The sequence below is a fragment of the Microbacterium sp. NPDC056569 genome (assembly GCF_042793475.1).
Lineage (GTDB): Bacteria > Actinomycetota > Actinomycetes > Actinomycetales > Microbacteriaceae > Microbacterium.
In genome coordinates this window covers 52,815-168,157 of the sequence record NZ_JBHTUV010000008.1, presented here as the reverse complement: position 1 = coordinate 168,157, position 115,343 = coordinate 52,815, and the positions used below count along the sequence as shown (strand labels likewise).

Sequence of the window (115,343 nt, the reverse complement as noted above, 5' to 3'; positions counted from 1 at the left end):
ACTACGCCGCCCGACACATGAACTGGCTGCACGCCTGCTGGGGACTGGGCGCGTCGATCAGCCCGTTCATCATGAGCTACGCCCTCTCGTCCGGCTCGGGCTGGTCCAGCGCCTACCTCATCATCGGCGTCATCCAGGTCGCCCTCACGTTCGGGCTCCTCGTCAGCATCCCACTCTGGCGCAGAGTGAACCCCATTGCGCCGACCGCTGCCGGGCCGACCGGCGACACGGGAGAGACGCACGCCGAGGAGCCCGGGCCGCGAAGCACCCACATCCCACTGGCGCAGGCCGTCCGCATACCCGGCGTCCTGCTGATCCTGACTGCCTTCTTCGCCTACTGCGCACTCGAGAGCACCGCGATCCTCTGGGCCTCGACATACCTCGTCGCCGACCGCGGAGTCACCCCTGCCACCGCGGCCGCCTTCGCCTCCCTCTTCCTGCTGGGCATCACAGCGGGGAGGTTCCTGGCCGGCTTCTTCGCCGACAGGCTCGGTGACCGGTCGATGATCCGTGGCGGCTTCGCCCTGGTGGGTGTCAGCGTCGCGATGCTCGCGCTTCCGCTGCAGACGGACGTGCTCGCTCTGGCCGGGCTCGTGATCGCCGGGCTCGGCTGCGCGCCGATCTACCCCGCAATCATCCACTCGACCCCGGTCAACTTCGGCCGCGACAACTCCCAGGCCATCATCGGCATCCAGATGGCCGCCGCCTACACCGGCTCAACCCTCGTACCGCCGCTGTTCGGCGCGATCTCGACCGGAACCGGAATGTGGATCTTCCCTCTGTTCCTCGCACTGCTCGTGGCACTCGGCCTGTTCATGACTGAGCGCCTCAACAGAGTCGTCGACCGCCGGCGACAAGTCAGCTACGCGACCAGCCACGCGCCCACAGCAGGCTGATCGACCGGACCGACTGGATCGTCCAGGTATTCCGTCCGATCGTCAGTGGATTCCGGGAGGCGGTGCGCGTAACTTCTTCGCGTGACCCAGACGTTCGAGGATGAGCTTGCCCGATCCAGCGACATCGCGTCCCCGCTGCGCGTGGTCGTCCCGCCGCGACGGGACGCCGTGGCTGCCCCGCTCGCCATGGGAGATCCCGAGGATGTGCCGGGTCGCATCGAGGTCAACAGCCGCTACCTCACGATCGATGGAGCAGCCTGGTTCCCGGTGATGGGCGAATACCACTTCTCACGCGACCGGCCCGAACGCTGGGAGCGCGAGCTGCGCAAGATGAAGGCCGGCGGGATCAACGTCGTCGCGACATATCTGATCTGGATCCTTCATGAAGAAGTCGAAGGGAACATCCGGTGGGATGGGCCGCGCGACCTGCGCCGCTTCGTGGAGTCGGCAGACGGCGCGGGGCTGAAGGTGATCATCAGAATCGGTCCGTGGGCGCACGGCGAAGCCCGCAACGGCGGATTCCCCGACTGGCTTCAAAGTCTTCCGGTCGTGCACCGGACGAATGATCCCAGCTACATGCGCCACGCGCACACGTGGTACGCCGCCATCGAGCAACAGGTCCGAGGACTCTTCCACTCGCCCGACAATCCCGGCGGGCCCATCATCGGCGTGCAGGTCGAGAACGAGCTCTACGATCAGCCCGAGCACATCGCCGCGCTCCGTGATCTCGCAGAGTCGGTCGGCATCCGCGCGAGCCTCTGGACGGCGACGGGATGGGGAGGTGCGAAGCTGCCCGCGAATCGCGTGCTGCCCGTGTACGCGGGGTACTCGGACGGATTCTGGGACGAATCCACCACGACGTGGCCGGACTTCGGGCCGATGCACTTCACGTTCAGCCCCGTGCGCGATGACCTGACGGTCGGCGCGGATGTGCGCGGCGCTGCCGCGGAGGTCGGAGCTGACGCGTCCCTCGGCGCGGACGACCCCTGGCCCTTTGCGACGTGCGAGCTCGGCGGCGGGATGGCGGTCGCCTATCATCGCCGTCCGCACGTCGACCCCGCCGATGTCGCGGCGTTGGCGCTCACGAAGCTCGGGAGCGGCTCCGCCTGGCAGGGGTACTACATGTACCACGGCGGAACTCAGGTGCAGGGCGAGCTGTCCACGACGCAGGAATCTCACGCGACGGCATATCCCAATGATGTGCCGGCGCGCGACTACGATTTCGCCGCCCCACTGAGCGCGCACGGCGTGCAGCGTCCCCACTTCCACCTGCTGCGCCAGCAGCACCTCTTCCTGGAAGAGTTCCGCGCCGAACTGCTTCCGCGACCGTGCGTCCTTCCTGAGTCCGATTCCTCCGGCCTTCGCTGGGCCGTGCGCGCCGACTCCACCGGTGGATTCCTGTTCGTGAACAACCACCAGCCCGCGGTCGATCCGCTCCCCGCGGTTCACGACGTCCAGTTCGACGTGGTGCTGGAAGACCCGGACACGGTGGCCGTCCCCTCGCGGGGGGCCATCGCGGTGCCCCCAGGCGCATCGTTCGTATGGCCGCTTCGCCGGCGCTATGGCGCATTCCCCGACGTCACCGTCACCGCACAGCCGATCACCCGATTGATCGTCGACGGGCGCACGCTCGTTTTCTTCGCGGCCACGGACGGCATCGAGGTCGAGATGCAGCTGCGCGGGATCGATTCCGGAGCGTTGACGGGTGCCGTCGTACTGGGCTCCGAACGCGACGCCGTGGTCGTCCGGCCTCACGTCCTCCCCGGCCCGGAATGCTCGATCGTGTACGGCGATACGACGCTGGTATTCCTCGATTCCACGTCTGCGGCTTCGCTCTGGCGTGGTGAGATCCGCGGGCAGGACTCCATCGTCCTCTGGCGGGGGGCCGGCTGGTTCGATGACACGTTCCATGTGGAGATGCCGGAGAGCGCGACGACGATCTCCGTCGTTCCCGCGCTCGGTCGGACGCCGTTGACCAGGCTCGACGACACCGGCGTCTTCGCCCGCTACTCGGTACCCGGGCTGCCTTCCACCGTGCTGGCGAATCCTGATCTCCCCGCGCCGGTCACGGCTCCGGTGAGGCTCGGTGGCACGGCGGATCGACTGTCTGCTCCGACGGATGACGACTTCGCAGGGCTGCCGGCGTTCCCGATCGTGGTCCCTGACGACCTGTTCGACGGTGCCGACCAGCTTCTCCTCGAAGTGCGATGGGTCGGTGACGTCCTGCGCGTCCATATCGGCGATGAGTTCGTGGCCGACCAGTTCTGGTCCGGTCGGGACTTCGAGATCGACCTCACCCCCTACCGGGGACGGCTCCGCTCGGAGCAGCTGACGTTCAAGGCGTTCGCCTGGAATCCGCAGGCGGGGGTGTACGTCGACGCGAGATTCGCCCCGGGCGACGTCTCGCCGACGCTGCAGGTGTCGTCGGTGCGCGCACGGCCGATCCGGGTGGTGGCTATCGCCTGAGCTTCGTTCTCAACTGATCCTGCAGTCCGCGGCAGCGGCCCGCCAGGCGACGCGCGTACGCGTCGGGCGCCTGGGCGGGAGCGCTCGTCACCCCTTGTGCTCGGCACGGTAAGTCGAGGGGTTGACGTCGTGCACCCGCCGGAAGTGGCGGGAGAAGTAGAGCGGGTCGCTGTAGCCCACCGCGCGCGCCACTTCGGTGATGGACAGCGACGTGGTGTCCAGAAGCTCGCGAGCCTTGGCCATCTTCAGCGCGGTGTGGAACGCGCCGGGGCCGCCCCCGGTGGCCTGGCGGAACAGCGCGCTCAGATGCGACGCCGACAGGCCGACGATCGTGGCGAGCTCGTCGACGCGAATCGTGCCGTCGATCCGCGACTCGAGGTACCGCATCGCACGCTCGAGGGGGGAGCCGTCAGCCGGCAGGATGCTGTCGGTGGCGAGTCGGGTGAGCAGGTGCCACGCGACGCCGGAAGCCGCGATCATGTGTATCGGTGTCACCCTGCTCTCGAGGTGGTGGACCACCTCGTCGAAGAGAGCGACGACCCGGTCGAGTGCGCGCAGCCGGCGGACGGGATGCGCGCTGCCGAGAAGCGGCCCTGCGAGTTCACGCACGTCCGTGCCTCGCACGTGCATCCACCAGATCGTCCATGGGTCGGTGGGTTCCGACCAGTATTCGTGCGGTGTGCCCGCCGGGATGGACACGCACGACGACGGGGTCAGTGAGTAAGACTCCTCACCCAGCGACACGACTCCGCTGCCGGTGATGCACAGGATGACGATCACCTCGTCCGCCCCGTTCGGCCTGGACCGCTTGTGCCACCGTGCTGCGGGAAAGTAGCCGGCGTCGGTGACGGTCAGGCGTCGGGTGGCGGGCCAGACCAGCGCCTGCTCGACCTGAGGGCGTGGCACGACGCACAGTCGCTGGTTCGCGAACCCCTCGATCCGGTACGGCCCATTCTCATCGATCAGTGGTTCATCCATGTTGCCCCTCGATCTGACCATACTCGGCGAGTGCCGGGAAACGTATCGTTGCGAGGGTGATGAGCAGTGACGCCACCCCTGGCCCTCAGCCCGACACCGACCGCGGGATCGTGCTGCCCGACATTCCCGCGGCTCTGCGCGGCGTGGTCGAACGCGGTGGCGCGGTGGCGTGGCGCGATCCGCTGGCGATTCGGACGTACGAGGCCGGTGAACCGAGCAGATACCCGATGTATCTCGATCACCGGGTGTACCAGGGGTCGAGCGGCAAGGTGTATCCACTTCCGTTCGTCGAGAGCGTCGCGGATGACGCGCACATGCGGAACTGGGACGCGGTGCATCTCGAGAATCGATTCGTGAGAGTGGTCGTGCTCCCTGAACTGGGGGGTCGCATCCACATCGGCTACGACAAGACCTCGGGCTACGACTTCTTCTACCGCAACAACGTGATCAAGCCCGCGCTCGTGGGCCTTGCCGGGCCGTGGATCAGCGGAGGCGTCGAGTTCAACTGGCCGCAGCACCATCGTCCCGCCACATATCTCCCGGTCGAGACGGTCATCGAGACCGACGAGGACGGATCGGTGACGGTGTGGTGCCAGGATCACGATCCCTTCGCGCGGATGTCGGCCCAGCACGGTGTGCGTCTACGGCCGGACAGCACCGTGGTGGAGCTGGCCGTCCGGTTGCACAACCGGACGAGTGAACGTCAGACCTTCCTCTGGTGGGCGAATGTCGCGGCGCGCGTGCACGAGCACTACCAGTCGTTCTTCCCCGAAGATGTCCGGTATGTCGCCGATCACGCACGGCGCGCGCTGACGGCGTTCCCCGAAGCTGACCGGCCGTACTACAACGTCGACTATCCGGCGCTGGCCGCGAGTGCTCCCGGTGCGGATCGCATCGACTTCTACCGCAACATCCCGGTCCCGACGTCCTACATGATCGTCGACTCCGCGCAGGACTTCTTCGGCGGGTACGACCATTCCGCGGGTGCCGGCTTCGTGCACTGGGCCGAACGGCGGCTGTCGCCGGGCAAGAAGCAGTGGACGTGGGGCAACGCGCCGTTCGGGCACGCGTGGGACGATCAGCTGACCGACGGAGATGGACCGTATGTCGAGCTGATGGCGGGTGTCTACACCGATAACCAGCCGGACTTCTCCTGGCTCCTCCCGGGCGAGACCAAGACGTTCACCCAGTACTGGTACCCCATTCCGGCGATCGGCCCCGCCCACCAGGCGACGACCGACGCTGCTGTGAGTGTCGATCGTGCCGAGGGGGTCGTCGCACGCTTCGCGACCACCGCGCCGCAGCGGGGAGCGGTGGCTCGCGTGCTTCGCCGGAGTGAGGTCGTCGCGGAGGCGCGGGTCGACCTGGCTCCCGGTGTGCCATTCGCCCTCGAAGCTCCCGATGTCGATGCGGGAGAGTGCGTCGTCGAGCTCCGCGACGCTGCGGGGCGGTCCCTCGTGCGGTGGACGCCCACCATCGTGTCGGACGAGGAGCCCTGGGTCGCCGAGGAACCGCAGCTCCCGGCCGCCATCGAGTCTGTCGAGGAACTCTTTCTGACAGGGCTACACCTGAGCCAGTTCCGTCACCCGACCCGATCGCCGGTGGTGTACTGGGACGAGGCGCTGCGTCGCGATCCCGGTGATGTGCGTACGAACCTTGCGCTGGCCGACCGCGCGTACCGTGCAGGCCGCTACGAGGACGCGTGGGACCGCGTGCAGACAGCGCTGCATCGCCTCACACGCCGGAACGCGAACCCGGTCGACGCAGAGGCGTACTATCTCGCGGGACTCACGCTGGTGCGCCTGAGGCGTGCATCGGAGGCCGAGGCCTTCTTCGGCAAAGCGGGATGGGATGGCACCTGGGCTGCGGGGGCAGGACTCGAGCTCGCCCGCCTCCATGCCGTCGCGGGCCGCAACCGCGCGGCGCTGCGGGTGCTCGACACGCTCGACGGCGTCGTCGGCCACGATGCCCGACGTGTCGCGCTCCGTGCGATTCTTCTGAACCGCACGGGCCGCGCAGATGAGGCAGCCGCCGTCGTGCTCGACGGACGGCGCGTCGATCCACTCGATGCCACGCTGCGTGCCCTCGCCGGCGAACCCGCTCCGGGTGACGCGGGACTGCTGGTAGACGTCGCTCGCGACCTTGCCACAGCGGGCGAGACCGAGAAGGCGATCGAGTACCTGAGGCTCGCTGCCGCCGCGCCGGTGACCGCTGCCGGCAACTACGGGCCGATCGCGCACTACACGGCGGCGGCGTTGCTGGATCGGGCGGGCCGGGCAGATGATGCCGCCGCCGAGCGCGAGCGGGCACGCCAAGTCGACCGATCATGGGCGTTCCCGTACGGCTTGGACGCCTTGGACGCGCTCAGCGCCGCGGTTCACGCGGACCCGCGCGACGCGACCGCGCACGCCCTGCTCGGAATGCTGCAGTTCGCACATGGTCGCCGCACCGACGCCGCTCGGGCGTGGGACCGCGCGATCGCGCTCGGACTCGAAGACGCAGTGCTCTACCGCAACTCGGCACTTGCCGCATACACCGTCCTGCACGATGAGACGCGGGCGGCGCAGCTCTACGACGCGGCGATCGCGATCGCTCCCGACGACCCTCGGCTCAGGTACGAACGAGATCAGCTGTCCGTCCGCCTCGGTCGCAGCGATGAGGAGCGGCTGCGTGATCTTGCCGATGTCGAGGACATCGCGCTCCAACGCGACGACCTCGCGATCCAGTACGTGCACCTCCTGGTCGCGGCGGGCCGCGCGCGGGACGCGTATCGGATCCTCGCCGAACGCCCGTTCCACCCGTGGGAGGGTGGCGAAGGACAGACGATCGCCGCGTGGGACGCGGTACACGCCGCGCTCGGCCTCGCCCCGGTCGACCCGCCGGCGAACCTCGGAGAGGCGCGTGCTGCCTACACCCCGCCGGCCGCGATTCGCGATGATGGCGTCACCGACTACTTCGCGACGAGCCTGCCGGAGCTCCTGCTGTTCTCCCCGCAGACCGATGACTGAATGGCGACGCGCTCTGCGGCAGGTCCACGGTCGGCGCAGCTCTCGCCGACCGCCTGCGGGTGCCGTTCGTCGACGCCGACGACCTGCATCCGTCGTCCAACGTGCGCCAGATGCTCGCCGTGCCTTCATGTCGTCAGAGCGGGATCCGTTCTTCGGCACTGCCGATCCAATGGGCGGGGAGGGGGATCGGGGGTTGCGGGCGATCGTCCTCGCGATCCGCCGCGGTGGTCGGGTCGTAGCTGAGGCTGTCGCCGCTCGCACGGAAGACACCGCCGTCGAAGGCGTCGTCGACGTCGAACCACACGGTGATCGTCGCGCCCTCCGCGGCGTCGAAGTCGGTCGGCGCACAAAGGTGGTCGATCAGGTCGCAGCCCTCGGCAGACCCCGTGGGCGTCAATCCCGCGGGCCAGTCCAGGCTGAGGGTGAGGTCCCACGAACCCCCGCTGTACATGTCCACGTCCGGTGTTGGTTCGACGCCGCTCACATCGATGATGGCCTTCACCGTCTCGGGGTCGAACTCCGGGTCGGGGTCCAGCGTCACGTCGACGTCGAACATGCTCTCGCTGACCAGCAGCCCCTCGGCTCCGAGGACCTGCTGGTCCACTCCGTCGGCGACACCGTCGAGGGATGCGCCCTTCACCTCCACCAGTCCGACTCCGCCGCCGTCGGCGACGTCGAGGCGCATCGGAATGCGCTGCTCGGTGGCGTCACTGCTGAGCGTGGCGAAGCAGTTCGTGTCCCCGCGATCGCCGCAGAGGAAGTGGGTCTCCTCGATCGCCGTGGCGAAATCCGGCAGTGCGACGTCGAACTCCAGCACGGTGTCCGGGTCGCCGCCCGCCGGGGCGTGGTGAATGATGACGACGATGTCGTCCCCGCCTTCGGACGGCCCCAGGTCCTCCACCTCCATCCAGATCGGATAGGGCGCGAGGTCGATGTCGACGGCGTCTTCACCGAACTCGGATCCGGGTCCGGTCTCGAGTTCCTCGACTCCGGCGCCGGAGCTCGTGAGGAGCCGACTCGCGGAGACAGTCACCTCCTCCTCTTCGACTCCCGCGGGCCGTGTCGAGAAGTTCAGCGTCGCCGCCGTGCTTGCACCGGACGCGTCGACGACGCATTCGTCGCCAGGCTGAGGGTCGCCTTTCAGCACCTGTTCGCTCTCCGGAAGCAGCCAGTGTTCGCAATCGGAGTCGGTGAGCACGAGGCCTTCCGGCCAATCGATCGCCATGGCGAGCAAGGAGTCCGGGGGCGCCTCTGTGATGTCGGGCTCCAGCGTGACGGAGAGGCTGTCGCCCCCCTTCGCGTCGTCGAGGCCGGGGACGCTGACAGCGACGCTCACCTCAGGCTCGGGCGGCGGCGTCGCGCTCGCCGACCCGTTCGACGTGGGCGATGGGGTCGAGGCGACCGGGTCACCGCGGAGCCCTGCGAAGGATGCCACGCCCCACACCAGGAGGGCGACCGCCACCACTCCGCCGACGGCGATCGCGGCCGTGCGGGACCAGCGGGGGAGCAGGGGCTTCTGCGTGAAGGTGCTCTCCAGGGAGATCGCCTGCGCGCCTTCGGGGCTGACCGTCACCACGAACGGATGCTGCTCCGGGGCGCCGCGCCAGAGCAGCGACCTGGCGCCGACCCGCAGTCCGACGGTCTCGGCGCTGTCCGCGGGAAGCGCGACGTGCGACTGGTCGATCGTCAAAGCGAGCTCGCCCGCCGACAGGGAGACCTCGGCGTAGGTATAGGCGTTGCCGGCGTTGGCGATCGTGACCTCGGCCGTGGCGCTGCGGAAGGCTTCCAGAGCCTCCGGCGTGAGCACGGCGGCCACGTCGCTGAACGACTGGATCGCGGCGATGGCCTCGACGACCAGGAAGTCGTCGGGTCGTCCGGCCGGGACGACGTGGAACCGCACGATCATGTCGCCGACCGGCCACTTGCCTGTGTTCTCGAGCGTGAGGGTCGCGGTCGCTGACGAGTTCTCTCCCGCGCGCACGAGCAGCGTGTCCGGGGTGATCGTCACGTACGCGGCCGCGTCGTCGACCGCGGCCACGTGGTACGCCTCGACATCGTCGCCGTCGTTCGTGATCGTCAGGGTGAGCACGTGCGACTCGCCGGGGGTGACGGCGAGGGAGGCGGGTTCGATGTCGACCGTGGCCATCCTTCGACGCTACGGTGGGCCCTCGTACGCCGGTCGGCCCTCCGAGCCGCTATCGGGGCAGATCTCCTGCCCTTTAGGCCTGCCCCGCGGTGTGAACCGTGCCGTTCGCTCAGCCTCCGATGATCACGGTCGGCTCACCCGGACCCGGTGCGATCGGCAGCCCGTGCATGGTGGCATCGCCGACACGGGCGGCGGGGAAGCCGCCGATCCGCACGGTCAGGCTCCCTTGGGCGATGCCGTTCGGCGCGGGGGACACACAGGCGATCCCACCGGGCACGAGGTTCGCGACGGCGGCAGGCATCCCGCCGATCACGACCGTGGGCACGCCGGCCGCGGGAGTGATCGGCCCGCCTACGTGAGGCTTCGCGCCGTCGGCGAGGCTGCAGAGGGCGCTGTCGCCGACACGGAGCGCAGGGCCAGTGGGCATGTGTCCAGGCTACGAACCGCCTCAGCGGCAGGCGAGGCCGAAGGACCGGCCGGAGACGCAGAGCTTGTGCCCGTTGAGCGCACGTTGAGTGCGCGAAGAGCATCGCCGGTCAGACTGGCCAGGTCCTCGGCGAAGCAGCCGCTTGCCGTCGTCACCGGGAGGACTCCATGACTCGAATCACCGTGCGGGTCTACGCCCGCGACCCCATCTCCGAGGCCGGCGTGGCGAGCGCCCTTCGTCCGCGACCCGAAGTGCGCGTCGTCACACCCGACGAGAGCGTGGCGCCCGATGTCGTGCTCGTCATCGTCGACACGGTCGACGAAGAGGCCCTGAACACGCTCCGCTTCGTCCACCGCAACGGCGAAGCGCACGTCATCCTGATCGCGGCGCACCTCGACGATCAGGACCTCGTGCGCGCCGTCGAGTGCGGCGTCGTCGGGCTCGTCAGGCGGTCGGATGCCACGACCGAGCGCCTCTTGGCCGCCATCGCCGCCGCAGCCTCGGGCGAGGGAACGGTCCCACCGGACTTGCTCGGGCGCCTGCTCGATCAGGTCGGGCGGCTTCAGCGCACCGTGCTCGACCCCCGGGGCATCACTTTCACCGGTCTCGCGTCGCGGGAGATCGAAGTGCTGAAGCTCGTCGCCGACGGCTGGGACACCGCGCAGATCGCGACCCGGCTGTCGTACTCCGAGCGCACCGTGAAGAACGTCCTCCACGACGTCACGACGCGCCTGCAGCTGCGCAATCGCTCTCACGCCGTGGCGTACGCCATGCGCGAGGGACTGCTCTGAACCGGGACGAACGGATGCTGCGAGCCGCTGCCCGAGCAGGAACCGACGCCTGCCCGCACGGGTGCCCTGCGCGCGGCGCGGACGGAGGTGGCAGCATCCGACACTGAAGTCATGATCGGCGAGATCGACGACGCCATCCGCGCCCTCGTCAAGGCGTCCGACGGCATCGCCGCCGATGTCGACGTCGCCCTCGATGCCCCGACGAAGGACTGGGCCGCCCGACGCAATGCGCCCACGGTCGACCTCTTCCTCTACGACATCCGCGAGGACACGAAGCGACGCGAGTACGGCGTCACGGAGCAGCGGGACGATCGTGGCCTCGTGACGAGTCGGGCGCCCGCGCCACGGTACTTCAAACTCTCGTATCTCGTCACGGCGTGGACGCAGCGACCCGACGACGAGCACCGGCTGCTGGATGCGCTGCTGCGCTGCTTCCTCCGGTTCGACGCGATCCCCGCAGCCTTCGTCGTCGAGAGCATCGCCGAGACCGGCCTGCCGTGTTCGCTCACCGTCGCGCAGCCGCCTCCCGAGGACCGCGCATTCGCGGACGTCTGGTCATCGCTGGGCGGCGAGCTGAAGCCCTCGCTCGATCTGGTGGTGACCGCCCCCGTGGCGCGGGGCTTCACCTACCCCGTCGGGCCACCGGTCACCGCGGGCGTCATGGGGGAGTTCAGTGCGCCGGAGCTCGGTATCCAAGAGAACGCGGTGCGCGCAGCATCCGATCTCCCGTCGATGCGCGCCGCGCGACCGACAGGGGACTGAGATGATCGACGACCCCAGCATCGCCCACCTGCTGGGGCGGGTCGGAGCGATCGAGGATCGCATCCGACGACTCGTCGCGGCGCGGCGGGCGATCGATCCGCAGCCTGACGATCCGTTCCGCGGCCTCTACCTCAGCGACGAGATGGTCGACCGCCTGCTGGCCGGGGTTCCCGGGATCCCGGACTGGTCGGATGCTTCGGCACGGCTCGCGCAGACCGAGCAGACCGCCGATCTGGCCGAGGCCGCCGGGCACCGGCTCCGCCTCAGGCGCCTCGCGGAGTCCTTCGGGCTCAGCTTCGTCGACGTGGACCTGCTGGTCATCGCGCTCGCCGCAGACCTCGACCCGCGCTTCGAGCGGTTCTTCGGCTACCTCAACGACGACGTCGGACGCCGTCGCCCCTCGGTCGCGGTGGCGCTCGAACTGTGCGGGGTGCCGCTCACCTCGGCAGCCGACCGGGCCCGGCTGATCTCCGGACCGCTGGTGTCGGGCGGACTCATCATCGTCGAGGACGAGGAGCGGCCCCTGCCCGGTCGTGCCGTGCGCGTGCCGGACCGTGTCGTCGGCCACCTGCTCGGCGACGACACGCCGGATCGGGCGCTCGACGGCGTGCTGCGCGACCTGTCGAGCGTCGACTGGGGCGACACGAGGCTGGTGCAGCAGGCGCTCGCCGCCGGCATCCGGTTGGTGTACCTGCGGGAGTCGGCGACCGGCTCGGGAGCCGCCGTGGCGCTCCGCAGCATCCGTTCGCGGGGACTCGACGCGGTGCAGCTCGATCTCACGCGACTCGGTCGCGAACATGACGCGATCGGGCTGGCGCGGCTCGCGGCACGTGAGGCCCGCCTGCGCGGCGCCGGCCTGATCGCCGCGCCGATCGCAGCGGACATCCCGCCCGCTCTCATCGCAGCCCTGGCCGACTCGCCGCAGCCGACGGTGTTCATCGGCGACGCGGCGTGGGACCCGGGATGGTTCGGCGACCTGCCGGCGATGCTCGATGTCGAGCCGACGTCGACGGCGGATCGCGCCGAGCTCTGGCGGGTGTCGCTGGGGCCTGCGGCCGAAGGGATCGACATCGCCGGCGCCACCGGCCCGTTCCGCCTGGGACCGGAGCAGGTGCAGCGCGCCGCCGGCACCGCCCGGACTCAGGCGACGCTGTCGACCACCGGCGTGATCACCGCCGACCACCTCACGGCCGGTGCGCGCGCCGAGAACGCCTCGGCCCTGGACCGGCTCGCCCGGCGGGTGTCGCCCTTCGTCGGGTGGGACGATCTGGTGCTCCCGCCCGGGCCGATGAGCGCGCTGCGCGAGATCGAGCTGCGGGCCCGGCACCGCGAGCAGGTCCTCGGCGACTGGGGGATGCGGCCGGGCGGCGGTCGCGGGCACGGCGTCGTCGCCCTGTTCGCGGGGGATTCGGGCACCGGGAAGACGATGTCGGCGGAAGTCGTGGCGGGAGGCCTCGGCCTCGACCTGTACGTGGTCGATCTCTCGACCGTCGTCGACAAGTACATCGGTGAGACGGAGAAGAACCTCGAGCGGATCTTCCGCGCGGCTGCCGGCACCAATGCCGTGCTCCTGTTCGACGAGGCGGACGCCGTGTTCGGCAAGCGCTCTGACGTGAAAGACGCCCACGATCGCTATGCGAACGTCGAGAGCGCGTACCTGCTGCAGCGCATGGAGACCTTCGACGGGCTCGCGATCCTGGCCACGAACCTCCGGGCGAACATCGATGAGGCGTTCACGCGGCGGCTCGACGTCATCGTGGATTTCCCGATCCCGGATGCTGCGCAGCGGACGCGCCTGTGGGACCGCAGTCTCGGCACCCACGTGCGGCGCTCCGACGACATCGACCTGGAGTTCCTGGGGCGCGCGTTCGAACTGGCGGGCGGAGGCATCCGCTCCGCCGCGGTGACCGCCGCCTACCTCGCCGCCGCCGACCGCGGAGTCGTGCTGATGAAGCACTGCATCGTCGCCGTCCACCGCGAGTACCGCAAGCTCGGCCGCCTCGTCGTCGAGAGCGAGTTCGGCGCGTTCTGGCCCGAGGTGGTGGCCGGATGAACCGCGTCGCCCCGTCGGGCAGGAGTCTTCGCCCTAACGGGCAGATCACCGACGAGCCACGGCGCCGAGGAGTGCAATGGGAGTGGCCGATCATGGAGGTGCGCCATGCACGCACATGAGTGGGACGTCGACGCGGAGGCGGTGCGGCGGGGGACCGAAACGGGACACGCCGCGCCGGTGGCGATGCCGGGACTCGGCGAGCGCCGACCCGACGTGCTCAGCAGCGCCGCGATGCTCCGCCTTCAGCGCGAAGCGGGCAACGGCGCGGTGACCGAGCTGGTGGAGGAGCAGCGCTCGCCGGTGCTCGATGTCGTCGGGTCGGGCGGATCGCCCCTCGAGCCGGCCGTTCGCACCGACATGGAAGCGCGGCTCGGGCACGACTTCGGCGATGTGAAAGTGCACACGGATGCCGCGGCCCACGAGTCCGCCCGATCCGTCGGCGCTCACGCCTACACGGTCGGCAACAACGTGGTCTTCCAGCGGGACGCCTTCGACCCCGCGTCGCCGGCAGGACGCACGACCCTCGCGCATGAGCTGACCCACGTCGTGCAGCAGCGCTCGGGGCCGGTCGAGGGGACGCCTTCCGGCGGCGGGATCAGCGTGAGCGACCCGGGCGACCGCTTCGAGCGCGCTGCCTCGGACAACGCGGCGCGCGTCATGAGCGAGCCGGCGCCCGTGCAGCGTCAGGACGAGGCGGAGGAGGACGAGTCCGTCCAGGGCATGTTCGTGCAGCGCCAGGGCGAAGAAGAAGAGGAGGAGGCGGCCGGCTGAGCCGCGATGCGGCCATGACGCTGGTGCACGGCGCGGCCCGGAATGCGGTGGCCGACGCACTGACCGCCGGGCGGCAGCGAACCGCCGGTGCCGCAGCCGGCCGTGGCGGGGCCCTTCTCACGCTGCAGCGCGCGGCAGGGAACGCCGCCGTCAGCGCGCTCCTTGCCGCGAGGATTCGCTGGCCCGGTGACGAGGCGATCGTCGAGATCGATGGCGCCCTCGTCGAACTCCGGAGGGACGAGCCCGACGTCGAGAGGGTCGAGCGCGGCCTCATGCGCGCACAGGCCGCCGGCATCCCCGTCGATCTCGAGGGGATCAAGCCACCGGCGTCTGCGCTCGCCGTCACGATGACGGGATTCGGCCCGAGCGCGGTCGCCGCCAAGAAGCCCGTGCCGCCGCCGAAGCCGGTTCCGTCGCTCTCACCCCTGGGAAGAGCAGCGGCGGGAAGACCGAGAGTCGTCGGACCGGTTCGGGCGAGAGGGATGCCCCGGCCGACGGCAGCGGGGAGCGCGCCCGCGCCCGCACCCGCGCCCATGACTCGCGACAAGCTCCTCCTCCCGCCGGTGCCTCCGCCCGGAGTGAAGCCCGCGCAGGATCCCGCGTTCGGTGCCGTGACGACGAACGTCAAGGGATTCGCCGCGGCGAAGCGCGACCATCCCCCCGCCGCATCGAAGGCGAAGGAAGCCCAGGATGCCGCTCTCGCACCGAGCGATGATGTCGCCGGACAGGCGAAGGCCGCGAAGGCCGACACCATGGATGCCCAGCAGCCCGGCTCCTTCGACAAGAAGGCGTTCATCGCGGCCGTGAAGACGGCGATCGAGGCGAAGTCGCCGAAGACCCTCAAGGAGGCCGACGACTACGCCGAATCGGGCAAGGCCGGCGAGGTCAAGGGCGAGGTCAAGGGACTCGTCACCCAGGGCAAGGAAGGGTCGACGCGCGACATCGAGGTCGCGACCGAGGCGCCACCCGACTCGTCCAAGGCGGTCGTCAAACCGGTCACCCCCATGGCTCCCGAGAGCGCCGGCCAAGCTCCGCCGATTCCGGCGGTGGGTGCCGTGCCGAAGCCGGCCCCGCCTGAGCAGGTCAATCTCGAAGCCGGCAAGCACGAGGTCGGCCAGGAGATGTCCGACGCGAACATCACCGACGAACAGCTCGCGAAGTCCGGCGAGCCGGAGTTCCAGAGCGCCCTCGCCGACAAGAAGACGGCAGCCGCGCACGCCGACACGGCACCGGCCGAGTACCGCGCGCAGGAGCAGGCGGCGATCGCCCAGAGCAAGGAGCAGGCGACCGCGACGAGCGCTGCAGGTGTGCAGGGCATGCAAGGCACGAAAGTCGCCGCCCTCGCCCGGCTCGTCGCCGACAAAGGCAAGGCGAAGTCGAAGGACGAGCAGAAGCGTGCCGAGGTCACGACGAGGATCCAGAGCATCTTCGCCGCCACCGAGGCCGACGTGAAGAAGATCCTCGACGGCATCGACCCCAAGGTGGATGCCGAATTCGAACAGGGCGAGGCGAAGGCGAAGGCGTCGTTCGAGTCGTACGTCACAGCGAAGATGTCGGCGTACAAGAAGGACCGGTACGGCGGATGGCTCGGCGGCCTGCGCTGGGCCAAGGACAAGCTCTTCGGCATGCCCGACAAGGTCAACGAGTTCTACGTGGCCGGCCGGGAGCTCTACCTGAAGCAGATGGACGGCGTGATCTCGCGCGTCGCCGACATCGTCGGTGGCGATCTGGTCGCCGCGAAGCAGCGGATCGCGAAGGGCCGGTCCGAGATCGCGACGTACGTGAAGTCCCTCCCGAAGGACCTTCAGAAGGTCGGGTCCGATGCGGCGGGCGAGATCGGCGATCGATTCGACCAGCTCGAGAGCGACGTCGACGACAAGCAGAACCAGGTCGTCGAAACGCTCGCCACGAAGTACGTCGAAGCGCGCAAAGGCCTGGATGAGCGTATCGAGGCGCTCCAGGCCGAGAACAGGGGTCTCGTCGACAAGGCGATCGGGGCCATCAAGGCCGTCATCAACACCATTCGGCAGCTCGCGTCGATGCTTGCGAATGTGCTCGCGCGCGCAGCATCCGTCATCGGCGACATCATCGGCGACCCGGTCGGCTTCCTCGGCAACCTCATCAGCGGGATCAAGGGGGGCATCGACCGGTTCTTCACCAACATCACCACGCACCTGAAGAAGGGCCTCCTGGGCTGGCTCTTCGGTCAGCTCGGAGACACGGGCATCGAGATTCCCGACACCTTCGATCTCAAGGGCGTCGTGAAGCTGCTGGCCTCCATCTTCGGGCTCACCTGGGCGAACATCCGCAACCGGCTGGTGCTGCAGATCGGCGAGAAGGCGATGGCCGCCGTCGAGAAGGGCGTCGAGGTCTTCCAGATCATGAAGGACCAGGGCGTCGCGGGCCTCTGGGACAAGCTCGTCGAGAAGATCGGCGACATCAAGGCCATGATCATGGACCAGCTCGAGGACTTCGTCGTCACCCGCATCATCACCGCGGGCATCACCTGGCTGATCAGCCTGCTCAATCCAGCCGCCGCATTCATCAAGGCCTGCAAGCTCATCTACGACGTGGTCATGTTCTTCGTGAACAATGCCGAGCGGATCGCGCAGTTCGTGAACACTGTGATCGACGGCGTCGTCGACATCGCCAAGGGCAACGTCTCGGCGGTGGTCGCCAAGATCGAGAGCGCGCTCGGCCAGATGGTGCCTATCCTCATCGGCTTCATCGCGAGCGTGCTCGGCATCGGCGGCATCGGCGAGAAGATCCGCTCGATCATCCAGTCCATCCAGAAGCCGATCAACAAGGCGCTGGACTTCCTCATCAAGACAGGCCTGAAGCTGGCCGGCCCGATCATCCGCGGTGTCAAGGGCATCACCACGAAGGTGAAGGCCAAGGTGGCGGCCGGCAAGGCCTGGGTGAAGGGGAAGGTGGAAGCGGGCAAGGCCTGGGCGAGTGAGAAGGCGGCAAAGGGCAGGGCCTGGGTCAGAGGCAAGACCGGAGGCGACGAGAAGCCCACCCCGACGCCGGGCGCCGCGCCGCAGCCCGGATCCGAAGCGTTGCGCGCGAAGGTCACGGCGGCCCTCTTGGAACGGCTCGCGCAGCCGCACCAGCATCAGGACATCCCCGCGATACTCGGTGCTGTCGAGGCGACCTATCGCCCGGAGGGCGTCCGCCGTGTCATCGAAGGGGCGCCGGACAAGGACGGCAGCATCCCCGTGCTCGTCGAGGCCAGCCCGCTCGCGCCCGCTGCGCTGCTGCGATTGGCCCGCCCCGGGTACACGGTCCGCGCAGGCGCAACGCTGCGCTTCTCGAGCGCGATCGAACTCACCACCGCGCGCCGGTTCCAGACCGTGCGCGAAGTCGTGCCGCGATCGAAGCGCGATCCCCTCACCGGCCGTCGGCCCACGCAACCTGTGGCGCACCCCGGCGGCGGTGGCGTCAGTACCGCCTGGGGGGACTTCCCGGGCGCTCAGATCGTGCGTCCGGAGGGGCGCCCGGACACCCCAGGGCTGGCACCTGAAGAGCGGGTCTCGAGCGATGTCGTCCAGGTGATCTCGCAGAACTTCCGGCTGGAGTCCCTATCTCGGGAGCACAACAACCATTCGCACGCCGAATTCAAGCTGGTTGGTCAGGTCCTGCGGGATGTCCCTCCGGAAGCCTGGGCGAGTCTGCAGTCGCTGCGGATCGACATCAACCGGATGCCCTGCGCGCAATGCTGCATCACCCTGGCGGAGTGGTTCGGGACATTGACCGGAGCCGCTGTCTCGATCCACTGGACCAGTCCGCACCCGGTGCGCCCCACTGACGCGGTCAACTTCCCGACCTCGGCCGAAGACCTCGCCCGCCTCGACCTGCCTCACGTCGTCGCCCTCGGGCCGACGGCTTGGTTCGCCACCCGCGCTGAGGCTGACAAAGCGGCCAGCCTCTTTGCCGTGCCCGTGCGCTGAACGCGACGGCGGTGCTGGCTGGAGGCGCTCCAATGAAGAGATTCGCCGCTCGGAAGACGCAGGGATCGGACCGGCCGACCCCCGGTCAGCGGGTGCGAGGCGGCGCGGAGATGAGGTCGGCTCGTCATCACCGACTGCTGGACCTGCAGCGATGGGCGGGCAACCAGGCGGTGAACCGAATGCTGCGGCTCGCCGTTCAGCGGACGCCGCCCACCCCGGGGGCGCCGCCGGTGCGGCCCAAGGTCACCGGCAGACGGAAGACAGCGGAGGCTCACATCAAGAGCGTGAGCCCGGGGGATCCCGCGCCGACGTTCGCGCAGATCTACATGGCGGTGAAAGACGGACAGTTCGAGACTGTTCTCCCGGGGTTCCTCAAGCGGCTCGACCTGACAGAACTGCACACGCTGGATTCGCTCGCGGCCCGGCAGTTCGATCACCTGATCGCGCTGTCGAAGGCGGAGAAGCGCGACCCGGCCTTCGTCCCGCCCGCGGGTCTGGAAGACGTCGTCTTCGTCAACCTGGCCAAGGCCTTCCGGGAGTTCCGGGAGACGATTCTCGCGCGGGCCATTGCGACGAGCGAGCGCCGGGCGAAGGGGTCGGACTTGATCACCCCGTGGACGCAGTTCATCTCCGATCGATACGGCGCACGATCGATCGGAAGAGCGCTCATGAACAGTGTCGGCGCTGCGAAGGCAGTGGTGGACGCCGAGCTCGCCGGCAACGAATACGAGTTCTCGGATGCCGGGATCCTGCGCTACGGCTACCTCGACAGGGACGCTGTGAAGAGACTGCAGGCGGAGGCGCTCCCCGACGTCCCGCCGGAGGAAGCCGCCGCAGTTCTGGAGAAGCGGATCATCGCGGTCATGCGCTCGAACAAGACCATCTTGCCGGTGCGGCTGGCGAGCGCCTTCCTGGAATCGGGTTCAGGGGCGCCGGAAGACACTGCCAACCTCGTCGACCGCATCGAAGGGTATGACAACGAGTTCAGCCGTGCGATCGGGCTGATCCACCAGGACCAGGTCGGCGGTTCCGCGTTCGGCAACATGGGCAGAGGCGGCGAGGCCTTCTCCCGCAAGTATGCGAACCCGCTCGAGAACATGATCATGAACTGGCTCTTGGCGCAGGCCGCGAATCCGGATTCCGTCTGCGGGGCGTATCGCGGAATGCTGGAGAGCGGGGCTGGCGACACGCCGCTCGCGCACGCGGTGAAATCCTTGTTCGGCGTGGACTGAGCCTCGATCCGGAATCATCGGTGCGCAGCATCCGTCTGCCCGATCGCGCAGTCACCGCTACCCACCCGCACGCACCGAAAGACTGCCCTCCGCGGCGGGGGAGCGCGGACGCTGGAACCACGTGATCCAGCGAAGGAGTCCGGGATGCCCACCTACCTTTCACCCGGTGTGTACGTGCAGGAGATCGAAGCGGCGACGCGGCCGATCGAGGGCGTGGGCACCGCGGTCGCGGCCTTCATCGGCATTGCGCCGAAGGGGCCTGAGAACAAGCCCACACTCGTGTCGAACTGGACCCAGTTCGTCGAGCAGTTCGGCGGCCTCTACGAGGGCGCCTACCTCGCCTACGCCGTCTACGGCTACTTCCTGAACGGTGGCGGCAATTGCTACATCGTCCGGATCGGGGCCGCTCCGACGTCCGGCACGGGCAAGGGCGGCAAGCGCGAGCCGAAGCAGATCGCGGCCGGACCGCAGACCGCACGGATCGGCGGGTACGACTTCACGGCGAAGACCGCCTCTCCCAACGCCAAGCCGATCAAAGTGGAGGTGTCCGACCCTGAGGGCGAGGCGCCGGAAGAGGGGACCTTCAAGGTCGCGATCACCGTCGAGGGAAAGGCGCCGGAAGTGTTCGACGGCGTCTCGACGAAACCCGACCACGCGGCCTACCTCGTGACGAAGCTCGCAGAGTCGAAGGTCGTCGTCGTCACCGAGGCAGACCCGGCATCCGCCGGCGTGAGACTGCGCAACGGCACCTTCGACCTCGAGGTTCCCGAGCCGGAGGAGACGCCCATCGTGCTCGACGACCTCGACGCGTCGAGCTACATCGGCGATTCCGCTGATCGCACCGGCTTCAGCGGGCTCGAGGAGATCGAGGACGTGACGATGGTCTCGATCCCGGATCTCATGGCGGCGTTCGAGCAGGGCGCCGTCGATCTCGAGACGGTCAAGGCCGTGCAGCTGGCGGTCATCGCGCACTGCGAGCTGATGGGGGACCGCGTCGCCGTGCTCGACCCGCCCCCGCAGCTGTCGGCGCAGGAGATCGTGAACTGGCGGCGCGTCGGGGCCGGGTACGACTCCAAGTTCGCGGCGCTCTACTACCCATGGATCAAGGTGCTCGACCCGCTCTCGGGAACGAACCGATTCATCCCGCCGTCCGGGCACATCGCCGGGGTGTGGGCGCGCAGCGACAACGAGCGCGGCGTGCACAAGGCGCCCGCGAACGAGGTGATCCGCGGCGCGGTCGAGCTGCAGACGCAGCTGACCCGCACCGAGCAGGAGAATCTCAACCCGATCGGGGTGAACGCGATCCGCAGCTTCCCCGGCCGAGGTGTGCGCGTGTGGGGTGCACGCACCATGTCGAGCGACCCGGCGTGGCGTTACGTCAACGTGCGGCGACTCTTCAACTATCTCGAGAAGTCGATCCTCACGGCGACGCAGTTCGCGGTCTTCGAGCCGAACGACCCCGCCCTGTGGGGCAAGCTCACCCGCTCGATCTCGAGCTTCCTCATCGGCGAGTGGCGCAAGGGTGCGCTCTTCGGGAGGACCCCCGACGAGGCGTTCTTCGTGAAGTGCGACGCCGAGACCAACCCGGCCGACGTCATCGACTCCGGCCAGGTCATCTGTCAGATCGGCGTCGCGCCGGTGAAGCCCGCGGAGTTCGTGGTCTTCCAGCTCTCGCAGTTCTCGGGCGGAACGAGCCTGGTGACCGAGTGACGTGAGAACCATCGACCACTGCCACGACTAGGAGCTTGACATGGCACTTGCAGATTCCTTCGACTCCTCTCCCGCGTATGCGTTCAAGGTGACGATCGACGGGATCGAGATCCCGAAGGTCACCGAGGTCTCGGGCCTCAAGAACGAGGTCGACAAGATCGAGCTGAAGCAGCAGCTCTCCGACGGCAAGTACGTCGCCCGTCAGCTCATCGGCCGGGCCAAGACCGGTGAGTTCACGGTCACGCGCGGACTCACCGAATCGAAGACCATCAGCGACTGGCTGAAGGTCGTGATGCAGGGCGACGTCGCCGGCGCCCGCAAGACGGCGTCGGTCGAGCTGCTGGACTACCAGGGCGACTCGCTCAAGAAGTACGAGTTCCGCAACTGCTGGGTGCGTTCGGTGGAGATCAACTCGCTGAAGGCCGGCGCGACCGAGCAGGCGACCGAGAAGTTCACGATCTGCTTCGACGAGTCCGAGGTGACGTGATGCAGCGGGTTCTCGCGACGCGGTCGGGCGCGAGCGCCGAGACGGGCGTCGAGTCCGCGGCATCCGCCGACGACGGCGTCATGCGCACCGAGTTCGCCTTCGAGCTTCCGCGCGGCTATATCGGCCCCGACGGCACGGTGCATCGTCGCGGCGTGATGCGCCTGGCCACCGCCCGCGACGAGCTTCTCCCGCTGTACGACGCACGCGTGCAGGAGAACGCCGCCTACACGACGGTCGTGCTGCTCGGTCGGGTGATCACGTCGCTCGGCACGCTGGGAACCGTCGACGGCTCGGTGATCGAGAACATGTTCGCGTCGGATGTCGCGTTCCTCCAGGACTTCTATCGGCGCGTCAACTCGGAGGGGCACACCCGCATCGCGGTGACGTGTCCCGAGTGCTCGCACCGGTTCACGGCCGATCTCGCGGGTGGGCGCCTGGGGGAATCATGACGTACTCGGCCGACCGCATCCATGAGGAGGTCGCGTACGTCGCCTACCACTTCCACTGGTCGCTCGACGCCATCCTCGACATGGAGCACGCGGAGCGCCTGCGCTACGTGCACGAGATCGCGGCGATCAACACACGCCTGAGTGAGGGGCGCTGACGCATGCGATGGCCGTGGCAGCGCGGTGAGGCGACGGCGGCGGCGGATGCTGCGCCGCCGGTGCCACCCGCCGGCTGGGCCTTCTTCCCACCTCTGCAGCGACAGCTTGCGGACGCCGTGCCGGTCACATTGAGGCCGACGTTCGTGTCGTCGCTGGCGACGCGGACCGTGCCGACCTCGCTCGGGACGATGGGTCACCTGGTGGACGGCGCGGCTCCGGCCGGCGCGATAGGCGTCGACGCCTCCGCGCTCGGGCCGGTCCAGCGCGTGGTCGCCGTGGAGCTCGGTCTGCGTCATCCGCCCGACGGCGCACCGGTGGCGCACGTCGACGAGGAGGTCGAGGACGCGGCGGCACCTGCGCAGACGGCCGAGACCCGCCATGCCGCTTCCGGCGCCCAGGCCGCCTCAGGCGCCGGCACCGCGCCCGATGCCGACGCGGAGATCCAGGCCTTCACCGAGCCCGAGCCCGGCAGCGGATCCTCGTCTCCCGCCGAGCCCGGCAGCGGATCCTCGCCTCCGGTCGAGACCGGGCTCGTTGGGGAAGCGGGCAGGAGCGGCGCTTCGCCGACGCTCGGCGAGCCCCGTCCCTCCAGCCGGCCGGCCGCGCCGGCGCAGCGGCGCGCGGGACTGGGGGCGCCGCTCGGACTCGAGACCGTGCAGCGGCGGACAGCGGGTGCAGACCCCGCCCGGTCGTCACCGGTGCACGGCGCCGAGATCACCCCCCGCCGTGCGGACAGCCCTCCACCCGCGGAGACGCCGCCCGCACCGGCGCCGGTCTCGGCGACGCCCCCCGAAACATCCGCCGAAACGCCGCCCACGGCACTGCCCCTGACCGCACAGCTCGCGCCGGCGGCGGACGCCGGTTCGCCGGGGCGGGCGGTCGGCGTGCCCCCGCCGCCGACGGAGGCGCCGGCGGTCCGGCCGATACTGCAGCGCGCCGAAGGCGGCATCCGTCCCTCCGCGTCACCGGCGCAGATCGGCCGCCGCGAGTCCGACCCGCGGGCATCGGTGCAGCGGCAAGCCGGCCTGGGTGCTCCGCTGGCATCCGCCGTGACGCAGCACGCGCCGGCCCCCGCGCCGATCATCGCCGAAGCCGATGCGCCCGCCGATCAGAAGGCGATCCTCGAAGCCGACGCCGAGACGTCCGCGATCGCTTCGCCGGGAGCGGAACCGCTGCGCCCCTCGGCGCCCCCGCTCCCGCTGCGCTCGGTCCCGCTCGTCGCCGCGCGCGCGATCGCACCGTCCCTCGATGCGTCGCCGCTCGGGCCGGCGCACGACACTGGACGCCGCGGCAACGTCGTCGTCGCACGGGCGATCCGGCCCGACGCACCGGTGCAGCCGGGCACCGCAGACACGAGCGCGTCGCCGCGGACCGGCGCTCCCACGGCCGGCCAATGGACTCGGGCGCACTCGCCGTCCGCGGGCGGTGTCCCTCGCTCGCCCGCCTCCGCCTCCGCCGCCGCCGACGCACCGGCCGCGATCGCCGACATCGCACCCATGGACGGTCGGCTCCGGCCGCAGCCTGCCGTCGCGGCATCCGTCTCCCGTTCGACCCACCCGGTGACGCCGGCCGGAGCCTTCTCGACGGTGACCGTGGAACGCCCGCACCTCGCCACTCCCACGGTGCAACGCGCATTCGGACTGCCCTCGCTCCCGTCGGCGCCCAGGATCCCCTCGACGCCTCAGATCGGCTCGATGCCCGACCTCGCATCGCTGCCGGGCCTCTCGTCGCTGCCCGACCGCCCGGACATCCCTTCGGCCGACGAGCTTCGGGAGCGCGCCGGCGACGCCGCTCCCGAGCTCGCCGAGCGGGTTCCCGGCGGCGCGGAAGCGATGCGCGCGGCCTCCGACACACTGACGCGGGCGGGTCAGACCCTCGCCCCGGACGGCGGCGCTGCCGGATCGACGGCCGCAGGCTCCGAGAACGTGGAGCAGCTCGTGCGCCGGCTGTACGTGCCTCTCGTGCGCCGGATCAAGGCCGAGCTGCTGCTGGACCGCGAGCGGCGCGGCATCCGCATCGACGGAATCTGAACCGCACCGACCGAACCGACAGGAGGGGGCGACGATGCTCACCGACACCGAGATCGCCGTCGGCGTGCACTACCTGGTGCATCTGGACGAGCAGGACCTCGGCGACTTCGCGAGCTGCGAGGGGCTCGGCGTCGAGGTCGTGCTCGAATCACGCGAGGAGGGCGGCAACAACGGGTTCATCTGGCAGTTCCCGACGAGGCTCAAGTACCCGAACATCAAGCTCACCCGACCGGTGAGCAAGCAGTCGGCCGACAAGATCGTCAACTGGGTCGTCGCGGCCGTGTCGGGCTACTCGCGCGGCACGGGTCACATCGAAGCGAAGACCGCCGACGGCGCGACCGTCGCCACCTACGACCTGCACGACGTCATCCCGGTGCGATGGACCGGGCCCTCGCTGAACGCGGACCAGCCGAAGGTGCTCATGGAGACGCTCGAGATCGCCCACAGCGGATTCGTCAACACCGGATCGACCTCTTGAGCCCGCCATGCCCATCACCTCCACCGCCTCCGACACGAAGAGCCTCGTGCATGCCGCCATCGAGGTGCACGAGCCGGGATCGACGCCGGGCCAGGTCGGCGCGCTCCTCACGACGATCGAGTTCCAGCTGAATCCCAAGGAACTGACGATCGCGAAATCGGCGAAGTGGGAGAGCAAGAACCAGAAGAAGTCCGCGTCTGCACCGCCCGCCACCTACCAAGGGCCGGAGCCGCAGAAGATGAGCGTCGAGATGTACTTCGACGAGACCCGAAAGCGCGACGGGAGCGTCGTGAAGAACGTGGAGGCGCTCTTCCAGGCGTGCACGCCGACCGCCGCGTCGAAGGACGGCAACAAGCCGTCCGCGCCGTGGGTGAAGTTCAAGTGGGGCGTGCTCACCGGATTCGTCGGCTACATCAAGAGCGTCTCGGCGAAGTACACGCTGTTCTCGCCCGACGGCACGCCGATACGCGCGGTATGCGCCGTGGCTCTGGAAGAGCTCGCGAACGAGCCGAAGAAGCAGAACCCCACCTCGGGCGGGCTGCAGCCGCGGCACGCGCACACGCTACGCGAGGGCGATTCGCTCGCCGCGATCGCCTATCGGGAGTACGGCAACCCCGCGTTCTGGCGCACGCTGGCCGAGGTCAACGGCATCGACGACCCGCTGCGGCTGCGTGCGGGCCGCATCGTGCTGATCCCCACCCTCGACGAACTCTCGAGTGCCGACGGCCGGGAGGTCGCGCGCAGGGAGGTGGCCCGTGCCCTCCTCCACTGACACCTACACGAGCCTGCTGCTCGTCTCCGTCGGCGGGACGGCGCTTCCTCCCGCCGTCGCGGGCCTGCTCGAGCGCAGCAGGATCACGGATGCTGCGAACCTGCCGGATTCGTTCGAGCTCGAGTTCGTCGACTCCGGCGGGATCGTGCTCGAGCAGGGCGGATTCAGCATCGGGGCGGCTGTCACGCTCGCGGTGTCGCAGAACGGCGGCGACGGACCCCAGAAGCTGCTCGAGGCAGAGGTCACGGCACTCGACCGGGAGGACGTCGGCGGCGAACTGCGCACCCGGGTGCGAGGACTCGACACGTCCCATCGGCTGTTCCGCGGGCGCCGCGTGGCCGCGTACGTCGACATGTCGACCGCGGACATCGTGCAGAAGGTGGCGCAGCGGGCCGGCGTCGAGGTCGGCTCGATCTCCGGGCCAGCGACGATCCTGGCACATACGACGCAGGACAACGTGAGCGACTGGGTCTTCCTGAAGCGACTGGCGGACGACTCGGGATGCGTGTTCTCGGTCGTCGATCGGAAGCTGCAGTTCGGACCGCCGACGAGCGCCTCGACGGCGGGGTCGGGCTCGGCGACCGCGGACGACGATCCGGTCGTGGTCGAGCATGGACGCAACACGCAGTATCTGCACGCCACGATCACCAGCGCCGAGCAGGTGCCGGAGGTCGAGGTGCGTGGCTGGGACGTCGCCGCCAAGGAGAAGGTCGTGTCGACGGCGCCGGCGAAGACCCGGACGACCGAGCTGCCCACGCTCGACCCGGCCGCGGTCGCGAACGTCTTCGCGAGCCCGCGCTACGTCAGCGCCGCCGGAACAGGAACCCCGCAACGGCAGGACAAGCTCGCCGAGGCCATCGCTGCGCGCATCGCCGGCGGGTTCGCCGAGGTCGAGGCCCAGATCCTCGGCAACCCCCGCATCCGATCCGGCATCGCGGTCCGCCTCCGCGGTTTCGGGGCACCGTTCGACGGCCGATACACCGTCACGGAGACGAGGCACGAGTTCACCGCCGAGCAGGGGTACACCACCGCGTTCACGGTGTGCGACGCCTCCGACCGCTCGCTGCTCGGCGTGGGGTCCCCCGAACTCGCCGCCGCGGGCCACACGGTTCCCGGTGTTCTCAGCGCCCTCGTCAGCGACATCTCCGGGGCGGCTGTCGGCCAGCACGGGCGGGTGCGGCTGACCTTCCCGTCCCTGTCCGACGACTACGTCAGCGGGTGGGCGCGTGTCGAGCAGGCGGGAGCGGGTGCCGAGCGCGGAACGGTCGTCATGCCCGAGGTCGGCGACGAGGTGCTCGTCGCGTTCGAGTCCGGACGATTCGATCGACCGGTCGTGCTCGGCGGGCTGTACAACGGCAAGGATCTTCCGCAGGGAGGCTGGGATTCCTACGTCGAATCGGGCAGCGTCGTCCGGCGGAGCTTCACCTCGCGCACGGGCATGGTGGTGGAGTTCCTCGAGAAGCCGGGGGAAGAGACGCTGCGCATCGCCACGAACGCGGGAGCGCAGCATGTCACCCTGACCCAGTCCGCGGAGAAGGGCATCCAGATCTTCTCCGAAGGGTCCGTCTCGGTCGTCGCGCGGCGCGACGCGACGGTCGCCGTGGACGGAGACGCCACTGTCACTGCGAGCCAGGGCCGCATCTCACTCTCGGCCGCGAAGATCGCCCTCGACGCCTCGTCGGAGCTCGCCATCACCGCCCCCAAGGTGACGGTCGACGGCGGTGTCTCGGTCGACGTGACCGGTGCGGCGGTCGCGGTGAAGGCGACAGGCAGCGCCGAGCTGTCGGCATCCGGTGTGACCGTCGTCAAGGGTCGGCTGGTCCAGATCAACTGAACGGGGAGCGCATGTCGCAGGAGTTCGTCGGCAAGGGCTGGTCCTTCCCCGTGCATGCGGACGCGGGCGGGCGGGTCGCGCTGTCCTCGAACGCGCGCGTGATCGAGGAGAGCATCCACCTGATCCTCGCCACCGCCCCGGGCGAACGGCCGATGCGGCCGGAGTTCGGCTGTGCGGTGCACGAGTACGTCTTCGCGCCGGCGGATGCCGCGACCGCGGGTTCGATCGGCGATGCGGTGCGCACCGCGCTCGCGATGTGGGAGCCCCGCATCGACGTCACCGGAGTCGACGTCACGTTCGACCGCACCGACGAGGGCCTGCTGCTCATCGACGTGGGCTACGAGATCCGCGGGTCGAACGATCCGCGCAACCTGGTCTTCCCGTTCTACGTCATCCCTGACCGGGCATCGGAGGCGACGCCATGACCCTGCCTGTTCCGCACCTCGACGATCGGCGCTTCCAGGACCTCGTCGACGACGCGAAGCGTCTCGTCGCCGCGCGGTGCCCGGAATGGTCCGACCACAACGTGTCCGACCCCGGCGTGACGCTCATCGAGGCGTTCGCGTTCATGACCGACGAGCTCTTCTACCGCCTGAACCGCGTCCCCGACAAGCTGTACATCGCGTTCCTCGATCTGATCGGCACGACCCTGTTCCCTCCGACGGCGGCGCGCGCCGATGTCGTCTTCTGGCTCGCCGCTCCGAGGGACGACATCGTGATCGTGCCCGAGCACACGGAGGTCGCGACGCCTCGCACCGAGCAGACCGGCTCGGTGGTCTTCCAGACCATCGCGGAACTGGCGATACCACCCCGCTCGCTCGCGTTCGTCGGGCGCACCTCGGGCGACACGGCGGCGGTCCGCAACGCGCGACTCGGCTCTGAGCCGTTCGACGCGTTCGGGACACCGCCGCGGATCGGCGATGGGTTCCTGCTGGGCCTCGATGCCGCCGCGCCGGGCCTGGCGATCGGCTTCCAGCTGGACTGCGCCGTGCGCGGCGTCGGGGTGGACCCGCTCGATCCGCCCACCGTGTGGGAATCGTGGAACGGCGCCGGCTGGTCGCGCTGCGACGTGGTGCGCGACAGGACCGGCGGGCTCAACCAGCCCGGCGAGGTGGTCGTGATCATCGGGCGCGATCATGCGCCGTCGGTGATCGCGGACGAGCGAGCCGCCTGGTTGAGGTGTCGCATCGTCGAGCGCGAGGAGGACGTGCCGAAGTACAAATCGGCACCGCTCGTCCGCGCGGCGTCGGCGGCCACTGTCGGCGGGGTGGCCGCGGCGATGAACGCGCGACCGGTCGACGACGAGATCCTCGGGCTCTCGGAGGGCGTGCCGGGTCAGACGTTCGTCCTCCAGCAGCGGCCGGTGGTCGACGACGGTGAGCCTTTCGTCGTCGAGGTCGGCACCGGCAGCGGGTGGGACGAGTGGACCGAGATCGACTCGTTCGCCGGGGTGGGCGACGACGGGCGGAGAGTCATGGTCGATCGTGCTCGAGCGACCGTCACGTTCCCTCCGGCCGTGCGAGAGGCGGACGGGAGCCTCCGTGAATACGGGGCGACGCCGCCGAAGGGCGCGCCGCTTCGGGTGCCCCGCTACCGCGTTGGCGGTGGACTCGCGGGGAACGTGGGCGCGGGAAAGCTCTCGGTGCTGCGTTCGACCGTGCCGTTCGTGAGCGAAGCCGTCAATCGATCCGCTGCCCACGACGGCACCGACGGGGAGACCGTGGAGGAGGCGAAGGTGCGCGGCCCGCTGGCCCTGCGCACGCGCGATCGTGCCGTCACGCTCGAGGACTACGAACAGCTCGCCAAGCGCGCCGCCCCGGGAGTCGCCCGTGCGCACGCCGTCGCTGCCCCGGAGGCGCTCGGTGTGCGCCTGCTGGTCGTGCCGACGGCGGCGGTCGATGCCGACGGGCGCATCGCCTTCGACGACCTCGTTCCCGGCGCCGAGCTGCTCGGTGCCATCGCCGACGACCTGGAGCCGCGCCGGATGGCCGGCACGCGGCTCGTGATCGAGCCGCCGTCGTACCAGGGGGTGACGGTGGTCGCCAAGATCGTCGCGCATCCCCGGGTGGCCGTCGATCGACTTCGCGCCGAGGCGCTGGCGGCCCTCTACGGCTACTTCGACCCGATTCGCGGTGGCTCGGCGGGGACCGGCTGGCCGTTCGGGCGACCGGTGCTCGCAGGTGAGGTGTACTCCGTGCTGCAATCGCTGCCGGGCACCGAACTCGTCGACGAGGTGCTGCTCTTCGCGGCCGACCCGGCGACCGGCAAGCGGGCCGATCCCGCGCAGCGCGTCGACATCGGGGCGACAACCCTGGTGTTCAGCTTCGAGCACCGTGTGCGGGTGACGGCGGGGGTGTGACGTGCGAGGCATGGTTCCGATGCTGGGCACCCCGGTGCCACTGCTCACCCGGCTGCCCGCGATCCTGCAGGAGGACGAGTTCCTCGGGCGGGCGATCCCGGCATTCGACGAGGTCATCGCCCCGGTCTACTCGACGCTCGACAACCTCGAGGCCTATGTGCGGCCGGAGTATGCGCCGACCGACTTCCTCGCGTGGCTCGCCGGCTGGGTCGACGTCGACATCGACGAGCAGTGGACCGAGGAGCAGCGCCGTCGCATCGTCGCCGATGCACCGATGCTGCACCGCCGGGTGGGGACGGTCGGTGGGATCCGAGACACCCTGCAGCTCGCGGCCGGTCCCGCGGCGACCGTCGAGGTGAAGGAATCAGGGGGAACCGCATGGTCGACCGAACCCGGTGCACCGCTGCCGGGGGCAGCCGAGGCGCACATCGTCATCACGGTCACCATCACCGGTGGCGATCCGGGGGACATCGAGCGCCGCTTCGAGCGCCTCGCCGCGGCGGTCGTGCCCGGCTACCTGCCGGTGCATCTGTCGGTCAGCACCGGCGAAGAGAGTTCGTGAGCCCGGCAGGGTCATTCCACCCCGAGAGCGACGCGCATGCGGAGGTACCCCTCCTCGGCTCGCGCGGCGGCGACCACGTCGCCCGATCTGCGGTGCACCATGACGAGCGTGCGCCAGGACTCGTCGAGCCAGGGGTCGATCTCCACGGCACGGCTTGCGGCGGCGACCGCGGCGCGCCCGTCACCGAAGCGCAGCTCGAGATGCGCCAGAGACGACGCGGCCTCCGCGGCCCGCACCCGGTAGCGCTCCCGCGCACCCGTCACCCATTCCGCCGGCCCGTCCTCGGGCAGCACGTCCCCCACGTATCGGTCGAGCGCGGTGCGCAATCCGTTCGCGGCGGCGTCGGGATCACGGCGCAGCTTCGCGGCGGCTGCCTCCGCGAGCCGGTCGTCGAAGTCTGCGAGATCGCAGTCCCGGCGGTCGGTGATACCGAGACGGTAGGCGACTCCGACGCGTTCGACGACGGACGCCGCCTCCCCGACCAGTTCCGCAGGCAGTGAGCGCCGCAGGCTGGAGACGCTCACGTGCAGGGCGTGCACGGCCGAGTCGACTCCGAGATCGCCCCAGAGGATGTCGGCGATGATCTCACGATGAACGGGCGCGCCGGCGTTGAGGGCGAGCATCCGCAGCAGGGCGCGGGCCTGAGGGCGCACGACCCTGAGATCGATCTCGCCCCCGTCGACGCGAAGGCGGAATCCGCCGAAGCAGCCGACCGTGAGATGGGGGTGCCGTGGTTCCACGTACGCCGGTGCGGAGCCGCCGGACGGGGCACGGAACAGCGATGCGGGAAGCCGCGGCAGCCCCGCCTCCAGTGCGCGCCGCCGGACCGAAGCCGCGTGAGCGCGCACGTCTGCGGGGGAATCGACGAGAGCGCGGGCGACGTCGAGAAGGGGGAGGATCCCGTCGATCCCGCTTGCGATCGCTGCGGACTCCGCATCGAGGATCTGACGACGTGCGTCAGCGGTGCGAGCCGGCGCGGCCAGGATCGCCCCCGCTGCACACGACCACGCTGCGAGATCACCGAGCCCGACGTGTTCCAGGCGACGGGAGAGTGCGCTCGCCTGTGGAGCGGTCGCCCGCCCTCGACGAGCTCGGATCACGAACCCGATTCCTGCGGTGATGGCGGCGCTCGTGGCTTCGCCGCGCGCATCGAACTCTGCGACCACCTCGGCGCACGAGTGCTCCGGCAGATCGGACGTCGCCGCGATCGCGCCGCGCACGATGCGCGCCTGGGCCTCGAGCCCGAGTGCGACGCACTCGCGTTCGATCTCGTCGAGCGCGTCGAGCGTCGCCTCGCGGGGTGCGAGCGGCTCCCGGATGACGAGCAGGGCGAGACGCGCCATCCGGTGCCGTGCTGCTTCGGAGGGGGTTCGCAACGCGAGCTCCAGGAGCGCGACGGCGCCCACCACATCACCTCGACGCAGTCGCGCCACCGCATCGTCGAACGCCGTCGTCCGATACCCTGCCGATACCGTGACCGGAGCTGCGGGGACCGGCGTGGTCCGCGTCTCCAGCATGGCCCTGGAGCGGAGATGCCGGCGCAGAATCGGCGGCAGTGCGCGGCGTCCGAGCTGTCTGACGTGCATGACGGCTCCGCCGTCGACGACGTCCAGAAGCCTCGTCGCGGATTCCGCTCCCAGCAGCCGGGCGCACGGACCGAACTCCAGGGCGGGGAGCGCGCTGGTGAGCTCGAGCGATCGCAGGATGTCCGACGGAAGCGCGCGCAGCGCCCGCTCGAGGCGGGGCGCGGCGAAGTCGCCCCGCAGCGCGGTGGCGACCGCGGACTCGAGCGCATCCGGCTCGATCGAGCGCGACCAGACAGCGAGGTCATGCACCAGGCCCGCCCACCCGCCTGTCTCGGACACGACCTGCGATGCGGATTCGAGCGGGAGGAAGTTCCCTCCGACGATGCGGAAGACGTCCGCCACCTCGTCGACGCGGAGCACGAGGTCGGGGGCGCTGACGAGATCGGGTTCGGTCCCGCAGGCGGTCGTCAGCTCGGGAGCGATGGGCAGTCGCGACGCCAGGACGAGATGGTGCGCGGGGTCGCAGCGCGCGGTCATCTCGGCCAGCGCGGCTTCGCTGCGCGTGCCTGCCAGGACGTGGACGTCGTCGATGGCGAGCGTGATCGCGTCGGCGCTCTCGAATCCAGCCATCGCCACGTGCAGCTGCGCATCCCGTTCCGAGGGATCGCGATCCGCACCGCCGAGGTGGACGACCTCCCCGCGTGCGATGGACTGGTGCAGCCGCCGCAGGAGCGTCGACTTGCCCGCTCCACTCGGCGCCACGACGAGCACGCATGGCTCCCGAAGGCGGCGCTGCAGGCGCGCCGGAAGCCCATCCGGGCCCCCGTTCGGCCCGATCCGCGCGGCCACTATGTCACGCATTGTCGACCCCCTGCACTGACGATGCGATCGGTTCGGGCCCCGATGAGACACAACCTAGCGTCCTCGGGCCGCGGCGTATACGGGGCAGCGATCCGTGCCCGTTAAGGCATGAGGCTGGTTCCTCGTCGTCAGCCGTCCGTACAATCACGACAGGCGCGAATGTACTTTGGCGACGTCCCGGCCGGAGGAACGAGGATGGCCGAACGCAAGTGCACGGTGTGTGGGACCATCAACGACGCTGGTGCGCGGTTCTGCAGGACGTGCGACAACTACCTCGGCTGGGACTCCGGCGGCTCGACGCTCGACGGTGCCGCGCTGACCGGCACGATTCCGACGATCGTCGGATCGGTCCCGGCCGACCCTCCGCCGCTGCCTGCTGCCGCAGCATCCGACTCTCCCGCTGCCGGCACGCCCCCCGCTCCGGTGCCCGGTCCCGCGGCGCACGCGCCCGCGTGGGTGACGATCGCCGACCCTGAGGTCGTCGTGACCCCCGATGCCACGGCCGCGCTCGAGATCACCGTCGAGAACGCGACGGCCATCGTCGACGGATACGTCTTCGAGGCCGTCGACCCGCCGCCGTGGCTCTCTGTCGAGCACCCCGACGTGAACCTCATGCCCGGAGAGGTACTCGGCGTCGCCGTCACCCTCGGACTGCGCGATGAGACGATGGTCGTCGCCCAGCGGGTTCCGCTCTCGGTCGTCGTGCGTTCGATCGAGGACCCCGGGCGCCATGTGTCCGCGTCCATCGTCGTGACCGTTCCGCCGCACGGTCCACCTCCGACGCTCGAGGCCCAGCCGACGCTGATCCGGCTCGACGACGCGGGCTCGGGCGATTTCGCCGTCCGGCTCGACAACCGAGCCGCGAACTACCCGCAGACCGTCGGATTGAGCGGGAGCGACCCCGAAGGAGTCGTGGGCTTCGTGTTCACCCCGGAAGTGGTGGAGATCCCCCCGGGAACGATGGTCGAGGTCGCGGTGGGCTTCACCGCGCCCCAGCCTCCGCCCGGCCAGCAGCTGAACCGCCAGCTCACCGTGAAGGCGACGAACGACGAAAGGGTGATCACGACCGCACTGACCCTCGTGCAGAGCACTCCGGCCGCCCCGGTCGACGCCCCCGTCCGGGTGCAGGTGCAGCCGAGCACCATCCGACTCACCGACTCGACCGACGGCGATTTCGAGGTCCACGTCGACAACCGTGGCGGTCACACCGGCATCACCATCTCGCTGTCGGGCAGGGACCCGGAGCAGCGGCTGACCTTCGCCTTCGCACCGGCCCGCTTCGTCGCCACGCCCGGCCACGTCACGAGGTCGCACGGTCGTGTTCGCGCGCAGCTGCCGCCGCGGGGGTCGAGCGCGACTCACCCGTTCACCGTGATCGCTTCCGACGGAACGACGGATGTCGAGGCAACGGCGTCGCTCGAGATCGAGGCGTCGGCCGCCGCCATGGCGACGGCGGAGGTGCGGGCCCACCCCGAGAAGCTGGACATCGGCACGCGCGAGGAAGCGGAATTCTCGATCGAGGTCGACAACCGCCGCAGCTCGCAGCCGCTCAATGTGGTGCTCGCCGGGCACTCCGACGACGGACTGGTGCGAGCCAGGTTCACCCCGCCGCGCCTCACCATCGGGCCCGGCTCGGTCGGCCACGCCCGGATGTCGGTGTCGAGCCCCCACCCGCGGCCGCGCCAGGTCGGGGTGCGCCGCCTGGCCATCCTGGTCTCGGACGGATCGCAGCGTCTCACCGCGACGGCGGAGCTGATGCAGACCGGACCCGATCGCCGGCGGCCCGCCGGCAGGTGGCTTGTCGTCATCGGCGCCCTGATGATGCTCGTCGGAGCCCTGAAATGGACTCCGGACACCACGTTCGATCTCGATGTGGACGGTCTGCCCGAGCTCATCGGCAACGCGAATTCGTTCTCCACGGGGCTCGCGGCCGCAGAAACGCCGCTTCGCATCGCGCTCGCACTCCTGGCTGTGGGGATGCTCTTCGGTCTGGCCGGCAAGGGCGGACTCACGCGGAAGTCGGCGATCGTGGCGGTGCTGCTCAGCGTGGGCTACGTGGTGTCGGCGCTCGTCGAAGACGTGATGCTGACGGAGCTCGGACTCGGGATTCCGCTGGTCATCGCCGGCGCGGTGCTCGGCTACATCGGCGGGATCCTCCTGCGTCCTCCCGACTGACGCTCGCCGACGAGCGGGTGGGGGCACACTTTCCTGGCCGAGGCAACGACGATCCTCCCGCGCCGAGTGGCCGCGGGAGGATCGTCGTGTACTGTCAGGTGCCGCTCGGGTCCCCCGGGCAGTAGATGATGTGACTGATGTCCTTGCCGGAGAGCGACGACACGTAGCCGCCCCCGAAGAACTCGTAGACGGTGTTGGTGCGTCCTGCCTTCACGACGACGACCGTGTAGGTGTCGGGAAGGAAGTACGACGTGACGCCGTCGTAGGCGAACTCGATCTTCTCGCAGTTGTCACCCCACGTCGCTTCGTGATTGCCCTCCGACGTCGCGGGTATCGAGTACGGAGCGCTGTCTGCCTGTGCGGCGGCGGCGCCGCCGAACGTGGCACAGAGCACGAGGGCCGCCGTCGCGGCAGCCTTCTTCATCGGATTCTTCATCGGACCCTCCCCAGGTTCCGGACGCAGGAGAATCGACTCGGGCGCACGAATCCCCCTTGTTGCGCCATTTCCTGGCGAGATTTTAGAACCGCGACAACCGGGTGTCGATAAGGAGCGAAGTGCCGAAAGTCCCTAGGGAGTGACGGCCTGCGCCGCGGGTGGAACCGCGGCGCACGCCGTCACTGTCTGATGCGCGGCTCAGCGGCAGCTCAGCGCCTCGAAGGGCACCGTGGCGGTGCTCACGACGGGGGCGCCGTCGACCAGCGCGGTGATGGTGGCCTCGACGGAGCCCGCAGCCAGCTGCGCGGTCTCGGTGGTGAACGTCTCCTTCACCGCCTTGTCGACCCGCGTGCCGGGCGCTGACGTCGACCCGTGTGGCGACGCGATGTCGATCCGACCTTCGAGGCTCCCCGTGTTCACGGCGGTGACCGTCAGGCGCGCCCGCGGACCGGTGCACCGGCTCTCGACCGTGAGCCCGACGTCGGCGAAGCTCAGTCGCGTGATGAGGACGTCCGCGAAGTCGATCAGCAGGTCCGACTGGCCGACGGTCGCGCGCCCCTCGCGCTGGGCGCGGGCGGCGAGGTCCTGGAAGTGGCTGAGCACGCCGATCGCCTTGGCGTACTCCTTGCCCTTGGCGGCAGCATCCGTCTGTCCCTTCGCGACCGACAGCGTCGCACGGTCGGCCAGATCGACGAGCTCGCTGCCGCCGGGCAGGAAGAACGAGGCGACCTGGTCGCGGAGCGACTGCGTCGAGGGGAACACCGGGAACTGCGAGACGTTGGCGCACAGGTCCTCGCAGGTGAGTCCGCGGCCGATGAGGGAGGACTGCGCGTTCGCCCACATCTCGTCGGCGTCGGCCGGCAGCACATAGCCCGCGGCGACGTTCTGCTCGACCGCCGCGAAGAACGGCGTGAGGTAGCTGTCGCGGTCGGGGTAGAGCGCGTTCAGCGTCGCCGTGTCGAACGGCACGTAGATGCCGTTCAGCCCGCAGCCCGCGACCGCCTTCGCGATCGGCACTTCGACGGGCGCGAGACGGAGCCCGCCGAGGGCGTTCCCGAACGAGTCCCGCTCGATCGTGCCCTGGGGAGTGAAGAGCGGATCGGCGGTGGGAGGCAGCACGCCGTCCCTGGCCCAGTTCACGAGGTGCTCGGTGGCCGCGGCCCACGTGTAGCGCTCCGGGATGCGGCTGCGCGTCGGGCCCTGGGCGCAGGTGTCGGCCAGTGCGGCGGTCGGCTGGTCACGGATGAGCTCCGGATAGCGCACGATCATCGACTGCCAGTCGGAGTGCGTGGTGCCGGTCACGTGCCAGGTGCGCATGCCATCGGTGTCGGGCTGCAGGGTGTTGAACACCGAGGTCGCGTTCTCGGACTCGGAGTAGACCTTGAAGACCGGGATGGGGAGGTCGTCCCGGATCTTCTCGCCGCCGATGAAGAGGAGGGCGGCGTCGGCGACCGGCTCCCCGCGCGTCTGGATCGCGTTGGTGAACACCGACAGGCGGCCCGCGGACTGCGACACCCCGGCCGAGACCACCGTCTGGATGTCGTCTTCGATGTCGCCCAGCACACCGGCGTGGCGCACGGCCTGGATGCCCTGGCCGTAGACGTCGTACGAGAGGGGGTCGCCCGACGTGAACTGGCCGCCCGCAGTCAGGTCGAGGTCGCCGTAGCGGACGGGGTCGAACCGCTTGAGGCCGAGCGTCGGGTTGGTGATCGTCACGCTCTGGGCCGTGATGCCCACCCACACGGTGCCCTCGCGCATGATCTGCTCGTGCGTGCGGTACCACATCGCCTCGACGTCGTAGCCGGAGGTCGCGTTGAGCCACTCGACGACGACGGTGCCGTTGAAGTCCGCACCGTCAGCCGGCCGCCGGACGACCATGCGGGTCGTGTACGGGTGCCCGGACGACACGATGTCGGCGGTCGGCGACGGGGTGGCGCGGGAGCCGATGCCGCCGGCGACCGTCGCGTTGTAGCGGTTGGCGGTTCCGCTGTAGATGAACTCCGTCTCGACGTAGTGGTGGTGGCCGACGAGGTCCGACGACATGAAGGTGTGGCCGACGGCCGGGTCGCCCACGGCGGAGGGGATCGGCCCTCGGACGTCCGGCACGGGGAAGAGCGACTCGTCCACGGCGGGCTCTGCGGCGCCGGCCCCGGGCGAGAGCACGAACGCGCCGGTGGCGACGGCGATCGCGGCGACGGCGGCGACCGCGCGACGCAGTGCGGGGGCGGCGGATCTGGTTCGGCGGGCGCGCCGTCGAACCTGCGCCGTCGATGCGAGCGGTGATCGGTGCACAATGACTCCTTCGTCATCGGGATGGGAATGCCTCCGCAGTCGATGTGAGGCTGTGCGCGCGAACCTATCCACCACGAGGAGGCGGAGCGATCGATCGCCCGCTGGGTGGGACAGGGGTCTCGCTTGCGGGGTCGCGGATGCCCTCGGGGGACGACGAGGTTCGCCGGTCCGCACGCCGGAGGAGACGGATGCTGCGGCCCGCAGCATCCGTTCAGGTCCTGGTCGACGCGGTATCGGGTCGGCGGTCGAGTCAGGCGCCTTCCTTCGATGACGCGCGGTAGCGCTCCGGCTCCGGCGTCCGTGCGAACCATCGCCCGCTGATCTGCGTGGGCACGATGCGCACCCAGCGGTACTTCAGGGTGGGGATCCAAGGCGAGAGCGGAAGAGCGTCGGCCTCGTCGATCTCCCGCTGCACCTCGAGACGCTCGGCCACGCCCTTGATGACCACGCTCGCGGCGAACGTGTCGTCGTACTCGTCCACCTCGAACGCGACCCGCGGGTGCTCCGTGAGCTCCGCGAGCTTCGAGCCGGGCGCCGTGCGGAACAGCACGCGGGGGCCGTCGGCTACATAGTTCACGGGAAAGATGTCGGGCTCGCCGTCCGCATCCAGGGCGAGGTGGCCCAGTTCGCACCGCGCGAGCAGGTTCCAGCACTGCTCTTCGGTGAGAGTCACCACCGCATCATTCGTGTGTTCCATGACGCCATCTCCCTCGACACCCGTCGTCGCAACACCGCTTCTGCGCACACCATAGTTCCCCTCGCCGGAGGGGACCAGATGGTCGGAGAACGGCGAGAGCCCGCGGTGGGGTTCGCGATATGGACGCAGGCGAGGGCTCAGAACGTCGTGTTCCGCGCCTGCTCCCGCACAGCCGCGAACGGGTCGCCGGGAACCTCGAACCCCCTGGGTGTCCCCGCAGGAGCAGGGGCGCTCAGGATCGCCTGCCGCAGGCCTTCGCCCTTCGCCTTGAACTCGGCGGCCTCGGCCGTCTTCTCCTTGGCCTCTTCCGTCGCCTTCTCGGCCTGCTCGGCCTGCTTGCGGTTGACCTCGCGTCCGAAGAGCCAGCCGACAGCCGTGAACACGATCGCCTCGAACCCGGCGAGCAGGAAGGTGTACCGCCCCCAGATCACGTCGCTCGTGCCTTCGTCATCAGCAGTTTGGAACAGCACGAAGACCGCGATGACGTACACCACGATGATCACGATCGCGATCGCCAGAAGGACGCCCCAGGGTACCGCCGGCTTGGGGCCTGCCGTTTTGTTCGCCGGTTCCTCGCTCATCGCAGTCCCCCCAGACGCGCAGTGTTCGCCGAATACGGAGGCGGAGGCGCTCCGCAATGAGTGAGGTATACCAGACCCGGTCTTGCATCGGTAGAGACCGCGATGACGGCAACCGAGGCAGGTGTATCAACCCAGGAGCTGGTCCCCTCAGGGATGAGTGAGAGTCGACCGACCGGTCGTGTGGATCCCGCCTCGCGGCTGACTCGACCCTCGAGATCCTGAACCAGCGGGCGCTGTGTCGGCAGACCCGTTGCCCACATTTCGGACTCGGGCCACAATGAACCCAAGACTCGAGTCTTCACACGTTGCGAGGGGTGCACCGTGGCTGACTTTGTGCTTTCCGTCCGCGCTGCTGGGGATTCCGGCGACGGCGATGCGATCACCTTGACCGACGCCGCCGACGGCTCCTTGATCGCGTCGAATCATGACGGCTTCGATACGTCACCGCTCGAGCACGAGGGCGTTCAGGTCGTTCCGTCTGAGGTGCTCAGCAGAGAGTCGCTCCTCAACAGCCCGCTCCTCGAGTACGTCGGCGACACGCTCTGGGAGAGACTGACGCCCGGAGCGATCGGCGCGGCGGTCGAGGCGCGCATCGGCGACTCGCGGATCTACCTGGATCTGCGCAGCAAGGCCCTCAACGACTACCCGTGGGAACTGCTCCGTCACGACGGCTTCGACCTGTTCCTGGGGGCTGCGAAGATCTGCCTGGGCGTGCCTCGAGCCGCCCGCGGGCCGCTCGCGGGGACCCCGCCCGAGCTGGAGCACCCGCTCCGTGTGCTCGTCGTCATCGGGAACGACCCCGAGGACGACCTGATCAAGGCTGAGGAAGAGCTGTTCAAGATCGAAGCAGCCGCCCACCTCAAGAACGAGGAGATCCTCCTCAAGACGCTGCTGCGCCCGAACCCGGAGGACGTCCAGCACGCCCTCGCCGGATTCCGCCCGCATGTGCTCCACTTCATCGGGCACGGCGGAGTCGTGGGCGAAGGCGCTGGGCCGGACTTCCGGGTCTACGCCGCGGCGACCGGGCAGAACGATGTGTGGACCGCCGGACGGATCAGGAACGTCGTTCGGGAGGCCCCGCCGCGACTGGTGGTGCTGAACGCCTGCTCGACCGGTCTTGCCCCCACGGCATCCGCATCTCTGGTCGAAGCCTTCCTCGATGCCGGCTGCATCGCCGTCATCGCCATGCTCGGAGACATCCGGGCGGACTCCTCGCACGCGCTCAGCGCCCGGTTCTATCGGAGCCTGTTCGAAGGACAGAGCATCGATCAGGCACTGATGTCGGCGCGGCTGACGGTGAAGGAACTCGCCGCCGGCCAGGAGACGGACAGCATCGCGGAACTGCATTCCAACTGGCCGCTGCCGCGACTGACGGCGCGGGGGGATGTGGGCGCGGTCATCACCGTCGAGCCCCTGCCCGGGTTCGCTCGGCGCTGGCTGAGGGAAGACTATGTCGCCCGGTGGGATGAGCGGTGGAACGCGTGGCGTGCGATGGATGGCACGAATTCCTACCTCGCCCTCGTCACGGGGAATGCCGACGTGGGCAAGAGCGCACTGCTGAACGCGATCGCCGACATCGGCGCACGACATGGTGACTGCGTGATCAAGGTCGACGTCAGTCGATCCGTCGCACCGACGGGCAGTTCATGGCGGGACGTTCTCGTCCGCATCGCGCAGGCCGCGAAGGCGGAGCACCTCACCGACGAACTGGAAGAGATCGCCTCGCAACCCGGCGAGAGCGGCCCGGTGATCGCGGCGTTTCAGGCGAAGCTGGCCGCGGCCGTCGGCGAGGGCCGGCTTCTCATCGTGCTCGACGGGCTCAGCGATTGGGAGGAGAACGTGGTCGACGACATCCTCCTCCAGCAGCTGTGCGGTCCGTACCTGACCGGAAGCACAGCCGCCTCGCCGATTCGGATGATCCTCGCGACCGACAAGGGATGGGAAGTCCTGAAAGGGCCTCAAGGCTGGACGCGAACCGCCGTCGGCCCGTTCCCCGAGGAGGAATGGGCGCGGGCGGTCATGCACGTCGAGGCCTACTGGAAGTCCCGGCTTCCGGTCGCCCAGCACGAGGGTGTCGACCGGTTCGCGGCCGCTGCTCGTATCTCGCCCAGGACAGGCAAGTCGCTGGGTCTGCTCCGAGACGGAGCGCTCAATCTTCAATCGGGGTCATGATGGACAGCCTCCCGGCCGGCACGGCATCGCTCGAAGCTCTGATCGTGGACTCCTTGCCGGCACACGACCGACGTCTCTTGGGCGCAGCGGCGGTGCTGAGGTACATCACTCCCGAGCTGGCGCGACTCGCAACCGGCTCCGAGGAGGCGGCCGACCGTCTTGCCGATCATCCACTCGTCCACGTGAGACCCGGCCCATCGGACAGCCAGCGGTGGACGATGTCCGAGTCGCTGCGGCGCGAACTCGTGCGGAGCGAGGAAGCGGAAGCCGCATCGGCCTGGCGGCGGGTGAGCAGTTCTGACGACGAACTGGAGTCGATCTACGCCCAGCTGTGCGTCGACTCGATGAGACCCGAGGGATTCGCCCGCCTCGAAGATCTCTTCACGTCGGCGATCGATTCACGCCAGCCCGCGATCGGCCGCGCGCATGATCTGCTCAGCCTGCTCGAGGAGTGGCCGGTCCGCGACTACCCGGACGCCGTGGATCTTCACAAGCGCCTCACTCCGCGACTCCGCCGGCAGTCCCGGGCGATCCGCGACCGCGAAGCGAGCGACGGATACGTCGAGCGCGACTTCGAACAGGATGCCCTGGACCGGCTCTTGGACGACGATGCTCCGTGGGTGCTCCATCTCCACGCTCCGGGCGGCGGTGGAAAGTCGATGTTCGTCAAGAACTTGCTGGGCCGCACCTGTCCTGTGCGCGACATCCCGGTGGCGCGCATCGACTTCGACCACATCGATCGCCTCGGGATCAACACGACCCAGCCCTGGCGCTTGCTGTTGACCCTGGCGCGGGAGCTCAACTCCCAACTCGCCGGACAACCCTTCGAGTACCTCCTCGCGTCGTACGGCCACCTCCGTGCCGCCACCTTCGCGGAGGCCGTGCCGCTGCGGGAGATCTCGGGCCCGACGGACGGCACGGCGACGGATGTCGAATTCCTCGAGCAGGTCGCCGCGGACGTGCCCAGGAAGTTCCGCACCGAACTCGCCGGCGCCGTCGCGGACGGAATCGTGGTGATCGCGCTCGACACGATCGAGAACGTGCAGCACGCGGACGGGGCATCCGTCGACGCGGTGCTGAAGGTGCTTCGCGAGGTGCGCGACAGGGGCGCCTCGGACGCCGACCCGGGAGTCCCCGGTCTGCGCGTCGTCCTCACCGGCCGCTTCGACCTCGACAGCAGCCTGCCGCACAAGGACGGCTCGGTGCTGCGATCGGAAGTGTTCCACGACGAGTTCATGGGGCCGAACCCCCTGCTCGAAGACGCGGCCGGCACCGGGATGCTCGTCGGGCAGCAGGCCCTGACGATCGCCGTGCCCCGATTCTCCGGCGAGGAGGCGCGACGGTACTTGGCCGGGTCGGCGGAAGCCGATGTCATCGACGCGGTCGTGAGACGGAGCGAGGGCAACCCGATGAAGCTGGGCCTCTTCAAGGAGGTCCTGAAGGACAATCCGCAGTCGACAGCCGACGGCATCGACGCGTTGGAGTCGGTCGAGCTCGCGTATCTGGTGACCCGCATCGTCGACCGGATCGCCGACCCCCTCGTGCAGTGGATCCTGCGCTGGGGTGCGCTGATGAAGATCCTCACCCGGGAAGCAGTCGATCAGATCATCTGGCCCGCGCTCGAGCAGCTGATCGCCGACGGGGAGCGCTACGACCGTGCCCCCGCCGACACGTCGGCGATGCCCCCCGTCACGTCGGGCACCGAGCGCTGGCCGCTGCCCGATGCCGCCGTCGTGCGCCGGGCAGGTGCCGCCGATGAGGCGTGGAACAAGCTGCTGCAGTATGTCGGCACCACGTCCTGGGTATCGACCCTCGAACACGTGCCGGACGCCGTCCAGTTCCACCCCGAGGTGCGCGAACCGCTTCGCAACCTTCTTCTGGCGGCCGGAGACCCCGTCTTCGACGACATCCACAGCAGAGCCCTCGAGTACTGGAGGCGGAAGGTCGACGATTCCGCCCCCGGACCGTCGCGCGCGGGGGCGCTCCGGTGTGTCGTCTTCCATGCCTACGAGAGTCCCCGCGCCGACGTCTCGGGCGACCAGCAGTGGCGCGAGCTCCTCGCGGATCCTGACCTGACCCGGTCCGATCGCGGCGAGATCTCCGACGAAGTGATCGCCGTCGCCCTCCGGCGGGAGAACAGCCCGCGGCGCAGCCCCGAACCTACGGTGCTCGGCTACGCGCATCTCGAGCGCGCGGAGGCGCTGATCCACGACGCGGCGGCCTCGGAGCGGCCGATCGACGAGGCGCGGCTGTCGGTGCATCGATCCAGGATTCCGGAGGCCGTGCGCACCGCGGAGCCGCGCCGGATGGCGTTCCTCGACGCGGCGATGGCGTGGGCGCTCAGCGACATCGAGGATGCGTGGAGAATGCTCGGTGCCGCTCTGTCCATGCCGGCTCCACGGGGCGCGGCTGGTCCGGCGCACCTCGAGCTCATGGTCGAGTGGGTTCATCGCCTCGAGCCGCCGCGTACCGCGCTCGACGTCGCTCGCCGGTTCGCCGACGCGGCCGCGGGCAGCGACTGGGAGGCGCAGGCGGCAGAGCCGCTCGCGCGTGTCCTCATCGCGACCGAGCAATGGCGCGAGGCGCTCCAGGTGGCTACTCGTGCCGACGACCCGCAGCTGATCGGGCTGGCCCTGCTGGGGCTGTGCAGGGTGCGAGACGTTCTCGAGAGTCCCAGATTCTCCGCTGCGATGCGCGCCGCAGCCGCGCTCATCGATCTCGACGCGGCGCGCGCCCTCAAGGAGCTCGAGGGTGCCTTCCCCACGTTCCGATCCGGTGCTCCGGCACCGGAGGTGTCGTTGCTGCGGGGAAAGGCGCACACCCTCCGGCGCGCGAACGACCCGGCCCGCGCGGCCCTGAGCGACGCCGCGTCGGGAGCTGACGCCGGTGTCGCCCTGGAGGCATCGCTCTGGCTCTCGCGACTCATGGCCGCGACGGGTCACCACGACCTCTCCACCGCCAATCTCTCCCGCAGTCTTCATGGCGGCGATGCGGTCGCACGCAGTCGTGCGGAGGCGCTCGAGGCTGTCGTGGACCGGGAGGCCGACCCCCACCGGAGCCACGAAGAGATCAGCGAGGCATACGACGGGCTCGCTGCCTCCGAGTGGACGCCGCCGTCCGTGCGCGTGGAGATGGAGTGCGCGCGGCTCTCCGTATTGGGCGCGACGCCCGACGGACTGGCGCGCCTCGCCGAGACGCTCGAGTCCGTCGACGATCCCGCGTCGAGACTCCGGGCGCTCCAGTGGCTGGGTCAGGTACCCGCTGCGGCCGAGCCGGCTCCGGCGCAGATCGCCCAGCGACTTCGGGATGCCACCGACATCGACGTCGCCTCGGGGATACCGGCCGCACTGCTGCTCGCCAAGGCGGAGCTGGAGCGAGTGCTCGGGTACCCTGACGCCTCCGCGGAACTGCTGCGGGCGCTCGAGCACGCGAACGTGGAGGACCGTGAGACGCTGACCGTGACCGTGCAGGATGCGAAGCACCGGCTCGCAGAAGAGGCGACAGGCTGGAACTCGTTCACCGGTGCAGCGGGCGAGATGGCTCCTTCCGACGATCTGGAATCGGACGCGCAGGCTCAGATGGTGCAAATCTCCACCGTGCCCGGGGATGGAACGCTGCTCGTCGAGACCGAGAGCGGCGCGCGAATGGACGGGCGCTCCCAGGCGGTGATCCGGGAGATGATCGCCGAAGGGCACTACGCCCTCGCCGCGGCTCCGGTCGCCGTCATGGAGACACTCGGCGCAGCTCTCTCGGTCGGCGAGGTCGCTCGATGGCTGGACGAGGCGGCGGAGCCCGTCCTCGCCCTGCGGATCCATGACGAGGCCGCCGCCCGCTGGCCGTGGGAGCTCGCTTCCATCGGAGACCGCCCGCTGGCTTCGCGACACGGGGCTGCGGTCGTGCGGACCGGACGCCGGGCGTCCCTCTCGCCCCGAGAAGCGACGATCCACTCGTCCGAGGTCTATGTCGCGAACCTGAACGAACGGAAGTTGCGCAGCTATTCCGCCGGGGCGCTGTCGGAGTACTACGGATACAGCGCCCGGCACGCCGACCCGTACGGCATCGCCCAAGGCGAGCTGACGCGGTTCAGCCCGAGTGCGCGCATCATCCACCTCGTCGCCGAGCCCATCGAACGACGGCGCGCCCCCGCACTGCAGCTGGGCGGGGATCATCTGACGCCGGAACGTCTGGCGAACGCCATCGGCCACAGCAGGTCGGCGCTGGTGATCCTCGATCTGGCGTTGGGCGACTCGTCCTCGGTCGCCGCCGAGCAGCTCATGCTCGCCAACGCCTTCTGCTGGCATCTCGTCCGCAATGCGCCGGACGTCTCGGCGATATGCGGAAGCTTTTCAGTTTCGCCGGATTCCTCCGGCAGGCTGCAACGCCTGGTGGAGGGGCTGCGCCGCGGGCTGCCGCTGGCGCAGGTCGTCGGCTCGTTGCAGCGGCAGCAGCGGCCCGACGCGGACCTGCACGCCGTCGTATCGCTCAACAGCGAGGCGTTCCGGCGTCGCTTCGTGCTCGAGGAGGTGTGACGTGGACCTCTATCCCTCCGTCGTCGAGAGCATCCGCGCTCAGCGGGCTCTCCTGGAGGCGGACCTCGTCTACTGGGCCGGGCGCGCCTCCGGAAGCGGCGACCTTCCGCAGCACACCAGTCAGGTCGCGCGGCTCCGGGAGCAGATCGCGGCCGCGCTGGCGGCGACCGTCGACGGCACTCCGGTGGCTGCCGATGCGAGGATGCCGTTCGACGGCGACGTCGACGAGCTTCCCGGGCTGCGTCGCGGAGTCGGCACCGTTCATCTCATGTGGGACTTCTTCCGCAGCAAGCTGGCGCAGCGAGACACCCCCGCCTACGCGCTTCATCTGGGTGCGGCGGACGACCTCGCCTGGTCCTGCTACAAGCCTTTCCTCGATGCTGCGCGCAGGGCCGGCACGGTCGGCGAGCAGGAGCTGAAAGAGCCCCCGCTGGTCTTCTACAGCACCGATCGCACGCCGTTCGCGCAGGCCAGGTCGAAGGCGTTCCACGCGCCGGGACTCGACGCGAAGGATCTCGACCGGGTGGTCACGGAGTTGCAGCGGATGCCGGTGCCCGTCGTCGCGATGCCGTGGGCTCTCGCCAATCGCCTCCCGGACGTCGTCTTCGTCGGGCATGAGGTCGGACACGTGATCGCCGAAGACCTCGGTTTCGGCGTCGAAGCCAAGACCGTGATCGGCGGCCTCGCCCTGAAGGACGACGACGCAGGGGAGCGAAGGGACGTCTGGCGGGCATGGAGCGACGAGATCTTCGCCGACGTGGTCGGGGTCCTTGCGACGGGGACCGCGTTCGTCATCGCGCTCGCGGGAGAACTGGCAGACGCCGTGAATGCGATCGAGCACGCGGCGATCTCCGCGGCGAAGCCCGGCGTCTACCCGACACGGTCGCTGCGCATCGCCCTCTGCGGCGGGGTGCTCGAGAGGCTCGGCGTCAAGCCCCCGCAGGAATGGGCGGAGGTGTACCGGGTGGCCGGCGACTCGGAGGCCTATGCCCAAGACGTCCCGGCGCTCGTCGAGGCCCTGCTCGAGCACGTGTGGGCGCCTGTCGAGCTTCGGCTGCCGGACGTGCTGAGCTGGAACGGGCAACTCGAGGACGAAGCCTCGGCGGTCGCCCGGTCCGTTCTCCGCAAGACGCCGGCCCCCGTGCCGTTCAACGCCCGCCTCTGGATCGCAGCGGCCGTCCAGGCGTCGGTCGAGCGCCCCGAGGAGTACGCGCGGCTCGCGCTCGACACGTCCATGGCGACTTTCATCGTGCGACGGCGTAACGACAGGACCCGCTCCGTGCGTGGGGTGGCGCCGAGCGATGCCGGCGAGCCAGTGACCGCGCGCGGTGGGGCTCACCCGCCGTCGAGCGACCAGGCGGCCGGTGAAGCGATGGCAGAACGCCTCGGGCTCAATCCATCACGCACCGAACCACGGTCGGCCAACGCAAGGAGCAGCCATGATCAGCACCAGTGACCTCGTCGCGAAGATCGAGGCACAGTCGCCTCGGGTCTCGGTGACCCGCGGTCCGCTCGGAGACGGCGCGGAGGAACGGCTCGTCGTCGAGGGGGACATCGGTCTCACCCCCGCTCAGGTGCTGCCGTACGCCGCGCGACGGATCGAGATCGCGCGCGCGCTCGAGGACGATCCCGACGCCGAGAAGCAGGGACTCCTGGGCATCGAACGCGATGGCAAGCTGCTCCGGTGGCGGCGGGGCATGACCCTTACCTACTGCGTGTGGCGGCCCTCGTTCGGCTCCGACGACGAGCACGCGGCAGCCGTCAAGGGCATGCGCGCGGCCACCTCCGACTGGTCCGCGATCTGCGGCGTCGAGTTCGAGCACGTCGCGCAGCACGACCACGCCGCCGCGCTGTCGGACGACGTCAGCTTCCCCGTCGTCCGCCAGGCGGGTGGGGGAACGTTGATCGCGATGGCGTTCTTCCCCGACGACCCTCCGCCGCAGCGGTTCGTCTCGGTCTTCGACGGCTTCTTCAGCTCCCAGCCGAACGCCTTCGATCCGATCGGAGTGATGCGCCACGAGCTGGGTCACGTGCTCGGGTTCCGGCACGAGCACATCCGTCCCGAGGCACCGGATCTGTTCGACCCGGAGTCGCTGGATCACACCATGGCGATCACGGATTACGACCCCACCTCCGTCATGCACTATGTCGCTGCGGGGGTCGGAGACCCGAAGCTCCGGTTCACCGAGCGGGACAAGGCGGGGGCTCGGCTCGTGTACGGCGGACCGGATTCGGAGTTCACGTTCGCCGATTGACCGGCGCGATCACGCGCCGGCGGCGACCATCTGCCGCAGGTGCTCGTACTCCTCCGCCATTCCCGGGTTGGCGAGGCGCGGGTCGCTCGGCACGCGCCCGGCGATGACGTCGTCGAGGTAGCGGCGGTCGGCGTCGAGGCGCGCCACGGGGTGTGCGCCAGGAGTGCCGTGCCCCGGGATCACCAGCGCCGCCTCTGAAACGAACGGCTCCAGGAGGTCGAGCGCCGCCACATATGCCGGCAGGTCGTCGGGGTAGAAGGGGAGGGGCAGCTCGACGTCGCTCAGCATGTCGCCCGCGATCAGCACCTTCTGTTCGGGCAGCCACACCGCGGTGTGGCCCGGCGCGTGGCCGTCGTGCACCAGCAGCTCTGGGGCGAAGCCGCGAGGAAGCGACGGGGGCGGGATCGCAGCATCCGTGCCCTCGACACGCCCCATCAGATCGACCAGCGCGTCCGGGAAGGCTTCGCCCAGCCCGGCGATGAGAGCCGGGCGCTCGTCGTGCGCGAGCGCAGCCGTCGCAACCGAGGCCCAGCGCGGAGCCGCACCGAAGCGCGGGTGCCACAGCAGGTGGTCGTGGTGGGCGTGGGTGGCGAAGCCGCCGATGACGCGGAGCCCGCGCGCGTCCAGTTCGTCGGCGAGGGCGTCGAGCTCGTCGGGCAGCCACGCCGGATCGATGAGCAGCGCCTCGCCGTCACGGCACAGCACGGTCGACGTCGTGGACATGACGCGGCTCGTGGCGACGAGCACGCCGTCCGCGACCTCGATCATCGCCGCTCACTCTAGCGGCCCGACTCCCGCCGCGGGCGCGTTAGCATCGCACCGACGGAACGCGTGCGACGAGAGGCAGGCGGATGAGCCTGAGCGAGATCGACCCCACCGTGCCGCCCTCGGGTGAGGGCTGCGCCGACTGCGATGACGTCGGCGGATGGTGGGTGCACCTGCGGCGCTGCGCGGTGTGCGGCGATGTGCGGTGCTGCGACACCTCGCCCGCTCAGCACGCCACCGCCCACTTCCGCGCGACGGGTCACCGGTACGTCCGCAGCTTCGAGCCGGGCGAGGAGTGGTTCTGGGACTACGTGGCCGAGGACTACGTCGACGGGCCGCGGCTCTCGCCGCCCGAGTCGCGTCCCGACACGCAGCCGTCGCCGGGGCCGGAAGGCCGGGTTCCGGCCGACTGGCGGGAGCTGATCCACCGCTGAGGAAGGGAACTGCGATGGGCAACGCGAAGATGACGCAGCGCGAGTTCGAGCGCATGATGAAGCCCGCGCTCACGGATGACCAGTGGAAGCGCCTGCTGTCGTTCGGCGAACCGCAGGACGTCGCGCCGGGCGAGTACCTGTTCCAGGCGGGCGACCTCGACTACGACCTGATCCTGGTCGACACCGGCGAGCTCGAGATCGTCCGCGTCGCCTTCGGCTGGGTGGGCGAGACCCACGTCGGCACGATGGGGCCGCGCAGCTTCGTCGGCGAGCTCGGCCTCCTCAACGGACAGGGCGCGTTCCTGTCGGCACGGGCGACGAAGGCGGGACGGATGCTGCGGGTCAGCCGATCGCGCCTCAGGGTGCTGATGGCCGAAGACGACGAACTGTGCGACATCATCCTGCACGCGCTCTGGGCGCGGCGTGAGATCCTCCGCACCGGACCCGCCGCGCTGACCCTCAAGCTCGTCGGCCCCCGCTCCTCCCGCGAGTTCCTGTCGCTCCGCCGCTTCGCCGAGCGGGTCGACCTCGTGCACAAGGCCATCGAGCTGGAGCCCGGAGACCTCTGGACCCTCGGCGAGCACGGCATCGGTCTCGATGATCTGCCCGTCGCCTTCATCCAGGGCGAGCCGGTGAAGAACGCGACGCCCGGCATGGTCGCCGAGCGGCTCGGGCTGAGCTACCAGGGCCGCGCCGACGAGGTCGTCGACCTGGTCGTCGTGGGCGGCGGACCGGCCGGACTCGCCGCCGCCATCTACGGGGCTTCCGAGGGGCTGAGCACCGTGCTGCTGGACGCGGTCGCACCGGGCGGCCAGGCCGCTGCGACGTCGCGCATCGAGAACTTCCTGGGCTTCCCGTTCGGCGTCAGCGGCGGCGACCTCATCGGCCAGGCGTCGCTCCAGGCTCTCAAGTTCGGCGTGCGCGTGTACGCACCGTGCGAGGCGGCGGATCTTCGCCCGGCGGGGAGAGACCTCGACGTCACCCTCACCGACGGCCGCGTCATCCGCGCGCGCACGGCGATCGTCACCTCGGGGGCCGCGTACCGCACGCTCGACCTCGACAGGTGGAACGAGTTCGAGGGCGCCGGCATCTACTACGCCGCCACGCCGCTGGAGCTCCGGCAGGTGTTCGAGTCTCCGGTGGTCGTCGTCGGCGGGGCCAACTCCGCCGGGCAGGCGTCGCTGTACCTCGCCGCGAACGGATGCCCCGTGCACCTCGTCGTGCGCGGCTCCGATCTCGGCAGCCGCATGTCGTCGTACCTCGTGGACCGGCTGCTCGAAGACCCGCGGATCGACGTGCACACGCAGTCGCGAGTCACCGCCCTCGGCGGTGCGTCGACGCTCGAGAGCGTCAGCATCGACTCGATCGGCGATGTGGCGGCGCGCGGACTGTTCTGCTTCATCGGAGCGGAGCCCGCGACCTCCTGGCTCGCCGAGCTCGATCGCGACGCGGACGGGTTCCTGCGCACCGGCACCGATGTGTCGGTGCAGTCGCTGGAGCGATGGTCGGCGCTGGGGCGCGAACCGCTGCCGTTCGAGACGTCCGTGCCCCGGATCTTCGCCGCCGGAGACGTCCGCCGGGGCTCGATGAAGCGCGTCGCCGCCGCGGTGGGAGAGGGCTCCAGCGCGGTGGCATCCGTGCACCGCGCGCTCGCCGACATCCGCTGAACCCTTCACGAGGGGTTCTCCCGGTACCTGTCACACCGGGGTCTCCCGCGCGCAGGCTGTGGGGAGTGGGATGGAGGATGCCGCGAGCGAGCGCTCTGCGGCGCGAGGAGGAACCATGCACACCAGGCAGCTCGGGCAGGGTCTCGAGGTCTCGGCGATCGGCATCGGCGCGATGGGCATGTCGATGAGCTACGGCCCGAACCCCGGTGACCGCGACGACATGATCGGCGTGCTGCGCTACGCGGTGGACCAGGGCGTCACGTTCATCGACACCGCCGAGGTGTACGGCCCGTACGACAACGAGGTGCTCGTCGGCGAGGCGATCGCCCCGATGCGCGACTGTGTGGTCGTCGCGACCAAGTTCGGCTGGGACATCGTCGACGGGACGATGCGCGGCACCGACTCGCGCCCGGAGCAGATCCGGCGGGTCGCGGACGCGTCGCTCCAGCGCCTCGGCGTCGACGCGATCGACCTGTTCTATCAGCACCGGGTCGACCCGGCCGTGCCCATCGAAGACGTCGCGGGCGCCGTGGGCGAGCTCGTCGCCGCGGGCAAGGTGAAGCACTTCGGTCTCTCCGAAGCCGGTGCGGCGACGATTCGTCGCGCGCACGCGGTGTTCCCCGTGACGGCGGTCCAGAGCGAGTACTCGCTGTGGACTCGCGACCCCGAGGCCGAGGTGCTGCCGACGTGCATCGAGCTCGGCGTCGGTTTCGTGCCGTTCAGCCCTCTGGGCAAGGGATTCCTGACGGGCACTGTGGCGGCGGACGCCACCTTCGGGCCGGGCGAGTTCCGGGCGACCACCCCGCGCTTCCAGCCCGACAACCTCCGCGCGAACCAGGCGATCGTCGACGGCGTGCGCGAGGTGGCCGCGGCACGCGGGGCGACGCCCGGCCAGGTGGCCCTCGCGTGGCTGCTGTCGAGGCATCCGTCCATCGTCCCGATCCCGGGAACCCGTCGACGGGAGCGCGTCGACGAGAACGCCGGCGCCACCGCCGTGGCGCTGTCGGCCGACGACACCGCGCGGCTCGACACGCTCGCCGCCGCCGTCGCGGGCAACCGCTACAACGACGCCGGCATGGCGATGGTCGGGCTCTGATGACCGCGTGGAACGAGGCGGAGCTGCGCCGCATCGGCGCGGCGACCGAGCTGCGCATCTCGTCGCGGCGGCCGGACGGGACGCTGCGTCCCGCCGTCACGATCTGGCACGCGGCATTCGGAGACGCGCTCTATGTGCGGTCGGCGCACGGGCCCGAGAACGGGTGGTTCCGCCGCGCGGTGCGGTCCGGCACCGGCCGTGTGACGGCGGGCGGGGTCGAGAAGGACGTCACCTTCGAGCTGGCGGATCCCGCGGTGAAGGCGGAACTCGACGCCGCGCTGCACGCCAAGTACGACCGCTACGGGGCGGCGTACGTCCGGCCCATCACGGGAACGGATGCCGCGACCACGACACTGCGGGTCATGCCGGTGTGACCGCGCCCCGAACGGCTGCTCACCTGTCACGAAGTGCTGGTCCGCCCGGCACATCGTGACAGGTGAGCACTATTCCGCGGTGCGGAAGGCATCGAGCCAGGGCGTTTCGGCCGAGACCGGGGACGTCGTACCCGGTCTCGGCGCGAGTCCCTTGACTCGAGGAGGGCGCTTCGGTCAGCGGGCCGCCGCGGCGGTGGCGGTCCTGTCGTAGGCGGCGAACTCTGCGGCCTGCGTCGCGGCCCACGACGCCAGGAGCTTCAGCGCATCGGCCGAGGCGGAGTTCGCGGGGGCCGTGTACACGTTGAGCACCAGGCCGGGTTCGCTCGGCAGGTCCATCGACTCGTAGTTCAGCTCGAGGTCGCCGATCACCGGGTGGTGCAGACGCTTGAGACCGCTGCGGTGGAACTTGACGTCGCGCGACGCCCAGCGCTCGCGGAACAGCTCGCTCTGCGTCGACAGCTCGCCGACGAGCCGGATGAGGTCGGGGTCGTGCGGGTTGCGCCCGGCCTCCATGCGCAGCATCGCCGCGGAGTCGTGGGTGATCTGGTCGTAGTCTCGCCAGAACTCGCGGGCGGCCGGGTTGAGGTAGGCGAACCGGGTGGTGTTGACGGGCCGGCGCGGGTCGTCGAACACGGGGGAGTACAGGGCCCGGGCGAGCAGGTTGGCGGCGAGGATGTCGTGGCGCCCGTTGCGCACCCACGCGGGCGCCTCGGTGAACGCCTCCAGCACCTGCTGCACGGCCGGCCGCACCGTCGCCGACGGCTGGCGCGCGGGCCTGCGGCCGGGACCGGCGGCGCGTGCGAGGTCGAACAGGTACTCGCGCTCGGCCTCGTCGAGCTGCAGCGTGCGGGCGACGGCGTCGAGCACGCCCTCGGACGCGCCGGCGAGATTGCCGCGCTCGAGGCGCACGTAGTAGTCGACGGAGACGCCGGCGAGCATCGCCACCTCCTCGCGGCGGAGCCCGGCGACCCGGCGGTTGCCGCCGTACACGGGCAGTCCCGCCTGCGCGGGGGTGAGCCGGGCGCGACGGGAGCTCAGGAACTCCTTCACCTCGGCGCGGATGTCAGCCATGACTCCACGCTACGTCGGGCGGGGCGGGGCTGACAGGCTCTGCGAGTGCCCGTCAGTGGCTGGCGTCGGTCACCAGCCGCCGCGGGTCGGCGTGTGGCCCTCGCGGGCGTCGTCGGGCATCGCCATCTCGGCGCGCACGCCGAGGAGGCGGATGGGCCGGCCGGGCTCGATCTTCGCGACGAGCTCCATCGTGCGGGCCAGCACGATCTCGCGGTCGGACGTCGACGGGATCTTCTTCGTGAACGTCTTGGTGAGAAACGGCGCGTAGCGCACCTTCAGACCGAGCCCGACCACGGGCCGGTCGTCGGCGGCCACCTCGTCGAGCACCTCTCGGAGCAGTCGGCGCGCGGCGTCCTCGATCTCGGACGGCGCGACGATGTCGACCTGGAACGTGGTCTCCTTGCTGTGGCCGCGGGGGACCCAAGGCGTGTCGTCGACGACGTTCGACCCGTCGCCGCGGCCGAGCTGGCGGTACCAGAGACCCATCTTGGGCCCGAACTCGCGGGTCAGGGCATCCGCGTCGGCGACAGCGAGCTCCGACACCGTCTCGATGCCCAGCAGTGCGAGCCGCTTCGAGATCTTCGAGCCCACACCCCACAGGGCGATCGTGGGACGGTGGCCCATGACCTCGAGCCAGTTCTCGGCGGTGAGGTGGAAGGTGCCCCGCGGCTTGCCGAAATCGGTGGCGTTCTTCGCCCGCACGAGGTTGTCGCCGATGCCCACGCTGCAATGCAGTCGGGTGCGTTCGAGCACGTCGTGCTGCAGCCTCCGGGCATAGCCTTCGGGGTCGTCGGTCTCGACTCCGACGAACGCCTCGTCCCACCCGAGCACCTGCACCACGGCTCCCGGCTGTGCGCGCAGCGTCGCCATGACCGCCTCGGACGCTGCGAGGTACAGCGGCGCGTCGACGGGCAGGATCACGGCATCCGGGATCTTCCGCGCGGCGATGCGCAGCGGCATCCCCGACCCGACACCGAACTCGCGCGCCTCGTACGAGGCTGTGGAGACGACCGCGCGTTCGGTCGGGTCGCCCCGGCCGCCGACGATGACCGGCTTGCCCGCGAGCTCGGGATTGCGCAGGATCTCGACCGCGGCGATGAACTGGTCGAGGTCGACGTGGAGCACCCAGCGCCGGGGCGCGGCGGTGTCGTTCACGATCCCGCCTCTCGCGTCCGGCGCATGACACGAGACTAGGCGTCGTCGCCGACACCGCGCATCCGCCCCCGGTGCCGTCAAGGGCTGACCCGCCTCGACACGGAACGGGACGGATGCTGCGGGCCGCAGCATCCGTCTCCCGTACCGGCCGCGCCTCCAGGCGTCAACCCCCGTGCGGCCGGCGGGAGGTGCTCCGTAGCGTGGCTGTTCCCGATGAGAGGAGCCGTCATGGCAACCAGCACGGTGACAGCAGAGACCGACGTGGACGCCCCGATCCGCGCGGTGTACGACCAGTGGACCCAGTTCGAGGAGTTCCCGCGGTTCATGTCCGCGGTGGAGCGCATCGACCAGCTCGGCGATCGGCGCCAGCACTGGGTCGTGAAGGTCGGCGGGGTCGAGCGCGAGTTCGACGCCACGATCACGGACCAGGTGCCCGACGACCACATCGCGTGGGCGAGTCAGGGCGAGGCCGTCCACAGCGGGCGGGTGAGCTTCCGCTCGCTCGGCGACCGCACCAAGGTTGCTCTCGAGATGACCTGGACGCCCGAGACCTTCACCGAGAAGACCGGCGCGGCGCTCGGCATCGACGAGCACGCGGTGAAGAAGGACCTCGAGCGGTTCAAGGACTTCATCGAGGAGCGCGGCCGCGAGACCGGGGGCTGGCGCGGCGAGATCCACGGCGACACGGCGCCCTGAGCGGCCGGACCGCCGAGAGATCGACGAGAGGAACCACGATGTCTGACAACCTCCCCGCCGACATCCCGCCGGCGCCCGACGGGCAGGTCGGGGTGCAGCCCCTGCGCGATCGAGACACGTCGATCGAGCCCGATCCCACGCGCGATCCCGCCCAGGTCGACTGGGACCGCACGAACGCGCGCGACGCCGGGATCTCGGTCGAGGACGGTGCGACCGCGACCGGCGACGACCCGGCCCACCTGCCGTCCGACGACGACGACGTGCCCCGGTCGGACCTCCCGCCGGAAGGTGCGCAGCCCGAGACGCAGGGTCTGCCGCCTGAGCTGGCGGAGCAGGGCGAGACGGGGCAGGGCGACCTCGCCCCCGAGGACTACTGACCCGGGGGCGAAGACTCCACGCATCCGGGGAACGACGCGTGGAGGGGTGGACGGATGCTGCCGCCCGGCGGGTCACGCCGGGTCGCAGCATCCGTGTCCCGTCTACACGTACGAGAACAACGGCGGGAAGACGACCACCACGATCGCGGCCCACGCGAGGTAGACCGGGATGAAGCCGGTCTGCCACCGCTCGAGGCGTTCGAACGGTGCGCGCTGCATCGCGAACCGCAGCTGCAGCCACGCCGCGCCTGCGAGGTTCGCGAACAGGATGACGTTGAGCCCGAGCGATGCCAGCTTGTTGGGACTCGCGCCCCACTCGGCGATGCGACCGATCATCGCGACGAGCACCATGATGTCGACGACGAGCGCGGCGACGACCATGAGCAGCTGCATCCGGTCGAACCACGAGGGCGGCGCCAGCGGATCGCGCGCCGACAGGGCGTAGAGCAGCAGGCCGACGACGACGACGAGCACGATGTCGAAGAGGATCAGCAGGTCGCGCTGACCGAACATCTCGGTGGTCGTGCCGTCGATGAGGTTGCCCTGTACGAAGCCCGCGACGATGAAGGCGAGCAGCAGCAGCGTGAACAGCGGGGTGAAGAGCTTCGTGAGCACCGGGGCGATGTTCTCGATGACGCTCTGCTTCGCCTCGACGAGCCAGGCCGCGACGATGATGGCGCCCGCGAGGCCGCACGGCACCATGACCTCCTCGACGAACCAGCCCGCGTCGAGGCCGATCGCCTCGAACACCCCCATGGTGAGTGCGACGAGCACACCGCCGCCGAGGGCGATGAGCGCGAGGTACACGACCCACTCGCCGGTGAAGCGGATGAAGTCCATGCGCGCCCGGCTGGAGCGCACGCGCCCGTCCACGTAGGCGATCCCCGTGACGATCCAGAGGGCCACGGCGACATGGGTGGCGGCCAGCGTCAGCGTGGCGCCGTCCGGCGCGAACGGGTAGACCGCCATCACGACGGCCGCGGCGAGGAACGGCACCGCCACGACCGCGATCGTCGGGACCGCGGCCTTGCGGCGCACCAGGAAGTACGCCGCGAGGAAGGGCAGCACCAGCAGGGCGAAGAAGCGGGCGTAGAAGGAGGCGTCCTCGCCGAACTGCATGCCGAACAGGGCCGGGACCTTCACCGCTAATGCGGCGCCCGCCGCGAGCCCGACCGCGAGCAGCAATCCGCCGCCGGTGCGCGGGGCGCGCGGCTCGTCCTGGAACATCAGCTGCTTCCACAGCCGCTCGGAGTGCTCGCGCGCGAACTCGCGGGAGAGGTCGTCGAGCCCGCCGAGGCGCTTGACCGCGACGAGGAACGCTTCGTCGCCGTCGAGCCCGGACGCCTCGAGGCGATCGATCTGGCCGCGCAGGTGGTCTTCGAGCTCGTCGACGTCGCGGCCGTCGATCGCCTCGGGGCGCGAGACGTACGCGCGCCACGTCGAGATCTGGTCTTCGATGCGGGGGTCGAGGTCTTCGGTCATCGTCACGCCCCTCCGAAAGCCGGGACGCCGGCGAAGTCGGTGCCGCCGTCGCGATCAGACCACACGCGCTGCAGCGCCCGGCTCACGACGGCCCACTGCTGCCGCTGCTCGGCGAACGCCGCGCGCCCGGTCTGGCTGAGCCGGTAATGCTTGCGGGGCCGGCCGCTCGGCGAGGCGCCCCACGACGACTCCACATGCCCGAGGCGCTCGAGCCGGTGCAGCAGCGGATACAGCATGCCGTCACTCCATTCGAGCTCTCCGCCCGACAGCTCGCCCACCCGCTGCAGGATCGCGTAGCCGTACGACTCACCCTCCGCGAGGATGCCGAGCACCATCGGCGTCGCCGCGGCGGCGACCAGGTCTTTGCCGATCTTCACGTCGTCCTCCATGCCTAGAAGTTCTAGGTACATAGAAGTACAAGTTACCTAGAACCGCAAGGTACACGGAGTGATGTCGCGTGGTGCTCGCCCCGCGGGCGGGGGTGCGAGCACAATGGGGCCACGACCGGATCGCGTCCGGCGCCGTCCGACCCGAGGAGCCCGCCATGGCCCGTTCCCTCTCCGAGATCCGCGAGCGGTCCCGCGCGCGTGCGAAGGCCCGTGCCGAGGCTCGCTCCGAGCTCAAGAACACGGCGTACGAGATCTTCATCGGCGCGCTGTCGATCCTGTCGATCCTCAACCTCGTGCTGGTGTACGTGGTGCAGGGCGACAGCGCGCTCGAGCTCGTCCTCTCGGTCATGAACGCCCTGTTCAGCGCGATCTTCCTGGGCGACTTCATCTACCGCATCTCGACCGCGCCGAAGGCGTCCCGCTACTTCTTCCGGGGCTTCGGCTGGGCGGACCTGCTGGCGAGCCTGCCGTTCCCGCAGTTCAAGATCCTGAGGCTGTTCCGCCTGCTGCGGGTCTTCCGCCTCCTGCGTGAACTCGGCCCGCGGACGGTGTGGACCACCCTCGTCCACGACCGCGCGAACAGCGCCCTGATGACGCTGCTGCTCATGGGCATCCTCGTGCTGCAGTTCGGCAGCATCTCGATCCTCTATGTCGAGGAGGACGCCGACGGCGCCAACATCACGACGGCCTCCGACGCGCTCTGGTACACGATCGTCACGATCTCGACCGTCGGCTACGGCGACCAGTACCCGGTGACCAACGCCGGCCGCATGATCGGCACCCTCATCATCGTCGTCGGCGTCGGCATCTTCGGTACCTTCACCGGTTACCTCGCGAATCTCTTCCTCGGCCCCCGCAAGGCTGCGGAAGACGGGGAGACGGATGCTGAGACCCCCACGCCGACGGTCGACTCTGCCGCCGCGCCGGCCGAGGCGGCGCAGCCGTCGATGGCCGATCACGCGGCGAAGGGGGTTGCGGCGGGAGCGGTGGCCGGGGCCGTGAAGGCGGGCGCGGCCGTGGGGAACGGGCCCGGAGCGCCGATCGCCGGAACGCCGGAGTCGCCGGGTCTCGAGCCCGAGGTCCGCGAGACCGAGCCTGAGGACACGGTCGAGCGCCTCCGCGTGCTGCTCGCCCAGTCCGAGGAGGCCATGGCCGAGATGCGCCGGCTCCTCGCCGACGCCACCCGTTAGTCGCTCAGCGGACTCAGCGCGGGCGCGTCGAAGCGCGCACCACGAGCTCGGGAGGGAAGACGGTCTGGCGGGCGATGCTGTCGGGATCAGCGGCCTCCTCGAGCACGATCCGCAGCGCGGTGCGGCCGATCATGCGGCTGGGCTGACGGATCGACGACAGCGGCACCGCGGCCGCGGACGCGAACGAGATGTCGTCGAACCCGATGATCGCGATGTCGTCGGGTACCAGCATCCGGCCGTCCACGACGAGCGACTGCAGCAGGCCCAGGGCCAGCAGGTCATTCGCGGCGAAGAGCGCGTCGGGCCATTCCCGGCGAGGGCGGGAGATGATGCGGGTGCCTGCCGCCACGCCCTCCTCGACCGTCATCGCCGCGGTCGCGACGACTTCGAGGTCGACGTGGCTGCCCGCGTTCTCGGCGGCGACCCGCGCCCCGGCGAGCCGGTCGTTGACCTGCCGGATATCGAAGGGGCCGCCCACGAACGCGATGCGGCGGCGGCCGCCCTCGATGAGGTGCTCGACGGCGAGGCGGCCGCCGGCGACGCTGTCGACCGATACCGACGAGAACCGGCCGTCGCCGCTGAAGCGGTCGACCAGCACCGCGGCGATGCCGCGTTCCTTCAGGCGTCGGAGCCGCGGGGTCACATCGCCGTACGGAGCGATCAGCAGTCCGCGCACCTGCTGCTCTTCGAACAGGTCGAGGTAGAGGCGCTCGCGGCGGTGGTCCTCGTCGGTGTTGCCGTAGAGGATGGCGATGCCGTGACGCGTGGCCTCGTCCTCCGCGCCGCGCACGACGTCGTTGTAGAAGGGGTTCTGGCCGTCGAGGACGACGAATCCCACGGTCGTGCTGACTCCGGCACGCAGTTTGCGTGCGGCGTCGTTGCGCACGTAGCCGAGTTCTTCGATCGCGCGGGTCACGCGGTCGGCTGACTCCGCCGACACCTCGCCTGGACGATTCAGGACGTTCGACACCGTGCCGACCGAGACCCCCGCGCGCTGCGCGACATCACGGATACTCACCGGCACGTTTCGTCTCCACTTCGTCGTCGGACTGGTCCGGGTCACGATTCGGTCACCGTCGACGAGCGACTTGACCGGGATGACCGTCGAACTTTAGAGTAGCCTGAACTTCACCTGAATCGATTCAGGAACCTTCAGATTCTTCAGATCACCTCGATGAGGAGGATGCCGTGGCAGCCGATGTCGCACCCGCCGCGCCACCCGCGCCCGATTCCCGCCCTGCGCTCGAGCTGCGTCGCGTGGTCAAGTCCTTCGGGCCTGTCGTTGCACTGCGCTCCGGCAGCCTGACCCTCGAACGGGGATCCATCCATGCCTTGATCGGCGAGAACGGCGCCGGCAAGTCGACGCTCGTCAAGATCGTCGCCGGGCTCTACCGCCGCGACGCCGGAGAGTTCCTGCTCGACGGCGAGTCGGTCGACTTCACGAGCACGGCGCAGTCGAAGGCTGCGGGCATCGCGGTCATCTACCAGGAGCCGACGCTGTTCCCCGACCTGTCGGTGACGGAGAACATCTTCATGGGGCGTCAGCCCACGAACCGGGTCGGCCGGATCGATCGTCGGGCGATGCGCACCGAGGCAGTGGAGATCTTCCAGCGGCTGGGTGTCGCGCTCGACCCCGACCGGGTCACCGAGGGCCTGTCCATCGCCGACCAGCAGATCATCGAGATCGCGAAGGCGATCTCGCTCGACGCCCGCGTTCTCATCATGGACGAACCCACTGCGGCGCTGTCGGGTGTCGAAGTGGAGCGGCTGTTCGCTGTGGCGCGGAGCCTGCGCGACGAAGGCCGGGCGCTGCTGTTCATCTCGCACCGCTTCGACGAGGTGTTCGCGCTGTGCGACACCGTCACGGTGATGCGCGACGGCTCGTACATCGACACCACGCCGATCGCCGAGACGACTGTCGACGAGCTGGTCCGCCAGATGGTGGGGCGCGATGTCACCGAGCTGTTCCCGAAGCTGCCGTCCGAGGTGGGGGAGACGGTCCTGGAGGTGCGGGGTCTTACCCGCAAGGGCGTGTTCCGCGAAGTCTCGTTCGACCTGCGTGCCGGCGAGATCGTCGGACTGGCGGGTCTCGTCGGCGCCGGCCGCTCCGAGGTGGCTCGTGCGGTGTTCGGCGTCGATGCGTACGAGTCCGGGAGTGTGAAGCTGCTCGGCACGACCCTTCCCAAGGGCAACCCGCGGCTGGCGACGACCCGAGGCCTGGCCCTCGTGCCCGAGGATCGCCGTAAGCAGGGCCTGGTGCTCGACGACGGGGTCTCGCGCAACATCACCCTCGCGATCCGCTCGAAGCTTGCCAAGTGGGGCCTCATCTGGGGCGGGCTCGAGAACGCGGCCGCGAAACTGTGGGCCAGCCGTCTCGAGGTGAAGACCGCGGCATTGGACGCCGAGACCGGCACGCTGTCGGGTGGCAATCAGCAGAAGGTAGTGCTCGGCAAGTGGCTCGCCACCGAGCCGACCGTGCTGATCGTCGACGAGCCGACCCGCGGCATCGACGTCGGCACGAAGGCCGAGGTGCACCGCCTGCTCAGCCAGCTCGCGCAGCAGGGCAAGGCGATCCTGATGATCTCGTCCGAACTTCCGGAGGTGCTCGGCATGGCCGACCGTGTCCTGGTCATGCGCGAAGGTCGCCTCACCGGTGAGTTCTCGCGCGAGGCGGCGACGCCCGAAGCGGTCATGTTCGCAGCGACCGCGGATGCGGAGGCGGCAGCATGACCACCACGACGACCCCGCGCCCGGTCGCCCCGGGCAGCAGCAGCGCCGCCAAGCTGGTCCGCCACCTCGCGACGGCGCGCGAGACCGGCATCCTGATCGCACTGCTCGTCGTCGTCGTCGCCGCGACGATCGCGAACCCCACCTTCCTGTTCTCCTCCGACGGGTTCCGCGACCTGCTGCTGACCCCGTCGCTGTTGCTGCTGGTCGCGGTCGGGTCGGCCGTCGTGATCATCACGCGCAACGTGGACCTGTCGGTCGGCTCGATCGTCGGGCTGTCGGCTTACCTGACCGGGCGGCTGTTCATCGACGTCCCCGGCATCCCGATCATCGGCGTCTTCGTCGGCGGTGTGCTGCTGGGCGGTCTGCTCGGCGCGATCAACGGCGCGCTCGTCGCGTTCGCCCGCGTCCCCGCCCTCGTGATCACGTTGGGCACGATGTACATCTACCGCGGCATCAACGTCGCATGGACCGGCAGCGACCGCATCAACGCGTCCGACCTGCCCCGCGACTTCCGCGGTCTCGGCACCGACTCGATCCTCGGCATCCCGATCCTCACGATCATCGCCATTGTCGTGCTCGTCGCCGCCGCCTGGTATCTGCGCAACATGCGCGGCGGCCGCGAGTTCTACGCGATCGGGTCCGATCCCGCCGCCGCGCACCTGTACGGCCTGAAGGTGAACCGCCGCGTCATCACCGCGTTCGTGGTCTCGGGTGCTCTGTCAGGCCTGGCCGGGGTGCTGTACGCCGCACGCTACGGCACGGTGAGTTCGGCCGCCGGATTCGGGTGGGAGCTCCAGGCGATCGGTGCGGCCGTGATCGGCGGTGTCGCGATCTCCGGCGGTGTCGGCACGGTCTGGGGTGCGGCGATCGGCGCGTTCCTGCTGCTCACCATCAACCGGGCGCTGCCGATCCTCGGCATCGACGACTTCTGGCAGCGGGCAGTGGTAGGCGGACTGATCCTCGGCGCCATCGTGCTGGACCGCGTGCTCGCCGTCCGCCAGCACCGACGACTCATCGCACAACGGGAGGAGACGAGATGACCACGATGACGGATGCCGCACCGACGCGCGTGTATAAGGCTCACACCCGTCCAGCCTGGCGGCGTGTGCTCATCACCCGGGAAGCCGCGATCATCGGCATCCTGATCCTCGTGATCGTGGTGGCGCTCGCGACCGTGCGCAACTTCGACAGCCCCCTGACGGTCACCTACCTGCTGCGCGACATCGCGCCCATCCTGCTGATCGCCCTGCCGATGACGCTCATCATCATCACGGAGGAGATCGACCTGTCGGTCGCCTCGATCGTGGGTCTGTCGAGCGTGATGACGGGCATCCTGACGCAAGCCGGCCTGCCGTTCCCGGCCGCGGCGCTCATCGCCATCCTCGTCGGCACTCTGGCGGGCTTCGTCAACGGATTCCTGATCACCGTGGTGGGGCTGCCGTCGCTGGCGGTCACCATCGGCACCCTGGCCCTGTTCCGCGGCATCGCGGTGGGACTTCTGGGCACCACGGCGATCACGGAGTTCCCCGAGGAGTGGACCGACCTCGCCAAGGCGAACATCCCCGGCACCCCGATCCCGATGATCATGGTCCCGTTCCTGGTCCTCGCGATCATCTTCGCCGTGGTGCTGCACTTCACCCCGTTCGGCCGTTCGCTGTACGCGATCGGGCTCAACAAGGAGGCGGCGGCCTTCTCGGGCATCGATGTCGGGCGCACGAAGTTCCTGCTGTTCGTCGTCTCCGGCGCGGTCTCGGGATTCGCCGGCGTGTACTTCACGCTGCTGTATTCCAACGCCCGCGGCGACAACGCGATGGGCATGGAGCTGCAGGTCATCGCCGCCGTCCTCCTCGGAGGAGTGTCGATCTTCGGCGGCCGCGGCGCGCTGCACGGCGTCATCGCCGGCGTGCTGCTGATCGGCGTGCTCGGTTCGGCGCTGCGCCTGGCGGGCGTCACCAGCGACGTCATCAACATCATCACGGGAGTGCTCCTCATCGTCTCCGTGGTGTCCTCCAGCCTCCTCGCCTGGCTGCAGCGTCGACGCGCCGCCGCCATCGGGAAGAGAAAAGGGCGGGGCGAGACGGTCGACGTCTCGTGACCGCATCCATCAACAACACGCAGCCCTGCACCAGCACCTGCATCTAGGAAGGGAAACAACGATGTTCGGACTTCAGCGCAAGGGCCGGATGGCCCTCGCGGCCGCCGCCCTCACGGTGGGTGTCGCGCTGGTCGCGACCGGCTGCTCGGGAGGCGGCGGCGACGGCGGCTCCGGCGACGGGGGCGACGGCGGAGACGCCAACCTGTCGATCACGATGCTGCCGAAGAACCTCGGCAACCCGTACTTCGACACCTCCACGGCCGGAGCCGAGGAGGCGGCCGAGGAATTCGGCGGCACCATCGACGAGGTGGGACCCTCCGAGGCCAGCCCCACCTCGCAGGTGCAGTACATCCAGACCGCGGCCCAGCAGGGCGCCGGCGGCCTGATCGTCTCGGCCAACGACCCCGAAGCGATCTGCGACGCTCTGAACGAGGCCCGAGACGCCGGCGTGAAGGTGGTCACGTTCGACTCCGACACCAACGCGGACTGCCGCGACCTGTATGTCAACCAGGCCACCGCGGAGGGTATCGCGAAGGTGCAGGTCGACCTGATCGCCGAGCAGATCGGCGACGCCGGCCAGATCGCGATCCTGTCGGCCTCGGCCAACGCGACGAACCAGAACGCGTGGATCGAGACGATGGAGGAGCTGCTCGCCAGCGACCACCCGAACATCGAGCTGGTCGAGATCGCATACGGCGACGACGACGACCAGACCTCGTTCGACAAGACCGCGGCGCTGCTGCAGACGTACCCGGAGCTGAAGGGCATCATCTCGCCGACCACGGTGGGCATCGCTGCCGCGGCCCGGTACCTGTCGACTTCGGAGTACAAGGGCAAGGTCGCGCTGACCGGCCTTGGCACCCCGAACCAGATGCGCGAGTACGTCGAGGACGGCACCGTCACCGCGTTCGCACTGTGGAACCCGGCCGACCTCGGCTACCTCGCAGCGTGGGCCACCCAGGCCCTCATCACGGGTGAGATCACCGGTGAAGAAGGAGACACGTTCGAGGCCGGCAAGCTCGGCGACTACGAGGTCGGCGCTGACGGCGTCGTGCTGCTCGGTGAGCCCTACGTGTTCGACGCGGACAATATCGGCGACTTCGACTTCTGAGCCGCCACCCACCCGGAACGCCCGGCCCCGCTCATGCGGGACCGGGCGTTCTCCGTCGCGCCGGAGTCGATGAGCTCATTAGGGTGACGCGATACGACGTATCGGAAGAGTCATGCCGCGTGCCGTGACGCGGAAGTCAGTGGCGGGAGGCGAGCGCGTTCCAGAGGCCCGCGCCGAGCACGACGGACGCGGCGAGCAGCGGCGCGACGAGCGCGGTGCCGGCTCCGGCGGCGTCGGCGACGAGACCCGTGAGAGCGGATGCTGCGGACTGACCCACGACGATGGCTGAGCCGAGCATCGTCATCACCGTGGCGGAGCGGCCGCGGGGACTGAAGGCCGCCGCGAGGCTGTACTGCGTGACGAGGGTGGGCCCGATGCCGACGCCGATCACGAGAAGGCAGATCGAGATCGCACCGACGCTTCCGACGAACGGCAGGGCGATCGTTCCCGCGACGAGGATCGAGGCGAAGGTCAGCCAGCGGGCGCGCAGCGTGAAGCGCGCCGGGAACAGCGCGACGCCCAGCGCGAGCGCCGCCGAGCCGATGCCCATCGCGCCGTAGACGAGCCCGGCCTGCTCGGGCACCCCGCGCTCGGCCATGAACGCCGTGAGCGAGGTGAGCATCGCGCCGAAGAAGAGGCCCATGCCCAGCGCGCCGACCACGGGCGCGAGCACGCGCGGTCGGAACAGCTCGCGGACGGGTGCCTGGGCGGGCCGGCCGGAACCGGCGGAATCGGTGACGGTCTGCGCGGTGGGGTGGAGGGCGAACGCGCTCACGAAGACGAGTCCGAGCACGGCGGCGCCGATCACCGGCGCGGCCGGGTTGAGCGTCGTGGCGAGCAGGCCCACGATCACGGGGCCGAAGACGAACACGATCTCGTCCGCCGCGGACTCGTAGGCCATCGCGCCGTTCACGACCGGCGTGCGGCGCTCCTTCGGATACGCGCGGCCGATGATGCCGACGAGGCGGCTGCGCGAGAGCGGCGCGACCTGGGGCATGGTCGCGCCGATGAAGAACGCGACCGCGAGGAGCGCAGCATCCGGAACCGGTGCGAAAGCCAGCCATGCCATCGTCGCGAGCATCGCGCTGTTGGCCGCGCCCGCGATCAGCAGCACGCGGCGCTGACCGAAGCGGTCGGCCGCGGCGCCGAGGAGAGGGCCGACGAGCGCGGTGCCCAGACCGGTCATGGCGCTGGTCGCGCCGCCGAGCGCGAGCGAGCCGCGCGCCGAGACGACGAGGGTGAGGATGCCGACCACCATCATGGCGAACGGCAGGCGCGCGATCAGCGCGACGGGGAAGTAGGCGTATCCGGCTTCGCGGATGAGGCTCGGCCGCCGGACGGCGGCGCGCGCAGCGGTGTCGGTGTCGACGAGTGTCGTGTGCATCTTTCTCCTGGCCATGCGCCGAGGGTCGGCGGCTGCTGGTGCCGCCTTGTGCGCAGCCGGGGCCGCAGACAGGTAGATGCACATCGAAATGGGCACGGCCAGTCTACCGTGGCCCACCTGGGCAAGGCCTGGCCGGAGTCTGATCAGAGGACGGCGCCGACCATCGCCTCACCGAGGGGCGTGCGGCGGTGCAGCACCCGGGCGCCGTCGCGGGTGCTGGCGACGAGGCCGGCGTCGCGCAGCACGGTCAGGTGGTGCGAGGCGGTCGAGAGCGCGAGGGCGGTGTCGCGGGCGACCTGCGAGGTCGTCCGCGGCTCGTGCGCGTCGAGCAGGATGCGGGCGCGGGCGGGACCGATCAGGGCGCCGAGCGCGGACGTCACGTCGGCGGGATCGCGCGCCCACGTCGCGGTCACGCCCTGCGCCGGGTAGAAGAGCGTGGGCTGCGCGGGCGGTTCGGTGAGGACGAAGCATCCCGTCGCGCCCATCACCGACGGCACGAGCACGAGTCCGCTGCCGCGGCAGTCGACGACCTCGCTCCAGATGCGCATGGTGACGCGCACCGCGCCGTCCGACCACTCGACGCGGTCGTGCAGGCCCCGGATCATCGCGCCGATGCCGCTCTCGGCGATGCGACGCGACCGCACGGCGATGTCCGCCCGCAGCAGTCGCTCGAGCTGCGTCCACACCGGGGCGACGCCGGCGTTCCAGACCGACAGCCACGCTTCGGCGATCATCGCGCGGGCGCGGCCGGGCTGCTCGAGCATCCGCTGCACCGCCGCGCGTCGGGCGCCCTCGCTGCGCACGAGCACCTTGTTCATGTCGACCTCGAAGCGCGCGTCGTCGATCGCGCGCAGCCGCTCTGCCTCGGCCTCGGGCGTCAGCTCCCACGTCGGGGTGGTGGTGAGGAAGTCGGGGAAGTAGCCCTCGTCGCGGATCAGCAGCGCGAGCACGTCGAAGTCGTCGCGCGGGATCGCGCCGCGGGTCGCCCGCATCCATCCCCACTGCAGCGGGTACTCGTCCGGACGGAGCATCGCGCGCACCGCGTGGCAGAGCTCGTGGCCGGGCGAGATCCCGAACCGTATCGCGGTGAGGTCGTCCGGCGCGAGCTGGAAGTCGACGAACTTTCGATCCACATCGAAACTATACGGTCCGCAGGCGTGGACGACGAGGGTGGGATCACACAGACCGACAGGACGGAGCACCCCATGAGCATCGCGATCCCGGCCATCGTCCCGGCCGCCGACACCCGCGTCGGCACCGGGACCCTGCGTCGCTTCATCGGCGTCGAGCACGGCGCCGGTGTGTCGTACTTCTTCGTCGACAACGAGCCCGGGCAGGGCCCCGACATCCACCGCCACCCCTATCCCGAGACCTGGGTCCTGCTCGAAGGCGAGGCGCGCATCACGATCGACGGCGAGACGCTCCACGCGGTCGCCGGAGACACGGCGACGGCGCCCGCGGGGGCGTGGCACGGCTTCAAGAACTGCGGCACCGGTCGGCTGCGGGTGCTGTGCATCCACGCCTCCGACCGCATCGTCCAGGAGTGGCAGGATGCTCCTGGAGTGCTCGACATCCCGACCACCGGCAGCTGAGGAGAACACGCATGTCGTTCCAGGCATACCTCGACAACATCGAGACGAAGACCGGCCTCACGCCACGTCAGCTCATCGAGAAGGCGCACGAGAAGGGCTTCGACGCGAACACCAAGGCGGCCCCGATCGTCGAGTGGCTCGCGGCCGACTACGGACTCGGCCGCGGCCACGCGATGGCTCTCGTGCACGTGATCACGAAGGGTCCGCAGATCAGCGACAAGCACGTCGGCACCGACACCACTCACTCCGACCCGTCGAACACGCTGTGGCTCGACGGCAGGGCGACGAACCCGAACCCGTGAACGACAGCGGCCGGCGGCGCGCGCATGGCGTCGCCCCGCCGGCCGCCGTCGGTTCCGGTGGATCGGCCGGGCCGACCCACCGGAACCGACCGTCACTCGAGCGTGAACATCACCTCGGTGGCGTTGCCCGCCGTGTCGGACACCACGAGCACGTTCTCGCCGAGCTGCGCGCCGCGCTCGCCTGCCCGGATGCGATCCACGTCGCTCTTGCTTCCCGTGGACTCCTGGACGACGCCGTTCAGCGTGATCGAGGCGATGCGATCGTTGTCGCGGATCCGGAAGCTCACCGCCGTGTAGGTCCCGTCGTGGCCGGTCGTGAAGGCGGCGCCCTTCTTGACCTTCACGGTCGGGGCGGTGCCGTCGACCGAGAACGCGAACGTGGTGGTCGTCGACACGTTGCCGGCCTCGTCCGTCGCGGAGTACCGCACGGTGTAGTCGCCATCGGCGAGACCGGTGACAGTCGCCGTGTGGGAGGCCGCCATGGCGCCGTCCACCTCGGTCCGGGTGCTCTTGATGAGCTTGCCGCCCTTGTAGACGTCGGCGACGATCCGCGCGAGCCCGGCGTCGTCGGTCGCGTCGACCTGGATCGACACGGCGTTGAGCGGCCCCGCGGCTGCGGGCGAGACCAGGACCGTGTTGGGAGCCGAGGTGTCCGGCGCCCACAGCGCCACGAGCTCGATCGACGTCGTCCCCGCGGGGACCGTCCATTCAGCCGGCAGCGGCTCGGTGGATCCCGCCAGCGCCCACCCGGCGAATCGTTCGCCGGCGCGGGACCAGTCGTCCCCGGCGACATCCGTGATGGAGGGCAGTCCGAAGCCCTGTGCCGGTGCGTCGACGGTCGCCGAGTCGTCGCCCGACGAGAGGGAGACCTTCACCGGCACGAGGTAGGCGGACGTGCCCTGCGCGGTGGTGCGGGTCGTGTCCTCGAGCATCCAGCGGGTGCCGGCCGCGGCATCCGTCAGCGTCATCGACACGCCCGAGCCTGCGCGGCCGTCGAGCACCAGCGAACGCCCGTTGGCCCGGTTCACGAGGTGCCCGTCGTACGCGTTCGTCGCGGTGGCGGCGTCGGCCGCGAACGTCCACGTCTGGCGCGGGTCGGACGCGTCGCGCGTGACCCCGCGATACGCGACCTCGGTGTCGGAGACGGCGGTCAGCACCCCGCTGCCGTCCGAGGCGCTGATCACGAACCCGCCGCCCTCGTAGGCGACCTTCCACACGCCGCCGCCCCAGCGGAACCAGATGACCATGTCGCGAGACGGGTGGCCGGGGTCGCCGGCGTAGCGGTCGATCTGGTACTCCGAGCCCAGGCTGGCGGTCACGATCCGGAAGATGTCCGCGCCGTAGTCGACATCCGTCGCGTCCACGCGAGCCGGCTGCGCGGGCTCCTGGCGGAAGTCGCCGTGATGGATGTCGGGGCCGGGGACGTCCCACGGCGCAGGCATCGCGACGTCGTCGGGGTAGATCGATGCGAAGAAGGCGTACGAGACGGGGTCGTACTCCTTGAGCTCCGCGCGCGTGTTGATGGGGCTGCGCACGCCGTCGCTCCAGTCCGGCTTCTCGGCCATGTTGTCGAACCAGATGGCCGACAGCGTCGCGAAGAACTCGTCGCGGTTGGACATCGCGTAGGTGTTCGGCCACCGGCCGGTCGTGTAGGCGTTCTCGTACGCGGCGAAGAAGGCGTCGGAGAGCGTCTGGTCGGCCTGCTCCTCGATGCCGACCGACAGCACGGCGTGACCGAACTCGTGCACGAGGATGTTCTCGTTCGGATAGGCCGTGTTGAGGAACGCGTTGGCGTCGCCGCGCGTGCGCAGCACGTTGCGCTCCGAGATCGACGACACGCAGTTGTTCCACATATTGCCGCCGTAGCCCTCGACGTCGTACATCGTGGGGTTGTAGCCGCCGCGGTGCTCCGGAACGAGGTAGGCGTTCTCGAGCGAGCCGTAGACCGCGAGGGAGCATCCGTTCGCGGCCATGGTGTCCGCGATGCCCGTGCCGCTGCCGGCGAGCTGCGCGTCGACCTGCGCGGCGGCCTTCGTCAGGGTGGCCGCGGCGACGCGCTCGCCGGCCTTGACCTCGATGCCCGCGGCGGTCATGAGCGACTGCGTGTAGTAGTCCAGCTTGGGCACGCCGGTGTAGGTCGCCGTCTTGGCGGCCTTTCCGGTGGCGTCCGCGATCGCAGCACCGTTGATCTCGAGGGTGAGGGGCAGGCTCGGGTCGATGGTGCCGGTGTAGGCGATGCTCGACAGGTGGAGGTCTTCGGGCAGGCGCGCCATGCTGTTCGCCGCCGTCGCGGCGATCTGCTTGTTGTCCTTGTCGAAGAAGATCGTGTCGGTGCCGCCCTGCGCCGGCTTCGCCTTGAGAGAGATGGTCCGGTCGCCGTTGCGCAGCGTGATGTTGCCGGGGCTCACCGCCGCGTTCTCGTCGACGTAGCGGTCCCAGTAGATCTCGAGGTATCTCGCCTCGTTGATGACCCGGACCTCGGTCACCTGGGGCCCGTCGTAGCCCGAGTCGATCTGCACCGTGCCGTCGGCGCCGACCGCCACATCGCCGTCGGCCGCGACGGCGGGGCCGGTCCATGCCAGCGCCGAGGCGACGACGAGGCCGCCGACGGTCAGGCCGCCGACGAGGGTTCTCCTGCGTTTCATCTGCTCACTCCGTTGATCTCTGCCGGGCGACGACGCTCGCAGAACAGCCGGAACTTCAGGGGTGGAGCGTCGTCGCATCTCACATTCCGCAGCGCATAATGCGGCGGTAGTGGTGCAATGTTACTGGTGATATGTGCAATTGCACCAGGAATTCATGCGACGGAAACACGACGCGGCCCCCGGGGTTCGCCCGGGGGCCGCGTCGTCATGCGGGGTGCGTCAGGATGCGATCAGCACGCCGTCGATCCGCCGGGGGATGCCGAGCGGGTTCGATGCCTGCAGGGCCGGAGGCAGCAGGGCATCGGGCATGTTCTGGTAGGTGACGGGCCTCAGGAAGCGTGTGATCGCGGCGGCCCCCACCGACGTGGTGCCGACGGCCGTCGTGGCGGGGTAGGGCCCGCCGTGCTGCTGCGCCCACGTCACCGAGACCCCCGTGGGCCACTGGTTCCACAGCACGCGCCCCGCCTTGGTCGACAGCACGGGGATGAGCTCGGCGGCGACCGCGTCGCCTTCCGACCCCACGACCGTCGCCGTGAGCTGGCCCTCGAGCACCGATGCGACCGCCACCATCTCGGACTCGTCCTCGTAGGTGGCGACGAGTGCGGCGGGGCCGAACATCTCGGAGATGAGGGACTCGTGGTCGGCGCGCAGCGCCGCCGCGGTCGTCTTCAGCAGCACGGGCGCCGGGTCGCCGCTGACGGCGGGCGAGCCCGCGAGGACCTCGACCGCGTCATGGGATGCTGCGGCCTCGACCGCACCGCGGAAGCCCTCCGCGATCCCGTCGTTGAGCAGCGGCGTCGGGGCCGGCAGCGACGCCGCGGCGAGCAGCGCGTCCAGCCCGGAGTCCGCGGGGACGAGCAGGACGCCGGGCTTCGTGCACAGCTGACCTGCGCTGCCGGTCACGGAGGCGACGAAGCCGTCGACGATCTCCCCGCCACGTTCGGACGCGGCCGACCGGGTCACGAACGCGGGATTGACGCTGCCGAGCTCGCCGTAGAACGGGATCGGCTGCGGCCGGGACGCGGCGATGTCGAAGAGCGCGCGGCCGCCCGCGATGGAACCGGTGAACGCCGCGGCCTGGATCCGTGGATCCTTCAGCGCCTCTACTCCGGCCTCCGTGCCGTACACGGTGTCGAACAGCCCGCTCGGCGCCCCGACCCCGGCCAGCGCCTCGTGTACCACCGCGGTCGTCCGTGCGGAGAGCCGGGGATGCCCGCGATGGGCCTTGAGCACGACGGCGTTGCCGGCCGCGAGCGCGCTCGCGGTGTCGCCGCCCGCCACGGAGAAGGCGAACGGGAAGTTGCTCGCGGCGAACACGAGCACCGGCCCGATCGCCTCGAGCTGGCGGCGCAGGTCGGGCCGGGGTGCGCCCATCGGCCAGTCGCCGTCCGCCCGGTCGATGCGCGCGTCGAGCCACGTGCCCTCCTCGAGCACCTCGCCGAACAGCCGCAGCTGGAAGCTCGTGCGGCGCACTTCGCCGCGCAGGCGCGGCTCGGGCAGATGCGTCTCGCGCTGTGCCTCGGCGATGAGCTCGTCGGCGTGCGCGTCGAGCGCGTCCGCGACGGCGCCGAGCGCGCGGACGCGCTCGCCGATCGTGCTGCGGCCCCAGACGGCGGATGCCTCGGCCGCGCGCCGCACGATCGCGGCGACGTCCTCGGGGGTGGTGGCGGGGATGGTCATCGTCAGTCCTTTCCGTCGGCGAGTGCTGCGAGGTCGGCGACCGTGAGCGGCGTGGCGAGCGGCCGCTTCGCGAGCGGTTCGAGGTCGATGGGCTCGGCGGTTCTTCCGGTCTCCGTTGAGACGAGGCAGGAGAGCGCGAAGCCGCATACGCGCCCCTGGCACAGGCCCATGCCCGGGCGCGCCGTGACGCGCACGTCCCGCGGGTCGTCGGCGGCGAGCGCGTGCACGGTGGCGCGCACCGCGTCGGCGTCGACCTCTTCGCACCGGCAGACCGTGGTGTCCGCCGCGAGCCATGTGGCCCAGTCGGCAGGCACGGGGGAGGCCCGGTGCATGCCGACGGCGAAGCGGCGGCCGCGGGCGATGCGGCGGCGAAGCCGGGCGCGCGTGCGCGGGTCGTCGGCGCGGCCGGCGTCGACCGCCGCGGTGAGTGCGGCCAGCTCGCCCTCGGCGCACGACTGGACCGCGCCGCCGATACCCGTCACCTCGCCGGCGAGGTAGACGCCGGGCACGCTCGAGCGCTGGTCGGCGTCGGCGACCGCCACGAGCGAGGAATCGACATCGACGCGAGTCTGCGCGCCCAGGCCGATCGCGAGCTCGAGCTGCGGGGTGAACCCCCAGCCGAGCGCGACCAGGTCGGCCTCGACCACGCGCTCCGTGCCGGGCCGGATCCGGCCCCGGGCATCGACCCGTGCCAGCGTCACGCGCGAGACCCGGCCCGCGCCGGCGACGGACGCGACCACGGTTCGGGTGCGCAGCGGGATGCGGTGTTTCATGAACGTCGTGGCGTAGCCGACGCCCTCGAGCAGCTTGCCGGGCTCCTGGATCGCCCGCAGCGGCGTCGCGGCCCAGCGCGACAGCGCGTTCGCGTCGCACACCGCGACCACGTCGACGCCGGCGTCGGCGAGTCCCGCGGCGACCGAGAGGAGGAACGGCCCGGTTCCGGCCACGACGGCGCGGCGTCCGGCCGCCACCTGGTTCGCCTTGAGGAGGGCCTGCACCCCGCCCGCGGCCATCACGCCGGGCGTCGTCCACCCGGGCAGGGGGAGCTGGCGGTCGTATGCCCCGGTGGCGAGCACCACGCGCTCGGCCCGAACGGCGCCTGCGGCACCCGAGGCATCCGCGTCGGTGGGCGTCGTCCGCAGGACGACCAGGGTGTCGTCGCGGTCGATGCGCCACACCTGCCGGCCCGCGAGGTGGACGAGCCGCCCTGCCTCGACGGCGCGACCCAGTCGTGCGCGGAGCTCGCGATAGTGGGCCCAGTGGTGGTGGCCGGTGGATTCGGGGAGCGCGAACGCGTCGAGGTGCCGCTCGTCGGGGTGACGCCAGTACTGCCCGCCGGTCTGCGCGCCCGCGTCGACGAGCGCGACCGTCAGACCGCGCTCAGCCGCCGCGACCGCGGCCGACAATCCGGCGGGTCCCGCTCCGATCACGGCGAGTTCGTACACGGATGCCTCAGCCATCGTGCGCCCCCGTCGCCGGCAGCGGCTGGTGGGGGTCGTCGCCGGAGACGACCTGCCCCTCGCGCGCCGGCGTGACGCAGGCTCGGCGGGCGCGTCGTCCGTCCACGGTGAGGATGCAGTCGTAGCAGACGCCGATGCCGCAGAACAGGCCGCGCGGCTCGCCGTCGCCGCGGGTCGTGCGCCAGGATGTCACCCCGGCCGCCGTCAGGGCGGCGCCGATCGTCTGCCCCTCGCGGAAGGCGATGGGGCGTCCGTCGAAGGTGAGTTCGCCGGTGCGGCGCGGCTCGGGGACGGTCATGCGGCGCGCCTTTCATCGAAGCGGTGCGGCCGGAACGGCTCCAGCGACAGGTCCGTGGGCTCGCCGCGGAGCGACTGGACGAGGAGCTTCGCAGTGCCGACCGACAGGCCGATCCCGGCGCCCTCGTGCCCGGCCGCGTGCCAGAGTCCCGGCATCCGTCCGTCCTCTCCGATGACGGGGAGGTGGTCCGGGCAGTACGGACGGAATCCCGAGTAGGTGCGCATGATCTGGACATCGGCGAGCACGGGGAAGAGCTCGATCCCGGCGCGCGCGACCCGGCCCACGGCCTCGGGCGAGAACGTGGTGTCGAACCCGACGCGCTCGCGGCTCGCGCCCATGAGGATCGTGCCGCTCGGCGTGCCCTCGACGACCGACGACACCTGGAGCCCGGCGTCCGAGCTCGCGACATTCTCGACGTACTCCGCCGAGTAGACCTTGTGGCGGACGGTGGGAGGAAGCGGCTCCGAGACGAGCACGAAGCCGCGGCGGGGGAGGACCGGGACCGTGACCCCTGCGAGCGCGGCGACCTCGCCACTCCAGGGGCCTGCGCACACGATGACGGCGCCCGCGTCGATGCGGCCTGCGGCCGTGTCCACGCCGGTCACCCGCCCGCTCACCACGCGGATGGCGTGGACGACGGTGTGCGTCAGCAGCCTGGTCCCGCGGTCGCGCGCCAGCCGCAGCAGGTGGTGCGCCGCGAGGACCGGCTGCACCTGGGCGTCGTCGGGGTAGAACGCGCCGCCCACCATCGCGGGGTTCAGGTAGGGCTCGATCTCGCGCAGCGCCGCCGAGTCGGCCACGTCGTCGACACGGATGCCGAGCCCGCGCTGGTGCGCGACGAGCACGTCCAGCGCGCTCTTGCCGCGGGCGGTCGACGACACGACCAGTCCGCCCTTCGCCTCGAACTCCCAGTCCGCGGCGTGCTCGGCCAGCTCGCCGCGCCAGAGCGTCTGCGAGTACAGCGAGAGCTCGAGCTCGGGTCCGACCTCCTTGTCGGAGACGAGGAGGTTCCCCTCGCAGCGACTGGTCGTTCCGGATGCGATCGAGCCGCGCTCGACGACCGTCACCGACAGTCCCGCCGTCGCGGCGAAGTACGCGACGGCCGCGCCGAGGATCCCCGCCCCGACGATGACGACGTCCGAGCGGGGTGCTGCCGCCGCGCTCATGCGGGTCTGGGTGCGCTCGCGGGCGCGGCGCCCGCGGCGGGGTAGCCGGACCAGTCGGTCAGGACGTGCTCGATGTGGGCGTGGACGAGCTCGCGTGCCCGGACGGCGTCGCCGGCCTCGATCGCGTCGAGCATCTCGTCGTGCTCGCGCGCCGACGCCGTCAGCCGGCCCTGCTCTGCGAGCGCGGAGAGTCCGAACAGCCGGGTCTGCGAGCGCAGCGACGCGACGAGCTCGGTGAGGCGCGTGTTGCCGGCGTACTGCAGCAACGCCAGGTGGAAGTCGCTGTCGGCGGTGAGGTATCCGATGAGGTCGCCGGTCTCGGCACCCTCGACGATCGCCGCGGCCTGTCGTCGCAGCTCGGGGAGGGCCTCGGCGGGGACGAACGGGGTCGCGCGCTCGATCGCGGGCGGCTCCAGCATGAGGCGCAGCTCGGTCACCTCGTAGAGGTCCTGCGGCGACACCTCGGTGACCTGGAAGCCGCGGTTGGGAAGCGCGATGACGAGGCCTTCGCGGACGAGGTCGAGCATCGCCTCGCGGATGGGCGTGGCGGACACGCCGAACTGCTCGCCGAGGCTCGGGGCCGAGTACACGCGTCCGGGCTGCATCTCACCGCTGATGATGGCCGAGCGCAGCGCACGTGTGACGGTGTCGCGGATGCTCGGCTGCTTGCTCAGTCGCACGACACTGCGCAGCTCGGGACCAGTCATGTGTACGCCTCCTCGGACGCGAACGGTTCGGCCCTTCGCGTGGACTCCATGATCCTCTCCACCACGGCCAGGTCTTCCCACGCCATGCCGACCCCGGTGTACAGTGCCGGCGCGCCGGGCCGCCGCACGACCTCGCCGCGCACCAGCTCCGCCAGATTCGCGATCGGCTGGGTGTCGCCGGCCCACTCCTCATCGCTGCGCGCGGCCGCGAGATTTCCGTTCTCCCGGAGCGCCGACGCGCGCGCCTCGACCACCAGGTCGGCGGCGCGCACCAGCTGCTCGCCGAGCTCACGGTGATCGCGGCCATGCGATCCGACCGCGGCGACCACGGCGTCGGGACGCACGTCGTCGAGATCGAGCACCGGGGTCGGCGACGATGTCGCGGCGACCACGACGTCTGCAACGGCGAGGTCCGCGTGCGTGCCGGGATCGGCGGAGACGCCCGCGGCGCGCAATGCGGCGACTGCCGACCCGACGCGGTCGGCCGTGCGCCCGATGACGCTGACGTGCGCGACCGGGAGCGTGTCGGCGAGGGTCAGGGCGTGCTCGACGGCCTGCGGGCCCGACCCCAGGACGGCGAGGTGGGCGATCGACGACCGCGGCCCGCCGGGAGCCGCCGCCAGCAGCCCGGCGACGGCGACCGTCGTCACCGCGGGGGTGCGCAGCGTGGTCAGGCGCGCCCCGTCGAGCACCGCGCGGGGTGCGAGCGTCTCGCGGTCGAAGAGGAGGTACCACGCGTGGATCTTCGGCAGACCGAGCCGCGTGTTGCCGGGCGCGATGGTCGCGACCTTGATGCCCGCGGAGGACGCGGACTCGGCCGGCATGAGCAGGAACTCGCCGCCCGCCAGTGGCGCGAAGAGGCGGTCGTGATCGTGCTCGATGTCCCACCCCGACCGCAGCGCCGAGGCGATCGCCTCGACCGCGTCACGCCGGGAGACGGCGGCGTCGATGTCGGCGGCGCTCAGGACCGGGATGCCGACGGTCGCAGACAGGGTCACAGCACGAACCCCCGAGGGAACGGATCGGACGGGTCGAGCATGTACTGCGCCGTGCCGGTGACCCACGCCCTGCCCGTGATGGTGGGGACCACGGCCGGGACGCCGGCGACCGAGGTCTCCTCGACGAGACGGCCGGTGAACGACGTCCCGATGTAGGACTCGTTCACGAAGTCGGTGTGGAGGGGCAGCAGCCCCCGCGCGTGCAGCTGCGCCATGCGGGCGCTGGTGCCCGTCCCGCACGGCGAACGGTCGAACCAGCCCGGGTGGATCGCCATCGCGTGGCGGGAGTGGCGAGCCGTCGAACCGGGGGCCTCGAGATACACGTGGTGGCAGCCGCGGATCGTGGGGTCGACCGGATGCTGCGGGGCATCGGCCTCGTCGATCGCCGCCATGATCGCGAGACCGGCCGCGAGCAGGTCGTCCTTGCGGGCGCGGTCGAACGGCAGCCCGAGGGACTCGAGCGACACGATGGCGTAGAAGTTGCCGCCGAACGCGAGGTCGTACGACACCTCGCCGTACCCGGGGACGTCGACGGTGCGATCGAGACCGACCACGAACGACGGCACGTTGCGGATCGTCACGCGCTCGGCGTGCCCGTCCACGACGGCGACGTCGGCGATGACGAGACCGGCCGGAGTGTCGAGCCGGATCGTCGTCACCGGCTCGACCACCGGCACCATCCCGGTCTCGACCAGCACCGTGGCGACGCCGATCGTGCCGTGCCCGCACATGGGGAGACAGCCCGACACCTCGATGTACAGCACGCCGAAGTCCGCGTCGGGGCGCGTCGGCGGCTGGAGGATCGCGCCGCTCATCGCGCTGTGGCCGCGCGGCTCGTTCATGAGGAGGGTGCGGATGTCGTCGCTGTTCGCCATGAACCACTGACGACGCTCCTCCATCGTCGCTCCCGGGAGGACGCCCACCCCGCCCACGATGACGCGGGTGGGCATGCCCTCGGTGTGGGAGTCGACGGCGTGGAACACGCGCTGCGATCGCATTCGGGTCCTCGGATCAGCGGTAGCCCTTGGCCAGCACGGCCTCGGTGTCGGAGATGATACGCGCGCGGACGTCGTCGGGGAGCGGCAGACGCGGAGGGCGGGTGGTGATGCCCGCGGGAGCGACGCCGGCGACCTCCTGCGACAGCTTGATCGCCTGGACGAACCAGGTCTTCGAGTCCCAGCGCAGCAGCGCGTGGAGGTCGCGGTAGATGTCGCGCGCCTTGACCCAGTCAGCGGGGTCGCCGGAGGTGGACAGGTTGTACAGTTCCACGGTCGAGGCGGGGATCGCGTTCGGGTAGCCGGCGACCCAGCCGACGGCTCCGTTGATGCCGAGCTCGAGCACGACGTCGTCCGAGCCGATCGAGATGTCGAGGCCCGGGGCGAGCTCGCGGATCTCGAACGCGTGGCGCACGTCGCCCGAGAACTCCTTCACCGAGACGATCAGGCCCTCCTGGTAGAGCCGCGCCAGCAGGTCGGGGCGCAGGTCGACCTTCGTGTCGATGGGGTTGTTGTAGGCCAGCACCGGCAGGCCCACGGCAGCGACCCGCCGGAAGTGGTCGACCACCTCGTCATCGCTGGCGCGGTATGCGTTCGGGGGGAGCAGCATCACCGCGGGGGCGCCGTGCTCGGCCGCGTGCTCGGTCAGACGCACGCTCTCGAGCGCGCCATAGGCGCCGACGCCGGGGATGACGGCGGTTCCCGCGGGGGCGGCCTCGACGGCGGTCAGGTAGACCTGTCGCCGCTCGTCCTCGGTGAGCGTCTGGTACTCGCCGAGCGACCCGTTCGGAATGATCCCCGTGACGCCGTTCGACGTCGTGAAGCGCACGTGCTCGGCGTACGCGTCATAGTTCACCGAGAAGTCGGGGTTGATGGGGAGGGTCGTGGCGAGGTTCACACCGTGCCAGGGCTTGCGGTCGGTCATCGTGTCTCCAGTGTCGAAGGTGCAATTGCAATTGTAATGGGCGGAAGCCGGTTCCGCTAGGCCGGCGGGCGCGGCGGCAGCACGAGCCGCCGACGCGGCTCTTCGTTGCCCGCGCGGTCGGTCGCGGCGTACTCGATGACCTGCTCCTCGTCGGTGAGCGCACGCACGAACGCCTCCTGGAACGTGGCCCAGAAGGTGCCCGGCCCCTCCCACTGGATCCGTTCGGCACCCGACACCTCGTCGCGGGCGACGAAGGTGATCTCGACGCTGGAACCCAGCGCCTTGACCCGCGCCTCGGTCCGCGGCGGGGCGGTGTCGATGTGCAGGGTGCGCGCCGCGAATCCGGTCCGGCCCGCGGCTGTCGCCCGCGCTTCGATGCGCACCGAGCCCTCGAGGTCGACGGCGAAGGCCCCGGAGTACGCCTGCCAGTCGCCCTCGCCGACACGCACCTCGACGGCGTCGAGGCTCGACGCGCCGGCCGTCGCGCGCACGCCGATCCGCGGTGATGTCGTATGCCAGCCGGTTGCCGCGGGCTCGGGGGTGAGGATCTCGACGATGGGGACGGATGCCTCGTCCTCGGCGCCCGCCGTCCGCTCCAGCCATTCCTCGGCCGGGCCGAGATCCGGGGCGTCCTCGGGGGCTGCGTGCAGCGTCGCCGCGTGCAGGTCCATCGCGCCGCGGAGGACCGTCCGCGCCTCGTCGAGTCCGAGCAGACCGTCGGCGCGACCGCGATGCACCGCCCTCAGCACCCGCGCGACGAAGGCGCTGCGCGTTCGGGGAAGCGGTTCGCTCCACACGTCGTCGAGGATCGTGGTGCCATCCTCCCGACGGCGTGCGGCGACGCCCGTGTCGACGCCCGCGAAGCCGATCGTGGCATCCGCCGCGCGCACGTACATGTGGTACCTGGCGTCGGATCCCGTCCACACCGGCTCGAAGGGGATGCCTTCGACGCTCACCGAGCCGCGCGAGAGCAGGGTTCCGCGCGGATCCGGGTCGTCGGCGAGGATCGTGCCGTCGAGGAGGCGCCGGCGGTCCAGCGCCATCTCGAGCCACGTGGTGCTGTCGGAGCGGGCGACCAGCACGCTCGGGCCGAAGGCGAGGTGGCGCACCTGAGGGTCGTCCAGGGCGGCGTGCGTACGCAGACTCATCGGCAGGTCGAGGACCAGCTCTTCGCCCGACGTCCAGTCCCGTTCCAGGTCCGCGTACCGGCCGGGCTCCGCGTCGAGGGCGAGCGGCTGGGTGCCGATCCGCGCGGACGCGGGGGCCGCGACCCATCCCGGCACGCGCACGTGCAGGGTCATCGGCACCGGGTCGAGGCATCCGTCGATCCGTTCCACGCGCACGCGCACCTGGGACGCGAGGGGGAGCGCGGATTCGACGACGACGCGGAGGCCATGCTCGCGCCACGTGAGCTCGGCCGAGGTGTGGGGGTTGATCCACAGTTCCGCGCCGTCGCCGGCGCCGCGGAAGAACACCGAGTCCTGGTACTTGACGTGGTTCTCGAGGCCGGTCCCGCCGCAGCAGGTGCCGACGTTGTCGAACTCGGGAAGGGCGCCCGGATGGACCGGGAACATGTACGCGACCTCGGGGCTCGTGTCGGAGCGCGCGTCGCGGCGCGAGGCGAGGATGTGGTTGAGCGCACCGCGCTCGTAGTACTCCATGTACTTCGCGTCGAGCGTGTGCTGGAAGAGCAGGCGCGAGAGCTTCAGCAGGTTGTAGGTCGCGCAGGTCTCGGCGTTGCGGTGCCCGATGTCGCCCGCGACGCGCCCGGCGGGTCCCCAGATCTCGCTCTCGCCGGTGCCGCCGTGCGCGTACATGCGCCCGGGCACCACCTGATCCCACAGCCCGGCGGCGGCGTCGAGGTACGCGCGCTCGCCGGTCGCCTCGTATTCGTGGACGTAGCCGATGAGCTGCGGCAGGTGCTGGTTGGCGTGCATGCCGTCGAGGATGTCGCGACGCGAGGCAGTCGCGGCGATGAGGTCGTGCTGATCGAACATGCGGGCCGTGGCGAGGAAGACCGGCTCGCCGGCGACGACGGCGAGGCGGGCCATCGTCTCGTTCATGCCACCGAACTCGCCGGCGATGTAGAGCGACCACATGTGCTGCCGCTGCGCATCGTCGAGCCGCGACAGGCGGCCGTGCACCCAGTGCCCCATCGCCGTCGCGACGCCGAGGGCCTGCTCACTGCCCACGAGCTCGTACGCGTCGAGCAGCCCGGCCATGATCTTGTGGCACGTGTAGTAGGGCGCCCAGATCTCGCCGTAGGGCGCACCGTGCTCGAGGCGCGAGAACTGCCACTCGCCGTAGGCCGCCAGGAAGCCGGGGTGGGAGTAGCGGCCGGTCGCCGCAAGCGCTGCCTGCACGTCGGCGAGGCCGGCGACGAGCTCGTCGGTCTTCGCGCGCAGGGCCGGATCGGCCTCGCCGGCGGCGGCCATCGCGAGCATCGAGAGGAAGTGGCCGGCGTAGTGGCCGCGCAGCAGATTCGCGGTCTGCGCGGCTTCGCGTCCGGGGTAGTCGTGCTCGCTCCACGCGTCTTCGGCGGGGTGGCCGAAGTCCTCCCAGGACCCCGGGGGCAGGGCCCCGCGCGTGTCGATCCCGGCGTTCGCGCGGAACACGGCGAGCAGCCGGTCCACGGGATACACGCGGGCGAGGTGGAGCATCTCGACGCGGGCGCGCTGGAAGACGCTCGCGCCGCCCAGACGGACGTCGGAGAGCGCGAACTCCCGCGCGCGGCGCGTCGTCGTCAGGGTGGTCATGAGGCGGCCCCGAGGTGCGCGCGTGTCCACTGCTCGACACCGTCCGCGTCGATCGGGAGAGCCGACGAGAGGACCTCCGAACCGGACTCGGTCACCAGGACGTCGTCCTCCAGCCGGACGCCGATCCCGCGCAGCTCAGGCGGCAGCGTGAGGTCGTGCGCGTGGAAGTAGAGCCCCGGCTCGACCGTCATCACGACGCCCGGCTCGAGGTCCGCACCCATGTAGTCCTCGTAGTGCGCCTGGCTGCAGTCGTGCACGTCGAGGCCGAGGTGGTGCCCGATCCCGCACGCCAGGTAGCGACGGTGGTGCTGACCCTCGGGGGAGAGCGCCTCGTCGACGGACACCGGCAGCAGACCCCAGTCGTGGAGCCCCTGCGCGATGACCTCCATGGCGGCGAAGTGGAAGTCGAGGTACGGCGTGCCGGGGCGGATCTGCTCGAGGCCCGCGCGGTGCGCCTTCTCGACGAGGTCGTGCACGGCGCGCTGTGCGCTGGTGAACGTGCCGCCGGCGGGGACCGTGCGCGTGACGTCGGCGGTGTACAGCGAATGCGTCTCGACGCCCATGTCGAGCAGGAGCGCGGCGTGGGGCAGGATCGGCCCGTCGCAGCGCACCCAGTGCAGGATCGGGGCGTGCGCGCCCGAGCCGACGATGGTCGAGTAGCCCGGTCCGTTGCCGAAGGTGCGGGCGTGACGGTCGAACGTCCCCTGCAGCCACCGCTCGCCGAGCCCGTCTGCGATGGCGCGCGGCACCTCGGCGACGACGGCCGCGAAACCGCCGACGGTCGCGTCCACGGCCGCCCGCAGCTGCGTGATCTCCCACTCGTCCTTCACCATGCGCAGGCGCGACAGGGTGCGTTCGAGCTCGGGCGACACGCTCGCCCCGGCGGCCGTCGCCAGCGCGGCGGCCGAGCGTGCGGCCTGGGCGCCGCGCAGGTCGGCGTGACGGGTCTCGAGGGATTCGAGCGGTTCCACGGTCACCTGCAGGGCGTCGCTCCATTCCGGCAGCCCGGCCGAGGGGCCGACCCACAGTTCGCCGTGCGCGGCGTCGGAGAAGAAGCCGGCGTCGCCGGGCCGGAACGGTCGCGGGAGGTAGAGCACCGCGTCGTGGCCGCCGGCGACGGGCCACATCACGAGCACCGCATCCTCGACCTGGCAGCCGCTGAGCCACACGAAGCTGCTGTCTGCGCGGAAGCCGTAGGCGGCGTCGTCGTTGCGGATGGGCGCAGTGCCCGCCGCGATGATGAGCGTCTGCCCGGGCAGCGCCGCGCTCAGGCGGGCGCGGTGGGACGCGGCGGCCGCCGCGGTGCCGGCGGGGAGCGTGGGGTGGACGGCCACGTCGTCCCAGCCCGACGCGATGAACCCGGTGAAGGCGGGGATCTCGGCCAGTCGCGGATAGCGTGTGCCCGCGTACCGCGGGCGGACCGGGGCGGTGTGGTGGTGCGTCATCGTGTCTCTCCTCCGCGATCGCGCACGAGTTCCCGCAGCGCGGTGAACGTCCGGCCCGACCCGATTCCGTCGTGTTCGTATTCGTTGGTGACCCAGTACTGCGCATTGCCGATGCGCGACAGGGAGTCGAGCTGCAGCCCCGCATCGACGAACATGTCGTCGTAGTACACGACCGCCGCGAGCGGCACCTCGGAGCCGGCCAGCCGCTCGGCGTCGTAGAGGGGGCTCCATTCCGTCCGCTCGGCGAGCGCGTGGACGGCATCGCGGAAGCCGCGCAGCAGTCGCACTTCGTCGAACATCCAGGGGAACGCCATCTCGCCGGTGAACAGCAGCGGCCGACGGTCCGGTCCGAACTCCGGCCGCGCCTCACGGGCGGTCTGCGCGGCCCACGCGGTCGGCCCGCTGCCGGGGTCGCCGTAGATGGACTCCTGCAGCGTCCAGAACAGCGGGTTGCCGGCGCTCGAGGTGAGGGTCATCGCGTCCTGCAGGAACGCCGTCGAGAGCCGCCCCGCTCTCGTGAACGCCTTCTCGACGAGCCAGTGCAGGCGCTCGTGCCCGGGCTTCATGCCCAGGTCGATGCCGAGCGACTGGAACCGGTGCACCGTCAGCAGATCGCCGTCGGGGAGGACGACGTCCTCCTGCGCGAGGACGTCGGCGATCCGGCCGACTGCTTCGGCGTCCTCGGGGAAGCGCCGGTACAGCTCGGCCGTCTTCTGCGCCACGCGGTCGAACGTCCGGGCGTACACCTCGTGGGCGCGCGGCGGTGTGCCCGGGATGCCGCCGCAGACGTAGCAGGCGGCCAGCGCGTCGGGCGCGAGCGAGAGATACGTCAGCGTGAGGAATCCGCCGTAGCTCTGCGCCAGCGTCGCCCAGCGACGGCCGTCGTACCGCGTCAGGCGCACATGCTCGAGATCGCGGACGATCGAGTCCGCACGGAACTTCGCGAGCAGCTCCGCGCCCGCCTGCGCGCCCAGCGGCTCGACGTCGGCGGCTTCGAGCGGGTGGCTGCGCCCGGTCCCGCGCTGGTCGACGAGCACGACGCGGTAGTGCGCGAGCGCCTCCTCGAGCCAGCCGTCCCGCTTCAGCGGGCGGGGGTTGGCACCGCCCGGACCTCCCTGCAGATAGGTGAGGAGCGGGAGGTCGTCGCCCGCACGGTCGGGATCCACGAGTTCGCGCACGAACACGGCGATCGACGGGCCAGTCGGCTCGTCCCAGTCCAGGGGCACGTCGACGTATGTCTCGGTGACGCGGATGCCGGGCAGATGATACGTCGTCGTCATGAGGCCTCCGATGCCATCGCCGTGCGGCGTCGCTCCGCCTCGCGTCGGCGCGCGTCCCACTCGGGATCGATGCGCGGCACCGCCGCGAGGAGCGTGCGCGTGTACTCGTCCTGCGGGTCGGTGAAGATGCGGTCCCGCTCGCCCTGCTCGACGATCCGGCCGCGGCTCATGACCGCCACGCGGGTCGCGATCTGGCGCACGACGGCGAGGTCGTGCGCGATGAACAGGTAGCCGAACCCCTCGTCGCGCTGGAGCGAGCGCAGCAGGTTGATGACCTGCGCCTGGACCGAGACGTCGAGCGCCGACACGGCCTCGTCGCAGATGACCAGCTTCGGGCTCACCGCGAGCGCACGGGCGATGCCGATGCGCTGCGCCTGCCCGCCCGAGAACTGCGCCGGGTAGCGGCCGGAATGGTCGGGGTTGAGGCCCACCCGCTCCATCAGGGCGCGCGTGAACGCACGCGCTCCACCCGGGATCCTGCGCTTCTGGTAGCGCAGCGGAGCCGTCACGAGCCCCTCGACGGTGTGCCGGGGATTGAGCGAGGAGTACGGGTCCTGGAAGATCACCTGGACGTCGCTGCGGAAGGAGTGCAGCGCCCGGCCCTTCAGACCGGTCACGTCCTGGCCCTCGAACTCGACGGTTCCGGAGGTGGGCTCCATCAGGCGGGCGACGAGGCGGGCGGTCGTCGACTTGCCCGAGCCGGACTCCCCGACGAGCGCGAGGGTCTCGCCGCGGAACACCTCGAACGAGACGTCGTCGACCGCGCGGAAGGTCGTGGGGCGGCTGAGCATCGGCCCGTGGCTGGTGAACTCCTTCACCAGCGCCGTCGCTCGGCACAGGGGCGCAGCATCCGTCATCGCTTCTCCTCTCCGGGCAGGACCGGGATCGCGGTCGTGCGGAGCTCGCCGATCTCGTCGTCGATGCGGGGCACGGCGTCGAGCAGCCGCCGCGTGTACTCGTGCTGGGGGTCGCTGAAGACGTCCTCGACCGACCCCTCCTCGACGAGGCGTCCGCCGCGCATCACCACGATGCGGTCGGCCACCTCGCTCACCACGGCCAGATCGTGGGTGATGAGGATGAGCCCCGCACCGGTGTCGCGGCGGATCTCGGCCAGCAGTGCGAGGATCTGGGCCTGCACCGTGACGTCGAGCGCCGTCGTCGGCTCGTCGGCGATGATGAGGTCGGGCTCCATGCTCAAGGCCATCGCGATCATGATGCGCTGGCGCATGCCGCCCGAGAACTGGTGCGGGTAGTGGTCCGCCCGACGTGCCGCGTCGTGGATGTGGACGCGCTCCATCGCCTCGATGGCGACCTTCTTCGCCGCGCGCGCCGAGACGCCGGAGCGGTGCGAGCGGTACGCCTCGGCGATCTGGACGCCGACGGTGTAGTACGGGTTCAGCGACGACAGCGGGTCCTGGAAGATCATCGCGATGCGGTCGCCGCGGATGCGGCGCATGGCGCTCTCGCGCTGCGCCAGCAGATCCTTCCCGTCGAATCGGATGGAGCCGGTCGCGGTGCCGCCCTTGGGGAGGAGCCCCATGATCGCGAGGCTCGTCATGGACTTGCCCGAGCCGGACTCGCCCACGATGCCGAGGGCGCCGCCGCGCGGCACCGCGAAGCCGACGGAGTCGACGACGCGCGTCGCGCCGGCCGCGGTGCGGAACTCGACGCTCAGATCCTCGACGCGCAGCAGATCGCCGGTCGTGTGGTTCACGTTCTCTCCCGTCATGCGCGTGCCGCCGTCCGCACGCGCGGATCGATCGCCGTGTACAGCAGGTCGACCACGAGGTTTCCGACGATCACGAAGAACGCCGACAGCAGCGTCACCGCCATGATCACCGGCTGGTCGTTCGACGAGATCGAGTCGGCGGTGAGCTTGCCGACGCCGTTGAGGCCGAAGACCGTCTCGGTGATCACCGCGCCGCCGAGGAGGCCCGCGATGTCCATGCCGAAGATCGTGACGATGGGCGTGAGCGCCGGGCGGAGTGCGTGACGCCGCCACACCAGCGACGAGCTCAGGCCCTTCGCGTTCGCGGTGCGGACGAAGTTCTCCTGGAGCGTCTCGATGACGTTGGCGCGCGTCAGCCGCGTGTACACCGCCGCGTAGCCGACCGCGAGCACGATCCACGGCATGAGGAAGTTCAGGAACCACTGGCCGGGGTCCTCGGCGAACGGGACCGCCTGCGGGAAGGGAAGCCAGCCGAGCCAGACCACCAGGACGAACTGCAGCACGAGCGCGAGCACGTAGTTCGGGATCGACATCGCGCCGAGGGTGAGCCCGGCGAAGAACTTGTCGGTGAACCTCCCCTCGTGCACGGCGCTGAGGACGCCGCCGACGAGCCCGCCGATGAGCCACAGGATGGCGGCGCCGATCGCGATCGTCGCCGAGATGGGCAGCCGCTGCACGATCATCTCGCTCACGAGCTGGCCGGTCTGGAACGAGTAGCCGAGGCACGGGGCGGGGCAGCTCACCACAGCGCCGGCGACGACGTACTCGCGGCCCGTGAACAGGCCCGAGACGTACTCCCAGAACTGCTGCCAGAACGGCAGGTCGAGGCCGAGGTTGGCGCGGATCTGCTCGATGCGCTCCGGCGTGCAGTTCTTGCCGCAGATCTGCACCGCGGGATCCGGCGACAGCACGAAGAAGATGACGTAGGTGAACAGGGTCACCAGGAAGAGCACGACGAGCATGCCCAGGACGCGGGAGCCGACGAAGCGGATCATGCGCGCACCTCCGAACTGCCGATGAGGGCGCGGATGCGGTCGCCCAGCGTCGTGAACGACAGCACGAGCAGGAAGAGGAAGGTGCCGGGGATGAGGAAGTACATCGGATCCACGGCGTACCAGGGGGCGGCCGCCGCGATCATCTGACCCCAGCTGGGGGTCGGCGGCACCACGCCGACGCCGAGGAACGACAGCCCGGCCTCGGTGCCGATGTAGCCGGGCACCGCGAGGGTCGCCATGACGACGATCGTCGACATGAGGTTCGGGAGGATCTCGCGGAAGATGATGTGCGCGCCCGAGGCGCCCGAGGCCCGCGCGGACTCCACGAACTCGCGCTCCTTGAGGGAGAGCGTCTGCGACCGCACGATGCGCGCCAGGTACGGCCACCCGAACAGCGAGATCACGACGACGAGCAGGACGATGCGGTTGTCGGACGGCAGCGCCGAGAGGATCGCGATCATGAAGATCAGGGCGGGGAACGCCATGAGGAACTCCATGACGCGGGAGATCGCGGTGTCGATCCAGCCGCCGAAGTAGCCGGCGAGAAGTCCGAACACCACTCCGAGGATCGTGGTGAGGAACGTGGCCGACAGAGCGACCGTCATCGACACGCGTGCCCCGTAGGCGATGCGGGCGAAGATGTCGCGGCCGCTGCCGGGCTCGACGCCGAACCAGTGCTCGGCGCTGATGCCGCCGAACGGGCCGAGGGGGATGGCGCCCATGTTCGGGTCGATCGCGGTCTGGTCGAACTCGTAGGGTCCCCAGCCGCTCACCAGCACGATGAGCGGCGCGAAGATCGCCATGAGCAGGATCAGGACGATGTAGCCGAGCGAGAGCATCGCCGGCACATCGGTGAGGAATCCGCGCAGAAGCTTCCGGCCAGAGGCCGGGCGGGACTCCAGTGACTCTTCGAGCACTGGGTCGCCGCCCGGCGTGGCCTCGACCTCGATGACGGTCGAGGGGATGGTCATGCTCAGCCCTTCGAGGGGTCCTTCAGACCGATGATCGTGAGATCGGTCATGTTGGTGCTGGGGTAGTAGCCCGCGATGTTCGTGCCCGGCAGGAAGATGCCGTTCTCGAACACGAGCGGCGCGATCGGAGCGAGCTCCATGATCTGCTCGTCGAGGTCGCCCCACGCGGCGTTCGCCTCGTCGACGTCGGTGATGGCGCGCACCTCGGCGATGCGCTCGTTCACGGCCGGGTCGTTCAGCTGCGCCAGGTTCTGGTTGCCCTTCTCGGTGATCATGGCGCCGTCGAACAGCGGCGGGATGAACGTGCTCGCGCTCGAAGCCCAGTCAGGGCACCAGCCGGTGATGGCGGCGTCGTTCTGCTTCGCCGGCGTCGCGATGGTCTCGTAGTAGATCGCGGTGTCGATCACATTGAGGTTGACGGTGATGCCGACCTTCTCGAGCGACTCCTGGACCGCCTCGGCCTGTGCCTGCATCGCCGGCTGCGACCGGATGTCGAGCGTGAACTCGAAGCCGTCTGCCAGGCCCGCCTCCGCGAGCAGCGCCTGCGCCTCTTCGGCGTTGCCGCCCTCGTCGGTGGCGGGGTACAGGTCGAAGTCGCGGTGGCCGTTGACCGCCGGTGGGATGATCGTCGTCGCGACGTCCGCCAGCTGGTTGCCGCCCGACGCGTTCTGCACCGTGGTGCGGTCCAGGGCCCAGTTGACGGCCTGGCGCACACGCACGTCGTCGAACGGCTCCTTGGTCGTGTTCATCGACATGTAGGTCGTGCAGAAGGCCGGCGCCTTGATCGCCCGCTCCTGCAGCTCGGGCGTCTGGATGCGCGGCAGCGCGGCGCCGCTGATCTTGCCCGCGATCGCGTTGACATCGTCGCCCTGGCCGGCGATCATGCGCTCCTCGATCGTCGCGGCGTCGATGCCCATGTCGAACTGCCACGCGTCGGGATAGGCCTTGCGGACGTCGTCGGTGTCGGCGCTCCAGTGCTCGTTGCGCACGAGCTTGATGGTGCTTCCCGGCGTGTAGCTGTCGAGCGTGTAGGGGCCCGAGGCGATCACGTCGTTGATGAACTCGTCGCCGCCGCCGGTGCCGACGGGGAACGGCACGGCGTTCGACTGCGCGAGCACGTTGTCGAACTCGGGGAAGGGCGCCTTGAGGTGGAAGACGATCGTCTTCTCGTCCGGCGTCTCGATCGTGGGGATCTCGCCGGAGACGTAGGGGCCCTCGTAGTCGGCGGGAGCGTCGATGACGTTCTTCAGGTAGGGGGAGCCGATGCCGATCTGCGGGTCCCACGCGCGTGAGATGCCGAACTTGACCTCCGCCGAGGTGATCGGGTCGCCGTTGTCGAACGCGAGATCGTCCTTGAGCGTGTAGGTCCACGTCAGTCCGTCGTCGGATGCCGTGCCCAGCGATTCGGCCAGGTCCGGCACGATCGCGTTCGGGTCGTCCGCGTCTCCGGCGGCCTGCATCGTGAGGCCGCGGTAGAGCAGGCGGTAGAACGCATTGACCCCGCCGTCCCAGCCGCGGGCCGGGTCGAGGTACGAGAAGTCGGCGTTCTGCAGCATGTGCACGGTGCCGCCCTTCTGCGGCTCGCCGGACGCGGCCTCGGTGGGCGCGGAGGACGAGGTTCCTCCCGAGCACCCGGCCAGCAGCAGGGCTGCAGTCATGCCGGCGGCGAGTAGTCCGGCGGCTCTCATCTTGGCGGTCATCTGGTCGACCATTCCTTCCTCTTGCTCCGTTGCGTCGAGTGACTCAACAATGAAACAACATGACGGTGCAATGTACAACTGCACCTAATACCTAAAGTTTTCTACCCCGTCGCGCACCCACCTTGCAGCGGCTGTGACCGAATCGTCATTCTGGAGGTCCGATGTTTACACCCGCGAAACACGCGGCGGGCGCAGTCCCGATGGAGCGCTACCTCGCGGCGTTCGAGCCCACGCCGGGCCACCTGGACTTCGCGCGCTTCGGCCCGCCCTCACGCAGCGTGTGCGAGGCCGCGTCGGACTTCTGGAGCGCCGCGGCCACGGGGGACGTGGACGAGGCGGCCGAAGACGTCGCCGCCCGTGAACAGGTCACGCGGCTCCTCTCCATGCCCGCGGCCGACGTCGCCCTGGTGCCGAGCACATCGCTCGGGCTGTTCCACGTCGCCTTCGCGCTGCGCGGTGCCGAGGTGCTGGTGTCGAGGGGCGAGTTCCCCGCCAACCTTTACCCGTGGTGGCGCGCCGAGGAGCTCGGGATCCTGCGCGTGCGCGACCTGCCGGGTGACCGCCTGACGTCGCCGGTCACTCCGGAGCGCGTCGCCGCGGCGCTCGCGCCCACGACCACGGCGGTGGCGGTCAGCGCCGTGGACTTCCGCACCGGATGGCGCGCCGACCTGGCGGGCATCCGGGAGGTCATCGGCGACCGCCTCCTGATCGTGGACGCGATCCAGGCAGCCGGCGCCATCGACCTCCCGTTCGCGCACGCCGACATCGTGATCGCGGGCGGCCAGAAGTGGCTCCGCGCAGGCTGGGGCACCGGCTTCGTCGCGGCGACTCCCCGTGCGCTCGCGGCGATGATGCCGGGCCTGAGCGGGTGGACCGGCGTCGAACGGCCGGGCGGATACGACGGCCGGCGGCATCCCGTGCTTCCCGGTGCCCAGCACCTCGGCCTCACGAACGGATCTCCTGCGGCCGCCCGCATGCTCGCGCGCGCGCTCGAGCTGGTCGGCACGGTCGGGGTCGCCGCGGTCGAGCGGCGCATCTCCGAGCGCGTCGAGACGCTGATCTCCGAGCTCGACGCCGTGGGCGTCGACGTCGTCTCTCCCCGGCGGCCGGCCGACCGCGCCGGCATCGTGGTGGCGCGGTGGGCGGACGGCACCGCCCCCGCGCGCCGCAGCCGGCTTGCCGAGCACGGCGTGGCCGTCACGGTGCACGGCGAGGATCGGCTGCGGTTCGCGGTGCACGCCACGACCGGACTCGACGATCTCCCGCGGGTCGCAGAGCTGGCGAGCGCGCCGCTCTGACGGCGGCCGCACGCTCAGCCGGCCGCCGGGATCCACACGCGCATCGTCGAGGGTCCGCGCTCGGCCCACTCGTGATACGGCACGAGAGGAACGGATACGGATGCTGCGCCCCGCGGTTCGTCGCCGGGCTCGCCGTAGGGCCAGCCGGCCTCGCTCACCCCGTGCGGAACGACCTCGACCCACACGCGGCCGTCGCGCTCGACCGGCACGGCGCCGGGCGCGAGTGCGACCTGCGCGACGTCGTCGACGCCGGCGTCGCCGAGGTCCACCGACTCGAGGGCGAACACCTCCGGCCCGCGCTCGACGACGAGGCATCCGCGCACCGCGTCGATGCGCTCGTCGGGCGCCGTCAGCCGGGGAGCCATGGGCAGATCGAGCTCCACCACATCGCCCGGACGGAATGCGCGTCGCACCTCGACCGCGCCGGGAGCGGCATCCCACTCCCCGGCGGCGCCGCCCTCAGCGCGGATGACCCGCAGACGGGCGCCGTCGGCCCACGCGGGCACGCGGAGCGTGAGGGTCCATGCGGCGTCGGCGGCAGCATCCGTTGTCGAGATCACGCGGATGCGACCCGACGCCGGGTAGTCGGTCTCGACGTCGAATGCGACCACCCGGCCGTCGGGCAGCGTCGTCCGCACGGACGCCGGCGCGTACTGCTGCAGCTGCACGCCCTCGTCGTCGGCGGTCGCGACGTAGGCGTCGAGGCTCGCGAGCGTGCGCGCGACGTTCGGCGGGCAGCACGACACCTCGAACCACGGTGCGCGCAGCGACGACGAGGCGCGCGGCGAGGTCGTGTCGGCGTCGGCGGGGACGCCCGGCACGCGCTGGTGCAGCGTGTTCGCGTAGAAGAACGAGCGTCCGTCGGGCGCGGGCGAGGTCGCCACCACGTTGTAGAGGGTGCGCTCGATGAGGTCGGCGTGGCGGGGGTCGCCCCCCGCGAGGAGCAGCCGCCAGGAGAACATGATCGAGCCGACGCTCGCGCACGTCTCGGAGTAGGCGCGGTCGGCAGGCAGCTCCCAGTCCTCGCCGAACGCCTCGTCCTGGTGGTGCGAGCCCTGGCCGCCCGTGATGTAGGTGCGGCGGGCGACGGTACGGTCCCACTGGCGGCGCAGCGCCTCGAGGAGCTCGTCGTCGCCCGTGTCGACCGCGACGTCGGCGGCGCCTGCCGACAGGTAGTTCGCCCGCACCGCATGCCCGCGCAGCGCCTCGGCGTCGCGGACGGGGACGTCGTCCTGGTAGTACTTGCGGCCCCACTCGATGTCGCGGAGGGTGCCGTGGCCGTGCCGCTCGACGAACAGGCGCGCCTGCTCCAGGTAGCGGTCGTCGCCGGTGACCCGGGCGAGCTCGGCGAGGCCGACCTCGACGACCGCGTGGCCGCAGATGGCGTCGCGCCCGTCGGCGCCGAACTCGCGGCACACCATGTCGGCGGCGCGCCGGGCCACCTCGAGCAGCCCGTCGTCGGCGTCGGGGCGCGTGCGCGCCCGCGCCACCGCTGCCTGGAACAGGTGGCCGAGGCAGTACAGCTCGTGTCCCCACTCGAGGTCCGACCAGCGCTCGCCCTGACCCGGACGCCCGAACTTCGTGTTGAGGTAGCCGTCCGGCTCCTGGGCGGCGACGACCCTCGACACGACCTCGCGGAACCGTGCCTCGAGGGCGGGGGAGCCGGTGCGACCGATCTCCCAGGCGAGGCCCTCGAGGTACTTGTAGATCTCGGAGTCCGAGAACTCCCGGCCCCGGCGCCCCTCGGGCAGTCCGCCCGAGACGGCGAGGTCGAAGTTCGGGAGCCAGCCCTCGGACTCGAGGCGCGCGCCGATGTGCGCGAACGTGTCCGCGGCGTTGACGGCCTGGCGGTCGCCCCAGAATCCGCCGGTGATGCGGACCTCGTCCTGGCCCAGCGGGCGCAGGCGGCCGCGCGAGGGCGCGACGGGGGCCTGAGGTGCGGTGGTGGTGATCTGCATGGTCATCCCTTGAAGGCTCCCGACATGAATCCGCGGACGTAGTGGCGCTGAAGCACCAGGAAGAGCACCACGCACGGCAGTGCGAGCACGACGACGCCTGCTTCCGTCGCGCCGTAGTCGACGACCCCCATGACCTGACCGCGGAGGTTCGCGACGGCCAGGGGCAGCGTCATCCGGTTCGTGTCGTTGATGAGGATGAGCGGTGCGATGAAGTCGTTCCACGCCGTGAGGAAGGCGAACAGGCCCACCGTGATGAGGCCGGGCTTCACTGCCGGCAGCAGCACGCGCCAGAGCGCCGAGAAGCTGTTGCAGCCGTCGACCAGCGCCGCTTCGTCCATCTCACGCGGGATCGACTCGAACGAGATGCGCATCATGAACATCGAGAACGGCAGCTGGAACATCGTGAGCACGAGCGCGACGCCGAACAGCGAGTTGTTGAGGCCGATCGCGTTGAGGATCACGTACAGCGGGATGAGCAGCGTCGCGTACGGCACCATCAGGATCGCGAGCACGAGCAGGAACAGCAGGTTCTTGCCCGGGAACGAGAACCGCGCGAACGCGTAGCCGCCGAGGAACGACGTGATGAGCGTCAGCACGACGGTCACGAGCGACACGAAGAGCGAGTTGCCGAGGTAGACCCAGATGCCGGCCTGGAAGTTCGCGAGCGAGACGTAGTTGCCGAAGCCCCAGCCGTCCGTCTGCGCGGAGCCGGCCTGCGGGCTGAACGACGAGACGGTCGTCCACACCAGCGGGTAGAGGAAGATGATCGCGAGAGCGCCGGTGAAGACCGCATAAGGGATGCCGAGGACCAGGCGTCCGGTGCCGTGCCGAGGTCGCGTCGGCCGATGGTCGGGCGCGACGATCGCGCGGGTCGAGGTGGTGTCGGTGAGGGCCATGTCACGCCTCCTCGGGCTTGCGGAACGCCCGCAGCTGGATCACGTTGATGACGATGAGCGCCAGCAGCACGATGACCGACAGCGCGGCGGCGATGCCGAGGTCGTTGCGGCCCTGGAAGGCGACGTTGTAGATGAGCTGCACGATGGTCATGGTGCTGTTGTCGGGTCCGCCCTTGGTGAGGATGTAGAACTGGTCGAATGCCAGCAGCGATCCGGTCACGCACAGCACGATCGTCAGCGCGAAGGTGGGGCGCAGCAGCGGCACGGTGATGTGCCGGAAGGTCTGCCAGCGGGAGGCCCCGTCGATGCGGGCGGCCTCGAACACGTCGTCGGGGATGCCCTGGAGCCCGACGAGCATGAGGAGCATGTAGAAGCCTGCGTAGCGCCAGACGATGAGGAACACCGTGGACCACAGCGCGCCCTCCGGCGTCCCGAGGAAGGTGAAGCCCCACTCCTGCATGAGATCGGCGAACGGGCCGGCGAACGGGGAGTACAGCACATAGAAGAGGAGGGAGGCCGAGGCCAGGCCCAGTGCGCTGGGGATGAGGAACGACGTGCGGAGGAAGCCCTTCCACGCCGTCGACTCCTGGACCAGCAGGGCGAGGCCGAGTCCCAGGCCGATGAGGAGCACGGTCGTGATGACCGTGTACTTCAGTGTGAACCAGATGGAGTCCCAGAACAGCCGCAGGTCGACGGCCTCGGTGTAGTTCTGCGGGAAGTTCCAGCCCTGGTTGCCGCGCAGCAGCGGCCAGTCCGAGCCCGACATCTGCAGCACGAGCAGCAGCGGGATGAGGAACAGGGCGACCACGAACAGCGCGGTCGGCAGGGCGTAGAGCCAGCCCTGGAGAGGGCCGCCGAGGGCCGACCGGCTCGGGCGGTTCGTGCGCGGTGCTCTCGCTCGGCGCGCAACGGTGGAGAAGGCCACGTCGCTCCTTCGGGTGGGGAATGCGGGACGGGAGGGAAAAGGAAGGGCGGTGCGCATCGCCGGGCGACGCGCACCGCCCGCGGGGATCACTGGCTGAGGACAGCCGTGATCTCGTCGTTGTCGGCGTCGACGGTGTCGGTGCCTTCGAGCACCGCGTTGCGCACCAGCGTCAGCCACGGGCTGCCGGGAGCGTTGAAGGCCTGCTGGAACTGCAGCGCGACGGGGGTGTCGCCCTGGCCGGCCACCTCGTTGATCGTCACGAGGCGCGGGTCCTCGGCGGCGTACTCGTTGTCGGCGAGGTCGGAGCGCGAAACCGCGTTGCCCTCCTTGGCGAGGACCTGCACCTGGGCCTCCTCCGACATCATCCACGCGAGGAAGTTCCATGCCTGGGGCGACAGCTTCGAGTCCTTCGAGATGCCGATGCCGTCACCGCCGACGAACGTCGAGGCACCGCCGTCGATGCCCGGGAGCCCGGCCACGCCGGCGTCGAACTCGAGGCCCGACAGGAGCGTCGCCGGGTACGGCATGATCCCGACCTTGCCCTCCTGGAAGCCCGCGACCCAGGTCGGTCCGGTCTCGTCGGCGGAACCCGGTGCCACGGCACCTGCGTCGTAGAGATCCTTCCAGGTGGAGTAGACCTCCTGCGCGGCGTCGCTGTTGAGCAGCGACTCGGTGCCGTCCTCGTTCATGACCTCATCGCCCGAGGCCCAGATCGTCGGGAACCACGTGAAGACGAGGCATCCGCCGCAGTTCAGGCCGGCCGAGGTGCCTGACACGCCGTCCTTGCCGAGGTCCTGGATCGCCTTCGCGGCGTCGGCGAACTCGGCGAGCGTCTCGGGGGCCTTCTCGGGATCGAGGCCGGCCTCCTCGAAGAGCTCCTTGTTCCACATGAGCATCGACAGGTCGAGGACGAACGGCAGCACGTGCTCGGCGCCCTCGTAGGTGCCCGCCGACAGGTGCCCCTGGTTGATCGAATCCTTGAACGAGAGGCCGTCGATCTGCTCGGTCATGTCGGCGAACAGGCCCTGCTGCACCCAGTTGGGCACGTAGACGATGTCGGCGGCGAAGAGGTCGGGCAGGCCCCCCGAGCCGGCGGCGGCGCCGACCTTGGCGACGTAGTCGTCGTTGGGGACGACCGTGAGCTCGACCTGGTTCTCGTGGCTCTCGTTGTAGGCGTCGACCAGGAGGTTCGCCTGCGCCTCCATCGGGGCGCGGGTCCACAGGGTGAGCGTCGAGCCGTCGTCGACGCCCTCAGCGGGGATCGACTCGGCCGGGGTGGGCGTGTCGCTGCCGGCGCAGGCGGCGAGGCCGCCGATGAGCGCGCCCGCCGTGACGAGGGCCGTTGCCGCTCGCAGCGCGGCACGACGTCGGGTGGTGAACATGCAACTGTCTCCTCTGGCTCTTCTTCGAGCGGATGACGCCGATCGGGTCGGCACCGCTGCGGTGTGGTGCAGGGGCTCTCGAAACAAGCGAAAGCCATTTCGAGCAAGTTATCGCGGTGATTATCATGACGTCAAGGAGGTTCTTCGATAACGTTTCAGCACCGAAGGAGGTGCCCGTGGCAGCGAACGAGACCGGCTCCAAGGCCGCGACCCTGAGCGATGTGGCTCGCCGGGCGGGAGTGTCGATAGCGACGGCTTCGAAAGCCCTCAACAATCGCGACGACGTCGCCGTCGCCACCCGGCAGCGGGTGCTGCGTGCCGCGGACGAGCTGGCGTTCACGCCGAACGCGATGGCGAAGGGCCTGCTCGCCGGGCGCACCGGTACAGTCGGACTCCTCACGAGCGACCTCGAGGGCCGCTTCATGATCCCGATCCTCATGGGCGCCGAGGATGCGTTCGGCGCAGGGCAGGTCAGCGTGTTCCTGTGCGATGCGCGCGGCGACGCGATCCGCGAGCAGCATCACCTCCGCGCGCTGCTCAGTCGTCGGGTGGACGGCATCATCGTCGTCGGCCGGCAGACCGACCCGCGCCCGTCGCTCGGACAGGAGATCCCGGTCCCGGTCGTCTACGCCTACGCGCCGTCCGACGACCCGCGCGACCTCTCACTCACCCCCGACAACTACACCGGGGGGCGGATGGCGGTCGAGCACCTCATCTCGTGCGGGCGCACCCGCATCGCCCACATCACGGGCGATCCGTCCTACGCCGCCGCGCAGGATCGCATCGCCGGGGCCCGGGCGGCACTGGAGGCCGCAGGCCTCGAGCTCGTCGGCGAGCCGATGTTCGCCGAGTGGACCGAGCATTGGGGGCGGGATGCTGCGGCCCTCCTGCTGCAGCGGCACCCCGAGGTGGACGCCATCTTCTGCGGCTCGGACCAGATCGCGCGCGGGGTGCTCGACACTGCCCGCGACCTCGGGCGGAGCGTTCCGGAGGATCTCGCCGTGATCGGCTACGACAACTGGGAGGTGCTGTCGACGAACTCGCGCCCCCAGCTGACGAGCATCGACGCGAACCTGCAGCAGCTCGGCCGCCAGGCCGCGCAGCGCGTGTTCGACGCCATCGACGGCGTCGACATCGGCGAAGGGACGCACCACCTGCCGGTCCGGCTCGTCATCCGGGGATCGACGATCCCACGTCGGTAGCCTGCGGCTTCGAAATCTCCGAAACCCGTTGCGTCAACGGTGACGACGCGCGCGACTGCGGGTCAGGGTGCGCAAATGACCGGGCCCTCAGCCTCGCCGCCACCACGGGCGACGCGGCTGAGCCGTCTCATCGGAACCGTCCCCGAGCGCGGCTGTGCGCGCGTCGCGCCGCTCATTCCACCCCGCCACCTCGGCCTCGACGTCGCGCGTGGGCGTCACGACGGGCGGTCCGCCCAGGAGCTGCCGCCGGGCCTCGATCACGCGGCGGTTGAAGTCCTCGAGGGCCTCGCGCACCTCCGCCTCACGCGAGAGGTCGTCGAGCTTCGCCTCGAGCTCGGCGCTCTCGACCCGGAGCATCAGCGCGGGTGGCCCGAGGCCGGTGAGCTGCTCGGTCTCGATCTTGCGGCGGATCCACCAGTCCGGGTCGTGGGTCTCGCCCAGTCCGGGGATCGGCTTGCCCGCACCGGGCAGGTCGTCGAACTCGCCGCGGCGGATCGCCTGCTGGATCGCCGTCTCGACGACCGCCGCGCGATCGGCCGCCGAATACGCCTGCGCGGCCTTCGAGCCTGGGGGCGCAGCATCCGTCTCGTCCTCAGCCTCGCCGCGGTGCGCCGCCCGGTAACGGGCGGCGGCGAGACGCGGGTCGTCGGTCATGAGCCCGAGACGTGGTCCCGCCATGAGTGCTGCGGGTCGTACCCCAGCAGGCGACGGGCCTTGTCGATCGAGAGGAGCGTGTCGTGGTCCCCGAACTCGCGGGTCTCGACGCCGGGGAAGACCTCCGCGACGAGCTCGGCGTTGGGGCGCGACATCACGGTGTCGGCGGCGGCGATGATGTAGGTCTCGAAGCCCGCGGGAGCGACCTCGAGCGCGCGCTGCACCGCCTGCGCGCCGTCGCGCGCGTCGATGTAGCCCCAGAGGTTCCACTTGCGCTTGCGCGCATCGTCGTCGTACGAGGGGAACGCCTCGTAGTCCTCGGGAACCATCACGTTCGAGAACCGCAGGCCGGTGATCGACAGGTCGGGGTGCCAGCGCACCAGCTCGACGGCCATGCGCTCCTCGAGCGTCTTCACGAGCGAGTACACGGACTCCGGGCGCGGCGGGTACTCCTCGTCGACCGGGATGTACGGCGGCGGCGCGTCGAACGGCAGCCCCAGCACCGTCTCGCTCGACGCGTAGACGATGCGACGGATGCCGAGCCGCACGGCCGCCCAGAACACGTTGAACGTCGCGTTCATGTTGTTGTGGAACGTCGCGACGTCGGAGCGGATGCCGGGGGCCGGGATGGCGCCGAGATGCACGACGGCGTCGAATCCGTCGTGGCGGTCGTTCACGGCCGAGAGGGCGTCGACGACCTGGCCGTAGTCGGTGAGGTCGACCTGCACGAAGTCGGGGCCGCGGGTGCCGACGACGTCGATGCCGATGACGTCGTAGCCGGCCGCGCGCAGCTCGCGGGCGACGACGGTGCCGAGCTTTCCGGACGAACCGGTGAGGGCGATGCGCATGACTCCAGCCTGCCACCTCCGCCGAGGCGGAGGGGCGACCGGATCAGGCTCCCGGCGAGCTCGTCGACGCGCGGACGATCAGGTGCGTCGGCAGCGGCGTGTCCTCGGTGACGCTGTCGGGTTCCTCGACCGCGATCAGCACCTTCTGCATGATGAGCTCGCCCAGGGTGCCGAAGTCCTGGCGCACCGTCGTCAGCGGCGGGTAGAGGAATCCTGCCTCGGGCACGTCGTCGAAGCCGACGACGCTGACGTCCTCCGGAACCCGCAGGCCCCGCTCTCGCAGCGCGGACATCAGGCCGATCGACATGTGGTCGTTCCCGGCGAACACCGCGCTGCCGGGCTCGATGTCGAGCTCCAGTCCCACCCGGTGGCCGCTCGCCGCCGACCAGTCGCCGTGATGCGGGTCGAGGATCTCGAGCCGGCGCTCGGCGAGCTCGTCCCGCCACCCCCGGATGCGCTCGAGCGCATCGGGAGCGCGCGTCGGGCCCGCGAGGTGCAGGATGCGCGTGTGACCGAGTTCGGCGAGGTGGCGCACCGCAGACCGGGCGCCGCGGTACTGGTCGATGGACACGATGTGCGGACCCCGTCTCGCCGCCGAGGTCGCGGCGACGAGCGGGATGCTGAGGTCCAGCCCGCGCACCACTTCCAGCACGCCGATGTCGACGACGATCAGGACGACCGCATCCACCCGCTGACGCAGCAGACCTTCGACCACCCCCTTGATCGCCGCGGGATCCGGGTCGACGGCGCTGACGGTGTCGACGCTGTAGCGCGCCGCGCGCGCCGCGATGTTGAAGTGCGTCGCAATCGACGTCGGGCCGTAGTCGGGCACACCCGGTGTGACCAGGCCGATGGTGCGGGTGCGCCGCGTGACGAGGGCGCGAGCGGCGGGGGAGGGGCTGTACCGCAGTTGCGCGATCGCCTGCTCCACGCGGGCGCGCGTCGCGGGACGCACGTTCGGGAGATCGTTGATGACGCGCGAGACCGTCTGGTGCGAGACCCCCGCGAGGCGGGCGACGTCGAAGATGTTCGCGGCCCGCGTCGATCCGTCGTCGGCCGTCACTCGAGGGTCACTCATCGAGGTCTTCCGGTCGGGCGACGAGGGCGAGGAGCGAGTCGACGGTGAGGGACTCCGAGGGGAGCGTGTCGACGATCCGGCCGTCCCGCAGGATCGCCACGCGATGCCCCACGCGGAGCACCTCCTCGAGCTCCGCCGAGATGAACATCACCGACAGGCCGTTCGCGGCCATCTCGCCCACGAGGTTCTGGATCTCGACCTTGGCGCCGACGTCGATTCCGCGGGTCGGCTCATCGAGCACCAGCACCCGCGGCGACAGGGCGAGCAGCCGCGCGAGCAGCACCTTCTGCTGATTGCCGCCCGAGAGGGTGCCGGCCGGGCGATCGAGATCGGGAGGACGGATGTCGAGCGCCTCGACCCAGCTCGCGGCGAGCTCGCGCTGTCGCGCGGGCGGGATGCGGCGCAGCATGCCCCTGTCTGCCTGGAGCGCGAGCGTGATGTTCTCCAGCACGCTCAGGTCGCTGATGATGCCCTCGGTGCGGCGGTTCTCGGACGAGTACACCACCCCCAGCGAGATCGCCGACCGAGGACCGGACGGGCTCGCACCGGAGCCCTCGATGCGGATCACGCCGCTGTCGACACGATCGATCCCGGTGAGCGCGCGGGCGAGTTCGGTGCGTCCGGAGCCGAGCAGCCCGGCGACGCCGAGCACCTCGCTCTCGTGGAGGTCGAGATCCGCGTCACGGATGCCGGCGCCGGCGGTGATCCCTCGCGCGGTGAGCGCCGGGCGCTGCGCCCCGGATGCGTCCTCGGTCCGCGGTGCGGTGGTGAGGGCCGTCGCCGTGCGGCCGAGCATGGCCTGCACCAGGTCGATGCGCAGCAGCTCGCGTGTGAGGTACTCGCCGATGAACCTGCCGTCGCGCAGCACGGTCACGCGGTCGCAGATCTCGTAGACCTGGTCGAGGAAGTGCGACACGAACAGGATCGCGACGCCGCGCTGCTTCAGATCCCGGATGACGCGGAAGAGCTCGGCGACCTCGTCGAGGTCGAGACTCGACGTGGGCTCGTCGAGCACGAGGACGCGCACGTCGGTCGAGATCGCGCGGGCGATCGCCACCAGCTGCTGCACCGCGAGCGAATGCGTCCCCAGCCGCGACCCGGGGTCGATGTCGAGCCCGAGGTCGCTGAGCACGTCACGGGCTTCGCGCCGCATGCGGCGCCAGTCGATCATGCCGGCGCGGCGCGGTTCGCGGCCCAGCGCGATGTTCTCGGCGACGGAGACGTTCGGCAGGAGGTCGATCTCCTGGTACACCGTGCTGATCCCCGCAGCCTGGGCATCGTGCGGTGAAGCGAAGCGGACGACGTGACCGGCGAGGGTGAGAACCCCCGCGTCCAGGGGAAGCGCGCCGGTGATCGCCTTGATCAGGGTCGACTTGCCCGCCCCGTTCTCGCCCATGAGCGAGTGGACCTCGCCGGGGAACAGGCGGAAGTCCACGCCGTCGATCGCGGCATCAGCCCCGAAGCGCACCGTCGCCCCGGAGAGCTGCAGCAGCGGCCGCGCCTCGTCCATCAGGCCATTATCCCGGCGGAGTGAGGTGCGGCCGCTGCGTGCAGGCGTGGTGTCGCCTTCCTATCTGCGACGCTGCGACCGTGCGACGATCACCCGCTGCACGACGATGAACAGGAGGAGCAGCGCTCCGATGATGATCTGCGTCCAGGCCTGTTCGGCGCCCATGAAGGAGATCAGCTTCTTGATCGTCCCGTAGACCAGCACGCCGATGAGCGAGCCCAGCACGTAGCCGGTGCCGCCCGTCAGCAGCGTGCCGCCGATGACGACCGCCGCGATCGCGTCGAGTTCGGTGCCGATCCCGTTGCGCGGGTAGCCGGCCCCGGAGTACGCGGTGAGCAGCAGCCCCGCCAGCCCGCCGCACAGACCGCTGATGACGTAGACCGCGATCTTGGTGCGCGCGACGCTGAGCCCCATCAGTCGGGCCGACTGCTCGTTGCCGCCGATCGCGTACACCGTGCGACCGAACCGGGACCACAGGAGCACGACGAACGCGATCGCGACCACCAGGAGCGCGATGATGCCCGTGGGTGTGATGTACCAGCCCGCGAGGCTGAAGCGCGTGCGCTGGAGCCACAGCACCACCGGGTCCTCCACCCTGATCGAAGACAGGCTCACGACGAACGCCAGCCCCCGGGCGAGGAAGAGGCCGGCGAGAGAGGCGATGAAGGGCTGGACGTCGAAGTATTGGACGAGGATGCCGACGAGAAGGCCGATCACGGCGCCGGCGACGAGCATCACGGGGATGGCGACGACTGCCGGCACGCCCTGCGAGAGCAGACTCGCCCCCAGGATCCCGGTGAACGCCATGACCGATCCGACGGACAAGTCGATGCCTCCGGTGAGGATGACGAACGTCAGCCCCACGGCGAGCACGACGAGGTAGGCGTTGTCGAGGAGCAGCGCGGAGATGTTGCCCGGGCTCAGGAACCGGGGGAACCGCGCCTGGGCGCCGACGAGCAGCACGATGAGGATCGCGACGGCGGCGAACGTGGGCATCAGCGACGCGTGCCTCCTCATGAACGTCGCGTAGCGGGAGGAGGGCGCCGTGCGAAGGGCCGTCGCTTCGAGGCTCTTGGTCACGATGCCACCCCCGTCCGCGTGTCGACGTCCGATCGGTTGCGGGCGCGCGCCGAGCCGAGCGCGCTCCGGGCCCAGCGATGCAGTCGCGGCGACTGGACGAGCACGACCACGATGACGACGATCGCGAAGAACACGGGACTCTGCGCCGAAGGAACACCGAGGAACAGGATGGTCGCCTCCAGGGTCTGGATCGTGAGCACGCCGATGACCGTGCCGGCGATCGTGAACTTGCCTCCCATGAGGGAGGTGCCGCCCAGGACGACGGCGAGGATCGCGTAGAGCTCGATGAACAGCCCGGCCGCGTTCGCATCCGCGGCGCGGATGTTGGAGCTGTAGATGACTCCGGCGATACCGGCGAGCAGCCCGCTGGCGGCGTACGCGCCGAACACGATGCCGCGGGCTCGGACTCCCGCGAGGCGGCTCGCCTCGGGGTTGATCCCGACGGCCTCGGTCAGCATGCCCAGCGCCGTGCGCCGCTCGAGCAGCGCGATCACGACGGCTGCGACCACCCAGATGAGAAGGGCGAAGGGCAGTGCGATCAGGTAGCCCGTCGCGATGAACTCGTACGGCTCGCTGTTGACCGTCGTGATGAAGCCCTCGGTGATCAGCAGGGCCACGCCGCGGCCGGCGAGCATGAGCACGAGGGTCGCGATGATCGGCTGGATCCCCACGACGGCGACCAGGAAGCCGTTCCATGCGCCGAGCACGAGCGACACCGCGAGCGCGACCAGCAGAGCGACGGTGACCGTGCCGAGATTGCCCGGATCGGGCGAGCCGTCGATGATCGTGAGCGCGACGGCGCCCGAGACGGCCATGATCGCTCCGACCGAGAGATCGATGCCGCGGGTGGCGATGACGATCGTCATGCCGAGGGCGACGAGCATGAGCGGTGCGCTGTTGCGGAGGATGTCGATGAGCGCCCCGTACAGCTCGCCGTTGCGCAGGGTCACGACGATGAACTGCGGGCGGGCGATGGTGTTGATCGCGATCAGCGCGAGCAGGGCGACGACCGGCCAGAACAGCCGGTGCTTCATGAGTGCCTTCATGCCGCACTCTCCTCGGGTTGGTTGGCGATGTAGTCGATGAGACCGTCGAGATCGACGTCGCTCGAGTCCAGCTCGCCGATCTTGCGGCGGTCGCGCATCACGACGATCCGCTGCGCGATCCGCAGCACCTCCTCCAGCTCGGACGAGATGAAGATGACCGACAGGCCCTGGGCGCTGAGTTCGGCGACCTTGCGCTGGATGTCGGCCTTCGCGCCGACATCGATCCCGCGGGTGGGCTCGTCGAGCACGATCAGCTCTGGAGCGGTCGCCAGCCATCGGGCGAGCAGAACCTTCTGCTGATTGCCGCCCGACAGGTTGCCGGCGAGCATCGTCGGGTCGGCGGGGCGGACGCCGAGCGCCGCGATGTATTCGGCCACGATGGCGTCGGCCTCCCCTCTGGCGATCCGGCGCATGGCGCCGCGGCGCGCCTGGATGCCGAGCACGATGTTCTCGGCCACGCTCAGGTCGGCGATGATGCCCTCCGCGCGGCGGTTCTCGGACGAGAACGCGATCCTGTTCTCGATCGCCCGCCGGGGGGATGAGTGCTTGGCCGGTCGGCCGGCCACCTCGATGTCGCCGGTCTCCGCGCGGTCGGCGCCGTACAGCAGACGCACCAGCTCGGTGCGCCCCGAGCCGAGCAGCCCGGCGACGCCGACGACCTCGCCGTCGTAGACCTGGAGGTCGACGGGCGCGAGCATGCCGCGTCTGCCGATCCCGCTCGCGCGCAGCACCGGCACGCCGGTGCGGTCGACGGCGCGGTCGGCGACCGAGGCGAGGGCTGTGAGCTCATCGAGCTCGCGGCCGATCATCTTGGTGACGAGCTCGCCGCGGGGGAGTTCGCTCACCAGGTACTCGCCGACGAGCCTGCCGTTGCGGAGCACCGTGATGCGGTCGGATATCTCGTAGATCTGGTCGAGGAAGTGGCTCACGAAGAGGATGGCGACACCCTTGTCGCGCAGGTCGCGGACGACGCCGAAGAGCTGCTCGACCTCACTGCGATCGAGGCTCGACGTGGGTTCGTCGAGGATCAGCACCTTCGCGTCGAGCACCATCGCCCGCCCGATGGCGATGAGCTGCTGGATGGCGATCGAATGGCTCGACAGCATCGACCTGGTGTCGATGGCGAGCCCGAGACTCTGCAGGTGCGCGGCGGCCAGACGGTGCACGGCTTTCCAGTCGATCCCCGTCGCGGTGCGGGGCTCATGGCCGAGCATGACGTTCTCTCCGACCGACAGGTTCCCGCAGAGGTTGACCTCCTGGTACACGGTCGAGATACCGGCGGCCTGCGCGTCGGCCGTGCCGGCGAAGCGCCGCGCCCGCCCGCTCACGACGATCTGGCCGGCGTCGATCGGGTACACCCCGGTGAGCGCCTTGATGAGGGTCGACTTGCCGGCGCCGTTCTCGCCCATCAGCGAATGGACCTCGCCGGGGCGGAGCGTGAAATCGACGCGGTCGAGTGCGAGCACTCCGGGGAATCGGATCGTGATCCCGGTCAACTCGACGACCGGCGGGACTGCGGTGTCCGCGGACATGGTGGCTCAGCTGCCTTTCGGGGCTTCAGCGTCGGCACATCCGCCGGGAGACCTCGACGGTGTCCCGGCGGAGTGCTTCGACCTACCTTGATACAGGATCGGTTGCGTGACGATCAGTACGGACGGCTGTCGATGACCTCGGCCGCCTGCTCCTGGGTGAACGTCTGGTCCTCGACGTAGACCTCCTTCTCGACGTCCTCGCCGGCGAGGACGTCGGTGACGAGACCCGCGGCGAGCTCGCCCAGCAGCGGGTTGCACTCGACGATGAAGTTGATCTTGCCGTCGACGAGCGCCTGCATGCCGTCCTTGACCGCGTCGATCGACACGATCTGGATGTCGACGCCCGGCTCGGCACCCGCGGCCTCGATGGCCTCGATGGCACCGAGGGCCATGTCGTCGTTGTGTGCGTAGACCAGGTCGATGCCGTCGACTCCGTACTTCTGCAGGAAGCCCTCCATCACGGTCTTGCCGCCGTCACGGGTGAAGTCGCCCGTCTGGGAGTCGATCTTCTCGATCGCCGTGCCCTCGATCGCCCCGTCGAAGCCTTCTGCGCGGTCATTCGCGGGCGCGGAGCCGGTCGTCCCCTCGAGCACCACCATCTTGGTGGGGGTGTCGCCGAAGGTCTCGGCCGCCCACTCGCCGGCCATCACGCCTTCCTTCTTGAAGTCCAGGCCCACCCAGCTGGCGTAGAGGTCGTCCGACGCCGATACGGTGCGGTCCTCGAGGACCACGGGGATGCCGGCATCCGCCGCTTCCTGCAGCACGTCGTCCCAGCCGTCCTCGACGATGGGGGCGATCACGATCGCATCGACGCCCTGGTTGATGAAGTCGCGCACGGCGGCGATCTGGGCGGCGGTGTCGTTGTCGGCCGCGTTGAAGATCAGCTCGAAGCCGTTCTCGGCCGAGAACGCCTCCTTCATCGACTCGGTGTTCGCCGAGCGCCAGCCCGACTCCGACCCGGTCTGTGCGAACCCGACGGTGACGACACCGTCGTCGTCGCCGGATCCTGCGTCGCCGGTGGCGTCGCTGCCGGCGCAGCCGGTCGCGGTGAGGGCGAGAGCCCCCAGGAGCGCGAACCCGGCGAGAAGCGTCTTCTTCTGCATTTCCAAAACCTCCTCGTTCTGGTCCGGCATCACTGCCGGCTCGGTGTGGGTGTCGGGCCGTTGCGGTACGGCCGGACGATGGAATGTTAGCCCTCACATTCCGTGCCCTGGCAAGATGTTAGCGGTAACAGTTCTGTAACGCGAGAGGTCGTCTGCCGGCTACCACCTCCCCTGTGCGCCTCGTGTGGCGCAAAAGTGAGGGATCACATGCGGCCACGCCGACGCAACGAGGGGCGCCGAGTCGCGGATAGGGTGTGCGCCATGGACGACACCACGCCCGCCCGCGCAGGCTCCCGGCGCATCGGAGTGCGCGACGTCGCGCGCGCCGCGGGCGTCTCGACGCAGACGGTGTCGCGGGTCATCAACGATCACCCCAACATCCGCCCCGAGACGCGCGACCGCGTCCTGCAGGCAATCGGCGACCTCGGCTACCGCGTCAACAACGCCGCCCGCACCCTCGGCACCCGCACCACGCGCACGCTCGGGGTCATCGCCTCCGACGCCACCCTGTACGGCCCCGCGGTCGGCATCGCGGCGCTCGAGACGGCAGCGCGCGACGCCGGTCGCTGGATCGCGACCGCATACGCGGACGCCTCGGCCGAGGCATCCGTCCGCGACGCGGCCGACCGCCTGCTCGCCCAGGGCGTCGATGGGCTCATCGTCCTCGCCCCGCACGCGGCGACGCTCACCGCGCTGGTCGAGGCCCACCCGGGCGTCGCGATCGCGGCGTTGCACACCGGCCCCGGCGCCGAGCAGCAGGAGGCCGGCGCTGCGCTCGCGATCTCGCACCTCCTCGCCCTCGGGCATCGCCGCATCGGCCGCGTGGCCGGCCCGGACGAATGGCTCGAGGCACGATCCCGCGAGACGGGCATGCTCGGCGTGCTCGCCGCTGCCGGGATCGACCCCGGCGCGCGGTGGAGCGGCGACTGGACGGCGGCCGCCGGCGCCGCGCTGGCACCCGCGATCGTCGCTGCCGTTCGTGCGTCCGGCGGACCGACGGCGATCGCTGCGGCCAACGACCAGATGGCGCTGGGACTCATCGCCGGCCTGCGCGAAGCGGGCGTGGACGTGCCGGGGGACGTGAGCATCGTCGGCTTCGACGACAACCCGGATGCTGCGTACTACCGTCCTGCGCTCACGACGGTGGGGCTCGACCTCGGGGGCGAGGCGCGTCGCGCCGTCGCCGAGGTCCTCGGGGAGGCAGCATCCGTCCCCACACCGCCGCGTCTCGTCGTGCGGGCCTCGACCGCGCCTCCGCGCTGAACCTCCTGCCGGGCCCAAGACTGCTCACCTGCCGCGAGGTGTCGCCCGCGCCGGCACTTCGCGACAGGCGAGCAAGTGAGAGCCGAGGTTGGCAAGCGTGGATGTTACCGGTAACATCAATCGCGGCCGAGTGCGCCGACACCACACGAGACCCGACGGAGGACCCCGTGACCAGCCCTGAACCGGCGACGCCGGCACCGACGTTCGGCCCGGAGGTCGAGGCATCCATCGCCGCCGTCCGTGCCGATGTCGCGAAGCTCCACGCCGAGCTCGTCCGGTACAACCTGATCGTCTGGACCGGCGGCAACGTCTCCGGACGCGTTCCCGGCGCCGACCTCTTCGTCATCAAGCCCTCGGGCGTCTCGTACGACGACCTCGCGCCCGAGAACATGATCCTGTGCGACCTCGACGGCAACGTCGTCCCGGGGAGCCTCGGGAGCGAGCGCAGCCCGTCGAGCGACACCGCGGCGCACGCCTACGTGTACCGGAACATGCCCGAGGTCGGGGGAGTGGTGCACACGCACTCCACGTTCGCCGTCGCGTGGGCCGCGCGCGGCGAGGAGATCCCGTGCGTCATCACGGCGATGGCCGACGAATTCGGCGGGCCGATCCCGGTCGGGCCGTTCGCGATCATCGGCGACGACTCGATCGGCCGCGGCATCGTCGAGACGCTGACGGGCCACCGCTCACGGGCGGTCCTGATGCAGAACCACGGGCCGTTCACGATCGGCGTCTCGGCCAAGGACGCCGTGAAGGCCGCCGTCATGGTCGAGGACGTCGCCCGCACCGTGCACTACGCCCGTGAGGCCGGGCCGCTCATCCCGATCCCGCAGGAGGCGATCGACAGCCTCTACGACCGGTACCAGAACGTGTACGGGCAGTCGACCGACGAGCGCCGCGAGGAGGAGGGCGCGTGATGACGGATGCTGCGGCCCAGGCGATCCGCGACGGCCGCACCGCGCTCGGCATCGAGCTCGGATCGACGCGCATCAAGGCCTGTCTCGTCGACGCCGACGACCCGGCGACCGTGCTGGCGGTCGGCTCGCACGCGTGGGAGAACCGGTACGAGGACGGCCTCTGGACCTACTCGCTCGACGACGTGTGGTCGGGCCTCCAGGCCGCGTACGCCGACCTCGTCGCCGACGCGCAGGCGCGTCACGACGTCGCGCCCGAGACCTTCGGGTCCATCGGCGTCTCGGCGATGATGCACGGCTACCTCGCGTTCGACGAGGCGGGCGAGCTGCTGGCTGCCTTCCGCACGTGGCGCAACACGAACACGGGCCCCGCCGCGGCGGAGCTCACCGACGCGTTCGGGGTGAACATCCCGCTGCGCTGGTCGATCGCGCACCTCCACCAGGTCGTGCGCGACGGCGAGGCGCACGTGCCCGACATCCGGTTCGTCACGACGCTCGCCGGGTACGTCCACTGGAAGCTGACCGGCGAGAAGGTGCTCGGCGTCGGCGACGCGTCGGGGATGTTCCCGATCGACTCCGCGACGCGCGACTACGACTCGGCGCTGCTGACGCGCTACGACACCCTCGCCGCCGGCCGGCTACCTGTCGCGAACGTCGCCGAGCTGCTGCCCGAGGTGCGGGTGGCCGGGGCACCGGCAGGCGCCCTGACGCCGGAGGGCGCGGGGCTGCTGGACGCATCCGGAGCCCTGCGCGCCGGCATCCCGTTCTGCGCCCCCGAGGGCGACGCCGGCACCGGCATGGTCGCGACCAACGCCGTCGCGCCACGGACCGGCAACGTCAGCGCCGGCACGAGCATCTTCGCGATGGTCGTCCTCGAGCGCCCACTGACGCAGGTGCACCACGAGCTCGACCTCGTGACGACGCCAATCGGCGACACCGTCGCGATGGTGCACTGCAACAACGGCGCGAGCGAGCTCGCGGCGTGGGCCGGCATGTTCGCGCGGTTCGCCGAGGCCGCCGGAACCCCGCTCTCCGGCGACGCCGTGTACGAGACCCTGTTCCGCGAGGCGCTCGACGGCGAAGCCGACGGCGGCGGTCTGCTCGCCTACAACCACCTCGCCGGCGAGCCCATCGCGGGACTCACCGAGGGCCGGCCGCTCTTCGTGCGCACGCCCGACAGTCGCCTCACGCTCGCGAACGCGATGCGCGCGCAGCTCTACGGCGTCTTCGGCACCCTCGCGCTCGGCATGCGCGTGCTCGACGACGAAGGCGTGGCGCTCGACCGCATGTTCGCGCACGGCGGCATGTTCCGCACCGCCGGCGTCGCGCAGCGCTTCCTCGCCGGCGCGCTCGGCGCCCCGGTGTCGGTCGGCGACACCGCCTCCGAGGGCGGTGCGTGGGGGATCGCGGTGCTCGCCGCGTACGCGCGGGCGGTTGGCGGAACGGATGCTGCGGCCGCAGCATCCGTCACCACCCTCGCTTCCTTCCTCGATGACCTCGTGTTCGCGGACGCGGCCATCGCGACCGCCGAACCTGATCCCGCCGACGTCCTGGGCTTCGCCGCCTACCTCGACCGCTATCGCGCAGGCCTCGCCGTCGAAGCCGCCGCCGTCTCCGCCCTCTGAACCACGAAGGACCCACGATGACCCGCACGCCCCTGTCCACCTCGCTCGACGCCTACGAGATCTGGTTCGTCACCGGCAGCCAGACCCTGTACGGCGAAGAGACCCTGCGCCAGGTCGCCGAGCAGTCCCAGGCCGTCGCGGCCGGGCTGGAAGGCCTCCCCGTCAAGGTCGTGTGGAAGCCCGTCCTCAAGGACTCCGACTCGATCCGCCGCCTCGCCCTCGACGTGAACGCGCGCGACGAGGTGATCGGCGTCGTCGCGTGGATGCACACGTTCAGCCCGGCGAAGATGTGGATCGCCGGCCTCGACGCGCTGCAGAAGCCCCTGCTGCACCTGCACACGCAGGCGAACGTCGAGCTGCCCTGGGCCGACATCGACTTCGACTTCATGAACCTCAACCAGGCCGCGCACGGCGACCGTGAGTTCGGGTACATCCAGACGCGTCTCGGCGTCGCCCGCAAGACCGTGGTCGGCCACGTGTCGAACCCGGCCGTCCGTCAGCAGGTCGAGGACTGGCAGCGCGCGGCCGCCGGGTGGGCAGCATCCCGTTCCCTGAAGCTCGCGCGCTTCGGCGACAACATGCGCTACGTCGCCGTGACCGAGGGCGACAAGACCGAGGCCGAGCTGAGGTTCGGCGTGCAGGTCAACACGTGGGGTGTGAACGAGCTCGTCGCGGCGGTCGAGGCTGCCTCCGAGGAGGACATCGACGCGCTCGTCGAGATCTACCTCGCCGAGTACGACGTGGCGGACGAGCTGCTGCCCGACGGTGACCGCCACCAGTCGCTGCGCGACGGCGCCGCGATCGAGCTCGGCCTGCGCTCGTTCCTCGAGGAGGGCGGGTTCGGCGCCTTCACGACCTCGTTCGAGGACCTCGGCGCGCTGAAGCAGCTGCCGGGTCTCGCGGTGCAGCGCCTCATGGCCGAGGGGTACGGCTTCGGCGCCGAGGGCGACTGGAAGACCGCGATCCTCGTGCGCGTCGCGAACGTCATGGGCGCGGGCCTTCCCGGAGGCGCGAGCCTCATGGAGGACTACACCTACGACCTGGTCGCGGGCGACGAGAAGATCCTCGGCGCGCACATGCTCGAGGTCTCGCCGTCGCTGACCACCGCCAAGCCGCGCCTCGAGGTGCACCCGCTCGGCATCGGCGGCAAGGACGACCCGGTGCGCCTGGTCTTCACCGCCGACCCGGGCCCCGCGCTCGTCGTCGCGATGAGCGACATGCGCGACAGGTTCCGCCTCGTCGCCAACGTCGTCGAGAACGTCGACGCACCCGACCTGCCGAAGCTCCCCGTCGGCCGTGCCGTGTGGAAGCCTGCACCCGACTTCGCGACCAGTGCGGCCTGCTGGCTCGCCGCCGGCGCGGCGCACCACACCGTCATGACGACCGCGGTCGGCATCGAGGTGTTCCGCGACTTCGCCGACATCGCCGCCACCGAGCTCGTCGTGATCGACGACGACACCACGGCCCGCGGCTTCCAGCGCGAGCTGCGCTGGAACCAGGCGTACTACCGCCTCGCCCAGGGCTTCTGACCCGTCCCGGAATCCCCGGTCTCGACGAGGCCGGGGATTCCGCGCGAACCCGGGGGCATCGCCCTCGGCCTCGGCGCGAGCCCTTTGGTTCGAGGCGGGCCCAGCCTCAAGCCCGGGTTCGAGGCGCCCCGAACCTCGCCGCTACTCTGGTTGGCGGCATCCCCGATCCGCAAGGAGCCCTCATGGCACGTCCCCCCGCATCCGGAACCCAGCACGCCCTGCGCGCCGGCGACTACGAAGCCGTCGTGGCGAGCGTCGGCGCGACGCTCCGCTCGCTCACCTACCGCGGCCGCGATCTCGTCGTGCCGTTCGACGCCGACGAGGTGCGCCCCGCGCACCGCGGCGCGACCCTCGCCCCCTGGCCGAACCGTGTGGTCGACGGGCGCTACTCCTTCGGCGGCCGCGACTTCCAGCTGCCGCTCACCGAGCCCGCACGCTCGCACGCGCTGCACGGCCTCGCGACGTGGCTCGACTTCGAGGCGATCGACAAGGGCCCCGACCACGTGACGCTCGCCGCCGTCATCCAGCCGCAGACGTTCTTCCCCTGGCGCCTCGTCATCACGACGACGTTCTCGCTCGGCCCCGACGGCCTCACGCAGTCGGTGACCGCGCACAACGAGAGCGACGAGCCCGCCCCGTGGGGCACCGGCCCGCACCCGTACCTCGTCGCTGGCGACGGCCGCGTCGACGGCTGGACGCTCGAGCTTCCCGCCGCCGAGGTGCTCGCGGTCACGCCCGACCGGCTCATCCCGACGGACCTGGTCGCCGTCGACGCCGACGACCCGCAGCGCTTCGACTTCCGCTCGCCGCGCGCGATCGGCGCGGCCGAGATCGACCACGCGTACTCCGGCCTGATCCGCGACGCCGACGGCAACGCCACGGTGCGCGTGACGGATGCTGCGGGCTCGGGTGTCGAGATGTCGTGGGATGCCGCGTGTCCGTGGGTTCAGATCCACACCGCCGACAAGCCCGACCCGGCGCAGAGCCGCCTCGGCCTCGCCGTCGAGCCCATGACGTGCGCACCCGACGCGTTCAACGCGGGGTCGTACGACTACGACGCGGGGCTCATCGTCATCGAGCCCGAGGCATCCGTCACCTCTTCGTGGCGCATCGCCGCGATCGACTGAGTCTCCCGCAACCGCGACACAGCGAAAGCGGAGCCGGCCCCCCGGTCGGCTCCGCTTTCATCGTGTCTGCGGATCAGGTGTCGCGCAGGTCTTCCTTGATTTCGTTGCGCGTTTTCACCGAGTCGCGCTCCGCTTCGGCCTTCTTGACTTCGGCATCAGCCTTCATCTCGTCGACCTTGTCCCCGACTCGATCGGTGGTGTCTTCCCACGCGTCTTGGATCTTCTCGCCGACGGCCTTGGCCGTCTCCTTCGCGTCGTCCATGAATCCCATCGATCTCTCCTCTCATGAGGGATGACATCGACGGTACGCGCGAGGCGCCGAGCAGTGCAGGGGGTTGATTCGGAGCGTGACGCTTGATAAACGGACGGATGCTGCACCGCTGCGTGCGTGCCGCACCGCCGAGGTGGGCCGGCGACGGGGTCGCGGTGCCGTCGCGTCAGCGAACCGGTGTCGTGGTGTCGATCGCGTCGCGCAGGGGACGGCGCATCGGCGCCCAGTAGTGCGTCGGCGTGACGCGCGACAGCACGTCGACCAGGCGCGCCTCGCGGCCGATCATCGTGCGCGGACGCCGGCGGATCGTCGCCTCGACGATGCGCGCCGCCGCGTCCGCGGGCTCGGTGTGGTACATCGCCGCCTGCGCCGCCGCGGCGCGCTGCGCGACCGCCGGGTCGATCGCCGCGGCATACCGTCCGTGCAGGATGATCCCGGTCTTCACGCCCGCGGGGTACACCGCTCCGACGGTGATCGTGGAGCGTTCGAGCTCGTGCCGCAGCGACTCGGTGAACCCGCGCACCGCGAACTTGCTCATGGCGTAGGGGATGCGTCCCGCGGGGGCGGCGAGCCCGTAGATCGACACCAGGTGCGTGATGTGCGCCGCCGGCTCGCGCCGCAGCGCCGGCAGCAGCGCCTGCGTGACGTTCACGGTGCCCCACAGGTTCACGTCCATGAGCCAGCGCATCTCGGCCATCGTGACCTGGTCGATGTCGCCGAGCATCGACGAACCGGCACACGTCACGAGCGCCTGGATGCGGGGATGGGATGCCTCGACCTCAGCTACAACCGATGCGACGGCGTCGTCGTCGGTGAGGTCGATCACGTGCGTCGTGTGGCCGGTGCCGTCGAGGGTCTCGGCCACCGCGGCGAGACCGTCGGCGTTGCGGTCGAGGAGGGCGATGCGCGCCCCGCGCGCGGCCAGCTGTCGTGCGACCTCGGCTCCCATGCCCGCCGCGGCGCCCGTGATGACGGTCGTGCGGCCGCGCACATCCAGGTGTCGCTGCTTCGCCATGTGGTGCCTCTCGGTCCGGTCGTCGCCGTCGACGATCCGCGCCTACGATTCTCGCCGACTCGGGAGGGCTCGGCGGACGCTAGCCTTTGAGGGGAGGTTCGATGGGCAAGACCGCAGAGGCGATCGCCGAAGGGGTGTCCATCGCGTCCGCCGCCGCGCGCCTGGCGATCCGCAACCGCATCCTCGTCGAGACGATCGCGCACGACGAGCCGTTCGACGTGGTGGCCTTCGCGCCGTTCGCGCACGAGACGCTCCTCGGCCTCGCCGACGAGCAGGAACAGGCCGCCGCGATGGTCAGGCGCCAGCGCAAGAAGGCGTGGGGCAAGTTCACCGACCCCGACGGCACGCACGACTACCGGGATCGCGACACGCGCAACCTCCGCAAACGCGGGCGCCAGTACGCCGGCGTCGCCAAAGCTCTGCGTGCGATGGCCGACGACCCGCACGTCGTGCGGACGATCATCGAGCAGTCGCGCGACGCCGCATGGGGCGATGTCGAAGCCAACCTGCAACGCCGCCTGCGTGTCGAGGGCATGCGCCCCGAGCTCGACCCCGACTACGACCGCATGCGTGCCGCCCGCATGCAGTCGATCCGCCTCGTCGACCTTCCGCGCCTCGCCGCGCACAAGCGCCATCACGACGATCCGGAGACGGATGCTGCCGCCGATGTCCAGGCGACGGCGCATTCGCCGCGCATCTCGGGCATCGACGTCAGCGAGCTCGACTCCTGACGGTGTCTGCGACCGCCGATACGCTCGCTGTGTGGACGGCGACGCGGCCCTGAGCCACCCGATGTGGTTCCCGCCCGAGCACGCGCTCCCGGTGCGGGTGCGCGTGCTCTGCATGGCGTACCCCGAAGCGGTCGAGGCGATCTCGCACGGCCGCTGCACCTTCCGGGCCGGAAAGCGGCAGTTCGCGATCGTGGGGGTCGGACCCGAGCCCGCGGTCCTCTTCATCCCGGATGACCTCGAGCGTCCGGTGCTGCTCGAGCGGGACGACGTGTTCGTGCCGCCCTACGAGGGCGCGTACGGCTGGCTCGCCATCCGCGTTCAATCGGATGCCGGCGACTGGGAACTGCTCGCAGAGCTCCTCGACACCTCCTACCGACAGGTCGCGCTGCAGCGACAGCTGCGTGCTCTCGACGGGGGATAGGCGGCCCGGAGCGTGCGGACACGCCCGGGAAACCAGCATCCGTCCGCCGATTCGCGCGGCGCGCATCCGTCAGGTATTCTTGACGACGTTGTGCGCGAGAGCGAGCAACGTGCGCCCGTAGCTCAATGGATAGAGCATCTGACTACGGATCAGAAGGTTAGGGGTTCGAGTCCCTTCGGGCGCGCACTGTGTTGAGACAGTAAGCATTGAAAACCCGCGGATTCCGCGGGTTTTCGTGTTTCTGGGATCGCTCGCTTCCTTCTGATTCCGCGGGCGTTCCGTCTGGCCGCGAATCAGCAGGGTCGGCCGGCGCGCCCTCGATTCCCCAGGATGCCGTGATCGGCATCGTCGGAATCAGACGGGTGCCGTTCGAATGTGTGCACTCGAAGTGGCCCCGGTGTGATGTATCAGGACATCTCTGACGATTCTGCATC

Annotated in this window: 94 protein-coding genes and 1 tRNA gene (1 of these 95 only partly in view); 48 read left to right on the top strand and 47 right to left on the bottom strand. The window is 70.3% G+C overall.

From position 1 onward, the window contains the following. Together ACFQ7C_RS11375 and ACFQ7C_RS11370 are read left to right on the top strand one after the other, a co-directional pair. Positions 1–896: the 3' portion of an MFS transporter gene (locus tag ACFQ7C_RS11375; RefSeq protein ID WP_378900672.1), read on the top strand. 358 nt of this gene lie to the left of the window's left edge; only the last 896 of its 1,254 coding nucleotides appear in the window; its start codon lies off the left edge, out of view; it ends in the stop codon at positions 894–896. Positions 897–977: 81 nt separating this feature from the next. After that, complete coding sequence (locus ACFQ7C_RS11370) at positions 978–3,362, top strand: beta-galactosidase (RefSeq protein WP_378900669.1); 2,385 nt, start codon at positions 978–980, stop codon at positions 3,360–3,362. A gap of 87 nt (positions 3,363–3,449) precedes the next feature. Here the strand turns inward: ACFQ7C_RS11370 and ACFQ7C_RS11365 are convergent, their stop codons facing one another. Further along, positions 3,450–4,340 (bottom strand): helix-turn-helix domain-containing protein, encoded by an 891-nt coding sequence (locus ACFQ7C_RS11365; protein WP_378900666.1) that lies wholly within the window; start codon positions 4,338–4,340, stop codon positions 3,450–3,452. Between the two features lie 59 nt (positions 4,341–4,399). Between ACFQ7C_RS11365 and ACFQ7C_RS11360 the strand changes: the two genes are divergently transcribed. Next, positions 4,400–7,348 carry a DUF5107 domain-containing protein gene (locus ACFQ7C_RS11360; protein ID WP_378900663.1) on the top strand — a complete coding sequence of 983 codons (2,949 nt, stop codon included), beginning with the start codon at positions 4,400–4,402 and terminating at the stop codon, positions 7,346–7,348. A gap of 133 nt (positions 7,349–7,481) precedes the next feature. Here the strand turns inward: ACFQ7C_RS11360 and ACFQ7C_RS11355 are convergent, their stop codons facing one another. Further along, on the bottom strand, positions 7,482–9,494 hold the full coding sequence (locus ACFQ7C_RS11355) for a hypothetical protein (RefSeq protein ID WP_378900660.1): 2,013 nt from the start codon (positions 9,492–9,494) through the stop codon (positions 7,482–7,484). Positions 9,495–9,603: 109 nt separating this feature from the next. After that, entirely contained in the window at positions 9,604–9,921 is a 318-nt protein-coding gene (locus ACFQ7C_RS11350; protein WP_378900657.1) for a PAAR domain-containing protein, read from the bottom strand. Between the two features lie 167 nt (positions 9,922–10,088). On the opposite strand from ACFQ7C_RS11350, the gene ACFQ7C_RS11345 reads away from it, so the two are divergent. The 17 genes from ACFQ7C_RS11345 (at position 10,089) to ACFQ7C_RS11265 (ending at position 30,317) form a co-directional block, all read left to right on the top strand. Then, a complete protein-coding gene (locus ACFQ7C_RS11345) occupies positions 10,089–10,712 on the top strand; it encodes a LuxR C-terminal-related transcriptional regulator (protein WP_378900654.1) in 624 nt (207 codons plus the stop codon). Positions 10,713–10,823: 111 nt separating this feature from the next. Continuing rightward, positions 10,824–11,474 (top strand): DUF4255 domain-containing protein, encoded by a 651-nt coding sequence (locus ACFQ7C_RS11340; protein ID WP_378900651.1) that lies wholly within the window; start codon positions 10,824–10,826, stop codon positions 11,472–11,474. Position 11,475: 1 nt separating this feature from the next. Next, positions 11,476–13,527 carry an AAA family ATPase gene (locus ACFQ7C_RS11335; RefSeq protein ID WP_378900648.1) on the top strand — a complete coding sequence of 684 codons (2,052 nt, stop codon included), beginning with the start codon at positions 11,476–11,478 and terminating at the stop codon, positions 13,525–13,527. A gap of 105 nt (positions 13,528–13,632) precedes the next feature. After that, entirely contained in the window at positions 13,633–14,298 is a 666-nt protein-coding gene (locus ACFQ7C_RS11330) for a DUF4157 domain-containing protein (protein WP_378900645.1), read from the top strand. Between the two features lie 14 nt (positions 14,299–14,312). Beyond that, positions 14,313–18,248, top strand: coding sequence for a hypothetical protein (locus tag ACFQ7C_RS11325; protein WP_378900642.1), 3,936 nt, complete (start codon positions 14,313–14,315; stop codon positions 18,246–18,248). Between the two features lie 32 nt (positions 18,249–18,280). Beyond that, a complete protein-coding gene (locus ACFQ7C_RS11320; protein ID WP_378900639.1) occupies positions 18,281–19,480 on the top strand; it encodes a hypothetical protein in 1,200 nt (399 codons plus the stop codon). Between the two features lie 144 nt (positions 19,481–19,624). Beyond that, entirely contained in the window at positions 19,625–21,190 is a 1,566-nt protein-coding gene (locus ACFQ7C_RS11315; RefSeq protein ID WP_378900637.1) for a phage tail sheath family protein, read from the top strand. 40 nt (positions 21,191–21,230) lie between these two features. Beyond that, a complete protein-coding gene (locus tag ACFQ7C_RS11310) occupies positions 21,231–21,677 on the top strand; it encodes a phage tail protein (protein WP_378900634.1) in 447 nt (148 codons plus the stop codon). Then, positions 21,677–22,126 carry a hypothetical protein gene (locus ACFQ7C_RS11305; RefSeq protein ID WP_378900631.1) on the top strand — a complete coding sequence of 150 codons (450 nt, stop codon included), beginning with the start codon at positions 21,677–21,679 and terminating at the stop codon, positions 22,124–22,126. The genes ACFQ7C_RS11310 and ACFQ7C_RS11305 overlap by 1 nt, the downstream gene beginning before the upstream one ends. Continuing rightward, complete coding sequence (locus ACFQ7C_RS11300) at positions 22,123–22,281, top strand: DUF6760 family protein (protein ID WP_378900628.1); 159 nt, start codon at positions 22,123–22,125, stop codon at positions 22,279–22,281. The genes ACFQ7C_RS11305 and ACFQ7C_RS11300 overlap by 4 nt, the downstream gene beginning before the upstream one ends. Positions 22,282–22,284: 3 nt before the next feature. Further along, entirely contained in the window at positions 22,285–24,312 is a 2,028-nt protein-coding gene (locus ACFQ7C_RS11295) for a hypothetical protein (RefSeq protein WP_378900625.1), read from the top strand. A gap of 34 nt (positions 24,313–24,346) precedes the next feature. After that, positions 24,347–24,790, top strand: coding sequence for a phage tail protein (locus ACFQ7C_RS11290; protein WP_378900622.1), 444 nt, complete (start codon positions 24,347–24,349; stop codon positions 24,788–24,790). 7 nt (positions 24,791–24,797) lie between these two features. Next, positions 24,798–25,562 carry a LysM peptidoglycan-binding domain-containing protein gene (locus ACFQ7C_RS11285; RefSeq protein WP_378900619.1) on the top strand — a complete coding sequence of 255 codons (765 nt, stop codon included), beginning with the start codon at positions 24,798–24,800 and terminating at the stop codon, positions 25,560–25,562. Continuing rightward, a complete protein-coding gene (locus ACFQ7C_RS11280) occupies positions 25,546–27,396 on the top strand; it encodes a VgrG-related protein (protein ID WP_378900616.1) in 1,851 nt (616 codons plus the stop codon). The genes ACFQ7C_RS11285 and ACFQ7C_RS11280 overlap by 17 nt, the downstream gene beginning before the upstream one ends. Before the next feature lie 11 nt (positions 27,397–27,407). Then, positions 27,408–27,821 (top strand): GPW/gp25 family protein, encoded by a 414-nt coding sequence (locus tag ACFQ7C_RS11275; protein WP_378900613.1) that lies wholly within the window; start codon positions 27,408–27,410, stop codon positions 27,819–27,821. Continuing rightward, the gene (locus tag ACFQ7C_RS11270; protein WP_378900610.1) at positions 27,818–29,755 is read left to right on the top strand and encodes a putative baseplate assembly protein; all 1,938 of its coding nucleotides are present in this window, start codon (positions 27,818–27,820) and stop codon (positions 29,753–29,755) included. The genes ACFQ7C_RS11275 and ACFQ7C_RS11270 overlap by 4 nt, the downstream gene beginning before the upstream one ends. Positions 29,756–29,765: 10 nt before the next feature. Next, on the top strand, positions 29,766–30,317 hold the full coding sequence (locus tag ACFQ7C_RS11265) for a phage tail protein I (protein ID WP_378900607.1): 552 nt from the start codon (positions 29,766–29,768) through the stop codon (positions 30,315–30,317). Positions 30,318–30,328: 11 nt separating this feature from the next. Here ACFQ7C_RS11265 and ACFQ7C_RS11260 read toward each other — a convergent pair whose 3' ends face one another. Then, positions 30,329–32,614 (bottom strand): BTAD domain-containing putative transcriptional regulator, encoded by a 2,286-nt coding sequence (locus tag ACFQ7C_RS11260; RefSeq protein WP_378900604.1) that lies wholly within the window; start codon positions 32,612–32,614, stop codon positions 30,329–30,331. Between the two features lie 285 nt (positions 32,615–32,899). Here ACFQ7C_RS11260 and ACFQ7C_RS11255 point away from each other — a divergent pair, with 285 nt between their 5' ends. Continuing rightward, positions 32,900–34,879, top strand: coding sequence for a hypothetical protein (locus ACFQ7C_RS11255; RefSeq protein ID WP_378900601.1), 1,980 nt, complete (start codon positions 32,900–32,902; stop codon positions 34,877–34,879). A gap of 94 nt (positions 34,880–34,973) precedes the next feature. Here ACFQ7C_RS11255 and ACFQ7C_RS11250 read toward each other — a convergent pair whose 3' ends face one another. The 4 genes from ACFQ7C_RS11250 to ACFQ7C_RS11235 form a co-directional block, all read right to left on the bottom strand. Next, positions 34,974–35,315 (bottom strand): hypothetical protein, encoded by a 342-nt coding sequence (locus ACFQ7C_RS11250; RefSeq protein WP_378900598.1) that lies wholly within the window; start codon positions 35,313–35,315, stop codon positions 34,974–34,976. Between the two features lie 198 nt (positions 35,316–35,513). Further along, complete coding sequence (locus tag ACFQ7C_RS11245; RefSeq protein WP_378900595.1) at positions 35,514–37,607, bottom strand: alpha/beta hydrolase domain-containing protein; 2,094 nt, start codon at positions 37,605–37,607, stop codon at positions 35,514–35,516. A 250-nt stretch (positions 37,608–37,857) separates the two neighbouring features. Beyond that, positions 37,858–38,280, bottom strand: coding sequence for a pyridoxamine 5'-phosphate oxidase family protein (locus ACFQ7C_RS11240; RefSeq protein WP_378900592.1), 423 nt, complete (start codon positions 38,278–38,280; stop codon positions 37,858–37,860). Positions 38,281–38,441: 161 nt separating this feature from the next. Then, positions 38,442–38,885, bottom strand: a complete 444-nt coding sequence (locus ACFQ7C_RS11235) for a hypothetical protein (protein WP_378900589.1) — start codon at positions 38,883–38,885, stop codon at positions 38,442–38,444. Between the two features lie 384 nt (positions 38,886–39,269). On the opposite strand from ACFQ7C_RS11235, the gene ACFQ7C_RS11230 reads away from it, so the two are divergent. The 4 genes from ACFQ7C_RS11230 to ACFQ7C_RS11215 are packed head-to-tail and all read left to right on the top strand — an operon-like array spanning position 39,270 to position 47,841. Beyond that, a complete protein-coding gene (locus ACFQ7C_RS11230) occupies positions 39,270–41,057 on the top strand; it encodes a CHAT domain-containing protein (RefSeq protein ID WP_378900587.1) in 1,788 nt (595 codons plus the stop codon). After that, entirely contained in the window at positions 41,054–45,586 is a 4,533-nt protein-coding gene (locus ACFQ7C_RS11225) for a hypothetical protein (protein ID WP_378900585.1), read from the top strand. Before ACFQ7C_RS11230 ends, ACFQ7C_RS11225 begins: the two co-directional genes overlap by 4 nt. A gap of 1 nt (position 45,587) precedes the next feature. Next, on the top strand, positions 45,588–47,042 hold the full coding sequence (locus ACFQ7C_RS11220) for a hypothetical protein (protein ID WP_378900583.1): 1,455 nt from the start codon (positions 45,588–45,590) through the stop codon (positions 47,040–47,042). Continuing rightward, positions 47,026–47,841: a hypothetical protein gene (locus tag ACFQ7C_RS11215; protein WP_378900581.1), complete on the top strand. Its 816-nt coding sequence runs from the start codon at positions 47,026–47,028 to the stop codon at positions 47,839–47,841. The genes ACFQ7C_RS11220 and ACFQ7C_RS11215 overlap by 17 nt, the downstream gene beginning before the upstream one ends. A 9-nt stretch (positions 47,842–47,850) precedes the next feature. Here ACFQ7C_RS11215 and ACFQ7C_RS11210 read toward each other — a convergent pair whose 3' ends face one another. Further along, a complete protein-coding gene (locus ACFQ7C_RS11210) occupies positions 47,851–48,609 on the bottom strand; it encodes an MBL fold metallo-hydrolase (protein WP_378900579.1) in 759 nt (252 codons plus the stop codon). 83 nt (positions 48,610–48,692) lie between these two features. On the opposite strand from ACFQ7C_RS11210, the gene ACFQ7C_RS11205 reads away from it, so the two are divergent. The 4 genes from ACFQ7C_RS11205 (at position 48,693) to ACFQ7C_RS11190 (ending at position 52,177) form a co-directional block, all read left to right on the top strand. After that, positions 48,693–49,040, top strand: a complete 348-nt coding sequence (locus ACFQ7C_RS11205; RefSeq protein WP_378900577.1) for a UBP-type zinc finger domain-containing protein — start codon at positions 48,693–48,695, stop codon at positions 49,038–49,040. Between the two features lie 14 nt (positions 49,041–49,054). Next, positions 49,055–50,707: an FAD-dependent oxidoreductase gene (locus tag ACFQ7C_RS11200; protein ID WP_378900574.1), complete on the top strand. Its 1,653-nt coding sequence runs from the start codon at positions 49,055–49,057 to the stop codon at positions 50,705–50,707. A gap of 115 nt (positions 50,708–50,822) precedes the next feature. Next, positions 50,823–51,803 (top strand): aldo/keto reductase, encoded by a 981-nt coding sequence (locus ACFQ7C_RS11195; RefSeq protein ID WP_378900571.1) that lies wholly within the window; start codon positions 50,823–50,825, stop codon positions 51,801–51,803. Beyond that, positions 51,803–52,177 (top strand): DUF2255 family protein, encoded by a 375-nt coding sequence (locus tag ACFQ7C_RS11190; RefSeq protein ID WP_378900568.1) that lies wholly within the window; start codon positions 51,803–51,805, stop codon positions 52,175–52,177. Before ACFQ7C_RS11195 ends, ACFQ7C_RS11190 begins: the two co-directional genes overlap by 1 nt. A 174-nt stretch (positions 52,178–52,351) precedes the next feature. Here the strand turns inward: ACFQ7C_RS11190 and ACFQ7C_RS11185 are convergent, their stop codons facing one another. Together ACFQ7C_RS11185 and ACFQ7C_RS11180 are read right to left on the bottom strand one after the other, a co-directional pair. Next, entirely contained in the window at positions 52,352–53,248 is an 897-nt protein-coding gene (locus ACFQ7C_RS11185; protein ID WP_378900565.1) for a helix-turn-helix transcriptional regulator, read from the bottom strand. Between the two features lie 69 nt (positions 53,249–53,317). After that, positions 53,318–54,373 carry a DNA polymerase IV gene (locus ACFQ7C_RS11180; protein ID WP_378900817.1) on the bottom strand — a complete coding sequence of 352 codons (1,056 nt, stop codon included), beginning with the start codon at positions 54,371–54,373 and terminating at the stop codon, positions 53,318–53,320. A 258-nt stretch (positions 54,374–54,631) separates the two neighbouring features. On the opposite strand from ACFQ7C_RS11180, the gene ACFQ7C_RS11175 reads away from it, so the two are divergent. Beyond that, positions 54,632–55,099: an SRPBCC family protein gene (locus ACFQ7C_RS11175; RefSeq protein ID WP_378900562.1), complete on the top strand. Its 468-nt coding sequence runs from the start codon at positions 54,632–54,634 to the stop codon at positions 55,097–55,099. A 38-nt stretch (positions 55,100–55,137) separates the two neighbouring features. Continuing rightward, positions 55,138–55,476: a sugar ABC transporter ATPase gene (locus ACFQ7C_RS11170; RefSeq protein WP_378900559.1), complete on the top strand. Its 339-nt coding sequence runs from the start codon at positions 55,138–55,140 to the stop codon at positions 55,474–55,476. Between the two features lie 102 nt (positions 55,477–55,578). Here the strand turns inward: ACFQ7C_RS11170 and ACFQ7C_RS11165 are convergent, their stop codons facing one another. Then, positions 55,579–56,958 (bottom strand): permease prefix domain 1-containing protein, encoded by a 1,380-nt coding sequence (locus tag ACFQ7C_RS11165; RefSeq protein WP_378900556.1) that lies wholly within the window; start codon positions 56,956–56,958, stop codon positions 55,579–55,581. A 2-nt stretch (positions 56,959–56,960) separates the two neighbouring features. Further along, the gene (locus ACFQ7C_RS11160; protein ID WP_378900814.1) at positions 56,961–57,335 is read right to left on the bottom strand and encodes a PadR family transcriptional regulator; all 375 of its coding nucleotides are present in this window, start codon (positions 57,333–57,335) and stop codon (positions 56,961–56,963) included. A 167-nt stretch (positions 57,336–57,502) separates the two neighbouring features. Here ACFQ7C_RS11160 and ACFQ7C_RS11155 point away from each other — a divergent pair, with 167 nt between their 5' ends. Next, a complete protein-coding gene (locus tag ACFQ7C_RS11155) occupies positions 57,503–58,537 on the top strand; it encodes a potassium channel family protein (protein WP_378900553.1) in 1,035 nt (344 codons plus the stop codon). Between the two features lie 13 nt (positions 58,538–58,550). Here the strand turns inward: ACFQ7C_RS11155 and ACFQ7C_RS11150 are convergent, their stop codons facing one another. Continuing rightward, positions 58,551–59,561: a LacI family DNA-binding transcriptional regulator gene (locus tag ACFQ7C_RS11150; protein WP_378900550.1), complete on the bottom strand. Its 1,011-nt coding sequence runs from the start codon at positions 59,559–59,561 to the stop codon at positions 58,551–58,553. A gap of 164 nt (positions 59,562–59,725) precedes the next feature. Between ACFQ7C_RS11150 and ACFQ7C_RS11145 the strand changes: the two genes are divergently transcribed. The 4 genes from ACFQ7C_RS11145 to rhaS all read left to right on the top strand — a co-directional run bounded on the left by ACFQ7C_RS11145 (position 59,726) and on the right by rhaS (position 64,473). Continuing rightward, on the top strand, positions 59,726–61,267 hold the full coding sequence (locus tag ACFQ7C_RS11145; RefSeq protein ID WP_378900547.1) for a sugar ABC transporter ATP-binding protein: 1,542 nt from the start codon (positions 59,726–59,728) through the stop codon (positions 61,265–61,267). Continuing rightward, positions 61,264–62,307 (top strand): ABC transporter permease, encoded by a 1,044-nt coding sequence (locus ACFQ7C_RS11140; RefSeq protein WP_378900543.1) that lies wholly within the window; start codon positions 61,264–61,266, stop codon positions 62,305–62,307. The genes ACFQ7C_RS11145 and ACFQ7C_RS11140 overlap by 4 nt, the downstream gene beginning before the upstream one ends. Further along, positions 62,304–63,362 carry an ABC transporter permease gene (locus ACFQ7C_RS11135; RefSeq protein WP_378900540.1) on the top strand — a complete coding sequence of 353 codons (1,059 nt, stop codon included), beginning with the start codon at positions 62,304–62,306 and terminating at the stop codon, positions 63,360–63,362. The genes ACFQ7C_RS11140 and ACFQ7C_RS11135 overlap by 4 nt, the downstream gene beginning before the upstream one ends. A 61-nt stretch (positions 63,363–63,423) precedes the next feature. Next, a complete protein-coding gene (rhaS, locus tag ACFQ7C_RS11130) occupies positions 63,424–64,473 on the top strand; it encodes a rhamnose ABC transporter substrate-binding protein (protein ID WP_378900537.1) in 1,050 nt (349 codons plus the stop codon). 136 nt (positions 64,474–64,609) lie between these two features. Here rhaS and ACFQ7C_RS11125 read toward each other — a convergent pair whose 3' ends face one another. Together ACFQ7C_RS11125 and ACFQ7C_RS11120 are read right to left on the bottom strand one after the other, a co-directional pair. Then, the gene (locus tag ACFQ7C_RS11125) at positions 64,610–65,857 is read right to left on the bottom strand and encodes an MFS transporter (protein ID WP_378900811.1); all 1,248 of its coding nucleotides are present in this window, start codon (positions 65,855–65,857) and stop codon (positions 64,610–64,612) included. A 143-nt stretch (positions 65,858–66,000) separates the two neighbouring features. Continuing rightward, entirely contained in the window at positions 66,001–66,990 is a 990-nt protein-coding gene (locus ACFQ7C_RS11120) for a DUF5937 family protein (RefSeq protein ID WP_378900534.1), read from the bottom strand. Between the two features lie 72 nt (positions 66,991–67,062). Here ACFQ7C_RS11120 and ACFQ7C_RS11115 point away from each other — a divergent pair, with 72 nt between their 5' ends. After that, positions 67,063–67,449 carry a cupin domain-containing protein gene (locus ACFQ7C_RS11115; RefSeq protein WP_378900531.1) on the top strand — a complete coding sequence of 129 codons (387 nt, stop codon included), beginning with the start codon at positions 67,063–67,065 and terminating at the stop codon, positions 67,447–67,449. An 11-nt stretch (positions 67,450–67,460) separates the two neighbouring features. Beyond that, positions 67,461–67,751 carry a DUF4287 domain-containing protein gene (locus ACFQ7C_RS11110; RefSeq protein WP_378900528.1) on the top strand — a complete coding sequence of 97 codons (291 nt, stop codon included), beginning with the start codon at positions 67,461–67,463 and terminating at the stop codon, positions 67,749–67,751. A 92-nt stretch (positions 67,752–67,843) separates the two neighbouring features. Here ACFQ7C_RS11110 and ACFQ7C_RS11105 read toward each other — a convergent pair whose 3' ends face one another. The 17 genes from ACFQ7C_RS11105 to ACFQ7C_RS11025 all read right to left on the bottom strand — a co-directional run bounded on the left by ACFQ7C_RS11105 (position 67,844) and on the right by ACFQ7C_RS11025 (position 89,513). Beyond that, entirely contained in the window at positions 67,844–70,396 is a 2,553-nt protein-coding gene (locus ACFQ7C_RS11105; RefSeq protein ID WP_378900525.1) for a hypothetical protein, read from the bottom strand. Between the two features lie 219 nt (positions 70,397–70,615). Beyond that, on the bottom strand, positions 70,616–72,076 hold the full coding sequence (locus tag ACFQ7C_RS11100) for an aldehyde dehydrogenase (NADP(+)) (RefSeq protein ID WP_378900522.1): 1,461 nt from the start codon (positions 72,074–72,076) through the stop codon (positions 70,616–70,618). 2 nt (positions 72,077–72,078) lie between these two features. Next, positions 72,079–73,536 (bottom strand): FAD-dependent oxidoreductase, encoded by a 1,458-nt coding sequence (locus tag ACFQ7C_RS11095; protein WP_378900519.1) that lies wholly within the window; start codon positions 73,534–73,536, stop codon positions 72,079–72,081. Continuing rightward, positions 73,529–73,834, bottom strand: coding sequence for a (2Fe-2S)-binding protein (locus ACFQ7C_RS11090; protein ID WP_378900516.1), 306 nt, complete (start codon positions 73,832–73,834; stop codon positions 73,529–73,531). The genes ACFQ7C_RS11095 and ACFQ7C_RS11090 overlap by 8 nt, the downstream gene beginning before the upstream one ends. Next, on the bottom strand, positions 73,831–75,000 hold the full coding sequence (locus ACFQ7C_RS11085) for an NAD(P)/FAD-dependent oxidoreductase (protein WP_378900513.1): 1,170 nt from the start codon (positions 74,998–75,000) through the stop codon (positions 73,831–73,833). The genes ACFQ7C_RS11090 and ACFQ7C_RS11085 overlap by 4 nt, the downstream gene beginning before the upstream one ends. Beyond that, complete coding sequence (locus tag ACFQ7C_RS11080; protein ID WP_378900510.1) at positions 74,997–75,707, bottom strand: GntR family transcriptional regulator; 711 nt, start codon at positions 75,705–75,707, stop codon at positions 74,997–74,999. Before ACFQ7C_RS11080 ends, ACFQ7C_RS11085 begins: the two co-directional genes overlap by 4 nt. After that, a complete protein-coding gene (locus ACFQ7C_RS11075; protein WP_378900507.1) occupies positions 75,704–76,705 on the bottom strand; it encodes an ornithine cyclodeaminase family protein in 1,002 nt (333 codons plus the stop codon). The genes ACFQ7C_RS11080 and ACFQ7C_RS11075 overlap by 4 nt, the downstream gene beginning before the upstream one ends. Beyond that, the gene (locus ACFQ7C_RS11070) at positions 76,702–77,703 is read right to left on the bottom strand and encodes a proline racemase family protein (RefSeq protein ID WP_378900504.1); all 1,002 of its coding nucleotides are present in this window, start codon (positions 77,701–77,703) and stop codon (positions 76,702–76,704) included. The genes ACFQ7C_RS11075 and ACFQ7C_RS11070 overlap by 4 nt, the downstream gene beginning before the upstream one ends. A 13-nt stretch (positions 77,704–77,716) precedes the next feature. Continuing rightward, the gene (locus tag ACFQ7C_RS11065) at positions 77,717–78,625 is read right to left on the bottom strand and encodes a dihydrodipicolinate synthase family protein (protein ID WP_378900502.1); all 909 of its coding nucleotides are present in this window, start codon (positions 78,623–78,625) and stop codon (positions 77,717–77,719) included. A gap of 56 nt (positions 78,626–78,681) precedes the next feature. Beyond that, entirely contained in the window at positions 78,682–81,381 is a 2,700-nt protein-coding gene (locus tag ACFQ7C_RS11060) for a beta-L-arabinofuranosidase domain-containing protein (RefSeq protein ID WP_378900499.1), read from the bottom strand. Further along, the gene (locus tag ACFQ7C_RS11055) at positions 81,378–82,826 is read right to left on the bottom strand and encodes an aminopeptidase P family protein (protein WP_378900496.1); all 1,449 of its coding nucleotides are present in this window, start codon (positions 82,824–82,826) and stop codon (positions 81,378–81,380) included. Before ACFQ7C_RS11055 ends, ACFQ7C_RS11060 begins: the two co-directional genes overlap by 4 nt. Beyond that, positions 82,823–84,106 carry an alpha/beta fold hydrolase gene (locus ACFQ7C_RS11050; protein ID WP_378900493.1) on the bottom strand — a complete coding sequence of 428 codons (1,284 nt, stop codon included), beginning with the start codon at positions 84,104–84,106 and terminating at the stop codon, positions 82,823–82,825. The genes ACFQ7C_RS11055 and ACFQ7C_RS11050 overlap by 4 nt, the downstream gene beginning before the upstream one ends. After that, positions 84,103–84,963, bottom strand: a complete 861-nt coding sequence (locus ACFQ7C_RS11045) for an ATP-binding cassette domain-containing protein (RefSeq protein WP_378900490.1) — start codon at positions 84,961–84,963, stop codon at positions 84,103–84,105. Before ACFQ7C_RS11045 ends, ACFQ7C_RS11050 begins: the two co-directional genes overlap by 4 nt. Beyond that, positions 84,960–85,820, bottom strand: coding sequence for an ABC transporter ATP-binding protein (locus tag ACFQ7C_RS11040; protein ID WP_378900487.1), 861 nt, complete (start codon positions 85,818–85,820; stop codon positions 84,960–84,962). Before ACFQ7C_RS11040 ends, ACFQ7C_RS11045 begins: the two co-directional genes overlap by 4 nt. An 11-nt stretch (positions 85,821–85,831) precedes the next feature. Further along, positions 85,832–86,830 (bottom strand): ABC transporter permease, encoded by a 999-nt coding sequence (locus ACFQ7C_RS11035; RefSeq protein ID WP_378900484.1) that lies wholly within the window; start codon positions 86,828–86,830, stop codon positions 85,832–85,834. Next, positions 86,827–87,801 carry an ABC transporter permease gene (locus tag ACFQ7C_RS11030; RefSeq protein WP_378900482.1) on the bottom strand — a complete coding sequence of 325 codons (975 nt, stop codon included), beginning with the start codon at positions 87,799–87,801 and terminating at the stop codon, positions 86,827–86,829. The genes ACFQ7C_RS11035 and ACFQ7C_RS11030 overlap by 4 nt, the downstream gene beginning before the upstream one ends. A gap of 2 nt (positions 87,802–87,803) precedes the next feature. After that, positions 87,804–89,513, bottom strand: a complete 1,710-nt coding sequence (locus tag ACFQ7C_RS11025; protein ID WP_378900480.1) for an ABC transporter substrate-binding protein — start codon at positions 89,511–89,513, stop codon at positions 87,804–87,806. Between the two features lie 188 nt (positions 89,514–89,701). On the opposite strand from ACFQ7C_RS11025, the gene ACFQ7C_RS11020 reads away from it, so the two are divergent. Then, positions 89,702–90,799 carry an aminotransferase class V-fold PLP-dependent enzyme gene (locus tag ACFQ7C_RS11020; protein ID WP_378900478.1) on the top strand — a complete coding sequence of 366 codons (1,098 nt, stop codon included), beginning with the start codon at positions 89,702–89,704 and terminating at the stop codon, positions 90,797–90,799. 14 nt (positions 90,800–90,813) lie between these two features. Here the strand turns inward: ACFQ7C_RS11020 and ACFQ7C_RS11015 are convergent, their stop codons facing one another. From ACFQ7C_RS11015 to ACFQ7C_RS11000, 4 genes are all read right to left on the bottom strand, one after another. Further along, positions 90,814–92,763, bottom strand: a complete 1,950-nt coding sequence (locus ACFQ7C_RS11015; RefSeq protein WP_378900475.1) for a glycoside hydrolase family 127 protein — start codon at positions 92,761–92,763, stop codon at positions 90,814–90,816. Next, entirely contained in the window at positions 92,760–93,653 is an 894-nt protein-coding gene (locus ACFQ7C_RS11010) for a carbohydrate ABC transporter permease (RefSeq protein WP_378900472.1), read from the bottom strand. The genes ACFQ7C_RS11015 and ACFQ7C_RS11010 overlap by 4 nt, the downstream gene beginning before the upstream one ends. 1 nt (position 93,654) lies before the next feature. Continuing rightward, positions 93,655–94,578: a carbohydrate ABC transporter permease gene (locus ACFQ7C_RS11005; protein WP_378900469.1), complete on the bottom strand. Its 924-nt coding sequence runs from the start codon at positions 94,576–94,578 to the stop codon at positions 93,655–93,657. A gap of 86 nt (positions 94,579–94,664) precedes the next feature. Then, positions 94,665–95,960 (bottom strand): ABC transporter substrate-binding protein, encoded by a 1,296-nt coding sequence (locus ACFQ7C_RS11000; RefSeq protein WP_378900466.1) that lies wholly within the window; start codon positions 95,958–95,960, stop codon positions 94,665–94,667. A gap of 176 nt (positions 95,961–96,136) precedes the next feature. Here ACFQ7C_RS11000 and ACFQ7C_RS10995 point away from each other — a divergent pair, with 176 nt between their 5' ends. Then, the gene (locus ACFQ7C_RS10995) at positions 96,137–97,162 is read left to right on the top strand and encodes a LacI family DNA-binding transcriptional regulator (protein ID WP_378900463.1); all 1,026 of its coding nucleotides are present in this window, start codon (positions 96,137–96,139) and stop codon (positions 97,160–97,162) included. A gap of 87 nt (positions 97,163–97,249) precedes the next feature. On the opposite strand, the gene ACFQ7C_RS10990 is transcribed toward ACFQ7C_RS10995, so the two are convergent. The 8 genes from ACFQ7C_RS10990 to ACFQ7C_RS10955 all read right to left on the bottom strand — a co-directional run bounded on the left by ACFQ7C_RS10990 (position 97,250) and on the right by ACFQ7C_RS10955 (position 106,013). Then, positions 97,250–97,816 carry a DUF1992 domain-containing protein gene (locus ACFQ7C_RS10990; RefSeq protein WP_378900460.1) on the bottom strand — a complete coding sequence of 189 codons (567 nt, stop codon included), beginning with the start codon at positions 97,814–97,816 and terminating at the stop codon, positions 97,250–97,252. Next, complete coding sequence (locus ACFQ7C_RS10985) at positions 97,813–98,664, bottom strand: NAD-dependent epimerase/dehydratase family protein (protein WP_378900457.1); 852 nt, start codon at positions 98,662–98,664, stop codon at positions 97,813–97,815. Before ACFQ7C_RS10985 ends, ACFQ7C_RS10990 begins: the two co-directional genes overlap by 4 nt. 43 nt (positions 98,665–98,707) lie before the next feature. Then, the gene (locus tag ACFQ7C_RS10980; RefSeq protein ID WP_378900454.1) at positions 98,708–99,742 is read right to left on the bottom strand and encodes a LacI family DNA-binding transcriptional regulator; all 1,035 of its coding nucleotides are present in this window, start codon (positions 99,740–99,742) and stop codon (positions 98,708–98,710) included. Next, positions 99,735–101,252, bottom strand: a complete 1,518-nt coding sequence (locus ACFQ7C_RS10975; RefSeq protein ID WP_378900452.1) for a sugar ABC transporter ATP-binding protein — start codon at positions 101,250–101,252, stop codon at positions 99,735–99,737. The genes ACFQ7C_RS10980 and ACFQ7C_RS10975 overlap by 8 nt, the downstream gene beginning before the upstream one ends. A 60-nt stretch (positions 101,253–101,312) precedes the next feature. Continuing rightward, complete coding sequence (locus tag ACFQ7C_RS10970; protein WP_378900450.1) at positions 101,313–102,332, bottom strand: sugar ABC transporter permease YjfF; 1,020 nt, start codon at positions 102,330–102,332, stop codon at positions 101,313–101,315. Continuing rightward, the gene (locus ACFQ7C_RS10965; RefSeq protein ID WP_378900448.1) at positions 102,329–103,378 is read right to left on the bottom strand and encodes an ABC transporter permease; all 1,050 of its coding nucleotides are present in this window, start codon (positions 103,376–103,378) and stop codon (positions 102,329–102,331) included. The genes ACFQ7C_RS10970 and ACFQ7C_RS10965 overlap by 4 nt, the downstream gene beginning before the upstream one ends. Further along, positions 103,375–104,910 (bottom strand): sugar ABC transporter ATP-binding protein, encoded by a 1,536-nt coding sequence (locus ACFQ7C_RS10960; RefSeq protein WP_378900445.1) that lies wholly within the window; start codon positions 104,908–104,910, stop codon positions 103,375–103,377. The genes ACFQ7C_RS10965 and ACFQ7C_RS10960 overlap by 4 nt, the downstream gene beginning before the upstream one ends. Before the next feature lie 113 nt (positions 104,911–105,023). Further along, on the bottom strand, positions 105,024–106,013 hold the full coding sequence (locus tag ACFQ7C_RS10955) for an ABC transporter substrate-binding protein (protein WP_378900442.1): 990 nt from the start codon (positions 106,011–106,013) through the stop codon (positions 105,024–105,026). A 261-nt stretch (positions 106,014–106,274) separates the two neighbouring features. On the opposite strand from ACFQ7C_RS10955, the gene ACFQ7C_RS10950 reads away from it, so the two are divergent. The 5 genes from ACFQ7C_RS10950 (at position 106,275) to ACFQ7C_RS10930 (ending at position 112,471) form a co-directional block, all read left to right on the top strand. Next, entirely contained in the window at positions 106,275–107,276 is a 1,002-nt protein-coding gene (locus ACFQ7C_RS10950) for a LacI family DNA-binding transcriptional regulator (RefSeq protein ID WP_378900439.1), read from the top strand. Between the two features lie 167 nt (positions 107,277–107,443). Beyond that, positions 107,444–108,193: an L-ribulose-5-phosphate 4-epimerase gene (locus ACFQ7C_RS10945; RefSeq protein WP_378900436.1), complete on the top strand. Its 750-nt coding sequence runs from the start codon at positions 107,444–107,446 to the stop codon at positions 108,191–108,193. Then, positions 108,193–109,815 (top strand): xylulokinase, encoded by a 1,623-nt coding sequence (locus tag ACFQ7C_RS10940; RefSeq protein WP_378900433.1) that lies wholly within the window; start codon positions 108,193–108,195, stop codon positions 109,813–109,815. Before ACFQ7C_RS10945 ends, ACFQ7C_RS10940 begins: the two co-directional genes overlap by 1 nt. 17 nt (positions 109,816–109,832) lie before the next feature. Continuing rightward, positions 109,833–111,344, top strand: a complete 1,512-nt coding sequence (gene araA / locus ACFQ7C_RS10935; protein WP_378900430.1) for an L-arabinose isomerase — start codon at positions 109,833–109,835, stop codon at positions 111,342–111,344. 182 nt (positions 111,345–111,526) lie between these two features. Further along, positions 111,527–112,471, top strand: coding sequence for an aldose 1-epimerase family protein (locus tag ACFQ7C_RS10930; RefSeq protein WP_378900427.1), 945 nt, complete (start codon positions 111,527–111,529; stop codon positions 112,469–112,471). 73 nt (positions 112,472–112,544) lie between these two features. Here ACFQ7C_RS10930 and ACFQ7C_RS10925 read toward each other — a convergent pair whose 3' ends face one another. Further along, a complete protein-coding gene (locus tag ACFQ7C_RS10925; RefSeq protein ID WP_378900424.1) occupies positions 112,545–112,742 on the bottom strand; it encodes a hypothetical protein in 198 nt (65 codons plus the stop codon). Between the two features lie 166 nt (positions 112,743–112,908). Next, on the bottom strand, positions 112,909–113,757 hold the full coding sequence (locus ACFQ7C_RS10920; protein WP_378900421.1) for an SDR family NAD(P)-dependent oxidoreductase: 849 nt from the start codon (positions 113,755–113,757) through the stop codon (positions 112,909–112,911). A 101-nt stretch (positions 113,758–113,858) separates the two neighbouring features. Between ACFQ7C_RS10920 and ACFQ7C_RS10915 the strand changes: the two genes are divergently transcribed. From ACFQ7C_RS10915 to ACFQ7C_RS10905, 3 genes are all read left to right on the top strand, one after another. After that, on the top strand, positions 113,859–114,488 hold the full coding sequence (locus ACFQ7C_RS10915) for an asparagine synthase (RefSeq protein WP_378900418.1): 630 nt from the start codon (positions 113,859–113,861) through the stop codon (positions 114,486–114,488). 31 nt (positions 114,489–114,519) lie between these two features. After that, positions 114,520–114,909, top strand: coding sequence for an MmcQ/YjbR family DNA-binding protein (locus ACFQ7C_RS10910; protein ID WP_378900415.1), 390 nt, complete (start codon positions 114,520–114,522; stop codon positions 114,907–114,909). Between the two features lie 111 nt (positions 114,910–115,020). Then, a tRNA-Arg gene (locus ACFQ7C_RS10905) sits at positions 115,021–115,093 on the top strand. Positions 115,094–115,343: the final 250 nt, after the last annotated feature.

What these genes read in the sequence shown, in the direction of transcription:
- ACFQ7C_RS11295 (WP_378900625.1), top strand. Translation starts at nt 22,285, where the DNA reads ATGCGATGGCCGTGGCAGCGCGGTGAGGCGACGGCGGCGGCGGATGCT.
- ACFQ7C_RS11355 (WP_378900660.1), bottom strand. Translation starts at nt 9,494, where the DNA reads ATGGCCACGGTCGACATCGAACCCGCCTCCCTCGCCGTCACCCCCGGC.
- ACFQ7C_RS11155 (WP_378900553.1), top strand. Translation starts at nt 57,503, where the DNA reads ATGGCCCGTTCCCTCTCCGAGATCCGCGAGCGGTCCCGCGCGCGTGCG.
- ACFQ7C_RS11170 (WP_378900559.1), top strand. Translation starts at nt 55,138, where the DNA reads ATGTCTGACAACCTCCCCGCCGACATCCCGCCGGCGCCCGACGGGCAG.
- ACFQ7C_RS11265 (WP_378900607.1), top strand. Translation starts at nt 29,766, where the DNA reads ATGGTTCCGATGCTGGGCACCCCGGTGCCACTGCTCACCCGGCTGCCC.
- ACFQ7C_RS11185 (WP_378900565.1), bottom strand. Translation starts at nt 53,248, where the DNA reads ATGGCTGACATCCGCGCCGAGGTGAAGGAGTTCCTGAGCTCCCGTCGC.
- ACFQ7C_RS11010 (WP_378900472.1), bottom strand. Translation starts at nt 93,653, where the DNA reads ATGGCCCTCACCGACACCACCTCGACCCGCGCGATCGTCGCGCCCGAC.
- araA (WP_378900430.1), top strand. Translation starts at nt 109,833, where the DNA reads ATGACCCGCACGCCCCTGTCCACCTCGCTCGACGCCTACGAGATCTGG.
- ACFQ7C_RS11095 (WP_378900519.1), bottom strand. Translation starts at nt 73,536, where the DNA reads ATGGCTGAGGCATCCGTGTACGAACTCGCCGTGATCGGAGCGGGACCC.
- ACFQ7C_RS11110 (WP_378900528.1), top strand. Translation starts at nt 67,461, where the DNA reads ATGTCGTTCCAGGCATACCTCGACAACATCGAGACGAAGACCGGCCTC.
- ACFQ7C_RS11000 (WP_378900466.1), bottom strand. Translation starts at nt 95,960, where the DNA reads ATGTTCACCACCCGACGTCGTGCCGCGCTGCGAGCGGCAACGGCCCTC.
- ACFQ7C_RS11205 (WP_378900577.1), top strand. Translation starts at nt 48,693, where the DNA reads ATGAGCCTGAGCGAGATCGACCCCACCGTGCCGCCCTCGGGTGAGGGC.
- ACFQ7C_RS10920 (WP_378900421.1), bottom strand. Translation starts at nt 113,757, where the DNA reads ATGGCGAAGCAGCGACACCTGGATGTGCGCGGCCGCACGACCGTCATC.
- ACFQ7C_RS10960 (WP_378900445.1), bottom strand. Translation starts at nt 104,910, where the DNA reads ATGTCCGCGGACACCGCAGTCCCGCCGGTCGTCGAGTTGACCGGGATC.
- ACFQ7C_RS11165 (WP_378900556.1), bottom strand. Translation starts at nt 56,958, where the DNA reads ATGACCGAAGACCTCGACCCCCGCATCGAAGACCAGATCTCGACGTGG.
- ACFQ7C_RS11080 (WP_378900510.1), bottom strand. Translation starts at nt 75,707, where the DNA reads ATGACTGGTCCCGAGCTGCGCAGTGTCGTGCGACTGAGCAAGCAGCCG.
- ACFQ7C_RS10950 (WP_378900439.1), top strand. Translation starts at nt 106,275, where the DNA reads ATGGACGACACCACGCCCGCCCGCGCAGGCTCCCGGCGCATCGGAGTG.
- ACFQ7C_RS11060 (WP_378900499.1), bottom strand. Translation starts at nt 81,381, where the DNA reads ATGACCACCCTGACGACGACGCGCCGCGCGCGGGAGTTCGCGCTCTCC.
- ACFQ7C_RS11175 (WP_378900562.1), top strand. Translation starts at nt 54,632, where the DNA reads ATGGCAACCAGCACGGTGACAGCAGAGACCGACGTGGACGCCCCGATC.
- ACFQ7C_RS11035 (WP_378900484.1), bottom strand. Translation starts at nt 86,830, where the DNA reads ATGATCCGCTTCGTCGGCTCCCGCGTCCTGGGCATGCTCGTCGTGCTC.
- ACFQ7C_RS11135 (WP_378900540.1), top strand. Translation starts at nt 62,304, where the DNA reads ATGACCACGATGACGGATGCCGCACCGACGCGCGTGTATAAGGCTCAC.
- ACFQ7C_RS11140 (WP_378900543.1), top strand. Translation starts at nt 61,264, where the DNA reads ATGACCACCACGACGACCCCGCGCCCGGTCGCCCCGGGCAGCAGCAGC.
- ACFQ7C_RS11030 (WP_378900482.1), bottom strand. Translation starts at nt 87,801, where the DNA reads ATGACCATCCCCTCGACCGTCATCGAGGTCGAGGCCACGCCGGGCGGC.
- ACFQ7C_RS11215 (WP_378900581.1), top strand. Translation starts at nt 47,026, where the DNA reads ATGATCAGCACCAGTGACCTCGTCGCGAAGATCGAGGCACAGTCGCCT.
- ACFQ7C_RS10915 (WP_378900418.1), top strand. Translation starts at nt 113,859, where the DNA reads ATGGGCAAGACCGCAGAGGCGATCGCCGAAGGGGTGTCCATCGCGTCC.
- ACFQ7C_RS11250 (WP_378900598.1), bottom strand. Translation starts at nt 35,315, where the DNA reads ATGAAGAATCCGATGAAGAAGGCTGCCGCGACGGCGGCCCTCGTGCTC.
- ACFQ7C_RS11325 (WP_378900642.1), top strand. Translation starts at nt 14,313, where the DNA reads ATGACGCTGGTGCACGGCGCGGCCCGGAATGCGGTGGCCGACGCACTG.
- ACFQ7C_RS11055 (WP_378900496.1), bottom strand. Translation starts at nt 82,826, where the DNA reads ATGACGCACCACCACACCGCCCCGGTCCGCCCGCGGTACGCGGGCACA.
- rhaS (WP_378900537.1), top strand. Translation starts at nt 63,424, where the DNA reads ATGTTCGGACTTCAGCGCAAGGGCCGGATGGCCCTCGCGGCCGCCGCC.
- ACFQ7C_RS11225 (WP_378900585.1), top strand. Translation starts at nt 41,054, where the DNA reads ATGATGGACAGCCTCCCGGCCGGCACGGCATCGCTCGAAGCTCTGATC.
- ACFQ7C_RS11270 (WP_378900610.1), top strand. Translation starts at nt 27,818, where the DNA reads ATGACCCTGCCTGTTCCGCACCTCGACGATCGGCGCTTCCAGGACCTC.
- ACFQ7C_RS11085 (WP_378900513.1), bottom strand. Translation starts at nt 75,000, where the DNA reads ATGAGCGCGGCGGCAGCACCCCGCTCGGACGTCGTCATCGTCGGGGCG.
- ACFQ7C_RS11210 (WP_378900579.1), bottom strand. Translation starts at nt 48,609, where the DNA reads ATGATCGAGGTCGCGGACGGCGTGCTCGTCGCCACGAGCCGCGTCATG.
- ACFQ7C_RS11255 (WP_378900601.1), top strand. Translation starts at nt 32,900, where the DNA reads ATGGCCGAACGCAAGTGCACGGTGTGTGGGACCATCAACGACGCTGGT.
- ACFQ7C_RS10980 (WP_378900454.1), bottom strand. Translation starts at nt 99,742, where the DNA reads ATGAGTGACCCTCGAGTGACGGCCGACGACGGATCGACGCGGGCCGCG.
- ACFQ7C_RS11345 (WP_378900654.1), top strand. Translation starts at nt 10,089, where the DNA reads ATGACTCGAATCACCGTGCGGGTCTACGCCCGCGACCCCATCTCCGAG.
- ACFQ7C_RS11050 (WP_378900493.1), bottom strand. Translation starts at nt 84,106, where the DNA reads ATGACGACGACGTATCATCTGCCCGGCATCCGCGTCACCGAGACATAC.
- ACFQ7C_RS11195 (WP_378900571.1), top strand. Translation starts at nt 50,823, where the DNA reads ATGCACACCAGGCAGCTCGGGCAGGGTCTCGAGGTCTCGGCGATCGGC.
- ACFQ7C_RS11275 (WP_378900613.1), top strand. Translation starts at nt 27,408, where the DNA reads ATGTCGCAGGAGTTCGTCGGCAAGGGCTGGTCCTTCCCCGTGCATGCG.
- ACFQ7C_RS10990 (WP_378900460.1), bottom strand. Translation starts at nt 97,816, where the DNA reads ATGACCGACGACCCGCGTCTCGCCGCCGCCCGTTACCGGGCGGCGCAC.
- ACFQ7C_RS11320 (WP_378900639.1), top strand. Translation starts at nt 18,281, where the DNA reads ATGAAGAGATTCGCCGCTCGGAAGACGCAGGGATCGGACCGGCCGACC.
- ACFQ7C_RS10925 (WP_378900424.1), bottom strand. Translation starts at nt 112,742, where the DNA reads ATGGGATTCATGGACGACGCGAAGGAGACGGCCAAGGCCGTCGGCGAG.
- ACFQ7C_RS10955 (WP_378900442.1), bottom strand. Translation starts at nt 106,013, where the DNA reads ATGCAGAAGAAGACGCTTCTCGCCGGGTTCGCGCTCCTGGGGGCTCTC.
- ACFQ7C_RS11190 (WP_378900568.1), top strand. Translation starts at nt 51,803, where the DNA reads ATGACCGCGTGGAACGAGGCGGAGCTGCGCCGCATCGGCGCGGCGACC.
- ACFQ7C_RS11340 (WP_378900651.1), top strand. Translation starts at nt 10,824, where the DNA reads ATGATCGGCGAGATCGACGACGCCATCCGCGCCCTCGTCAAGGCGTCC.
- ACFQ7C_RS11125 (WP_378900811.1), bottom strand. Translation starts at nt 65,857, where the DNA reads ATGCACACGACACTCGTCGACACCGACACCGCTGCGCGCGCCGCCGTC.
- ACFQ7C_RS11350 (WP_378900657.1), bottom strand. Translation starts at nt 9,921, where the DNA reads ATGCCCACTGGCCCTGCGCTCCGTGTCGGCGACAGCGCCCTCTGCAGC.
- ACFQ7C_RS11020 (WP_378900478.1), top strand. Translation starts at nt 89,702, where the DNA reads ATGGAGCGCTACCTCGCGGCGTTCGAGCCCACGCCGGGCCACCTGGAC.
- ACFQ7C_RS10930 (WP_378900427.1), top strand. Translation starts at nt 111,527, where the DNA reads ATGGCACGTCCCCCCGCATCCGGAACCCAGCACGCCCTGCGCGCCGGC.
- ACFQ7C_RS11100 (WP_378900522.1), bottom strand. Translation starts at nt 72,076, where the DNA reads ATGACCATCCCCGCCACCACCCCCGAGGACGTCGCCGCGATCGTGCGG.
- ACFQ7C_RS11070 (WP_378900504.1), bottom strand. Translation starts at nt 77,703, where the DNA reads ATGCGATCGCAGCGCGTGTTCCACGCCGTCGACTCCCACACCGAGGGC.
- ACFQ7C_RS11360 (WP_378900663.1), top strand. Translation starts at nt 4,400, where the DNA reads ATGAGCAGTGACGCCACCCCTGGCCCTCAGCCCGACACCGACCGCGGG.
- ACFQ7C_RS11300 (WP_378900628.1), top strand. Translation starts at nt 22,123, where the DNA reads ATGACGTACTCGGCCGACCGCATCCATGAGGAGGTCGCGTACGTCGCC.
- ACFQ7C_RS11310 (WP_378900634.1), top strand. Translation starts at nt 21,231, where the DNA reads ATGGCACTTGCAGATTCCTTCGACTCCTCTCCCGCGTATGCGTTCAAG.
- ACFQ7C_RS11090 (WP_378900516.1), bottom strand. Translation starts at nt 73,834, where the DNA reads ATGACCGTCCCCGAGCCGCGCCGCACCGGCGAACTCACCTTCGACGGA.
- ACFQ7C_RS11045 (WP_378900490.1), bottom strand. Translation starts at nt 84,963, where the DNA reads ATGACGGATGCTGCGCCCCTGTGCCGAGCGACGGCGCTGGTGAAGGAG.
- ACFQ7C_RS11025 (WP_378900480.1), bottom strand. Translation starts at nt 89,513, where the DNA reads ATGGTCGACCAGATGACCGCCAAGATGAGAGCCGCCGGACTACTCGCC.
- ACFQ7C_RS11015 (WP_378900475.1), bottom strand. Translation starts at nt 92,763, where the DNA reads ATGACCATGCAGATCACCACCACCGCACCTCAGGCCCCCGTCGCGCCC.
- ACFQ7C_RS11305 (WP_378900631.1), top strand. Translation starts at nt 21,677, where the DNA reads ATGCAGCGGGTTCTCGCGACGCGGTCGGGCGCGAGCGCCGAGACGGGC.
- ACFQ7C_RS11330 (WP_378900645.1), top strand. Translation starts at nt 13,633, where the DNA reads ATGCACGCACATGAGTGGGACGTCGACGCGGAGGCGGTGCGGCGGGGG.
- ACFQ7C_RS11200 (WP_378900574.1), top strand. Translation starts at nt 49,055, where the DNA reads ATGGGCAACGCGAAGATGACGCAGCGCGAGTTCGAGCGCATGATGAAG.
- ACFQ7C_RS11065 (WP_378900502.1), bottom strand. Translation starts at nt 78,625, where the DNA reads ATGACCGACCGCAAGCCCTGGCACGGTGTGAACCTCGCCACGACCCTC.
- ACFQ7C_RS11335 (WP_378900648.1), top strand. Translation starts at nt 11,476, where the DNA reads ATGATCGACGACCCCAGCATCGCCCACCTGCTGGGGCGGGTCGGAGCG.
- ACFQ7C_RS11285 (WP_378900619.1), top strand. Translation starts at nt 24,798, where the DNA reads ATGCCCATCACCTCCACCGCCTCCGACACGAAGAGCCTCGTGCATGCC.
- ACFQ7C_RS10940 (WP_378900433.1), top strand. Translation starts at nt 108,193, where the DNA reads ATGACGGATGCTGCGGCCCAGGCGATCCGCGACGGCCGCACCGCGCTC.
- ACFQ7C_RS10985 (WP_378900457.1), bottom strand. Translation starts at nt 98,664, where the DNA reads ATGCGCATCGCCCTCACCGGTTCGTCCGGAAAGCTCGGCACCGTCGTC.
- ACFQ7C_RS10975 (WP_378900452.1), bottom strand. Translation starts at nt 101,252, where the DNA reads ATGGACGAGGCGCGGCCGCTGCTGCAGCTCTCCGGGGCGACGGTGCGC.
- ACFQ7C_RS11105 (WP_378900525.1), bottom strand. Translation starts at nt 70,396, where the DNA reads ATGAAACGCAGGAGAACCCTCGTCGGCGGCCTGACCGTCGGCGGCCTC.
- ACFQ7C_RS11235 (WP_378900589.1), bottom strand. Translation starts at nt 38,885, where the DNA reads ATGAGCGAGGAACCGGCGAACAAAACGGCAGGCCCCAAGCCGGCGGTA.
- ACFQ7C_RS11290 (WP_378900622.1), top strand. Translation starts at nt 24,347, where the DNA reads ATGCTCACCGACACCGAGATCGCCGTCGGCGTGCACTACCTGGTGCAT.
- ACFQ7C_RS11115 (WP_378900531.1), top strand. Translation starts at nt 67,063, where the DNA reads ATGAGCATCGCGATCCCGGCCATCGTCCCGGCCGCCGACACCCGCGTC.
- ACFQ7C_RS11315 (WP_378900637.1), top strand. Translation starts at nt 19,625, where the DNA reads ATGCCCACCTACCTTTCACCCGGTGTGTACGTGCAGGAGATCGAAGCG.
- ACFQ7C_RS10965 (WP_378900448.1), bottom strand. Translation starts at nt 103,378, where the DNA reads ATGAAGGCACTCATGAAGCACCGGCTGTTCTGGCCGGTCGTCGCCCTG.
- ACFQ7C_RS11365 (WP_378900666.1), bottom strand. Translation starts at nt 4,340, where the DNA reads ATGGATGAACCACTGATCGATGAGAATGGGCCGTACCGGATCGAGGGG.